This window comes from Bacteroides cellulolyticus (assembly GCF_025567135.1).
Lineage (GTDB): Bacteria > Bacteroidota > Bacteroidia > Bacteroidales > Bacteroidaceae > Phocaeicola > Phocaeicola cellulolyticus.
On the sequence record NZ_JAOQJJ010000003.1, the window covers coordinates 173,015 to 283,532 of the forward strand.

The window sequence follows — 110,518 nt, forward strand, 5'->3', positions numbered from 1 at the left end:
CCGGAAACGACAGTACAAATGCTTGCCAGCAATAAAATAGATAAAGAGATACTTGACAAAGCAATATCTATTATTGAAGCAAACATTAGCAATACTGATTTTAACATGAACACATTTGCCAGAGAAATGGGCATGGCCAGAACTAACTTATTTGCTAAAATAAAAGCTATTTCAGGACAGACGCCGAATGACTTTATAATTAGTATACGTCTAAAGAAAGGAGCCTATCTTCTACGGAATAATCCTGAGTTAAACATAACAGAGATTGCAGAAAAAATTGGTTTCAGTTCACCAAGGTATTTTTCAAAATGTTTTAAGGATATCTATAATATAAGTCCACTAACTTATAGAAAAGGAAAAAACGAAAAATGAAGTTTGATACATAAAAAAACACCTTGACGTTTTTTAAATGTCAAGGCGTTTTTAAAAGCACTTATTTATTCGATATTCAATATCGTTTTATTGCTACATTTTTTTCAATTTCACATGCACAGGCAAGCCATTACGCAACAAGCATGAAAGTTCTGTATTACCATTTTCCATAGTTTTCAAGAAAACACCTTGTACATTACCTTCAGCCTGCCAGGTTCCTTTCAGCTCGATGAAAGCAGGAGTAGGCATTTCTCTCCAGTCTTTCTTATTTAGCATCTTCGGGCGTAAATTAGGATTTGAGATAGCAAGTACCAGACTACCGTCTGATTGTTTCTCCTCTATCAACAAAAGTTCAGTAGCAGATGAAATAACCTCACCGGCATTCAACCCCTTGGCAGGAGTAAAGAACGAATAAGCCAGTACATTCTTTGGAGCATATTTAATTATATGCAGTGAATCCTGCATTTCAACAATACTGAACAACTCACCTTTTGTTTGCTTGTCTGCCACTTCCTTCATCTTATCCTCATCTGCCGCAGGCACTACAACGAAAGAATAAGATTTCTTTTCAGGTTTTACTCCATGGTTAATATAAGCCTTTGCAGCGACCTCAGTAGCCGGCTTTGCAGCAAGTCCTTGCGAAGAGGGTGTCTCCTGCTTATCATATACAACCTTAACTTCATCATGTCCGGCAGGAACAAAGAAACCTGTAGATACAGGATTGATGAGGGTCAGCGGTTCACCGGAAGGTATAGTCTTATTGCTTCCGTTCGACAAAGACTTACCATTCACCATGAGTTTGTTATATTTCTTAGTTACTATAGTCTGGAAAAGATTAGTTGCCGTTATCATATCATCCGAATAATCTCCCTTTGCAGAGATACCATTACCTACACTGAACAACATTCCGTCAATAGCAAGAACAGACTTACAGAAAGTAAGATTAGTAGGTACAAACCTTTGGCTTCCCCAATGATCACCCTGATCGAAGGCAGCCGCATACAAACCATACTCTTTCATCGATACCGCACCTGCAAAGTTAGTAGTCTTCGCCTTTTGGTCGAATCTATCCTTATCGTTCTTATAAGGCATCATCTCTGCCCAATCGGTATAATGCACAGTAGTACTTCCAGGCATCATATTCCAGTCCCATCCTGCTCCCTTATTTTCATTTTTTGAAGGATATCCTGTAGCTTCAAGTCCCCCCTCGTACAATACCTCCAACGTACCGTGTCCCTGATATCTTCCGAAACGGTTAGTCTTGTTATATACCTCGCCGGTCCACAGCATCTGTGTTGGACATCTCATCACAGCCACCCATCCCGGTTGTCTGTACACACCGGCAGCACTATAGTTATACTGATAAAAGCCATTGGCATCTTTTGCCGGGAGCTTATACTTATCTGACTTAAAGAAATAGTTATAATATGCAGCGAGTTCCTCATCTATTTCAGTTCCATAAACATCAGCACCTATTTCAATCAACTGTTCAAAAAGTTTTTGCGTAAAGGGCACTTCAATGCTGTAGAAAGGATGACGTCCTGCCATACTGCAAGCATAAATACGGTCTTTATCTCCATCCGCGCGGACAGCAGTCATATAAATGGTTTCAATTGCAAACTTCAATCTTTCGTATGATTTTCTGTCTATCTTTAACGATGTACCTTTGAAACGATAGAAATATTCCACCCATGTTCTATACGAGTACATATATCCATTATAATGTGCATTATGATGGAAACCTGTACCATCAGGCTTCAATATATCCTTGTTACCGACATTATATCTTGTACACACCCTCAAAAAGCCTGACAATAACTGCAAATCCTGTATCGCCTGCTGATCGTCCGGATTGGCAATAGCCAGATTAAATACGTATGGTACAACATTGAAAATATAGTCAGAGCTTATCCAATTAAGGATTGCCTTATCCCCCTTACGTATAATATCCACTTCAAGCAGTTTCTGTACGGCTGCTATTACTTTTGCCTTACGCACATCATCCAGAACAGGAAGTGCACTCATCAGATCTGTCGGTATTTTTCTTACATCGCTGTAATTACTATATACCAGCTTTGGCATCCTCATGAAAAAATTATGAGTAAAGAGGAAATCAAGATACAAATCCAAGTCAGCCTTACCTGATTTTCCCAATGTCAATGCTCCATACGACAATATACGGACATTCTTGGCTACGTCTCTAAGATGCTGATTTGTCACCTTATCACCCCAAAGATCGGCTCCTGTTACAGTATAGTCTCCCGTACGCTGCAGCATGAGCATCTTGAGTGCCATCTGTGCAGATTTCAGTTCATTTGTCGAAGCTTTCGGATCAGCCAATTTGTATTTTTTTCTGAATTCCTGCAACTCTTTCAGTTTTACTTCGTCTGTATTCTGTTCTACAGACTGCACATATTCTGTCACTGGTATTGCCATCACCGGCGAATAACACACAGGCATTCCTGCTCCCAGCAAGAAAGTAAAGATGATATTTCTTTTCAGTTTCATGATATAAAATTTAAAAATTATTTCAATTCCAGAAGCCATGCTGGCACATATCCTAAACGCTTTAAGAGTTGTGCTTCATAAAGCGATTCCGGTAATACAGGCACTCCATTGCTTTCGTCAAGTTTCACTTGCTCATCGACAAATTTAATTGGTTCTCCATGAAAACCAACAATTATAGGAGGTAAAATTTTCCAATATTTCCATCCATCCCGCCACCAGTCAAATTCTCCGTTCACAGGAAGATTTCCGTTTCCACCAAGCTTTGTTCTGGTAGAACACATGTTCCATATTGTTAAGTCATTGAGATGGTTAGGCACTTGATCTGCATCACCACCTTGACGCGACTGCACAAAACCACCTTTACACATATCTATCAACGTTGCCCTCGGTTGTGTGGCATGAGCTTCGAAACAAGCATCATCACCCCAATACACGTTCCATATCACTGCTCCCATGCTTGGTTTTGATACTCCGCACGCATGATACTGACCTGCCCCTTCAGTAACAGTATAAGGAGAATCAGCCAACGGACCAGTTGTCCTATCAGTTACTTTTCCTATGAACACACGGCTAGATCCTTGCGAACGTATCGCAGCATGTCCTCTATTTCCAAGAATATTTACATCATAAACAGAAACATTTGCACTTGATATTATAGAAGCTGCCTCACTTACATCCTTGAAATCTACACGGCGTATCCACGAATTTACCAGACGCATGAAGTTCACTGGCTTATAGGCTCCATCATCCTCCCAATCATCATGATGGCCGAAATCCGCCTTTGCATGACCTACAAAAGTCAGATCTTCTATACCTACATTTTCATAGTAGAAATACTTCTTCAACATCCAATTATATTTTTCTTCTACCTCATGCATGATAGGCTCCTTGAAAGTTATTTTCTTTCCATCTTTAGCAACAATCTGATGATAATCCTCAATCTGAACGCCAGTTTCTGCAATATTTGTCATCGTACTTTCCCACTTATATGGCAAAAGTTCCTTCGTTACCAATTCATGATTATTGTCATGTAAATACAGACAGACATATTCACCTACTGAGAATATATCAGGAGTAGCTACTTCAATAGTATAAGTACCCTTTTTAGCATCAGCTGTCACATCAGAGACCTTGGTCAATTCATTATCTCCAGCCAACCATGCATTTCTCTTGATAGAAATCATTACAGGTGACGAATACATAGCATCATTGTTTGGCAAGTTTGGTGTATCCATTATAAGTCGTGTTTTATCCCTACCTGCACCTTTAATGATAACATTACCTCCGAATATATCAATACTGTGACTTGTATTATTCCCTAATTCATCTTCATCACCATTTGTTTTTGAATCGTCCTTTGTATTGTCACTATTATTATGCAACACATAATCGCCTTCAGGAAAATATATCAGAACTTTAGCGTTAGAATTTCCGCTTGATTTGTCCAAATTATATTTAGCCAATATCTCATTCAAAGCATCTCTTGCATAATTAGAACCTGATTTCATATAGTTCTTAATATTCTCCTCGTAAAATCCCCAGGATCTACCATCAGGTGCCGTCTCCTCTCCATGCTTGTATCCGGCATACGAGAAATCAAGAAGAATATTATCCTCAGCATCAGCATTAAATTTGTTCCATGCTTCAGTCGTTTTCATATCCCTTACGGTGACCGTAAATGATTTTCCTCCCGTTTTAAGTGCTAAAGTCATAGAAGTTGAGTCATAAGACATGGTAGCAGAATTAAACAGTGAATACGAACCTCTTTCGGCATTCTCTATCTTGCCAACCATCTTGTCACTTAGTCTTGCCCACGTTTTTCCATCTAATGTATATTCCCAGTAACCTGTCTTATTCAGTCTCAATGTAGGAACAGCTCCATCTTTTACAGAAATGGGATTACCATTTATATCTTTCAATGACAAAATTTCTCCATAATAGTCATAAACCCAATTACCAATCTCATCCACTCCTAGTAAAGGTATGGTCTTCATCTTCTCATAGTTTGCAGTGGCATACACTATAGTAAGCTGTTGGTTTGAGAATTGTAGCGAGCGATTACCTTTATCGTCCACCCACGTAGATGTCACTTCCAATTCTCCCTTAACCAATTGACTTATTATAGAAGCATCAGTATTCATATAATCCACCTTATCCTGATACAGTGTCTGCACATTGTCTTCAGGACCTTCACCGTCATTAACAACATCGTCTTTGCACCCCATGGCAATAACCAGAAGAGCAAAGACAAATGCTGTACGACTGATAAGAATCGAAAAGTTCTTATTCATAATCGTATATATTATCCTATTATTTAAGTGAGTTCAGCCAAGTAGGAACAGAACCGAGTCTTTTATACAACTGTGCTTCATATAAAGATTCAGGTGTTACGACAGTTCCTAAGCCTTCACAGTAAGTCATCTGTGTATCCGGATCTGCAAAAGTCACACTTTGTCCATGTACACCTACCACAATAGGTGGATAAATTTTCCACCAAATATCACCATTAGACCACCAATTAAAATCTGTAGCAAAATTTTGCCCTTTTTCATCCGTTGTTCCTGTAACATTCAGGTTCCATAAAGTCAAGCCGGCCAAATGATTAGGATTTTCGGTTTCAGCACCACCCGCATGATATTTAACAAGACCTCCACTACAATTATCAAATAATGTTGCGCGTGGTTGTGATGCATGCGATTCAAAGCAAGCATCTATACCCCATGTAGAATTCCATATCACTGTTCCTACACTAGGTTTGGAAACTCCACATCCGTGCCATTGTCCGTTTCCACGATCGTCAGAACTACTATCCATAACTTTGCCGATAAAAACACGACTTGATCCTTGCGCTCTTACAGCAGAATGCCCTCTATTACCTGTTATTTGAACATTATAAGCTGAACAGTTAGCCGATTCTTCAAAAGTAACAGCCTCACTCACACTCACGAAATTAACATTCCTAACCCAAGAATTAACTACTCTATTCAACTGTAAAGGTCTGTAACCTTCATCATACACCCACTCTTTCGGTCTATTCTCCCCGCTTGGTCCGTGATGATAATATGGAGTTATACAATTTCCTTCAAAAGTCAAATCTTCAATTCCGACATTCTCAAAATACTTGTATTCTCTTATTTGCCATCCTCCACAATCATTATAAGCGATATTAATATCATGCATTATTGGTTCCTCAAAAGTAACAGTACCATTTCCGACGGATTTTACCTGATGGAATTCCATTATACGTACTCCATTTGTGTCTTCATTACCAGAAGTCACCACAGCAGGCTGGGTATTTATTGACCAAGCATTGCCTGGAGTGATACCGCCCAATTCTGATGTTATCAGTTCACGATTTCCACTTCTCAATCTCAATTGTACCCATTTACCTGATGTAATTCCAGCAGTATTATCTACCTTTACCGTAAATTCACCCTTCGTTGCATTAGCATTAACTGTAGCCAAAAGAGGAGAATTGTTTACATTTGTAGGACTATTTGTATGCTTTATATTAAGCAAGGGGGCTTTCAAATTATCATTCAAACCTGTCATTTTGATTTTTGTAAGCGCTGTACCTGCGCCTTTGATTACAAAATTTCCGCCATAAATTTCCGGGAATGCAGTATCTTCCGAACCATCTTGCAGCACATATTCACCTTCAGGAAAGTAAACAACTAGTTTTGCATTGGAATTCGAATTACTATTATCCTCCTTACCTGGACATTTACGAACCAATTTGTAATCGTACAAAAGACTATTTAACGCAACTCTATCGCTTTCTATACCATTCTGCTCCTTATACTCTTTAATATTTACTGTAGTATAACCTGTCAAATTATTTACATCCGGTGGTGCTACACTACCATGCATATATCCAGCATATGAAAAGTCAAGGAGTACATTATCAGCAGATTTATTGACGAATTTATTCCATGCCTCGGCAGCTCCATCATACAATCCTGTTGTAAGGAGTTTTACAGGCATAGTAACCAGTCTGCAATATCCTTCTTTTGAGAATATCTTTATAATTATGTTCTCAGTATATGCCTCGTTTCTGTTATTAGTCGAAGGAGCCTGTATGGTTAGCAATTTTTCATCAATCTTGATTTTCCAACCGATAGTTTCAATAACGATATTTTCAACTCCTTCCTGTTCTATATCAAATATTTTTGTTTCATTTAAATGAAATTCTTGCGGATCACCCTCAATATTACGCTCAATAGTCAATGCCAATCCTCCATATAAAGGAATATTGCATTCCATTGTCTCGCCGTTATTTTTCCACTTCAATGTAAGTGTTTCTGAACCGTTTACGACAACCTCATCAAACAAAGAATAGCTAAAATCTACAAGAGAAGGATCTGCCATACCAATACCACCAGTCCATTCACCATCACCGAATCGATATTCCCACATTCCTTCTGAATTGATTCTGAACTCAGGAGTCATTCCGTTTTCAGGCTTAGAGCTTATCTGGTTCCCTTCACTATCAACCAATGGTTTGGTTTCCTCACCATTCATGGTATAATACCAGAATCCGTCTTCACCTATTGATACTACAGGAAGCGGTTCTGATGGCTTGCCACTATAAATTGTCATTCTTTCCCCATTACTCAATTCAAGAACGTAATCACCGGTTTCTTCATTCACGCTGTAACCCAAAATTAGGATTTGTCCATTCAACAGATCCTGATAATTGGCTACGTAAGCATTCAGTTTATCCAGTTCCGGCTGCAATTTATCCAGACGAGATATCAGGTCGTTGATATCATTGCGGATGTCTTCCCTGTCGTCACAAGAATAAAATGCGACGACAGAAAATATACTTAATATGTAAATAAATAATTTCTTCATGGTTCAATCTCTTATTTTATTGTTGCTCCATAACCGGAATACTCAGCCTTAGGCTTGAAAGTCAAAGATTGCACATCAACTACATCGAAAGGCGACTCTCCAACTTTCAGATTAGTAATTTCTGTACATCCATCAGGTTTGCTTCCACCATAAAATACTTGCCAGATACTTGTTTTAGTCTCGCTTCCTGATGCAAATTCACCTTTAACGCCAACATTATTTTCCACTTGACAAGCAACTCCAGTAAAATCAAATTTAGAATCACTTGTACTAGCTTTAAGTATCAAATTATTTGCCGTAAATTTTTCTGAATAGAAAATATTATTTTTAGCTATAACGCTTGACAATTTAGCAGAAAAAAAGTATGCATTAGTAGCAGATGTCACCTTATAGAACGTATTATTTTCCATCGTAAAGCTAGCTGTTGAAAGTTTTAACGAAAACAATCTCGTTATATAATCTTCACCACTACTATAAAAGATGTTATTTTTAAGTATAATTCCAAATTGTGGATAAGCAAGACCATCAGCAACAAAAAAGCTCTTGGTACATCCAGCAAAATCCAACACAGAATTAGATATAACAAATTCATCTATGTACCTATCTATTTGCTCAGGCTTTGAAGAACCATTCGAATAAAATGGCTGAGTGGGATTCAATTTAAAAACACACTTATCAAAAATAACTTTCTTCATATGTCCATAGTTTATCATTGAATAATTAGCCTGATTAGCCGTAATTTCAACGTTATAACATAAGAATAAAGATTTATTCTCAGCATCTACTTCTTTTAGCTTTATATACTGACCATTTATTACGAAAGAAGACTTCTGCGATGAATTATCACCAATAATGATAGTATTACCCAAATTAGAACTTGTAGAAACATAATTAAGCTTAATATCCTGACCAGGCTTTACAAAATAGATAGTATTATCACTAGTAAGATCAACATTTCCTTCAACATATATGGCATCCGGATAAAGTTGATTATTAATCTGTACTCCTGCAATCTCAAATGTCTCGCCATTATTATACTTCTCATAATAACTTGTAACCTCATCTGCATCACCATCATCACCTTGTTCACCATCGCCTATCTCAACCTGAATCTTATCTACAGCCCAATTGATTCCTTTATTTGCCTGAACGACAACATCCTTGGTATTGTCAGCGGTCGCTCTTGTAAATGTTGAAGCAGAAGCCGGAGCTGTCAGTGACAGTTCAGCTTTACCATCAACCGGTTCGCTTAAAGTGGCAATCCATCCATTAGGTGCAGTTACTATAGAATTGTCTCCGCTTATGTTTACATTAAGTTTAACAGTAGCTCCTGCAGCAACAAAAAGAACATTGCCGTCAAAGCCTGATACACCTTCTGTTATAATTTCGCATGTCAGTCCGTCAACAATAGGCATTTTCAATGTTTGAGAATTCTCATCATTCAAAACCACTACCAGATAACCGTCTTTTACCTCTACGCTTTTAAAGAACTGATCACCGTTGTTTATTGTCTCTGTAGTAGCCTGAACCTTATCACCATTTGAATTAACAACATACTGCCATTCACCTGTACCAAACTTTACCTGCCAGTAGTTAGTACTTTCTTCAATTCTGAATTCCGGAGTAGCTCCGTTCTGACCAACAGCCTGCTGACCTAAAGATTCTCCATTTACAGTCCAATATCCGTTTTCATCTATACCTATAGACGGATAATTTACCGTGCCTGTCACACCCTGAGTGAGTGTTATCACACTACCGTCACTCAAAGTCAGCGTATATGCGCCTGTAGTTTCATCATACGTATATGAAGAGATTGTTTTATTTCCGTCAATAAGCACCCTTAGCGCATTCATGTTTTCATTAATGGAAGCGACTTGCGCTTCAAGGCTCTCGACACGATTCTTCAGTTCATCAATGTCGTTTCTCAAATCGTCAGTATCACAGCCGGCGAAGACCAAAACAGCCAGCATGAAAGGCATTAAAAATTTAAAGGTTTTCATAATATCTATTTTTATCATTTTACATTTATAACTACATTGATGATTTTATTCGCATCGTGTTTGTAATTTACATTATTAAATACAAATGTCGCCTTATACGTACCAACATTATTGTAAGTATAAGTATATGTCGGTAAATCCTGCGACAAATTCTTCACGTTTTCACCTTTATCAGGATCACATGCCAAGATATTGATTGGATCCGACACAAGCCAAGCTGTTTTCCATTCATAGGTACTACCTGTACCCTGTATGAAGAAGCCGCCATTTGCCACACTAGACATATTCCACAAGCCAGGGACATTAGCCGTTACCGTTCCATAAGCCAAATTCTCTGGTAAATAGGTTGAAACACTAGTCCAGTCATTTCCCTTTTCATCTGTTTCTTCATTCTTTATTGATTTCTCATAAAGATAATTGTGATTGAAGTTCAGTGCGGTAAACATGAAATTACCTGCATATTGTGTAGTAACAGAATTATTTCTCAATACATTCTCTATACACATCGAGTCAAAATAATACTTAGGTTGGTTTGTTGCAGAAGCTCCGGCAGTAGAAGGGTTTTTACGCTCATCAGCATTATACGCCACAGCAACCACCAGATTCTTACCAATCATATTCTTCACATCTAGCTCTACTTTCAACGCCTCAACCACGTTAAGCGCAAGATTGTCATAATCTGTATGATCCCTCACCGGAATCCATTTACCATTCTTATAGAAATCAGCCACTAAAGTGGAATCCGCGTCAAAATCAGTTTTTGACAATCCCGGAAAACCTTCCTGACCTAAAGCTGCGTCTGTAAATGTATAGAACACATCAATTGTATTGTTATATCTTTCATCGGAATACGATGCACCTTCCTGATAGATATTAAACTTCAGCTTCGATGATAAAATATCTTCCACTTGAGTCTCATACCTGTCTTTATATGTATATTGATGACCTGTCTCTCCACTATAAAAAGTAACGAAATCAGGTTCTCCGTTTATATTGAACACCACAGGTTCACCCCTATTCACTGTAACCGTCAGTCCGTCCACAGTAACATTGGCACCAGGTGTAACACTTACACTAACGTCCTCAAGTCCCTTAGTCATTTCCTTGTTGCATGAAGTCATGACCAATGCTGAAATTAGAATTGTATATATGCTATATGTTTTCATTTAATATAGGTTTTATTCTTTATCAATAAATTACCATCCCGGATTATTATCAGTGATTGCCTTGTTTACGGCAGTCTCTGCATCAGGTATCGGATAATAATTATACGTATCCGAAATATTGAAATAAGTATATACGTTTGTTGGTCCTTGATTCCACTCACCTCCCGCACGCGCAGAGTTGTAAAGAGCGTTCATGTTTTCAACATATTCTCCCCAACGTATCAGGTCGAAACGGCGGGTATATTCGAAACACAATTCACGTCCTCTTTCATCCTTTACCATCTGCCGGAAGCTGATCTTGTCAAGCGAGCCTTCCTCCACCTTGTCTGCCCCGGCACGTTCTCTTACTTCGTTAAGATAAGCGTATGCATTTGTAGGACCGTTCAATTCATTCTCGGCTTCTGCAATCATAAGTAGTACATCCGAATATCTCAAGATAGGGAAATTAATGGCTGTATTATTCTTGTCTTTCTTGTCAGCTTCGTATTCACGACGGTATTTTGCGCACGCACGGGCTATGTTATTGGTAAATACTCCATTATAATCGTAGTCGCCATCCTTAGGTTCATCAGTATTCTTATCCCAATTAACATTTCCATAAGAGAAAGACCTGCCATTATCATGTGCAAGGAAAGCATCTCTGAAACCAAGTTCATAGAATTTTCGTCCAGTCACTCCGGTATTTTTTCCGTCCTTTTCCATATAAATGAAAGGAGCAATATTCCAAAGGAATCGCGCATCCTTCATCTTAGTCAGATATGTCTGCCATATCGGGTCAGCTTCATCCTTCTTATCATATATTGCCTGTGTGAATTTAACTTCCATAGACATCAGGTTTTGTGTACTGGGAGCATTTGTGCAATACAATCTATACAACTTAGGAGTTGCAAAAATAAATTCATATGAATAACCCGGATCCGCAGAGCCAACAACATTCGATTTAGAAGACATGTCAGGAGCAGCAAGACCTATAATGTTACCGATTCTACCTTCAGCTTTCACGTCTGTTGTATTGTTACCAGAAAATTCCACTTCCCAGATACTTTCATTGGCCTTAGTATTGTATCTGTCAGAACACAAATCTATAAAGTAATCCCAATAATCCGGAGCCAGATCATGCCCTCCTTTAGTTTCAACCAGTTTTGCATATTTCAAAGCTTCCTCATAATAAGTCTTGTTTTCTTCCTCTGTTGCAGGTCTATTATCACGATGAAACTCACCGGCACGGAAAAGATATATTCTAGCCAACATTCCCCATGCCGCAGATTTAGAGATTCTACCAGGTTTATATCCAAGTTCTTTTGCAGAAAGAAGTCCGCCAGTTTCATCGTCAGAAACTTCTGCCATCTCCTTCACTATGAAATTATAAATTTCCTGTTTATCTGTACGGGGTATATCAAGCCCTATTACATCTTTTGTTGATTCTGTTTTGAATGGTACATCACCCCAACACTGAACAAGATTAAAATAGTAAAATGCCCTAAGAAATCTGACCTCAGATATATACTGAGCTTTCAGTTTTGCATCTATATCTGCCACTCTGTCAATATTCTCAAGGAAAATATTCGCACGATTTATTCCTGAATACAGAGTGTACCAAAACCCAGTCACTGCAGCATCACTCACAGTAGCATTATTACATACCAAGCCTCTAGTGGCAGGAGCACGTCCCGAACCTCCATAATGCGCAAGGTCATCACCTGCGTTAAGATACATATAGTCAGCCCCATAGAAAGACGACTGTCCTAATATGGCATAAATACCGGTAACAAAAGATGTTGCCTCATCCGCCGTATTGAAATAAGTATCTATAGTCACCTTATACGGCTCTTTGTCCAAAAAATTGCATGATACGGACAAACTTCCAAGAGCCAATGTAAAAAGTGTATATTTTAGTATTTTCATAAACTTCTTTTATTTTATCTGTTTTACTGTATTTTTAGAATCCCAAATTCACACCAAAACTGATTGTATATGATCTCGGATATGATGAGAAGTCCAATCCAGGTGTCAAGGCACTGTTACGTACTGATACTTCAGGATCGTAGCCCGAATAACTTGTCAATGTCCACAAGTTCTGTCCAGCTAAATATAGGCGGACATTACTCAATCCAGCCTTGGCAATCATAGCTTTTGGGAATGTATATCCCAAAGTAAGAGTCTTAAGTCTTAGGAACGAGCCATCCTCCACTATTCTTGATGAGATCACTCTGTTCGAACTTGAAGTTGTAGCAGCCGGGATATCACTGTCCGGATTTTCCGGAGTCCAACGGTCAGCATAACTTGCATATTGGTTCAGCTCGCGTGCCCTATTGTTTGAGCTTTCAAAGAACAGACGATTGGCATTCATAATATCGTTGCCATACGACCACTGGAAGAATATACTCAAGTCAAAACCTTTATATGTAAAATTATTCGTAAAACCACCGGTATGTATAGGAAGTCCGCGTCCTATTATAGTACGGTCGTTTGAATCAATAGTTCCATCCCCATTCAAGTCCTTATATTTAGGCATACCCGGTTGAGTATTGTTCTCTGTAGAGAAATGAGGTATTCCGTTCTTCAGAGTATAAGTTTCACCGGACTTGTTGAAGTCATCATATTTGTAAGTTCCTTCATACACATATCCGTACATCATACCCATAGGCAATCCAACCTTTGCTATATAACTTGTCTGCGAATTATAATCCTGGTCGAATGTAGCCGCTGTCAACAGGCTTGTCTGATTTTCCGCCAATTCCAATACTTCATTCTTATTGAACGCAATATTGAAATCAGTTGTCCACGTAAAATTCTTGGTAGTAATATTCTTAGTACTCAAGCTCAATTCCAAACCATCATTCTTCACCTTTCCGATATTCTTTGTTGCACTATAGAAACCAGACGACAAAGGCACAGAGGCATTGAGCAGAAGATCACGTGTGACCTTACGATAAACATCTGCGGTAAAGTTGATTCTTTCTCTGAAGAAGCTCAAGTCTATACCCACATTCCACTGTTCTGTAGTTTCCCATTTAAGGTTATCATTACCTATAGCTATAGGCACTGTTCCCACTGTAGTATTATCACCATTAATAGGATATACGCCACTAGGGACACTACCGTTTGAAATATAATCACCTAACTTTGATTTCAATGCCTGCATCAATGCATAATAATCATATTCACCAATACGGTTATTACCGGTCAATCCCCAACTGGCACGCAACTTACCGGAGTCAAGCACCTTTCCAAGAGGTTTCATAAAATCCTCTTCCATAAAGTTCCATGCCAAAGAAGCAGAAGGGAAATAGCCGTATCTGTTACCTTTACTGAATTTAGAAGAACCGTCGGCACGGAATGAAGCGGTAGCATAATATTTTGACTTGTAATTATAGTTCAATCGTCCCAAATAAGACATCATTGACCATGAAGTCTTGTACGAATTAGTTGTATTAGCCTGTCCCTCGTACATACCTGCCATACCCAATGATTCATTTGGAATATGTGTAGTACGGAAAGAATAATACTCATAATCTGAATTCTGGAAAGTAACACCAACTAAAGCATTGAAAAAATGCTTTCTTTTAATATTTGTCTGATATGTCAACGTATTTTCATTCAACCATGTAAGGCGTTCATTACGTATCACCTGTGCATTTACTTTATCAGTTGATGTCGGGCCACCATAACGAGTCTTGGAATTGTTAAACTGGTCATTCTTACGCGAGTCGTAAGTATAACCGCCTGAAACCTTCAGTTTCAGTCCTTTCATTATCTCATAAGCCACATAACCGTTTATCTGCAGATTGTTGATATAATTTTTCCTATATTCATTTTTCAAAGATAATATAGGGTTGAAACGGTAGTCATTACTATTATCTACGGCATCATCCATTACATTATCCATCAATGAGCTAAGAGGTTTGTTAGGGAATGTAACAGGTCTGTAACCCCACACACTATAGAACAAGTTATTCATACCACTATATGAATTTTCTGAAGGTGTCGAGCCAGTCTGTATGCTTCTGGAATAGTTAGTAGTAAGACTGATATCCAGTTTATCTCGCTTTACCACAGTATTTGCTCTCATCTGAAAACGCTCAAATCCGGTATTCAACAGCACACCCTGTTGGTCATAATATGAAGTAGAGGCATTATATCTCACCCCCTCTGTTCCTCCGGTCAGACGAAGACTATGATTATGCTGGAATGCAGTACGGAAAATTTCATCCTGCCAGTTATACTGTTCTATATTCTTATAATCGTCAAGCGTCCATTGCTTTCCTTCATACATCATCAGATAACCTCCATTCTCGGATGTCACCTGTGTAGGATACATTTCAGCCTGTAATTTAACAAACTCGTATGCATCCATCATCGGAATTTTACGTGAAGCGTTATGCATAGTCACACTTCCATCGTATGTAATCTGCGGTTTTCCTATTGTACCCTTTTTAGTTGTAATTATAACTACACCATTCGCTCCACGTGCACCATAAATAGCCGTTGCCGAAGCATCCTTCAATATATCAAGCGATTCAATATCCGAAGGATTTATTGTACTCGCCATTGCTGCATCTTCAACTGGGAATCCGTCTATGACATACAGAGGCGAGTTATCCTGTGTCAAAGAGTTATTACCACGAATCACAATATTCATATTTCCACCAGGAGTACCTTCAGATGATGTTACGTTCACCCCGGCTACGCGTCCTCCAAGAGTCTGATCAAAAGAACCAACCGGCGTATTAAGCAAATCATTCATATCAGCTTTAGCAACCGATCCGGTCAAGTCTTTTTTCTTCACCTCCTGGTAACCAACAACTACAACTTCCTCCAAAACCTCCGCGTCTTCTTTAAGCACTATAGACATTGGTTTAGTAACATCCACTTTGATTTCAAGTGTCTGATAACCAATATAAGAAACTACTATCACGGCATTTGCATCCGGCACACTTAATGAGAACTTTCCCTCCATGTCTGTTATAGTTCCTTGATTAGTTCCTTTTACCAGAATACTCGCTCCGATGACCTCCAATCCGGTATCATCGATCACCGTACCTCTGACAAGACTTTGCGCCACCGCTCCGGTGACTGCAACTAAGGTTAACAGCAATACACTGAAAGCCCTCTTCCATTTTAAAAATTCTTGGAATCCAGTTTTCATAAAATAAAATTACATTAAGTTTATTTTCAAGGTTTATTTCTGCAAATATATTAAAAACTAACTTCTAATATTTGATAAAATAATTCATGATTAGTACAAAATAATACAAACAATCTTATAAATAACGTCACATAGGTATATTTTTTTATTAAATATTATCGGATACACATATTTAATATATAACAATATAGTTTTACACAAAAAACTTCGCCTTTCCAGCCCTTTATTCGATTTTTATCATAATTGGGTGCAAGTTAATAAAGTTTTTTCAAATATACTAATATTTTATACACGAAATAAAGTAAATGATTGCTACTATATAAACATGACTGAATATATTTTGAGGATGATTATACTCAAAATATATTTTAAGAGTAAATATATAGCCCCAAAAGTAAGTATTTCTTAAAAATGTACTATTATTGCACTAATTTTGAATTATTTGTGTATATAAAAATACATTTTTTATTATTATATTTGCAATTGGAACGAAATATAATATTTAGAAAAGTTCGCGTAGTACTTTGTTATTTTTGTTTCATACAATGAACAAAATCATTAGAAATCTAATCTTAATTAATATGATAAATAAACTTTTTTATTTTTTCATTCTTGTGTTTTTCACAGCGTCACTGTCTTCATGTAAAAAAGAAGATAGTTCCAGTAATATTTATGACAAAGCATATCCGGTCATAATAACAGCAAGAAGTCTTGGTTTCGAAACAGACCAGGCACCGGAATCATATCTAAAGGGTGAAAGCCTAGGTGTTTCAATGCTAGAAAACGGCACCGATAATGTTGTGACTCCTTATACTAATATCAGATATATATCTGATGGTGTAGGATCCTACTTAAATGCGGCAAACAACGATTCTACTATATACTTGCCTAGTACCGGAGAAAGTATGGACTTGGCTACATATTTCCCTAAAGTAAATGAAATCACAACAGATGTAGCTATTGACCTTACTGCCAATCAGGAATTCGGAGCAAAACTTCAATTCGGCAGAATAAACGGTCTAAACAAAGAAAACAGAAAAGCCGAGCTGAAAATGAAAAATGCCCTTTCATTGATAACAATGGATATTGACCCATCCGCATTTGCAGATAATACCGATATTAATGCCACTATTCAGGAAACACCGATAAAAGGGAATATGAATATATATAATGGTAAATTCACAGCAACAGAATTTGGCCAATTAACTATGGCTAGCGGCAGTTCATTGTCCAGAGCCACCAATACCGTAAGATTTTATACACTTGTCTTCCCTGTAATTATAAATACCCAGGGAAGTGAAGGAAGCACGGACAATAATATACAGGCTGACAACATAACAATAGTCATCAAAATCACTAAGACAAACGAAGCTGGAGAAACAGAAACAAAAGAAATCCCTGTAAGCCTTGCCAATCATATATCAGCAATTGAAAGTGCCACAAATACTAATTTCAGTATTACAATAAATGAAAACGGCGAACCTGATATCAAGGTTACAAACACCAACTTCACTATTGATGACTGGATAAACAACGGAGGCGGAATTGAAGTTGACGGTAATGAAAGTATAAAATAAATAACGGCCTTTAAAAACACTATAATCTCATGAAAAAAATTTATAAGACTCTGATATTAGCCTTGATAGGTGTCAATTGTTTCACTTCCTGCAATAAGGATATTGAAGGAGAATATAACAATGACTCCAATAAGGAGAATATAATAAACTTTACAACAGGGATTAACAGCTTGTCACGTACAAGTATTGCAGACGGCAATTTGACTACTTCATTTACAGCCAATGACTCAATAGGTATATTCGTATATGAAGGAGATAATATAATTGCAAAAAATGTGAAATACGTTTATAACGGAAGCAGCTGGACTTCAGAAAATCCATTAACAGCAAAAGATGGTGTTCAATACAAGTACTACGCGTACTATCCTTACAGAAATGGAGTGGCAGACATCACAGCCATTAGTGTAAACGTAAGTGAAGACCAGACAGCAGGCATCAGTAATGAAGATTTCCTTACTGCAAGAAATGAAACTTCAGCAGCCGGAGCTGAAAACATTTCGCTTAACTTCTCACACTCATTGAGCATGATACAAGTTGGTATAAAAGACGGTGTAACAGCTGATGCCAACGCAACTATTACACTTGAAAACATTTTACCAGCTGTAACCGTAAATGCAAAAACAGGAGAGATTTCAGCTGCAAGCGGAGAAACTGTTTCTATTAAGATGAAGAAATCAGAACAAAGAATGGAATACAGGGCCATTATTCCGGCACAGGTCATAGTGGCAGGCTCTAGATTTATGTCAATAACAGCAGACGGAAAAACATACGATGTAAATGCTCCCTCAGAAATATCTCTTAATAAAGGTCAGGCTCTACAAATAACTGTAAACAGCCTTGTTCCGCTGCCTGAAGGAGAACAGATCACTATAGGTGGAGCAATCAACGATTGGGGCAACGGAGAAAACCCGGGAGATAGTGAAGTTACAGAAATACCATTGATAAAAGCTATTGGAACAGAACTTCCGGAAGTAATTGCCGACACTAGAAACTTCACAGAAGAGTCTTGGTTCAAGATGGTTCAAAGTGATGCCGAAAGAGCAAGATCCGCTTTTGAGATTGTGGAAGATAACGCCACAACCTGGGGCAAAGCCGTTAAAATGACATACAATGTAAATAATGAGGAAATAAACAACAGTTGGTACAAGGCTACTATAGGATATAACCACGCAGAGCCTATGTACGTTACAGACGATACATATATTTATAAAGTCACTGCCAAAGTCAAAGCAGATGTTTGTGATGGAGGTTCTACAGTTTCTACACTAGTGTTCACATGCAAAGCTAAAAGCAGTGAGAGATATACTTATTCATTTGCTGCAAGTACCAAACCTGACACATTCACCGCAACTACAGTAAGCAAGAAGCCGGCCAGCGCAGGGACATGGGAAGAATTTTTCTTCTACATAAACTTCAAGCAGTTAAGTTCAACTGTCGGTAGCGGAATAAATGGAACGGATGATAAAAAATTCTTTGTTGATGCCACACCGGAAGATTATAGCGGATTTGATTTAAGGGTTTATACCAACAATTCCAGCCTGCAACCGGTGATATACATCAGCGACTTAAAAATTGAACAATATTAGAACGAATAAATATTAAACTGTTATGACCGGTAAAATATTAAATAAGATATTCATTTCAGCTGTAGCGATGTCCGCTATGACTGCATGCAACAAGGATCTTAACGAACATCCGTCAGATAACGGATACGTTAATTTCTCAATGGGAATCGTCACAACACAGTCGTCAAGAACTTCAATGGCTGACGACAGCCACACTGCAGCATTCACAGCAAACGACGCTGTAGGTATATTCGTAAAAGACGTAGCTTCATACTCTAACATCAAATATACCACTACAGACGGAACATCCTGGAGCGGAGCCGCGATAAAAATTCCTGAAGGAGCGGAATACACTTATTATGCATACTATCCATACATGGAAAATGCGACAACATATATAAATTATTCTGTTTCTACAAATCAGGAAACTGAAGGATTTATAAAGAACGATTTTCTGTACAGCACAGCTACAAGCAGCGAAAACAACGTTTCTTTATCATATAATCATGCTTTATCATTGGTTGAAGTAGAACTGGTGGATTTCGGTGTTACCGAAGGCGCAACTGTAGAAATGCTGGATATTGCAACAGACGCCACTATTGACCTGACCGCACAAAGCATAACAACAGGAACTAGCAAAGCCAATATCACAATGGATGCACTGACAACCCCATTAAAATATCGTGCCATTATTCCTGCACAGACAATTGCCGCTTCTACTCCTGTATTCAAGATAACTGCTGCCGGAAAGACTTATCATGCTCAGTATTCAGGAGAAATAAAATTTGAACAGGGAAAATATCTGTCATTGACAATAACATTGAATGAAAATGGAGAGCCTGAAATAACCATCAATCTAGAGTCTGACATAAATGATTGGACAGAAGGTACTGAAAACGATGGAAACTCATCAGTAGAAGAGGTTATTGTTCCTCTGATATTGCCACTGGGCGACCAGCTTACGGAAGTAATCAAGAACTTTGATTTGGGTTCCGACACATGGGTGAAATACATTGACAAGACAGACTACAATACTGTGGCGGCATTCGAAATACAGAAAGACGAAACCACCGAATGGGGTAAATACGCGTCATTGCAATATACGTCAATTTTCGGTGATGCGCTTTCCGCTAACAGTTTTTACAAGGCTGCCCTTTCATATTATCATGCCTCACCATTGGATATGTCGAAGACAACAATATACAAGTTGTCAATGAAATTAAAGACGGAACTAAGCCAATCGGCTACTGCAGATGGTGAGCTTGCGCCAAACGGAGCCTCAAAGATTGTGATAACTTGTAGAAATGCTGATAACTCTTCGTCATTTGCAGCATCCGCTAGTCAAACCTTTACTGCAACATCTGTAGGCAAGACTCCAACAGATAATCAATGGTTAGATTTTACTATTTATATAAATTTCTCCCAAAAGAGCAAGACTGTTGGAACTGTTATCACCGATACGACTAACGAAAAATACGATGAAAAAAATGATTGGAAAAATACGACTTCGGACGATTACTCAAAATTTGACTTGAGATTCTATACAAACAATAATGCTTCTGAAACGGTTCAGAAAGTTGTTTCAAAGATTTATATATCAGATTTGGTTATGGAACCATACATATCCGAATAATAAAACAAGACCTTTTTACTAAATATAAAACTTAATTTGTCTAATTTACTAATTAATACTGAGATGACTACAAACTTTAGACTTTTGGCTATGGCAGCCGTAGCGATGCTGGCCATGAATTCCTGCGTAAAGGAAGAGAATTTAAACAACGGTGAGAATAAAGGCACACCGGTGGAATTTGAAATGGGAGTAAATTCTGTATCAAGAACAGAAACTCCGGACGGTGGATACGCTACTACATTTGTAGCTGGTGACGAAGTTGGTATATTTGTTTATAACGGTGAAACTCCTGTTGTAAAAAATGCTTACTACAAACTGAGCGCAGACGGAAAATGGGAAGCGCAAGGCGAGGCTATCACTGCTGAAGAAGGTGTTTCATATAGCTATTATGCATACTATCCTTACAATGCAGAAGCAACTGACGCAACTTCTGTTAGCCTGACTGTAGCTGGCGACCAGACTACAGGTTATACAGGAAGCGACGCCTTAATGGCTAAATCTGAAAATGTTGCAGCCGGAACAACAACTGTTCCATTGCAATATTCACATGCATTTGCTTTGGTTCAGGTTTCTTTAAAAGGTGATTTGGCTGCTAAAAATGCTACTGTAACTTTGCAGAATGTATATCCTACTGCTGCGCTTAACCTTAGAACTGCAACTGTTGGTGAAGCAGCAGGTGGATTAGGTACAGTAGCTATGAAGGCTTGTTCAACCAACGGTGAATCAGCACCTTTTAATTATCGTGCTATCGTACCGGCACAAACTATTACTGCAAACAAGGGTATATTGACAACATTTTCAAACGGTAAGAACTACAAGTTCACTTACAATGCTGATGTTCCATACGAAAGTGGAAAATTGCGTCAGTTCGATGTAACTTTAGGAACTGCACCTGGTGAAACAACTATTGAAATAGGCAAAGGAACAATCGCAAATTGGGAAGATGGTAGTACTGTTGAAGGAGGAGAAGGTAGCACAGAAGTGATAGTACCAACATATATTTATCCTTTAGGTGAGACTTTAGCTGATGTTATAGCTGCCCCAAGTTTCGAAGAAGATACTTGGTTTGGATTAAAAAGAGCAGAAAATGAACCAGGTGATATTACATATACTATTGAAGATGATGCAACAACGACTTGGGGCAAAGCAGCCAAGCTTTCATATACTTCTACATGGAATGCTGAAACTAAAAAAGCTGTCAACAACAGTTGGTACTTAGGGACTTTAGGATACTACCATTGCTCTGCAGATGCACCTATCAATGGAGGTATTTACAAAGTAACTTTAAAAGTTAAGGGAAGCTCAAATGGTACAGGAACCGTTTCTAAACTTGTATTTACTTGTAGAAATGCAGACAATAGCAGTTCATTTGGAGCAGCTACAAACCAGAATTTCTTGGCAACAACAGTATCTGTTACACCAGGTGCTGCAGATACATGGCAAGATTACACATTCTACATTAATTTCGACAAAAAAAGTACTGCTGTAGGAACTGTACCAACTAATGGAATTGAGGAGGGTGGAAACAACTATGAAAAACGATGGATTGATTCAAGTGCATCTGACTACTCTAAATTTGATTTACGTATATATACAAACGATGCTGCAACAGCAGATGTACAATCAAACACAGCCACAATCTACATCTCAGACGTAAAGATGGAACCTTACGTAGCAGAATAATCTAATATAAAAGATATCTCCAAAAGAGGATGAGCCCCATAGCTCATCCTCTTTTTTTCGTTCATACCCCAAACACTTTGAAAAACAAAATCTTATACTTACATTTGCAAAAACCTAAATTTTGCAATTATGGGGAATTATATCAGATTCGAGTGGGCAATGAAACGCCTGCTTAGGGACAAGGCTAACTTTCAGGTACTGGAAGGACTGCTCACTACCCTACTGAACGAAAAAATAACCATAAAGAACCTGCTGGAAAGCGAAAGCAATCAGGAAGAGGAATATGACAAGTATAACCGTGTGGATATGCTGGCGGAAAACTCTAAAGGAAACCTTATCCTGATAGAAGTGCAGAACAACAACGAATATGCCTACTTCCAAAGAATGCTTTTCGGTACATCAAAACTGGTAACTGAATACATAAACAGAGGAGAAGGATACGACAAGGTAAGAAAAATATACAGCATAAATATCGTCTATTTCACTCTAGGACACGGAAAAGACATTGTTTATCATGGAAAAACTGAATTCCGCGGAATTCATACTAACGATATACTGGAACTGAGTCCGTTCCAAAAGCAGACATTCAAGGTAGATGAAGTAAGCCAACTTTATCCGGAATATTATATCCTGAAAGTAAACGACTTCAACAAAGTGGCAAAAACTCCGCTAGAGGAATGGATTTATTATCTGAACACAGGAGAAATACCCGAAGGAGCAAATGCCCCTGGACTGGACGTGGTTAGAGAAAAACTCAAAATAGATAATATGACTAAAGTAGAGAAAGAAGCATACTACAGACATCTTGACAATATCGTGATTCTGAGAGACAATATAAATACCGAGAGAGCGGAAGGTAGAGCGGAAGGTAGAGCGGAAGGAAGGGCAGAAGGTAGAGCAGAGGGAATAGCGGAAGGTGAAAAACTAAAACAAATGGAAATAGCCCGTAATATGAAGAAAATTGGTATAGACTTAGGCACAATATCTACAGTCACCGGGCTATCAGAAGAAGAAATTACGAACTTGAATTAGCTACATATTGAACAACTAATATGGTAAAAAAACACTGATTCACAATATAATTAGAAAATTATTACTACCTTTGCAAAAATAAACTTAGTTCTAAATAGAAATAACAAATACATCCATTAGATTATAATATATAAAACGGACATTATGAACAGGCAAAAATCAAGTTCAACTTATTTCTGCCATATGATTTTTCACATATGAAGTTTTTATTAATTTTCATCGTACTGCCTATATTGGCAATAACAGCCATGATTCTTATAAAGAAAGTGGTTGAACGCATTATTAATCTCTACGCATTAAGTAAAAAAGAGAGTTATTATAATATTGAGAAACAAAGAAACGGAATAGTATATAACAAAGAAAACAACAAATTAGAAGCAGACCAGTCAATCATATTACCTTTTGAATAATCAATATGGCTAACCTAAAAAATCTAATTAAACAGTATGATTGCTTTGCATGGCTTCCCACTGTAAGGGGAGCCTTATCTTTAGAACTACTCGAAAATCCGGAGAATATTTTAGGCGATGTGGATAAATACGTGGCAAGAATAAAGAGATACGTAGGAATGAACTCTGAACATTATATTGCTGCCACATCAATGCTAACAGTAAATGATTCAAAAGCCGGCTCCAAATACTCAAGAACTTTCAGATTCATTTTTACCGGTGACATAAATGTACGCACCGAATATGAAGAATTATTACAAAACCTTAATATCGAAGATGAAGAGATACACCAATATTTTATAAATGACGGTGTTCTATTGGGACAATTAATCATTATCAACGAAACAACAGAGAGACTTGAAAATAATGAAGTAAGAATATTGGAAGCAATGATAGAATTATCGAACGAATGCGAAGAATATAAAAAAATGTTTTATATTAATGCAGCTTCGATGGAAACATTGGAATCCTTCAGAAATAATATGGTAGAAAAATGGAAATCCATAAAAAACATAGTTCAGGAAATAAAAAACGTCACGACAGGAAAACCTATTTTCAGTTTTAACGTACTTCTTACGAGGGACGGAATAATGTTGCTAAAAGACACAACAAACAATCAATACAAAACACTTTACACTCAAGAAAACACCGCAACAGATTACACAAGAAACATTCCATTGCACAGATTGTTCAAAGTAGCAATGAATTATGTAAAATACTTGTTTCACACAAACTATCACCACAATGAAGAACATGATACCTTCCTGCCTGCATCGAACCTACATCCATACAGACAAGGAGAGGAAAACATGATGACAGGTATTTTCAGACATCAAATGAACGCATTCATGAACCCTATTGGGAAACTTAAAAGAAATAGATTTAAAGATTATCCAATTGATGCTAATGGAATAATGATATATGCAAGCGCATTTATCAACGTATTCAGAAACAACAATCTCATAAGCAAGGACACAGCTGACAAAACTGAAGAATTCCTTAAAACACAAAAGCAAGAAATTGAGCACATGCTAATCCACAAAAAAAGTTTAGTCAATTCTATAATTGCACAAAACAATATTATTTTCATAGGTTCTGGAATTTTAGCATTTATTGTGGCTATAATTACAATTCTAAATACTTTTACAGAATTTGAAAAAATAAAACTCGATAATATTGATTATAGATTATTGACATATTACGCAACACTATTTTGGTCTTTAGCTATTGTAGGATTTCTTATTTATATAATTCCACATAAAAGAATATTAAACAATCAATTCAAAAGTAAAACGCCAAAACACAATTTTCTATTTGCAAACAGTAATCTACGGAAAGCACAATTTGCGTGGCAATATAGTCTATATATCGAAATTTCAACCTTAATTGTGAAACTTAAGAAAAAAAGGTATAACATAATACAACTTTGCATTTCAGTAATTGGACTAATAATAGTTTTATCATTGGCTTATTTCATCATTAACTTTTTAATAAGTAACTAAACAAGGGCATTTACTGAATATCCGCAAGAAAACAGGTTGACAAGGTTTTCGCCCGAATGGAAAGCCTTGTCAACCTGAAAATGTATCCTCTCAACTATGAAGGAGTTTAACTTACAAAAACTTATAAATATATTCTATTTCAGAACTTCAACAGCCCTGCGCATACGTCTTACTGTTTCTTCTTTTCCAAGAACAGATGAAATATCGAACATATGAGGACCCTTACCCTCGCCTACCAATGTAAGACGGAAAGCGTTCATAATATTACCGGTGTGGTAGCCCATATCCTCAATCCACTTCATAACGACTTCCTCCTGATGAGTCAGAGAGAAATCATCCAAAGACTCAAGCAAGTCAGCAAGTTCAGTCATGCACTTGGCTGAATCTTCTTTCCAGCGTTTCTTTACCGTCTTTTCATCGTATTCTTCAGGAGCAACGAAGAAGAACTTACAAGTGTCCCAAAGTTCTTTTACGAAACTTACACGACCCTTCATCAGTCCGACTACTGTAACCACTGTTTCCATCGGAACATCAATGCCATGTTCCTTAATCACAGGCATGAAGAGTTCGGCAAGTTCCTTGTCGTCCTTCATTATTATATATTCATGGTTGAACCAACGAGCTTTTTCGTAGTCGAATTTAGCTCCGGCCTTGCTGCAACGGTGTAAATCGAAAAGTTTTACAAGCTCATCAAGCGACATGATTTCCTGATCGTTACCCGGGTTCCAGCCCAATAGAGCAAGGAAGTTGATAACAGCTTCAGGAAGATAACCTGATTCGCGATAACCTGAAGACACTTCACCTGTCTTAGGATCATGCCATTCCAGCGGGAATACAGGGAAACCAAGGCGGTCGCCGTCACGCTTGCTCAACTTACCGTTTCCGTCCGGTTTAAGAAGCAAAGGCAAATGAGCGAACTCAGGCATAGTGTCTGCCCAACCGAATGCCCTGTAAAGAAGTACGTGAAGAGGAGCTGAAGGCAACCATTCCTCACCGCGGATTACGTGAGTAACCTCCATCAAGTGGTCGTCAACGATATTTGCAAGATGGTATGTAGGAAGCTCGTCAGCCGACTTGTAAAGCACCTTATCGTCAAGGATAGACGAATTGATAACCACATCACCACGGATAATGTCATTTACATGTACATCCTCATTTGGTTCTATCTTGAAACGTACCACATACTGTTTCCCTTCAGCAATAAGTGCATCCACCTCTTCCTTACTCATTGACAATGAGTTGCGCATTGAAAGACGTGTAGAGGCATCGTACTGGAAGTTAGGTATTTCCTTTCTCTTGGCATCAAGTTCCTCAGGAGTATCGAAAGCAATATAGGCTTTACCGCTATCAAGCAAAACCTGAACATATTTCTTATATATATCACGACGTTCCGACTGGCGGTAAGGTCCGTAGTTTCCACCAAAACTTACGCCTTCATCGAATTTGATACCCAACCATTTGAACGATTCGATGATATACTCTTCCGCACCGGGAACGAAACGGTTTGAGTCAGTATCCTCTATACGGAAAATAAGGTCTCCGCCATGCTGACGGGCAAAGAGATAATTGTACAAGGCAGTACGCACACCGCCGATATGCAACGCACCTGTAGGGCTAGGCGCGAAACGAACTCTTACTTTTCTTTCTGACATATTGATTTTCAACTAAAAATGTTTTGCAAAAGTAATCTAAATTTCCCGTTTTTTGCTTATTTTGCAGCCAAAAATATACTTTGGTTATGAAAACTTCACTGAAAGACAATACTTTCTCATACAAAGAACTATTATTCAAATGTGCAATATTCATTGTCACCGTTTCCGTTATAGTCTATTTCATGCCTAAGGAAGGCAAATTCAACTATCAGTTCGAATTGAACAAACCGTGGAAATATGGTTTGCTACAGGCTTCATTCGATTTCCCGATATATAAAGGAGAAGAACAGGTAAAAGCAGAACAGGACAGTATCCTGAAGTTTTATACTCCTTATTATCAGCTGAATACTGAGATATCGCAAGAAATGATCTCTAAGCTGAAAAAAGACTATAACGATAAAGGGATGATAATAAAGGATTATGCCAACTATCGCAAGTACGTGGAAAACACGTTGAAAGAGATATATGAAACCGGAGTCATCTCGCCTACTGACCTTGAAGAGCTGAAAAATGAGGGAGCCTCAACAATACAGGCCATCAGTCATAACACTGCTGCACAAAGAAGTGTTGACGAACTTTATACCATAAAAGAGGCATATGAGAAGCTTATTAACTCCGATACCATACATTTCAACAGAATTCTATTGCAGCAATGTAATCTGAACGACTATATCACTCCAAACCTTATTTATGACTCGGAGAAATCCATGACAGCCAGACAGGAACTTCTGTCGAACATTTCATGGGCTACAGGATTCGTCATGAACGGACAGAAAATAATTGACCGTGGAGAGATTATAGACCAGAAGAAGTTCGACATTCTGAAATCCATGCAGAAAGAATGGAACAGCAGAAGCGAGACTGTAACGGAAAAACGACTCACGCTATTGGGACAAATTCTGTTTGTGTCTATAATGATAGCTTTGTTTATGGTATATCTTGAGATATTCCGTTGCGATTTCTATAAAGTAAGGGGTAAACTATATCTCCTGTTCAGTATCATCACTGTATTTCCGGTCATAGCATTCGTTATGGTGGAACATGCATTCTTAAGTGTATATATAGTACCGTTCGCTATGATACCTATGCTTATCAAGATTTTCCTCGACTCGCGCACGGCATTCATGGCGCATATAGTGACAATATTGCTTACATCAATTGCACTGAGAACACCGCATGAGTTCATTCTTTTGCAGGCCGTAGCCGGTATGGCGGCGATATACAGTCTGAGGGAACTGTCGCAACGCTCACAATTGCTTAACAGTGCACTGATAGTGACGCTGACATACTCACTGCTATATCTTGCCCTTGACCTTGTACACGTAAGCGAAATAGCACAGTTAAGCACATACGTATATATGAACTTCATAATAAACGGTCTGCTACTGTTATTCACCTATCCGCTGTTGTTCATACTGGAAAAGACCTTCGGATTTACATCGAATGTTACTCTTGTAGAACTTTCGAACATAAACACGAAGCTGATGAGGGAAATGTCAGAAACGGCCCCGGGTACATTCCAACATTCATTGCAACTTGCCAATCTGACTGCTGCTGCCGCCAACCGCATAGGTGCTAACAGCCAATTGGTGCGTACAGGAGCAATGTACCATGACATAGGCAAGATGTTGAATCCTGCATTTTTCACAGAAAACCAGTCTGGAGTCAATCCGCACGACCAGCTAAACTACAAACAGAGTGCACAGATTGTGATAAGCCATATCACAGACGGACTGAAACTTGCGGACAAGTATAACCTACCAAAGGTGATAAAGGAATTCATCAGCACTCACCACGGCAACGGGCTTACAAAATATTTCTATATTTCGTATCAGAACGAACATCCTGATGAAGAGGTTGACAAGACAGCTTTCCAATATCCAGGACCTAATCCTTTCACAAAGGAACAGGCTATACTTATGATGGCAGACTCGGTGGAAGCGGCTTCAAGAAGTTTGCCTGAATACACAGAAGAGAGTATTTCCGCCTTGGTAGATAAGATTATCGACTCGCAGGTACTGGAAGGCTACTTCAAGGAATGCCCTATCACATTCAAGGATATCGCTACTGTAAAGAGTGTGTTCAAAGAAAAGCTGAAAACAATGTATCACACCCGAATAAGTTATCCTGAACTAAAGAAATAGTTTGAGTCACACGTACGTGTGACGGTAGTAACACGAACGTGTAACAAGTGTGACACGAACGTGTAACGATCGTCACACGAACGTGTCACTGTATCTATTCTTGTACAATTTCTCCATTACGTATTGCCTCCATAACATTTGCAGGGGCACGCTGTGCAAGCAGTTCTTTCTTCATATAGTCCATATAAGGAGCTACATGCTTGAAGAACTGATAATATCCCTTACACAGGTAGTTCAGTCCCGGTTCTCCGGTTGCTGTCTTCGCAAAGCGGTTCTTAGGGCAGTCGCCATTGCATGCGAACAGGAACTCACACTCCTTACACTGTGTAGGCAATGATTTCTGTTTCATCAGCCCGAACTCCTGCTGTCTTTCGCTGTACATCATCTCCACCAGAGTCTTCTGATAGATATTACCCAACTTATATTCAGGGAATACATAATGGTCACACGAATAGACATCGCCGTTGAACTCCATCACTCCGGCATGTCCGCATGTCTTAGCCATAGAACATACGCCCGGTTGCTCCCCTACCCAGTTGGCAAGTGTGGAATCGAATATCTGAATGAAATACTGTCCTACATCGTTCTTCACCCATTCATCGAAAAGTTTGCAAAGGAAGTTTCCCCACTGCTCAGGTGTAACAGAAAAATCCGCCAGCTTATCTCCTTCCTGCATAGGAGATGCAAGATGGCGACCGTCACTATGCTTGAATATTCTCTCTACGATTGGTGCGAACTGGATATAATGGCAGCCTATTGACTTGAAGAAGTTATAGAACTCCACCGGATAATCGGCATTATAGTCGTTGACTACCGCCATGGCGTTCCACTCCACTCCGTGTTTGTTCAGAAGTTCTATACCTCTCATAACCTTTACGAACGAAGGAAGTCCCTGCCTGTTGCGGCGATATTCATCGTGAAACTCCTGCGGTCCGTCTATAGACACTCCCACAAGCCAGTTGTTTTCTTTGAAGAACCGGCACCACTCGTCAGTGAGCAATGTACCGTTAGTCTGAATGCAGTTGTCAATAGTTCTTCCGCCGGCATACTGTTTCTGAAGCTCCACCGCTTTCTTGTAGAAACTGAGAGGACGCATAAGTGTCTCTCCTCCGTGCCATGTGAAGAGCACCTGCGGCATAGTCTGCGAGCCGATATACTCTTTGATGAAACGCTCCAAAAGTTCGTCACTCATCACATGTTTTGAAGTGTCCTTATATAAATTCGATTTTTCAAGGTAATAGCAATAATCACAAGCCAGATTACATACCGCCCCGACAGGTTTTGTCATCACATACAGCGGCTTGGCAAAAGGTGCAAATGTTTGTTTCATGGTGTATCTATATGGTTTTTATCTTACTAATGATGCAAATAAACAATCATAAAAGATTATTTTTACAAGTCCTTCTTAATCTCTTCCAACAATCCCTGGCAGGCATCTTCCAGTATATCCAATACATTCTCGAAGCCTTGTGCCCCGCCATAATAAGGGTCAGGAACATAATCAACCACCTTGGTACGGCAATAGTCTGTCATACGGCCAATCTTCTTTTCCGATTCAATGTCCGGAGCCATATCACGAAGATTTGCTATATTGCGGTCGTCCATACCAAGAATGAGATCGAAATTATAGAAATCATCTGTACATACCGGACGTGACAGATGGGTAAGTCTATAACCCCTGCGTGCTGCGTGCATGCGCATACGCTCGTCGGGCAGCTCGCCACGATGATATGAACTTGTTCCGGCAGAATCAACTTCTACTTCCTTATCAAGTCCTTCTTTTCTCAAAAGAGTACGCATAACTTCGTCTGCAGTAGCAGAACGGCATATATTACCGAGGCATACAAAAAGTATTTTCATTTTCCTATATACTGTTTAAATCGTTCTACATCAGTGTTCATTATCAGTCCTTCAGGGAATTCCGTCTCTGCCAACAGTTGCATGGCATAGCCATACTCAGCTATATCGAAAGAAATATGTGCATCGCTTCCAAGGATGACCGGAACTTCGTATTTCTTGCACAATCGCAGAATTTCCAAGTTATTGCTTCTTGCCTCCGGCTTGTTACGGCATGGTTTCAATGAGCTATTGTTTATCTCCAGAAGTGTGTGATGTTCTTTCGATGCCAAAACCAGAGGTTCAAAATCAAGACTTGCGGTTCCGTCTCCCGGATGACTTATGATATTGATGTATGGATTTGAAATCACATTAACCATGCCATGAGTGTTCTGCTCCTTAGTTCCGTGGGTATAACATAGCGAGTGTATTCCCGCAATACGAATATCCAACATACGGAGATAAAACTCATCCATGTCTATATTACCGTCGAAATCGGTTATATTTATCTCCGCACCAAGAAGGAGTTCTATACCGTACATCTGTCTTGGTACGACATGCAGGTTTCGGAAATAAATAGGGTCACATGTTCCGGGAATACCGGATGAATGTTCTGTTATTCCCAATAGTTTCAATCCCTTTGCTGCCGCTGCCTGTGCCATTTCCTGCAATGTACTGAAGGCATGTCCGCTGGCTATGGTATGGGTATGTACGTCTAATTCTATATTCATATTCTTAGTTGTTTGTTAATATTAGGTAACGAGTTGACTAGATGACAAGTTGACGAGGTTTGCCGTCCGGATGGAGAACCTTTCTATTAACTTGTAACTGTTTTCTTGTAACTGACACCTTGTCAACTCTAATACGGATCTACATCATAATACACCATCAACGACTTGAAACGCTCATCTTCCATTATAGCCCTCTGCACCTGCTGGAGGTATGTACGTATCTTCGACATTGATGCCTGCTGTTCAACTTTTATTACTATCTTTTTGATAAACAGTGTCTGTATTCTTCCCACCGGAGGACGGTCAGGACCAAGGATTCTGTCACCTAGTCCGTTTCTCAGATAGGACGCCATACAGTCGGCAGCCTGTTCCAGGACATCTTCCTTACGATGCTTGAGATATACATATATCAATCTGTAGAACGGAGGATAACGGAACATACTTCGTTCGGCACACTGTTCATCATATAGCGCATTGTAATCATTGGTCACTACCTGATGTATGAGCGGGATGTCAGGCGATTTGGTCTGAAGTACCACCAGACCACGTTTGTTCTTACGGCCAGCTCTACCCGATACCTGAGCCATAAGCTGGAATGCTCTCTCGTACGAACGGAAATCGGGATAGTTGAGCATGGAATCGGCATTCAGAATACCTACTACACTCACTCTGTCGAAATCCAGCCCCTTGGAAACCATCTGCGTACCGATAAGTATATCCGTCTTTCCATCCTGAAAATCATTGATAATCCTCTCGTAAGCAGTACGAGTGCGGGTGGTATCCATATCCATACGTGCCACAGCAGCATCGGGGAATATCTGTTTTATATCGTCCTCTACCTTTTCTGTTCCGAAGCCGCGGTTCACAATTTCCACTCCTCCACAAGCCGGACATGACTTGGGTACACTGTATGTATATCCGCAATAATGACACGTCAGCTGATTGAGTCCTTTATGATAAGTAAGACTCACGTCACAGTTCTTGCATTTCGGCACCCATCCGCAAGTACGGCACTCTATCATAGGCGCAAAACCACGACGGTTCTGGAAAAGGATAATCTGTTCCTTATTCTCCAGTGCTTCTCTCATCTTCTGCAAAAGAAAAGGAGAAAAATGCCCTGACATACGTCTTTTACGCGCCAGTTCCTTTATATCAACGACCTCTATTTCCGGCAACTGTATCTGCTGGTATCTTTCCTTCATTTCTACCAGAGAATACTTTCCATGAGTAGCATTATAATATGACTCCATACTAGGTGTAGCAGTACCGAGAAGAGTTTTAGCACCATACAGTGACGCAAGCATTATTGCCGCACTACGGGCATGATAGCGTGGAGCCGGGTCCTGCTGTTTATACGATGTTTCATGTTCCTCATCTACTATCACCAGTCCGAGTCTGCGGAAAGGAAGAAAGACTGACGAGCGTACACCGAGTATCACATCATAGTCATTTTCAGTAAGCTGTTTCTGCCATATCTCCACACGTTCCGCATCGGGAAATTTTGAATGATATACTCCAAGACGTGAACCGAAGATTCTCTTCAACCGTTCGGTTATCTGCGTGGTGAGGGCAATCTCAGGAAGGAGATAAAGCACCTGCTTTCCTGCCTTGATTACTTCTTCTATAAGATGTATATACACCTCTGTCTTCCCGCTGGCTGTAACTCCATGAAGAAGACAGATATTTTTCTGATGGAATGAAGACATAATCGAACGGAAAGCATTTTGCTGTATTTCATTAAGCGGATTCAAAGGAACTGTCTCTGTCTTTCCGGTAGTAAGACGTCCTATCTCGTAGTTATAGGTTTCGAAAATATGTTTGTCAATAAGGCCGTTCAGAATTGATGATGATGCACCGGAAGCCTCCAGGAGTGTCTTCTTTGAGACTTCTGTCAGGAGTTTTCCTTCCTGCATCCATCCGGACAACTCTATATACTTCATAAGCAGAGCAAGTTGCTTGGGAGCACGGGCCAGAAGATCAAACTGTTTCTGAAGGACAGCCTCATCGCGCATGCTGTCCTGCAAGCGTACACGGATTTCTGTCTTCGGTTTATAGTTACGTTTCAGTTCTTCCTTCACTCGGATAGCATCTTTCTCCATCAGCGATTTTATTGCCGGCAGTATATTCCTGATATTTCCGGCACGCTCTATCTGTGTTATACACAGCTCTGTGTCAACACTAAGAATATCAAGTATGCGCTGTTCCTTAGATGAAAGAGGTTCATCCGCCACAAAATCTGGATTATATTCCACCACTGTTTCACTCTCAAGCTTCAAGCCTGAAGGAAGAGCGGCCTTATAGACATCGCCAAGCGTACACAGATAATATTCTGCCACCCATTTCCAGAAGGCCAACTGGCGGTCCAGCATTACAGGTGTTTTGTCAAGTACCTCGGAAATATCTTTTGTCTCGTAATTCTCAGGTGCAGAATAATGTATTTTCACTACGATGGCAGTATAATACTTCTTGACTCCGAAAGGAACTACTACACGACATCCTGTCTCTACCTGTTCCTCAAGCGACTCAGGTAAAGAGTATGTAAACGTATTTGCAATGGGAAGCGGCACTATGACATCGACGAACTTTTTCATACCGCAAAGGTACAAAAAAGGACATGCCGTTGTCTCTAAATATTCCCAAACTTTTATAGCTTTGCAAAAACTAAATCTATAAATAATGAAAAAATATAAGATAGGTATAATCGGTTGCGGACATATAGCCGAGAAGATGGCTGCCACCATCAATGAAATGCAGGAAACCGAAAGCTACGCCGTAGCATCAAGAAGTATTGAAAAGGCACAAGCTTTTGCCTCAAAATGGAATTTCGGCAAGGCTTACGGTAGTTATGAGGAGTTGGTTGCCGACAGTGGAATCGATCTGGTTTATATAGCTACACCGCACTCGCACCATTACGAACATGCACGCCTGTGTATTCTGAACGGCAAGCCTGTATTGTGTGAAAAATCATTTACCGCCAATGCACGTCAGGCAGAAGAACTTATACGTCTGGCAGAAGAAAAGAACGTATTCATAACTGAAGCCATTTGGACACGCTACATGCCATTGTCCGTGAAAATGAAGGAACTGCTGGACGAGGGAGTTATAGGAAAGCCTTATACCCTATCAGCCAATCTTGGATATGTAATTGCAGGTAAAGAAAGGATTGCCAGACCTGAACTTGCAGGGGGTGCACTGCTTGATATAGGTGTTTATACTCTGAATTTTGCCGCAATGGCTTTCGGGAGCGATATAAAGGAAGTACACTCAGCATGCCAGCTGACCGACACCGGAGTTGACGGACAGGAAAATATCACTCTGTTCTATAACGATGGCAAGATGGCATCTCTGCAATCATCCGTTTATGCCCAGACAGACAGAATGGGGGTTATCTCGGGGGATAAAGGTTTCATGGTAATAGAAAATATCAACAATCCTGAATGTATAAAAATTTTCGGCAAGGACTATAAGTTGAAAGCTGAATACAAGGCACCTGAACAGATTACAGGTTTTGAATATCAGGTAAGAGCTTCCATCGAGGCTATCGAAAAAGGATGGAAAGAATCGCCTTATATGCCACACAAGGAAACTATAAGAATAATGCATCAGATGGATGCACTGCGAAAAGAATGGGGAGTGAAATACCCTTGTGATTAATATAAAAATGCCACAAACCGATTGTCAGTTTGTGGCATTTTCTGATTTTATCAGTCTGTGTATGATATTCTCAACTTATAACTGAAAGGCATAGGGGCAATTTTATAAGTATCCAAAGTAGTCGGTCCGCAACTTCCGTTTCCGAGACCTCTCACCTGTGCATCAAGATGAAGTACTATATACGGACGCTTCTGCAATTCCCACATATGTTTGGCATTCAAAAGATCGGCATCAGTATATCTTAAGGCTGAGAATGAAACTGAACCTTCAGTTTCTATGCATATTCCGCAACCGTCTTTTCCTGTCAGCTTCAATTCACGCAAAGACTCACGGTTACCCATACTCTGCGGTTTCACATATCGTTCCACCATTTCGTCAACAGTGGTAGAATAACGTCCTATCATACATCCATCCTTACGGTCAATATAATTTTCCCAAGGTCCGTAGGCATAGTAATCTACATTATCAAGGCCTGCATTTACGGCGCATACCAATCCGGCACGATAAAGTTCCTTAGTCTTAGGAGTAAGCTTGACATCCATATCAACTATACCATTAGGAAGGAATGTATATATGATTTCAGAATCACAAAGCGATCCGCCACGCATTGTAGTGACCACTACCCTTCCGTCAGACTCCTCTACCACGTTGCATGTTCCTGTCGGTTCAAGACCGTTGTCTGTAACAGAAGGACCACGATCGTTTTCTATGTAACGATGATTATCATACAGGAATCCTTGTTTTCCGTATATCACATCAAGACCGTTTATACGCAACTCTGTCATACGACCTGTAGAAGTGTCAAAAGCGGCAAAGACAAAAGCATTGCCCACTGTTATTTCCTTCTCATTCTTTTCAACATTCAGTTTTCCTACTTTGCTGTTCGATCTAAGAGCAGGAAGCATGCTTCTTGAAGAGAGTTCGAACTGTTTCTGCGCCACCAAATGTCCGGCATCCGACCATTCTGTCGGTCTGGTATTGCGAACATAAAGATTCAGCATGACTTCACTTCCATTCTTTTCTGCGTTACGCAAGTTTGTTCCCGAAAGTTTCAATGCGAAATCCTGAGACATATCTGGAGCAATAGCAGGCAGAAGCATACTGTCTTTTCCTACTATATTTCCATTCTCTACAGTTTCCCAAATCAGTTCATAACCGTTCAATGTAATGAAATCGTATGTATTGTTTATATTAACCGATACTGTGTTCTTCTTTACATTCTTTTCTGCAAGAGCAAACTTAACATACTGATAAATAGCCTTAACTTCCTTCAGCTTAGGCGACTCATGACGAGTGGCAGGAACTATACCGTTAGAACAGAAGTTACCCTGATGAGGGCCAGGGAAATCATATCCCGTATGGAGACGTCCTTCATAAGTGCCGTTCAATATGTCTTTAGGTTCATATATAGCCTGATCCACCCAGTCCCATATAGCTCCACCGATAGTGGAACTACTGCTTTCAATACTTTCCCAGTACTCTTTCAAGTTACCGATGGCATTACCCATAGCATGGGCATACTCGCAGATAAACATTGGTTTGTCAAACGAATTGACATACTGATCCATCCACTCCATACTAGGATACATCTTGGAATAAAGGTCGCTGAATCTGTTTCCACCGTATTCCTTACCGTCACGTGTACTTTCGTGATGTACAGGGCGTGGGTCAAGACGTTTTGCGGCATCATAACAAGCCTGGAAGTTATTACCGCCTCCACACTCATTGCCAAGACTCCAGAATATCACACTAGGATGATTACGGTCGCGCAATACCATACGGTCAATACGGTCAACGAAAGCAGGAATCCACGAAGGCATATCGCTTATCGACTGATTTGCATGGTCTTCAAGGTCAGCCTCATCCATAGTATAAAGTCCGTAATAATCGAACATGGCATACATCTTGGCAGCATTAGGATAATGCGATGTACGGATTGTATTGATATTGTTTCTCTTCATCAGCAGCACATCCTCAAGCATTGACTCTGTAGTAACAGCACGTCCGTACAACGGATGAGTGTCGTGTCTGTTCACTCCCTTGAAGAATACACGTTTTCCGTTGATATAAACCAAAGAGCCGCGTATTTCTATATCACGGAATCCATATTTGGTAGAAAATGCCATTTCATCCTTACCTCCGTTACGTTGTATGACAGACACTGTATAGAGATCAGGAGTCTCTGCAGTCCAAAGCAACAAATTCTTCAGATTAAAACTTACATTCAACTTATCAGTACGTTTCTTCCCTGTGAAACTTACAGAAATAGTCTCTTCTGCAACAGTTTTTCCTGAAGGATCAGAGAGTCTTACCACTATATCCTTCTCACCGGTCTTTCCGTCACGGTTGTCAAGAGTAAGCTCTACATTCATCTTTCCATTCTTATAACCTGATTCAGGAGTCAGTTCGGAAGTTATATAATGATCTCTCACACTTACCAAAGGAGTGGAATAAATGAATACATCTCTGAAAATACCGCTCATACGGAACATATCCTGACATTCCAGATAAGAACCGTCGCTCCAGCGGAACACCTGTACTGCAAGCTTATTGTCTTTCTCTCTAACAAACTTCGTGATATCAAATTCTGCAACATTATTAGCTCCTTGTGTGTATCCAACGTATTTACCGTTTAAATAAACCAATGCAGCACTGTATATACCTCCAAACTGAATAAAAGTACGTTTCCCGTTCCAGTTATCAGGCAAATCAAAATATCTCACATACGATCCGACCGGATTTATACCGTAATTCTTTCCACCGTCATTGAAACCTTTACGGGCATCAATATAAGGAGGAGTGTTAGAATGAGGATACTCTACATTACAATATATAGGTCTGTCATATCCGTGCATTTCCCAGTTTGACGGAACAGGGATAGTAGCCCAGCTTCTTACATCATAATCCTCTTTATAGAAATCAACAGGACGTTCCGAAGGCTGCGATACAAAATAAAAATACCAGTCACCGTTAAGCAATTCCACAGATTTACTCTTGGCATAGACCCATGGTGTAGCATAAAACTCCCTGTCAGCCACCATCTCTGCCTCGCTTTCATAAGGAGTATAAGTGGCATGACCTTTTTCCTTGTTTTCAGCAAACATGGTTTCGTCTTCCCAATATACTTTTTCACGTGCAGCAGTCTGGGCAGATGCTGGTGCTGCAACCTTTGTTTCGGTAATTATGAAAAGTGCTGCCTCATCATTTTTTGCTTTATCGGCATCCATCATAACTACACTGCCATCGTCCTTACATACAGCCATCCAATTAGCCTTGTTCGATGGAATCAAACGTACATATTTTCCTTCCGGCTGAATAAGCCAAAGCTGCATTTCGTCTGAGCCGTTTGTCTCTACAGCCTGGACAAAGCCGTTATCTCCTGCCTGTATCGCCAGATTGTCAAACGGATTGACCAATCTGTAACTGCCGGACAAGTCTGCAATAGACCAAAGTTGTGCCTTGTCTGCTTCATTGGCAGCAGAAAGCTTGATTTTAGGAGCTACTCCGGCGTAAGTCCAAACCTTACCCTTATACTTTACGGAGCTTACTGAATACAATTTCTTACTGTCGAAACGTTTCTGTGCATTAAGTCCTACAGACGTAAATGCAAAAACCAGAATAGCGAGAATAAATAATAAACGATGTTTCATGGCTTGTTAATATATTAAAGAAATGGCAAAGTTCCCACCGAACTTTGTCACTTCTTATTTTAATAATTAAATCTATTTATTTTCCTTTAATTTCTCTTCAATAGGGTCTTTATACTGAGCCTGAAGATTTCTGAGTTCTTTCATCATGTCTTCAGTAATCTGTTCATAACCTTCCTTACCGTAAAGATTATTCATTTCCTTTGGATCTTCCTGTAAATCATAAAGTTCCCAAGAATCAATATCATTATAAAAATGAATAAGCTTGTATCTCTCCGTACGAACACCATAATGACGTTTTACCATATGTTCAGCAGGGTACTCATAAAAATGATAGTAAAGAGACTTACGCCAGTCGGCTGGCTTCTCACCTTTTAATAAAGGAAGTAGCGATACACCTTGTATATCTTCCGGTATCTCAGCACCAGCCAAATCAAGGAATGTTGCGGCATGGTCTATATTCTGTACCAACTGAGGTATTTCTCCTTTTGCTTTAGTCTTGAAATCATCCGGGATACGCATTACAAGTGGGGTACGCATAGATTCTTCGTACATGAAACGTTTATCGAACCAACCATGCTCTCCCATATAGAATCCCTGGTCTGAAGTATAAACTATAAGAGTGTTCTTCATCAATCCTTTTTGTTCCAAATAATCAAGCAACTGTCCAACATTGTCATCGAAAGATTTCAGCACCTTTGCATAATCGCGCATATATCTCTGATATTTCCATTCTGCCAGCTCTTTTCCCTTTGGATTCTTTTTATAGAACTCATCAATGATAGGCTGATAGAAATCTTCATAAACCTTACGGTCGTCAGGATCAAGCCTGTTAATCATAGCCTCGTATGTTGACTTCAGACGGCTATCTTTATCGGCTCTATACATCTTTGTGTCATACATGATATCCATATCCTTAAGGATGCTCATTTCCTGAGTTTTTGCAGCTTCACGACCTTCATAATCGTCATAGAAATTATCAGGCATCTCAAAAGTCTTGTCTTCATATAGAGACAGATATTTCAATTCAGGCAACCAGTTGCGATGACAAGCCTTATGATGAACAAACAGACAGAAAGGTTTATTCTTATCTCTTTGATTTTCCAACCAATTAATACTCTTTTCGGTAATAATATTGGTCAGATAACCTTTCTCGACAATAGTATCGTTATTCATTTCTATAAAGCGAGGATTATAGTAGTCGCCTTGTCCAGGAAGTATTTCCCAATAGTCAAAGCCTGTTGGCAGACTTTCAAGGTGCCATTTACCTATGATTGCAGTTTGATAGCCCGCTTTTTGAAGCAATTTTGGCATCGTCTGCTGTGAACCGTCGAAAACGCATGTTGTATTATCATAAAATCCGTTAGCATGACTATGCTTTCCTGTAAACATACATGCACGGCTCGGTCCACTGAGTGAATTGGCAACAAAACTATTTGTAAACTTCACACCGTCTGCCGCAATACGGTCAAGATTGGGAGTTTCCACAAAACGATTGTCATAACAGCTCATCATCTGCGATGTATGATCGTCAGTCATTATATATACAATGTTATACTGTTGTTCCTTTTCTTTTTTTTCTTCGGAACATGAAGTTGCCGCTACTACAGCTGCTGTTCCTGCAATATAAACCGGCAATCTATTATACATGATTTTCATGATATTATTAATAATTAAAAATTAAGAATTATAAATTAGCTGTGAATTACAAAATCTCATCAGGGAATGGAATAATCTTTCCCGTAGTTTTCATTGACGGTCTCTGTGCGTCTCTCTCTCTAAGATAATCAGATAATTCTGCAGCAAGTTCTTTTACTTTATTTGGCATCTTTACAGCCAAATCATTCTGTTCACCTATATCATCTTTAATGTTAAACAGACGCAATACTCCTGTTTCCCATGTATATATAAGGTGATAATCACCTTTTAGAATAGCCGAGTATGCTCCATATCCTTCCTCTTTATTCTGAGTCTCCCCCCACAGGTTAGGGAAATGCCATACAACAATCTTATCTTTGTCCATAGCTTTTCCTTTCTTCAAAGACTTCACAAAACTCTTTCCGTCTATTCTCTGTATTGTTTCATACTTCCTTACTCCAGCCATTTCAAGAATCGTCGGAAAGAAATCCTCTATGATAACTTTCTGATCACATTCCGTATCCGGTTTCGTCACTCCAGGCCAATATACCATCATTGGTTCCCTGACTCCTCCCATAAAAGCAGAGCCCTTGCCTCCACGTGCTGGATAATTTTGGTCCCGATTGGCAATTCCTTGACGTACATTATTAAGTCCCTGCCCACCATTGTCAGACATAAATAGCAGAATTGTATTTGCAGCTACTTCTGGATTTTGTTCAAGATAATCCATAATATCACCAAGACTCTTATCCATACCTTCGACCAGTGCAGCATATCTGGACTCATTTTCATTCATCGCTGATTTCAGCTGTTCATCATATTTACCTCTGTACTTCCCGGTAAAACGTTTATCTTCGTCATACGGACTATGAACTGCATAATGTGACATATAAAGATAGAAAGGTTTATTCATCTTTACAGACTCTTTCATTTCTCTGATAGCCTCAATAGTTAGAGCTTCAGTCAAAAATATATCCTGTCCATTATATTTTTCAAGTCCATGAACAGCAAAACGAGTTCCTTCGCCAAAATTCTTAGTACCAAGATAACTTCCTGGTGCCCCATTAGCTCCTCCTGCAATATTTACTTCAAATCCCATATTAGAAGGATCAGCACCAGGAGTTGTTCGTGCTCCGAAGTGTGCTTTTCCACAATGTATTGTTCTATAGCCATTGTCTTTAAGAATCTGAGGTAAAGGTGTTATTGCTGTAGAATTATTTATTTTACCCTTTTCTGCTGCAGGCTGAATTCCGTTGAAGTTCCATTCCGGTAGTTCAATCACACTACTTTTCTGGTCTGTTTTCTGATTCAATTCCAATGTCCAGTTAGTTACACGATGTCGTGAAGCATTCATACCCGACATAAGGCTACATCTGGTTGGTGAGGAAATAGCACAAGCATAAGCCTGAGTGAATTTCACTCCCATCTTGGCCAACTTCTCCATGTTCGGGGTATTGAAACGCTTATTCAATGAGGTCTGCTCATTATTATGAAATGGAACAGATGTATCCTGCCATCCCATATCATCAACAAGGAACATTATAATATTAGGCTGCTTCTGACTTGCCATTAAATCAAAAGGCACAAACACTCCACATGATATTGCAGTAATAATAATCTTTTGCATTTTGTATTATATTAGATTCTACTTTTGAACATTTATACCAAATTCGTTGATATCAACCTTAGCAGGATTTCCATTTACAGAAACTGCCTCCAAACGAATAAACCTAATATTTTCAGCTCCATCAATAAATACAGTCTGAGGAATAGGGTTATTCATAATATTACTGAATTCACCGTCCTTCTTAATTGTTTTCCAATTCTTTCCATCTGTACTTACTGCAAACGAATACTTGAAAGCCATATCAGGCTTTGCTTCAGCCTTGGCAGGAGCATATGTAAATGCAGAAAGAGAGACCTTCTGACCGAGATCAAGTATCAATGGAGATTTTGAAATTACTTTCCATCCGTCACGTGACAGATTATTCCATTCCTGACTAGCAACGTCATCAGTAAGCGGTTCTGCATAATACGCAGACACATTACATATATTAGCCTTGTTTCTTGAAGCAGTAAGAGTGACACGTATTTTTTCAGCCTTCACTGCCGGGAATCTGAATATTCTCTTATATCCAACTGTAGTTCCTTGTGCAACAAGTTTCCACTGTCCGTCAGTAAGGGTTTCTACATCGAGTCCTTCAACTCTTTGTCCTTTAGATATATCTTCCTGAAGCATTATCACATTTATCTCAGAGTTATCTTTTATGGCATACTCTTTCTGTTCTCCCTGAGCTGCTTTCCACAACTTATTACCGTCAACAACTTTATTCTCAGCAAAAGCCTCATCAAGATAAGCTCTGAATTCTTTAAGTCTGTTTACGTCTGCTTCATTAATGAGCCCTCTGGTATCAGGAGGTATATTCAGAAGTAAAACTGAATTATAACCTACAGACTGAAAATAAATGTCAGTAAGATGTTTTAGAGATTTCACCTTACTATCCTGATCCTCATGATAGAACCATCCCGGACGAATTGATACATCCACCTCAGAAGGATACCAGAACAATTCTTTTGCTTTAGCAAGAACATCTCTTCCTCCAAGATCTTTTGCCTTGCCATATACACCAAGCGCCTTATTATTTTTTTCGGCACGGGCATATACTCCTGGAGTAAGTACTGTTGCACTCCATTCAGTTTCACGTCCTATACCTTTTTCATTACCAACCCAACGTACATCATCACCCATTATAGCAGTAACCGCCTTTGGTTGTAGAGTACGTATTGTTGAATAAAAAGCGTCCCAGTCATATACCTGTTTTTTACCGTTAGGACCTTCACCGTTTGCTCCATCAAACCATACTTCATGCACTTCACCATAATTAGTCAACAATTCGGTGAGTTGTTCTATAAAGAATTTATTATAAGCAGGAGAATCACCATAACAAGCAGCATTCCTATCCCATGGAGAAAGATATACACCGAACTTCATACCATATTTATCACAGGCATTACGAAGTTCCTTCACTACATCTCCCTTACCATCTTTCCAAGGCGAGGATTCTACAGAGTGCTTAGTAGTCTTCGTTGGCCATAAGCAAAAACCATCATGATGTTTTGCTGTAATTATAACCATTTTGAATCCGGCATCTTTAAGAGTACGGACCCATTGCTCTGCATCGAGTTCTGTTGGGTTAAATAAAGCGGGGTCCTCGTTTCCATCACCCCATTCACGTCCGGTGAAAGTATTTATTCCAAAATGAAGAAAAGCTGTCAGTTCCATTTTTTGCCACTCCAACTGCTGTGGTGTAGGAACCAAACGAGATGCCATATCAACTTTCTGCTCAATTGTTATACCTTCCGGAAATTCCAGATGTTTTGTGTAATATTCTTCACTTGTTGTACAAGAACAAAGAGACAAGATAGGACACAATGCCATTGTCCTAATAATTTTTTTACAGTTCATATTATATATAGTTTTGGAATTTCCAAAGGAGGCATCAGCAAATATCAGATAAAAAGATATATAATCAAATTAAAAATTTAAGGTTATTATTTGCCGTTATTTAATTCTACTCTGCAAATATATAAAACTAATCCAATAATAATGGCATTAATATAAAACAAACTGAATAAAAAAAACATTAGAAAACAAAATTCTACAAAATTACACAAGTTTGAAAGAAATATTACCTTTAATTACCATCAACTTGATGCTTTTTATATTGTGTAGGAGTAAGTCCGGTATATTGTTTAAACGATGTACTAAAATATCGTGCCGAAGCAAAACCTACCTTATCAGAAATTTCATTAAAATTCAAATCGCTCTCTTTTATTAATTTCATAGCTTGCTCAATTCTTATCTTGTTAATATAATCATTGGCTCCCATATCAGTTATAGCCTTTAATTTATTATACAATGAAGCACGACTCATCCCTATTTGTTTACATATATAAGGTATGTCAAGTTCAGTATTGTCAAGATTTTCTATTATTGTTTGATTTAGTTTCTCCATAAAGAGTGTATCCTTTCTGCTCAAATCACTATCCACCGTAACAGATAAATTATTTCCTATCTGCTGGTAATGCAATTTAGTCTGAATCCTATTATAAAGTTTATTTACAATCTTTGCCAGCAATTCTTCCATTTCAAAAGGTTTCTCTAAATAGCTGTCTGCGCCCATCATATAACCATACTGACGACTATCATCATCGTTTCTGGCAGTAAGGAGAATAAAAGGAATATGACTTACTGATATATTCTCTTTTACAGCCTTACATAATTCGTACCCATTCATTACAGGCATCATAACATCACTCACAATTATATCAGGAAACTCCTTACATGCTATTTTATAAGCCTGTTCTCCATCATAGGCCACCAATACACGCTTAAACTGTTCCTTCAAATCTTCAGCCAGATAGTCAACCAAAGTAGAGTTATCATCAACTATCAATATCACATAGTCCTTCAGATTTACACTGTTAATCTTATCTTTATCAGGCATTGCTATTTCAATAGACGATTGCGATGATAGCAACTCATTTAAATAATTATTATTTTGCGGTATCTCCCCAGAAATACTTTGGACTTTAGGCAATTCAAAATAAAATGTAGCTCCTTTATCAGGATTATTATATGCGCCTATTTTTCCTTTATGCAACTCTACAAGAATCTTAGAATAAGACAATCCGATTCCTGTTCCCTCATGTTCTGTATTTCCCTGATAAAAACGAACAAACAGCTTCTCTGTATCTACATTTTTGAGTCCAATACCCTGATCTGATACAGAAATTCTTATATTCTTTCCATCTTCCGTAAACTCTGTTCTTATAATTATTTTAGCATCTTCAGGGCTATGTTTAATAGCATTCATCAGAAGATTAGACAAAATAACCATACATTTTTCTTTATCAAAAGCTACTTTACCTATATTTTGATCAAGTTGAAGCTCTATTCTGCCAGTTCTACCATCACCATCTACAAAATTAGAACTAACGTCCTCAATCCAATTATTCAAATCATAGTTTTGAATATTAAGATGAGTCATAGTCATCTCCATTTTCCTGGCATCCAAAACCATACTAATAAGATCTTTCATTCTTTGTGCCTGATGGAATGCTATATTTAACTGTTTAAAATAACGGTCTGTAGGCTGTATCGAATCAATTATTTTCTTTAATGGTGCATAAATCAATGTCAACGGTGTTCTAAGTTCATGACTTATATTTATTAGAAATCTTACTTTCTCTTCATAAATCTTTTGTTCATGTTCTTTCAACATCCATTTAATACGACGGTCCTTTTTACGCAATGCTGCAACTATTACCAAGACAACAAGACACAAAAACAAAATAGACAAAATCATAATAAACCACCAAGATTTATACCAAGGCGGAAGTATTACAAGGGTCAATACATTTCTATTTTGTGCCCATCCTCCATCTTTTTTTGTGTAACTAACCATTATAGGATATTTTCCGGATGCAAGCGAAGGAATGCTCAACTCACTATTATAACTTGTAAAGGCGTTTTCTGAATGACTATCCAATATATAATGGAACTGACGTGGACGAAGTATATCATCCCCTTCAACTAAAAAACGTATCTTTATGTTACGCGAATTCCAAGGCAATGAAACTTCCCCATTTTTTATACTGTTCATCATATTTATCCCGCCAACTGAAAACTCCATAACTTCCACATTGGCTTCTTTCATTTCATCAGGCTTTAAATTAAAGGCCTCAGACTCAATACTCAACAAGCCATTTACTCCTCCCAAATAAATCCGTTCCGAATTAGATAAAAGTTTAGGTTTTTGCAAGTATTCGTTTTTAAGCAAGCCATCAGACTCACCATACAATATAAACTTCTGATCTGAAGGATAATAAGCGAAAAGTTCCTGTCCGGCACCAATCCAGACACGCCCTCTTTCATCACATAAAACAGACTTAGCCTCTTTAAAAAGTGAGCTTTTAATTTGTGATAATTCTCCATTTTTAAATGTATAAAGTCCTTTTTTACCTACAATCCACAGAACTCCATTACAATCTATTGATGCAGAATTAATAAAATAAGTAGTATCAGAGTGAAATACAGAATGAATATGTTTGCCATCTTTCTGTATTCTAAAAATAGTCTGAGTATTATAAAAATAAGAATATAGACTATCTCTACCTATATAACACATCATCCTAAGCGGTATTTTAGGATTAGCGTTTATTAATTCCTCAGATTTCCCTGTTGGAATATTATATCTTACCACTGGGTTTGTCAATAAAAGGATAGAGCTTTCTGTTTCATTATAAAGATTAGTCGAAAGCCTGCTGTACTTTATATAATCACTCAATTTATCCTGAGTTAACTTAAACGAGCGCTTTACTCCTGTCTCTTTGTTAAAGAAAAACAGGCCTTTAGAGAAAATCGATACTAATAATTCAGTAGATGAATACTTACAAATAGATACAATCTTATCTCCCCAAGTAGTAGGATAATGCTTAATGGTATTATTTTTTTCGTCTAACCTGTTTATACCACCACCATCTGTACCTATCCATATATAGTCAGAATCAGCTTCTTGAAACAATGTAAGTACAGTATTCTCACTTAAACCATTGTTATTGCCTAATGCAACGCTTGAATATGTTATCATATAACTCAATCGTGCATTAACCAATCCACCTCGAGTAGTAGCAAGCCATATATTATTACCATTTCCGCTACCGTGTATATTAAGAATTGTATTAACTGGCAGTGTATGTATATTACCTGATTCATGCTTTAAGACTTGAATATTTCCGTTTTTAGGATTTATAATATTCACTCCACCACCATCAGTTCCGACCCAAATTCTATCATTAATTAAAGTCATACACAATACCAACTCGCTACTTAAAGTGGAGTTTTGAGGCGTATATTCTGAAACCAGAGTTCCATCTTTAGCAATTTTCTTTACGCCGTTATTATAATCTGTAACCCACAGAAATCCTTCATTATCAACACATAAATCAGAATAATTATTCTTTTCCAAAGATGGATTTTTTATTATTTCGTTCTTTTTTATATCATATAATATAACTTTGTTATTACGATTTGAACAAACCAATGTATTATTATCCCAAAATATCATTCTTTTTATTGAAAAATCAGCTTTATTGCTTATTTCAGAGAAAAGTTCTAAAGATTTGGTTTTATAACTATATTTATACAACTTGTTATTTACGCCAAATAATAGTCCATCCTCTGTTTTACAGACTGCTCCAGCCACCATCGATTGTTTATTCTCGAAATAATATGGCAAAAAATCATCTTTTTGCTTTGAATAAAGCAATACTCCATTAGTAGTAAGAAACCAAAGCTGCCTTTCATTATCTTCTACAATTTGGAAAATTCTTTGATTTGATACTCCTGTCTCTAAAGAAGGGACAAAATAATGCTTTAGCTCAAGACCATCGTATCTAATAATTCCATTTGAGGTATCAAGCCAAACAACACCGTTACTTTCCTCAAAAACATAATTAACATAAGATGGCATTCCTTGCCTTAAGCCTATCTGAGTAAAGCTGTAACTATTTCTTCCACTTAATTTATTACAAATAGAGATACTTACTATAATAAGCAAAAGAATATTTTGTAATGTATTTTTCATATATTATTCCTTTATAAGACAAAGGTAAAAAAATATTGGAAGATTTTCAATAATAAAATTTTTAATTAAGCCCTGTTGATATAAAGATTTACAATAATAGATAAGGATATTCTAAAAATAGCTATATAATCAAATTTGGAAATAAAATAGTTATTTGTGAACATAAAGAAAAGACATAAAATCTAGATTTGCAGCGTGATTTAATGATTGAGCCTAATAATATCAATTGCAAAAAACACTATTTTCAATTTAATGTTTAACTAAAATTTAGTATTAATGAAAGGACAATTAAAGTATTTCTGCCTGTTTATGGTTTCAATGCTTATATTCTCTTTTGAAGCATTGGCCCAAGAACAAATCGTTACGGGTAAAGTATTGGACACTCAACTAAAAGAAGGAATGCCCGGAGTTAACGTTCAAGTCAAGGGTAGTACGGTGGGAACTATTACTGATTTCGACGGAAACTACTCAATCAAGGTAAATAGCCCGAAGTCTGTATTGGTATTTACTTTTATCGGTTTCTCTACTCAAGAAGTTACTGTTGGAAACAAGACTGTGATAAATGTAGAAATGAAAGAAGATGCACAGGCTCTTGAAGAAGTTGTTGTTGTAGGTTATGGTACAGCACGTAAAGGAGACCTTACAGGTGCTCTTACCACTATGCGTCCGGATGCGAACGATGCTTCCAAAGCAACATCACTGGATAATTTGTTGTCAGGTAAAGTTGCAGGACTTGTGGTTAGCTCAGCATCATCAGCAGTAGGAGCTGCTTCATCAATCACGATCCGTGGTGCAAGCTCATTGCGTGGTGACAACCAGCCACTCTATGTCATCGACAACGTACCTCAGGCTTCAGCTGGTGAATTTGCATCATCAGGTATCAGTGGAGACTTCCAGATCAATCAGGACCCTCTGGCAGCACTTAACCCTGCCGACATTGAAGATATCACTATCTTGAAAGATGCTTCTTCAACTGCTATTTACGGTTCTCGTGGTGCAAACGGTGTAATCCTTATTACTACAAAGAAAGGTAAACAAGGAAAAGCAAAAGTCAACGTAAGTGCAAACTTTACTATAGCAGACCCTACACGCCTTATGGAGATGACAAATCTGCAGGAACACGCAGCTTATATTAACTCACGCGTTTCTAACGGACAATATCCTTTCTATGTAGTAGGCGACGAAGTCAGATATGTATTCAATGACGCTCTAGCTAATTATGATCCTAACAATCCTGAAACATATAACCTTATTCAGTATCGCAACTGGCAGAAAGAAATCTACCGTTCAGCATTTTCTCAAACTTATTCAGTATCAGTAAATGGTGGTAGTGATAAGATGACTTATTATATTTCTGCCAATTTCAAGGATATCAATGGTACAGTAAAACAGACAGGTCTCAAACAAGGTGACTTACGTGCCAATCTTGGCATGGACCTTTCAAAAACAGTTCATCTTAACATGACTATGAGCGGTTCGCTCAGACAGAATAACATGATGGCAGGAGGTAGCACCTTGGGTGGATCAACTACAGCAATCTCTCGTACAGCTCTAGACTATGCTCCATTTGAAATGCCGGAAGGTGACCCTTCATTCCAAGCTGAGAACAAAACAACAATTTTCAGTTGGCTTAACGACTACGAAGACGTAGCAAACGATAAGACATTCAATATGAGTATGGATCTTTCATGGAAGATCGTGAAAGGATTACAATATAACCTCCGTGTAGGTGGTAACATGAATATCAACGATCGTAGCCGCTGGTATGGTCTGCAATTATATCAGGGTATGAACAATAACGGATATTTGGCTATATCTAATCTTAATAAGAGCAACTATTCTGTAGAAAATGTATTAAACTATAATACTAAATTCGGTGACATAGCAACATTGGATGCTACCGCCGGTGTTACATACGATGCATACAAATTCCTAAACCAGAATACTATCGGTTCGCAATTCACTATGTTCGATCTGCGTGAAAACGGTATTCACATGGCAGGTAACGTACAACACCAGGAACCTATACAGCGCGACTATCAGTTGCTGTCATACCTTGGACGTATCAATCTGTCATTCCTTGACAAATATCTTATCACAGCATCAATACGTGCCGATGGATCAAGTAAGTTTGCAAAGGGTAACCGTTGGGGTTATTTCCCGTCAGCTTCATTAGCTTGGCGTATGGAACAGGAAGAATTCCTGAAAGATGTGGAATGGATGAATCAGTTAAAGTTAAGAGTAAGCTACGGTGTAACAGGTAACCAGAGTATCAATCCTTACTCTACATTCTCTATGTACGGTGGTGGTACAAATCACTATGCAGACGGTTCTGGAAACCAGTTGGCTACACTGACTATTACTAACCTTCCTAACAATGGTTTGACGTGGGAAAAGACTTCTTCATGGAATGCCGGATTTGACTTCGGATTGTTCCGTTCAAGACTTAGCGGTACTTTGGATTTCTATGTAAAGAGAACAAATGACTTGCTTATATCTAGAAATCTTCCAGGATCAGCAGGTTTCTCTTCTACATACTATAATCAAGGATCATTAGATAACAAAGGTGTGGAACTTACATTGACAGCTCAAATTATTGACACTAAAGACTGGAAATGGAGTTTGACAGGTAACTTCGGAAAGAATAAGAGCAAAATCGTAAATCTGGGACTTATTCCTACAGAATTCGGATGCTTGGGCGAAAGAATAGGATATTATGGTAATTCACTTGGCGACCACTTCGGAGTTGGACATATATTCCTTCAGGGAGAAGAACCAGGATTGTTCTTAGGTTATGCAACTCAAGGTATAGTACAGGCTGAAGACATCACAGACCAAGGAGTAAGATATACAAAACCTGACGGTACTACAGGATATTATAATGACGTTTTAGGACAGAAACCTGTGGCTGGTGACGTGAAATTTGTAGATTTCGACGGCAACGGAAGCATTGATACTTCAGACCGTAATATCATTGGTAATCCTAATCCTGACTTCACATACGGATTCCAGACTTCACTTTCATGGAAAGGTTTAAGCCTGTCTGCTGCATTCAACGGTGTACACGGTCGTGACATCATAAATGTAAACAACCGTTATATCAACACTCCTGGATCAAAAGCTGGTACAGTATCAAAGAAAGCATTCGAAGGCATGTGGACTCCAGAAAACAAGTCTAACCTATATCCTTCATCTAACTTCATAGTACAAAACATGGTTATGGATCGCTATGTGGAAGACGGAAGCTATTTGCGCTGCTCAGACATCACTCTGAACTATGTTCTTCCTAAATCTTGGATGAACAAGATTGGTTTCCAGAATACTTCAATATTCGCATCTGTAAAGAACGCATTCATCATCACAGACTATAGCGGATACGATCCTGAAGTAAACAGCTTCGCATTCGACGGCTTACGTCCTGGAGTTGATATGAACTCTTATCCTACTCCACGCCAGTTCATATTCGGACTGAACGTGACATTCTAAATTAATAATATAACAATAACCTACAAAGAACATAAGTCATGAAAAATATTAAATATCTGATATTATCACTTTCTGCGGCATGCTGCATGTCGTCATGTCTGGACGAAAATCCGCTATATACGCAGAACAATAAAATCGTGTTCTCAAACAGCAGTAATGCAGAACTTGCATTGCTAGGATGTTATTCTTACATGAGTACAACTGCGGCATACGGCCAACACTGGCAGGAAATTCCAATAAGCGGTTCCGGCTTTGGATGGTCACAGAGAAGTGGTAGCGATGGAATAGTAAGCCTGCAGTCCCTATCAAGCGACGGTCTTATATCAACTACATGGAATGCCATGTACAAGGTTATTTCAGAGGTTAACGCTTATTTGGAAAATCTGAATAATAGCGGTCTTTCTGATGACATAAAGAAACAGTACAGCGGAGAAGCTAAATTCTTACGTGCTATGGCATACTATAATCTGGTATCTTTATTTGGTGACGTTCCTTTCAAGACTTCTGCATCAACTTCAGAAGGTATCACAATAGGACGTACACCTGCTGCTGAAGTTCTTGGACATGTAATAGACGATCTTAAAGATGCAGAAAGCATTGATCCAAAATCAAGCGTAGGTCGTGCAAATTCATGGGCAGTAAAAGCATTCATGGGTAAAGTATATTACCGTATGGCTGCTACAGGCATCAATCCTCAGGAAAACTGGACTAACGCTAAAACTAAGTTTGATGAAGTATATGACAACAGCATCTATGACCTTGAAAATAATTTTGCAGATTTGTTCGGCGATTGGGTTTCAAGTTCCAAAGAATCTATTTTCCAGATAAACTTCAGTGTTACTTCAACAAACTGTTTCAACCGTGCAAGTAACCGTTTCTCACCTACATCTTCTACTACAGGTGTAAACTGGAGTACTTACCGTGCTACAAAATCAGCATACGATATGCACCAAAGCATGTATCCGGGTGATCCACGTATCGACGCAACATTCCTTACTGTACACAGAAAAAGAACCGGAAACAACCAGGCTAATCCAAAACCTCAGGTAGGCGACAAACCATCTGCAAACGACAGCGTTTACTACTATCCTTATTTCACATATAAGATTCAGATTGGAGAAGATAATGATAAGAAGCCTATTTATGAAAAGATTCAGAAAGATGGAAAAGACGTGGAAGATAAAATCTATGTAGGAGTACTACCATATGACAAGTTTGAAAATCCTGCAAACCCAAGCTTGGAATATATGGAAGGACTACAAATTCCAGAAAATGCATCTCCTAGAGAAAAGGCTGAAATTCAAGCTTTGAAAGGTATTAGAAAAACTTTTGCAGAAAACGGAAATCAGAACGCATGGCCGGCACATGCAAAACTATACGACCAAAACCAGCAGGGTACAGCTTCACATAAGAATCTGATGGTGTACAGATATGCAGAAATGCTGTTATTAATGGCTGATGTATATAACGAACTCGATCAGAAAGACAAAGCTATTGAACTGGCAAATAAAGTATTAGCCCGTGCACGACGCTCAGCACAGACAGCAGCTCCTGCTACTGAACCTGCTGACTGGTCAAAAGATCTGACCAAAGATCAAGTACGTGAAAAACTTTATTTCGAACGTATAATCGAGCTGTTTGGCGAACCTGATATGTACGAAATGATGAGAATACGCGGTACAGAATTCCTTAAGAAGGCACTAGAATACCACAACAATCATGAAATAACAAAAGTTTCAGATGCTTACTATAAATCGTCATCACAAAAATGGACTGACCGTATTTACAACGAAGGTAACCTTACAGAAGAATTCTTGAAAAAGAATTTGTTACTTCCTATTCCTGATACAGAAAGAGACAACAATCCTGGTATTACCGACAATAACTTCGGTTATTAATGCCTAAGTACACAAAATGTGTAATTGATTGTCATATATAGAAAATGAGTCGGCGGACTTGGCTGCAGGTTCACCGGCTCATTTTCATTTAATACAAAGAAAATTTTTTTATGATAATGAAAAAGAATTTATTTTCCGGTGCACTAATAGCCTTGGCAATATGTTTAGCCGCAACAGGATGCAGGCAAGCCGAAGAACGGGTAATCATCCCCTCACCGGTAGAATCGGCTGTGACGGAAGGCAAAGGTTACTGCATTACTTCCCGAACTTCAATATATGCAACCGGGAATGATCAGAAAACTGTAGCTGAATATCTTTCTTCGCTTTTCGAATCCGCTGCAGGCTTCAAAATAAAAGTAACAGAAGATAAGAACGCAGCAATCCGCTTCATAGCAGACAGCACTGTAGTGAAAGAGTCGTACAGGATGAAAGTGGACGACAAGGGCATAATTATTTCGGCTTCAGACCGAAGCGGTTTCTTTTATGCTGTACAAACTCTTAGAATGGTACTTCCACCACAAATTGAAGCCTCTGAAGCAAGCTCAAGCCAGGAATGGTATGTACAGGCAATGGATATAAACGACGGACCCAGATTCGGTTACAGAGGGCTGATGATAGACGTTGCACGTTATTTTTTACCAAAAGATGATTTGGTAAAAACGATAGACTGTATGGCTATGCTGAAGCTAAACAAGCTTCATCTGCACCTGACAGACGATACAGGCTGGAGACTTGAAATAAAGAAATATCCACGTCTGACAGAAGTTGGAGCATGGCGTCCTGACAGAGGCGATACTCCTTTCTACGAAAGAAGAAACAGACAAGAGGGAGAGAGTTGTAATGTGGGTGGCTTCTACACTCAGGAGGATATGAAGGAAATTATCAGATATGCATCCGAAAGACAGATAGAAATAATTCCTGAGATTGACGTTCCTGCTCACTCATGTGCAGCATTGGCATCATATCCGGAATTGGCATGTCCTAATGTAAAAAAGGAAATAAATGTTCTGCCTGGCCTTGGTGGACGTGACACTGAAATAATATACTGTGCCGGCAATGAAAAAACTTTCGATTTTTTGAGCGATGTGATTAAAGAGGTAGCCGAACTGTTCCCTTCGGAATATATCCACATGGGTGGAGATGAAGCCAACAAGTTCTATTGGCAGACATGCCCACTATGTAAAAAAAGAATGAAACAGGAAGGAATTACCCACGTAGAAGACCTGCAGGGATACTTCATGCAGAGGATGAGCGATTACGTAAGAGCTAACGGGAAAAGAATGATGGGATGGGACGAGCTGACAAACAGCAGAGTACCAGACGGAACTGTGATATTCGGATGGCAGGGATACGGAAATGCCGCACTGAAAGCTGCCGCTGAGGGACACAAATTTATACTCACTCCAGCCAGATTACTTTATCTCATCAGATATCAGGGACCTCAATGGTTCGAGCCGGTAACTTATTTCGGGAACAACCTTATGAAAGATATCTATGCATACGAACCTGTGCAGGATAACTGGGAAAAAGGCTACGAAGATCTGTTGATGGGAGTACAAGCCTCAATGTGGACAGAGTTCTGTAACAGTGCAGAGGATGTAACTTATATGATTTTCCCTCGTCTGGCAGCCTTGGCTGACATGGCATGGAGAAAAAAGGGAACATCCGACTGGGAAAACTTTCAAAAAGGATTGGATAACTTCCTGACTCATCTTGATGTAAAAGGTGTCCGATATGCAAAGTCTATGTACAATATCCAGCATAAATGCACACCTGCCGATGGTTGTGTCAACGTCAATCTGCAATGCGAACGTACTGACGTAGAAAAAAGATATACCACAGACGGCAGTGAACCTAATGCAAAATCAAATTTAGTGTCATCAGATTTTCCTGTAAAAGAAAGTACTGTTATCAATGTAGCTTCTTTCAAGAACGGCAAACAGATGGGTGAGACTCTTTCTTTAAAGATTGATTTCAACAAGGCAACCGGAAAAACTGTAGAAAATGGAAATAAAGATATATTTTTGCTAACTAACGGTGTCAGAGGAAGTAAAAGACAATCGGACTTTGAATGGTGCACATGGGCAAACTCTGACGCAGTGTTTACCATATACCTTAAAGGTACAGAAGAAATAGAAAGTATCGGAATAGGATGCCTCACAAACTACGGCATGGGAGTGCATAAGCCTAAAAGTATCAAAGTAGAGATCTCTGATGATAACAAATCATTCAAACTGTACGGAGAAAGAGAATTTTCTGAACAAGAAATATTCCATGAAGGGAACTTCGTAGAAGATATAGTTTTCGAAGGAGAAAAAACCAGTGCTACATACGTCAAGATTACTGCCAAACATGCCGGACTGATACCTGAAGATCATTTCATGCGACCAGGTCAGATTTCAAAATTCTGTTTTGATGAGATAATTATAAAGTAAACAATAAATTTCACTAATACCATGATAAAGAAAACATTGATAATAGTTATAACGTGTCTTTTCGGCATCTCTTGCTTTGCTGGAAACGACATTCCAAAAGTAATTCCAGCTCTGCAAAGTTGGAAAAAACAAAACGGGAAATTTATTCCAAAACAAACCGGAACAATAGTCGTAAGTAAAAAAGACTCTGGAATGCTGATGCAGACGGCTCTTATACTAAAAGATGACTTGAAAGAGATGATGGGATACGAATATAGCGTTACTACTGGACTTAAAGCCGGTAAAGGTGACATTTCTTTATCAATAGGAAAAGAGAAAGACCGTTTGGGCTGCGAAGGTTATGAATGTTCAATAGGTGATAAGATAGAAATCGAAGCCAATACGGCAAAGGGCGTATTTTGGGGAACCAGAACGCTACTGCAGATGATATATAACCAGCCCGACGGTCTTCAAAAGGGAAAAGCAATAGACTTCCCGAAATACAGCAATCGCGGATTTATGATAGACGTAGCAAGAAAGTTCTTCTCTATGGATTTTCTTAAAAACTACGTGAAGATTCTTTCTTTCTACAAAATGAACGAATTACAGATTCACCTGAACGACAACGGATTTGTTGAATTTTCAGACAACGACTGGAACAAGACATATTCGGCTTTCCGTCTGGAAAGTGACAGATATCCAGGACTTACGGCAAAAGACGGATCATACACAAAGGAAGAGTTCCTCGAACTTCAGAAAATGGCAGCAGAATATGGTATAACCATTATCCCTGAAATCGATGTCCCTGCGCATTCTTTGGCTTTCACTCACTACGATCCACGACTTGCAGCCGACAATAAGGAATATGGAGCCGACCATCTTGATCTTTATAAAAAAGAAGTTTATGACTTTGTCGATTCACTTTTCGACGAATATCTTAGTGGAGAAAATCCTGTATTCATTGGTCCTGAAGTACATATCGGTACCGACGAATACAATTTAAAAGAAGCAGAACAGTTCAGGCATTTTACAAATCATTATGTAAAGCTGATAAAAAAATACGGTAAGACTCCGAGAGTTTGGGGCAGTTTGAAAATAATGAAAGGTGAAACAAAAGTAAACCTTGAAGACTGTGTAATCAGTGCATGGAACGCCAACTGGATGGATGTAAAGACTTCACTTGCTACAGGAGCAAAAGTAGTCAACCTTTGCGACTGGTTCTTGTATTTAGTTCCTGCAGTAAACTATTACCATGACTTTTTGGAATATGAATGGCTATACAATAACTGGCGTCCTGAAATGATGAGAAAAGACGAAACTATAGAAGAAGGTAACCCTAACTTCCTCGGAGCGATGCTGGCAGTATGGAACGACAGGGTTGGCAACGGTGTAAGCCAACAGGATGTACATTTCAGATGCTTCCCTGCAATACAGCTTGTTTCTGATAAGTTATGGAAAGGCGAGAATAGCAATAATGTTTCTTACAAGGAATTTGAGAAATTGTGCCAAACTACTCCGGAAGCCCCGGGAGTAAATTTGATGGCAAAAGTAGAGAAAGGCGGTAACCTTATAGAAAATAATAAAATTCTGTCAATAGACGGAAAGACTAAAGTTGCCACAAAAATAAATGAAATAGGTTATCCATACGCTGTAGAATTTGATATACGCACTGACAGTGTGCCTGCCATAGATGGAATACTTTTCAAGGGGCCTCACTCTGAATTTGTAACAAACTGGCAGAACACAGGCAAATTTGCTTTCAGACGCGATGGTTATGAGTTCGTATTCCACGATTATCGTCTGCCGGCCAGTGAATGGACGAAAATACGCATTGAAGGCGATGTGAAAGGTACTACACTCTTTGTTAATGGAAAAAAGATTGAAAGACTGGAAGGACGTACACGCGAGGTATATAACTTCAAGCATAACAGAAAAGACAAATTCTGGTATGTAGAGACACTGATATTCCCACTCGAAACCATTGGTGACGAATACATGGGTTTCAAAGGTGATATCAAGAATATTTCGTACAGACATACTGAAAATAAATAATACAGCAGAACTGAAAGATACATCTAAAAGGAAGCAAGAACTAACATGAATAAAATAAAAGGGTTATTGATTATATTTCTTTATCTTCTTTCTCTCCCCGTGACTTATGCCCGGGGAGGAAAGAATGATTATGAACTGATCTGGAAAGAAGATTTCAAAGGAAAATCTATCAATACCGGAAAATGGAGTAAAATCACAAGAGGGAAACCTGACTGGAGAAAATACATGTCGGACAATGAAACTTTGTATGAAGTAAAAAAAGGTAAACTCATACTTCACGGAGTTGAAAACAAAGGAATCGCACCAAACGACACTGCTCGATTTCTAACGGGTGGAATATCCACGAAAGGAAAATTCTCTATATGTTACGGAAAAGTTGAGGTTAAGGCAAAACTTGAAGCTGCACAGGGAGCATGGCCGGCTATATGGATGTTGCCTGAGAAAGGAGAATGGCCTAAAGGTGGAGAAATAGACATAATGGAAAGGCTTAATCACGATGATTTTGTCCATCAGACAATACATACGCACTATACTCATACATTGAATGAAAAACAAAACCCTCCACATACTGCTAAAGCCGCTATTGACAGCGATGGGTACAATGTATATGGCGTAGAGATACTACCAGACAAAATAGTTTTCTCCGTAAACGGAAAAACGACACATACCTATCCCAAAATTGAAACAGACAAGGAAGGACAATTCCCGTTTGGTACTCCTTACTATATACTAATAGACATGCAGATAGAAGGAGCATGGGTAGGCAAGGTAAATCCTGAAGAACTGCCCGTACGGATGATAACGGACTGGGTAAAGGTATATAAATTGATACAATAGAAAAAATCAGTTCTTATCTTGTTGGAAAACTGTTTTTGTCCTTATGATATCTATAAACCACAGTGTGATTTGTAAAAACCATAGTGTGGTTTGTAGAAACAACACTGTGATTTGCACAAACAGCACTGTGGTTTACAGTTTTTTCTTGAAAAAAACAATTTGTTTTACGCCTGTATTGAAGTTTTCAATAGCATTATTTCTTTTTCCTCCCGAATTACGGCACTTCACCGTTTTAATGGAAAATATTTCTACTAATACACCATTTGATTTACAATATAGGAACATCCACTATCTCACCATCTTCCCATCCCTGTATCTCCATTTCCACAGTAAAGCCTGTTGTCGTTTTCTTCAGGTTAAAGATACAATAGCTACCTGCCTGGAACTTTTTCAATGTCTCACTTGCTGCAATAGGAAGCTCTGTGATGAATTCACCTTTATCCGTAATAGCTCTTACTCTTAACTGTGATTTGGTGAAATCCCCTGAAGGAAGTACCGGCAGATATGCTTTCTTCATTTCCTGAGAAGCGACCTGCATACCATTATTATCAAAAGCCAAAGCTACCGATACATTAGGACTTCCTTTCACCACCGCTTCTGTCTGACTCTGCGGATTGAAGGTTGCAGACGAATAAAACACAGCATTTCCATCCGCTGTTGACATTTCTATTGAGTTAAGGTTGAATGCCTCATCTGTACTGTTTGTCACCTTAAAGATGACAAGTGATGTGAGATGTTTGAATACCACACCTGTCAGCACATTGCCACCTTCCTCATTGCGTACTGGTGGTGCATACATTGGTCTGAACTGTCCCAAATGTCGTGAATCATCTGCCGCAGCCTGACTTATAGTTCCGTCTATCGGCACATTCAATTGTACTTCACCATTTGTTCCTATTTCCATAGGTGGATATATACCGTAATAATAATTTGTCTCCACCCTGCTGCCAACATACTCAAAATTACCGGAACCTATCGAAGGGCCACCAACAAGGGTGAAATCACATGCTGTTACATCATCTGCAGCACTTCCTACCATCATGCGAACCTTATCCCCACTATCCCATCTTACCTGAAGCTGTTCATCCTTTGCCGGTAAATTTTCATCAATAGAAGCCCTGCTATATTTAGACGACTCCGTAACATTCATTGATATTTTAAAATTCGCAATATCTTCATCTTCTGTATTTCCTGCTCCAATATCGCCTCCCGTCGGATTATCCACTACTCCATTATCCGAAACATCAGTCTTTCCGCAAGAAAAAAAGCTAAACAGCAATGCTGTTAAAAGGAAAAATCTGCTTACTTTATTCATAATTTCATCAAAGATTACCATTCACCAACATATCTATCTCCCTCCGCTCCGAAAACTCCTGTAGATGAAATGTTACCATCTGTACTTGCACAAAGAATTCCTTCTGACAACATCTCAATACATTCGCAAACAGGTGCAACATACAATTCTTTTACCTCAACTTTTTTCAATTCTTGTTTCATAAACTATACCTATCAAATTATTTATCTAATGTTTCACAGATTACAAGACAATATTAAACATACATTTGTTCATCATATTGTTCAAACCTATGCTTTTATTGATTTAAGTCAATAACAAAACGATAGAAAAAAAGTTCAAGACCTTAACTATAATCGTTATTTTAGTTACACATTAAAACAAAAAAAATCCCACAAACTTCTTGATATTGAAGCCTGTGGGACAAAATCTATATCTTATTATCTATATCAGAACATATATGCCAGAGAAACCTGCCATGAATTTTTTCTAATGCTGGAACGCAAGTTACCGTCAGAAGATTCAACAATCATGTCTCCAAGTTTACTTGCTCCGATATTATAGTTAACTCCAACCTGAAGGTGACGAAGCAATTTTAAACCGGCTCCTACATTGACACTGACAAAACTTTTGTTTGACTCTTCCATTAACTGCTTCCATCCGTCATTTATGCTGAAACCGAATTGTGGACCGGCTGCAACATATACTCCAAGTGTGCTTCCAAGTCCTAATGTCCATTTAAGGTTTACCGGAATTTCTACAGATTTCAGCTTCTCGGAATTCTTATTATTAACATCCAAACCTGATTGTGAATAAAGAGCTGCCACATCTATTCCTAAACCGATAATAGGCAGAGTAACATCAACCATAGGACCTACAAAGAAACCGGTTGTATTATCTCCTACTTTATTATCTAACTTAGAAACATCCAAACCACCCTTCAGACCGAATTTTACTTGAGCCTGTGCAGGAACAGCCAGCAACAGACACGCCATAATGACTAAAGTTGAAAAAATCTTCTTCATAATTGTTCTATTTTTAAAATTTACAATGGCAAAAATAATAGTTTAATATTAAAAAACAAGCTTTTTCTTAAGATTTTATATTTGCAAATAAAACAAATACACTTCAATCCCGAATTATCAAATATAAAACAAACGTCTGCCCAATAATGTTTAAACACCATTTAAATTGTATTTAAACTATATTCAGCAGACGTTCTAATAAATATACTATTTTAAATTACTTATTCAGTTTCCACGTAAATCCATCCTTGGTATCTTTTACTTCAAATCCCAAAGCTGCAAGATTGTCACGAATCTTATCGCTTGTAGCCCAATCCTTGTTGGCCTTAGCCACCATACGCTGTTCCAAAAGCATATCAACAACCTTACCGTATGCTTCCTCACGTGCAGCATTATTTTCAGAATCTGCTTTAAGACCAAGAATATCGAATACAAACATATTGAATACCTGTTTCAACTCTTCAAGATCAGCCTCGCTGATAGTAGCCTTCTTGTCGATTACAGTATTTATCATACGTGTAGCATCGAAAAGGTGTGATATAACGATTGGAGTGTTAAGGTCATCGTTCATCGCATCGTAGCATTTCTCACGGAGTCCTGCCGGTTCAATACCGCTTGTAGTCTTAGAAGGAGTGATACGTTCAAGGTTCTTTACACCTTCCATCAGACGTTCAAGCCCCTTTTCAGCAGCCTGAAGAGCTTCGTTACTGAAGTCAACAGTACTACGGTAATGTGCCTGAAGGATGAAGAAACGTATTGTCATTGGCGAATATGCCTGTGCCAGCAACTTATTGCTGCCTGTGAAGAACTCGTCAAGAGTAATGAAATTACCCAAAGACTTACCCATCTTCTGACCGTTGATGGTAATCATATTATTGTGCATCCAATAACGTACCATGTCATGTCCCTGCGAAGCCACACTCTGTGCTATCTCACACTCATGGTGAGGGAACACAAGATCCATACCTCCGCCGTGGATATCGAATGTCTCACCAAGATATTTTTTACCCATGGCAGTACATTCGCAGTGCCATCCTGGGAAACCGTCACTCCATGGTGAAGGCCAACGCATGATATGTTCAGGTTGTGCACACTTCCAAAGAGCGAAATCTGCCGGATTATGCTTTTCCTGCTGGCCGTCAAGTTCACGTGTAGTGTTGATTACATCATCAAGGTTTCTTCCTGACAATTTTCCGTAATGATGGTCTTTGTTATATTTGGCTACATCAAAATATACAGATCCCTGACTCTCATATGCATATCCGTTCTTTAGGATTTCTTCTACCAGCTGTATCTGTTCGATGATATGTCCCGAAGCATGAGGTTCTATGCTTGGCGGAAGAACGTTAAGTGCTTCCATTGCCTTGTGGTAACGGTTCAGATAATACTGCACTACCTCCATCGGTTCAAGCTGTTCAAGACGTGCTTTCTTTGCAATCTTGTCCTCACCGTCATCGGCATCATGTTCAAGATGACCAACATCAGTGATATTGCGTACATAGCGTACCTTATATCCCAAATGAGTGAGATAACGGAAAAGAATATCGAAAGTGATTGCCGGACGTGCATGTCCCAGATGAGCATCGCCATACACGGTAGGTCCGCACACATACATACCCACATGAGGTGCGTGAGCCGGTTTGAAAAGCTCTTTCGTGCGGCTCAGTGTATTGTAGATTAAGAGTTTATTTTCCATAATGCATAAAACTATGTTAGACTGCAAAGTTATAAATAAATTCCATGACAGACATAAACTACCGGTAATTTTCTTTCAATACATCAATATAATACACTGTATTACTTCACAATAACCACTCCGCCTTCAGGCTGCAACACTACTGAAACCGACGATGATTTCTTTATCTTTAGTGTTTCTTTCTGAGGTTCACGCTTTTTGTTGTCATAATAATATGTACATTCGTCACCATCAGACAGCATAGGAAGGTTCAGCTCAAGTTTTAAAGGTTCTTTCAGCGCACTTACTCCGGCAATATACCAGTGTCCGTTATGTCGGCGCGCCAAGACGCAATACTTTCCGGGATAGCCGTCAATAAACCTTGTCTCGTCCCATGTAGTAGGAACTTCTTTCATAAACTCTATCATTGACGACGGAGCATCGTAAAGATTATTCGGAGTTATGGCAAAATTCTGTATCGGATTCTGGAAGAGTACTGCTGTGGCAATCTGGAACACATCAGTAGTACGTCGTATCATTCCTCCATCATTTGTCCTGTTAAGTCTCTTATTCAGAATTGTACCTCCAAACTCCATGCTTCCCACGGTGTTACGGATGAACGGATGAAGAGTTGCATTAAATGCCTCCATATCATCGGCATGCTGACTGAAAATCAGATTCTCTGAAGCAAGTACGGCCTCACTTCCCACATAGTTAGGATACATACGTTCCCATCCGCGAGGAATTGTACATCCATGGAATATTATCATAAGACCATGATCGTTGGCATCACTCAGAATATCCTCGTAAAGTCCCAACATCTGTTGCTTGTCACTACCGAAAAAATCCACCTTCAAACCTTTCACTCCACATTCCTGAAGCCATTTCATCTCACGCTTACGGTCAATCGAATTACTCATGCACTGCTTTGCACACTGAGGAGCATCATTCCAATATCCGTTGGAGTTATACCATACAAACACTCCCACACCTTTACTCTTGGCATATTTGAAAAGTTCCTCCATACGCTCACGGCCAATGTTAGTTTCCCATCCGCCGTCTATCAATGTAAATTCATATCCCATTTCAGCAGCCAAATCAATGTATTTTATCTGATCCTCATAATTGATACTTGGGTCCTGCCATACTATCCAGCTCCATGTGGAACGTCCGAATTTATATTCTTGTGATGGTTCATACAACGGTTCGACAACATCAAAAGGTACTGTAGTTTCAACTATAGGCTTCAGATTGTCACCAACAGTAATTGTACGCCATGGAGTTTCACCAGGCAAAGCCAAACCTGGAGTGGAAGATCCCAATCCGTTAAGTTCACCCTCATTTGGAAAAGCAATAGTATATAATCCATCCTCAGTAGCTTCACTGATATGCGAAGCACAATACTTACTTCTTACACCAGTTTCAGAAATCAATGCCCAACTGTCTCCAATATGGAAAAGACACGGGAAAGTATATCCTTCGCCATACTGTGAAGTTGTAGAAATAGGAGCATCTGCCTTATATTCCTCTTCATAACTAGGCTTGGTTCTCTTCCAACCTACCATTGGATCGCTCTGAGGACAAATAAATGTCGTTGTATTCTCCGGAAAATCGAAACCTGTAGCCTCCGACTTCATCACAATGGAAGCTGTTTCGCCGTACTGCGGTATCTCATAACGGAAAGCAATATCATTGTTGCTCACTCTGAATAATACATCAAAAGGCTTCTTGTCAACATTAGAGAATTTCACTTTTAGTTCATTAGCATTATAATTTATGACTGAACTCTTAATTCTATCTTGGGTATATGTCTTTTTTATTGTAGACAATGTATGTTCCACGTAAGAGATATCAGTACTAAAATTACCGATATTAGTAACAAAGCCCAAAGGAGAATCCTCTAAAATAGTCATATCTTTATAAGTTACAGAATAAACAGGCTTACCCTTTTTTACGGATATTTCAACTTTAAGATTACCATCAGGTCCTTTCACTGTAGCCTGCTGAGCTGATAAGATAGAAAAAGTAAGTGCAAACGCACAAAATAAAAGATGTTTGTTCATAAGTATTTAAATAGTTATTAATATCAGTACAAAGATAAAAATAGCAATAATAAATTGTACTAATCACACTTATTGAAATAATACATTTTAATCTTTTATTATGTAAATTAATTTTTTATTGTATTTAATGGGAATGTTATATAACCCGAAAACATAAACAATCTATATCCATTGATCTTCTGTATAAATAAGAAACAATTACCTTACAAACACATTTATTAAACACCTATTGAACCTTTTTACCCCAATAAGTCTTATTATTACCATATCCGGCATATACTATGGTATGTGTTCGCGGCGATGCCTCCCAATCTGTTTCACGCTGCAAATAAAGTTTTATACCATTGTCGAGCTCAAGGATATTATTATCACTGTTGAACTTCCATGCTACTCCTTTCCAACTTCCTGAAGACACTTTATGATCGGCAGAAAGGGTAATTATTGAAGAAGTCCTTTGATTTCCATACGAATATGACAAATCGATGTGCTCCCAGTTTCCTACAAGCTCACTCTCGTTAATCGCAACCTGCGGTACGGCTCCATATCGTTCAGGCATAACCAAAGGCCATCCATCTTCGGTCCATCTGATGCTTCTTACATGTCCCATCATGATGGCATTGCTGTACGCATTGCCTCCTACATTTGCCGGGAAACGGCCTTGTGAAGCAAAATACCAGTTGTCGTTTCCATCGTCAAAAACACAACAGTGGGAAATACCAACCCAGCCATAACTTCCATTAAACTTATAAGGATGAGTTACAACAGGAAGAATATCACCACCGGCATTAGTAATATCAGTACCATCTATTCCCAAATAAGGTCCCTCAATATCGGCAGCCCTGGCTACACGGGTATTGTACGGCACATCCAATGCGTCGTAAGCCATGAATAAATAATAATATCCGTCATGATAAACTATCTCCGGACCCTCTGAAGCCTGCCAACGGTTACCCATCTGACGTGTGGCAATAAGCTTACCATAAGCTGCTATATCATCATTTGTTCCCCAAGGTTTCGGCAGCTCTGCTTTTACTTTTCCTGTCTCTCCATCAAGTTCCACCAATGCAATACCGCTATGCCAAGAGCCATAAATCAGATAATGTTTTCCATCATTATCAATAATATAACTAGGATCAATAGCATTCCACTTGTAATAACAATTACCCCAATCGTTAGCCGGAACTTTGAAGTTCAACCCTTTATCAGAAGCGTTCGTGATGACATAACCTTTATCTACCCATCCGTCGTTATTTGCAGGATTCTCATTTTCCATCAAACCGATGAAAGCCCGTTCGCTCCATGTTCCGGCACCATCAATGTATCCGGGACATACTATGGAATAATACATACGATATAATCCATCTCTCACTTTTCTGACGCAAGGTGCCCAGTAACCAAAATCAGAGACTGCCGGTGTTACTTCGCTCAGTCCCATTTCAGCACGTATCTCATTAAGCTTTGGAATAACCCAGTCCGGCAGGTTCTGCATTGTGCCGCCAAGATACTCCCAGTCCACCAGATTCTTTGAACGGCGTCCATGGAAATGTCCTCCGGCTGTATGTGCATTACCATACGAGGCATCGGTCTGGTACATATAATAATACCCATCTTCGGCAAGTACTACAGTGGGGTCGTGCACATTACTCAAATTCCACTGACCACGTTTTGACCAATCTGCAATACTGACATAATTGTCTTCATAAGATGGTGCTATATAATTGTCCAGCTGTTCGTCAATACTTTGTTTTTCTGTAGTTACAGCAAGTACATCAGAATATGTGTAACGGCTATCAGCATAAATATAGGCACAAACATAATATGTAGTATTACCTATTAAACCGGAAACAGTAGCACTAAAGCTATCATCAGCATCTACCACGTTATCATTAATGTTTGGAGTCTGATTATTAACACTATAACAAAAGCCTTTCTTAACGACCGCATCCGAATTGCCGGAGACAGAAGATGATACAGTGAATGATGTTCCTGAAACTGACAGGACTTCAGGCTTAGTCACTATAATATCACTGCCGCTATCGTACTCTATGTCATTTTTATCACTACAAGCGGTCAGAACGAATAGAAACCCTATAAATGTCCAAATAAATGATATTTTTTTCATTCAGTTATTTTTTTAATCCATGCCTTGCCATATTAATTAAAAAATGGGAAGACATGGATTGGAATTAAATCAAAGTTAATCTACATCAAAAACAAGATGACTGCCGTCTACCGTCAATGCAAAATTCAAATCACTTGGATCGACTGTATTTATTCCCAAATAATATTGGGTAGAAGTTGTTCCTGTTGTTCCCTGCATAATAGCCTGTACATCGGCAGTGCCATTACCACAGTTGGTTACATAGACTGTTACTTCCGCTCCGTCCATACCGGCAAGCCAAGTAGCCCAATCACCTTGAGTACCGGCTGCACGGCAAGCCGCATAACCATTGCCCCATCCGTAGTTATCGGCACGAACCACTCCATATTCATTCAATGCCGCTCCGCGAAGTACGACAACAAAGTTATTCCAGTTGCCTGCCATGCTGCTATAGTTTGTAAATGAGATTGACTTGGTTTCACCTACAGGGACATTGAACTCATCGGAGAAAGCGCCCCAGAATGCAGTTGAATTGTCTTCAGCTCCAACTATGGCTATGCTATTGTTCACTTCAGACACTGCTGATTCGGCAACAGTAACATTTACTTGAGCTGTCACTCCATCCTCGGCAGATATTGTAACAGTTTGTGTGCCTTCTATGGCAGGAACAGTAGAGAAACTAAGTATAGAATTATCAACAGGTTTTGATGTTCCATTAACATAAGTAGCAGTGACAACCATACCTGTCGGGTCAAAAGCCAATGTTCTGTCTGTCAGTGCTTCTGTGGCAGCAGAAGTATAAACGTAATATGTATTACGTGTAGGCTGTGTTGTAACTTCTATAGAAACTATTTTCTCTACAACTTCGAATGTGGCATTTGCCATTACCGGCTGATTACAGTTCTCTCCCTTAAAAGTCTTGTTGTAAACAGCTACAAGTATTTTTTCGCCTGGAGTATCCATATCCGGAATGGCTGAAAAGCTCAAATCGGCAGCAGTAACAGTCTTGGTCACACCTTCTTCGAAAGAAACTATTGCAGTAACATCTGCCATAGCATCTTCAAGAGTGGTTCCTACATTGACCCTTTCAGGTACATTCTGCAGTTCCATAGATATAGGATTCTTATCTTCCGCAGAAGTATATCCGCCAATAGGTTCAATATTAGACTGCAGGAAATCGATATAAGAACCTTCAGGAACAAGGAAGCAACGTATGTTGGTATTACTTGGATCTGCATTCAGGTTTTCAAGTGCATAAGGCTGTTTATATGACTTGGTAACCACTCCGTTTGTCATCGTAACAGTGAATGCCTCGGCATTGGTTCTATCGACTGTCAATGTAACCTTTCCACCTAATTTATCGACACCGGCATCAGTATCTGTCTCAAAAGTAAGTGTACTTTCTACGTATGAACGGTCAATATAATCGCCCCACTCTGAATTGCCCGAAGGCTGATTATCGAAACGTATTGCCCCGTACTCCTTATAATCCTCAGCACCACGGTCGGCATCGGAGCATATTATCAAAGCAAAATTCTTATATGTGTTAGTAGCACTAGGATTAATATGCAGATTGAAAACCCCATTCCATTTCTCACCATCCGGAACTACATAGTATTTTGAAAATGCTACCCACCATCCACTGGAAAAATCAGCATTCCCAATTGTATAAACATCTTCTTCCATACCTTCAAGAACCTCTTCTGTTCCCTTATTGGCATTTGCTATAGAATCGACTTTCTCTGAAACCCAATCTGGTGCGTTAACTTCGTATATTTCACCACCTTCGCAACCGGTCAATGCAAGAAAGCCCAAAGCCATTGAACCGCATACGGATAATATTTTATTGAAATGTCTCATTTTATTTAATATAAAAAAAGTAATTAACTAAAGCCTTCCTATTCTTAAACTACTTGCTTAAATCCACTACCGGACGTACAGTCCATCCTTTTTCCTGGAAATAAACAGAGTTATCTGAACTTAAGTTTGCAGAGTTTCCTTCCAAGTTAGGGTTCTTATTCATAAGACTCTGTACAATAGGCAAGAATTCGTGTCCCGGCAAATAGGTATCGAATGAACACTTCAACTCTGAATCGCTTGAAATATCACTGTAGCTGACCGGATCTTTAACATTCACTGTAGAACGACGGAATGTGCCGTGTTCTTTAAGCTGGTTCAGACGACCTTCGTCATAGAAGAATCCCCAACGAATCAAATCAAACCCACGGCCGAACTCACAACCGAATTCTTTTGGACGCTCTACATTTGCTATCTGTTCGAACAGCTTGTCGGCTGTATTGAAATCCGAAAGTTTCAAGTCAGGTAAATCCGCACGATTACGTACCTCGTTTATCCAGTCTATTGCCTGCTGAGTAGGACCGTTTACTTCATTCTCACATTCGGCTGCACGCAACAGTACATCAGAATAACGCATCAGACGCAAATTGATACCACATTTCAATCCTGTGATAACAGAATTATACAGTCCGGTACGAAGATTGGTATTCTTGGCTATAGGCAGACCGCCATAATTGTTATTAGTCACAATATTATCTGTAGGTGAGAGTACATTTGTATAAGCGACATTTCCATATTCAAATCCCTCCCAATCCGATTCGTAAGTTCCAATTGTCCAATATAGACGAGGGTCTAAAGTACCATTTTTAGTACGTTCGCTTTTAAACAAGTTATATAGCCATGGTGAAGCCGAGATATCTGCCCAACCACCATACATGCCAGGACCAAAGTTACTTTCAATGGCATGACCTTGTGTAGCGTTAGGACTGGTATTTACAGGTGTCCATTCATCATCTGTACCCTGCGAACCAAAATCAAGGAACTGAACCTCGAAAAGACTCTCATCATTATTTTCATAGGCTGAACCTTCACGGAAGTTATCGCCATAATTGTCCATCAGTCTGTAAGTACCGTACTTCTTGCCGATAATATCTTTAAGTACAGTCAAAGCTTCGCTGAACTTATGGCGTACCATAAGAGTACGTGCATAGTATCCTGCAGCCGCACCGCAAGTGGCACGTCCTCCTGCCCATTCGCCACCTTCATCGCGCGAAGGCAATAGTTCCATTGCTTCTTTGAAATCTTTCTCTACATGGTCAAGCACAGCGTCATAAGTACTGTTGGCTCCATAAAGTCCATCCAAAGAAGAATAGCTGTCGTAATCTGTGATAAGTGGCGGATTCTGGTAATAGCCTACAAGATTATAATATGACAAGCCACGCAAGAAAAGAACCTGTCCCTTGATACGTCTCATTTTTTCCGAGAGCTGACTATTATCATCACCACAGCGCGAAATGGCGAAATTGCATACATTAATAGTATAATACCATTCTCTCCAAGGCCACCAGGTAATGTCGGAAGTAACTTCAGCATTCAAATCGTCAAACGGCAAATACCAAACCTGAGATGAATTCCAGGCCTCATCTCCACGGCACACATCTATAGTATAACCAACACGGGCATAAGAGCCTTCCATACGTATATGGTTGTAAGCAGCGATAACACTCTCTTCCAAATCATCGGCATTAAATCCGAAAGTACTTGATGTCTGTTGGTTAGGATTTACCAAATCCAATCTGTCGATACAAGAAGACAGAGTTCCTAATCCTAGAATGAGAGCAAGTGAATATTTATATAGTTTCATACGATATTTTTTTAGTATTTATATACTTAATTTCTATTAGAATGTGAAATGAACACCACACATAAATGTACGTGCAGTAGGGAAAGAACAGAAATTATAACCCGGAGTAAATGTACCACCAGCATAATCCACATTATATCCTTTATAGCCTGTGAATGTATAAAGATTCTGTCCTGAAACATACAAACGTACATCAGATATATACTTACCAAACCACCTATCAGGGAAATTGTAACCAAGCTCAACATTGGCTATCTTCCAATAAGCCGCATTCTGGATTTTACGTGAGCTGAACAAATCATTCCAAGCCAAGCTAGCACTATTTGTAACATACGTGCGAGGGACATCTGAAAGATATGTAGAACCATCTTCGCTGAAACGATTGGCATCAAGCATAGTAACATCCTTATTACCCCATCCGTAGCAAGAGTTCAATGAATTGTAAATATCATCACTGACATGATAATTAAGCGCACCGAAAGTGGCGATGCTCAAATCAAATCCTTTATACTCGAAACGTGCATTAAGACCAAAATTAACTTTAGGCAAACCACTGCCAAGCACTGTCTGGTCGTATGAGTCAACTTTACCGTCAGGTGTACCGTCCGGACCACTGATATCCTTATATAAACAATCACCTATCTGAGCTCCTTCCTGAACCGCATGATTGTCAAGATCTGCTTGTGTACGTGCTATTCCTTCATAAACCCAACCATAGAACTGACCGATTTCCTCGCCTACATTAGTGATATAAGAACCTGTGATATAGGAATCTGTTCCAAATCCCAATGAAGTTACGCGGTTTTTCAGTGTACTGAGATTGGCAGACACTTCATATTTGAAAGGGTTATCATGATTACGATAAGTAGCAGAGAACTCAAAACCAGAGTTTTCCATTGACGCCGCATTCATTGTTACTGTAGTATTTGAAACACCTGCCTGTTCAGGAACAGGAACTGCATAAAGCAAATCTTCACTGGTATTCTTATACCATTCAGCAGTAAATTCCAAACGATTGCGGAAGAATGCAAGGTCAACACCAACATTATAAGTTTTTTTCTTCTCCCAAGCCAAATTATTATCAACAAAAGTAGAGATAGCAGAACCGGTTATTGGAGAATTATTAAAGTTATATGTCATATTATTCCGTGACATTACCGCCTGATACATGTACTCACCGATATTTTCGTTACCAAGCTCTCCATAGCTACCACGAACTTTAAACATGTTTACTACATCTTCATTGAACGGAAAGAAGTTTTCCTTATCAAAACGCCAACCCAAAGATACAGAAGGGAATGTTCCCCAACGAATATTCTTTGACAAACGAGAGCTGGCATCTCTACGTACTGTAGCAGAGAACAAATATCTGTCGTCATAGTTGTAATTGACACGACCTATATAAGACAAGATTGCATGCTTATATTCAAAACTCTCAGAATAAGTATCTGCTGCATTCTGGAGTTGCAGGAAATATGGTTCAGTAAAGTTAATACCCCAACCTGTAAGCAAGTCTGTATTTTCCTCCTGATATGTCTGACCTGCCACTATATTAATATGATGTTTACCTATTGTTCCGTCGTAAGTAAGAATGTTTTCAATAAGAGCATCCGAATAATCGCGTGACCCCTTAGTCAAACGTTCATTACTCTTGGCAAGATAAACACGATTACTCTGCACCCATGCAGGAATCCATGTAAAATCTTTACAATGAGTCTTACTGTATGACAGATTTATCTTATAATTCAATTTATGGTTTTTACTTTCAACACCAATCATCTTAAGCAAATCCACATCTGCTGATCCTGTACCTACAAAACGGTCAACCCGAGTATTACGCTTCAACAAATTATTGATCAACAAAGGATTTGATGCTGATATATCTCCATGAACTGTATCATAATAAACTCCATAACCATAAGCGTCATAATTGAAACCATTTGCTATTCCCACAACATCATCAAGTACCCATGTCGATTCGTCGTATGCTTTTATAGTAGGCTGCATTAATAAAGTTCCACGCAAAACGTTAGTAACATCGCCATACAATCCCTGAACATATTCAGATGCATTAGACAAGCCCATATTATCCTGATCAGAATGAGAATAAACAAAACTGGTCTGGAACTTTACGAATTTAGTATCCATAGAATTATTTACACGTGCCGTAAAACGCTCATAATTAGGGCCTGCTCCTTCAAGCGTTCCTTGCTGGCTAAAATAGTCCAATGAAACATTATAGGTACTGCGTGAACTACCTCCTGAAAGGTTTACATTATGATTCTGACGAATACCGGTTTTGAAGACTTCATCAAACCAGTCTGTATTTGTATCATCCTGGAAACGGTATTTACCTGTGGTGCTATCAAGATTATATCCTCCAGGCAAAGGAGTATTTGAATTCAAACAAGCCTGACCAAGGTATTGACTGTATTGGTCAGCATTCATCACATCATAAACACCTTTTGATATATTATCAACACCAAAATATCCATTATAATCAACTTTCAACGGCTGATCTTTCTGACCACGTTTGGTAGTAATAATAACTACACCATTAGCTGCACGTGATCCGTATATGGCTGCAGCCGAAGCATCTTTCAGCACCTGGATAGTCTCAATATCATTTGAAGAAAAATCACGGATAGAAGTTCCCATAGGAACACCGTCTATCACATAAAGAGGCGCAGTACTTCCAAATGATCCAATACCACGGATACGTACTGTAGGGTCGGCACCAGGCTGTCCGTCGGAAGTAATCTGTACGCCCGGGACCTTACCTTCTAGCATGGAAGATATATTAGAATGTGACACCTGCTTCAGAGCTTCTGCATCAACTACAGCAACAGAACCGGTCAAATCAGACTTCTTCTGTGTACCATAACCGACTACAACCACTTGCTCCAAAACCAAATCACTCATCTGTAATTGGATTGGTTCAATAATAGCACGATTACGGACTGCAACTTCACGTTCATTATAACCAACATAACTTACAACAAGGACTGCATTACCGGAAACTTCCAATTCAAAGTTTCCATCTAAATCAGTGGTAGTTCCACCTTGACCATCTTTAATTCTGATAGTAGCGCCTAACAAAGGTTCACCCTGATCATCAATTACCTGACCACGAACTTTGATAGTTGGTGATTGTGCAACTGCAGCCATAGCTGAATGAGGATACATAGCTGTACCACCAAATGCACATAAGCCAAGCATTGCGGAAATAATAAATTGTTTTTTCATTTTTTAAGTATTAAATTTTATTATATATAAATTAGATTATAATAATCCAAAAGCAGAATATATTTTCAGTGTCTCATGTATAGAAATCAAAAGTATATCAAACCACCTCAAAGATATATATACATATAATCATCAAGGTGGACAAACGAACATTATAGGTGGAATAAATTATATTTCAGGCCAGCCATCAGAAGTCCACTTCATTTCACGTAAAAACAACTTGGGCGTACCATTTTCTTTTATTGAATAAGCATGCGAAACAAAATAATATTTGTCTTTAAATTTATATACTGCACAATGACCTATACCAGCATATTTATCATCGCCTTTTACTACTAATGTACCTCCTCCCTGTTCCATTAATCTACCATCACAATCAAGATAAGGTCCATAGACTTCTTTAGAACGTCCTACAACTACCTTATAATTACTGTCCAATCCGCGACAGCAATAATCGAACGACACAAAAAGGTAATAGAAGTCATTATGTTTTATAATAAATGGCGCCTCAACAGCATTATCACCAGCCTCTTCTCCACTGGCTTCCATAGGATTTTTCCGGCGAGAAAGCGAATGCCATTCCTGAGGTTCGTAGACAGTGTTCATGTCATCGGACAAACGCACCATCTTTATTCCATCCCAGAACGAGCCGAAAGCCATCCATGGAGTACCACTATCATCAATTATCAGATTGGGGTCGATTGCATTCCATGCATCACGATTAGGAACAGACTGTATAACAGGACCGTGGTCAACCCATTTGAAATCAGGACTATCCGGATTCAACGTCTTGTTGGTTGCATGTCCTATCGCTGATGTATTTTTCCCAAACGCGGAACAAGAATAAAATAGATGATATAAGCCGTTGTGATAAATTATATCGGGAGCCCATGTATGACCTTTATAACCATCAATCATGTCGACTGCCCATTGTGGAGGATTATCAAAGACTGGCTTTTCAAATTGCCAATCAAGCATTTCCCTGGACGACATTACAGATATTCCATTACCGGTAGAAAAAAGATAATATTTACCATCTTCTACTATCATTACCGGATCATGCGTCATTACATCCTCTACTGGAACCGAGGAATCCTGTCCATACATAAAAGCAGGAATAACAAACGCAGAAAAAGATACAAACAGATTTAATAATTGTGTTTTCATTTTTTATTTCAGGTTTATTTTTTATTCTGTCTGTCATTCTGACATCTCTTAACTCTGCAAATATAGACTAAAGCATAATTCCAATAGTGGACAAACGATGTTTTAAAGAGGACATATGGCTATACACTACATTTTAACGCAAATCTTCTTGCTTGTCATCCATTATACTGCTAGGTGTAACATTGAAATGTTTTGTAAAACAACGAGTAAAATACTTTGGATCGTTAAACCCTACTTCGTATGCTATCTCGGATATATTCATATTGTGTGTCGCCCTATTCTTTATTAATAATTCACGCGCAAGATTCAGCCTGTAGTTTCGCACAAACTGATTAGTAGACTGTCCTGTCAGATTTTGCATTTTTTTATTCAAGAGGCTTTTACTTACCCCCATTGCATCTACAAAATCTGCAACATCAAAATTAGGATTCATATAATTCTCTTTAACCACTTTAATGGCCTTGTCCAAAAACTTTTTATCACCTGATTCCTCATCTATTCCTAATGAATCTACATCCATAGTTAAATAGAACTTCTGCTGAAAGCGTTTTCTGTTCTCAAGAATACTTGAGATACGGGCCAACAACAAATTCTCGTCAAAAGGTTTCAGGAGATAAGAATCAACTCCAGTCTTATACCCTTCGAGTCTGGCTTCATCAGATGTTTTGGCTGTAAGCATAAGTATTGGCAAATGAGATATTGAAAAATCATTTCGTATCCTACGAGAGAGTTCCATACCATCCATTACCGGCATCATCAAATCACTTACAACAAAATCAACATTAAGAGTTTTCAAAATATGCAAAGCCTCTTCTCCATTCGAAGCTTCCATCACATTATAATATTCTGCCAGAATAGATCCTATATAATCCCGCATATCTTTATTATCCTCGACTACCAGAATATTAAGCTTACCATTTTTCTCTATTGACTGTACTGTTTCTTCTTCATGTTCATCTTCATCAAAAGTTTCATCACCAACAGCATTAGTATCGTCTCTGCTTACTGGTAGCAAAACCCTGAACGAGGCTCCTCCTGTTATGTTATTTCTAGCCACAACTCTACCACCCAAAAAAGAAATAAGCTTTTTACATAAGTATAAACCTATACCAGTTCCACTCTGACCACTGACAGAAGTATAATTTTGATTGTCTGCCTGATAAAAACGGTTAAAGATCTTATCAATATCATTTTCCGGAATACCTCTACCAGTGTCACGAACACTTATATATAACTGTTCTTGCCCCGCACTGTCTTTTATAATGGCAGCAAAAACACATACATATCCACCTTTATCAGTAAATTTAATGGCATTACTGATAAAATTGGTTATAACCTTACGCATAATGTCTTCATCAAACATTAAATATGGGTTACTCAAATGAAGATACACCTTAAGAATTATTCCATGGTCATTGGCAAATGCCGCAAATGGTCTTAAAAGATCGTCAAGAAATGTATTAATGTTACCATGATGACAAATTATCTTCATTCTTCCATCTTCAATTTTCCTAAAGTCTAAAAGCTGATTGATAAGCGAAAGCAAATATTTACTGTTCTTTTCTACCAAATTCAGCTGTTCTATTACCTGAGGATTGTAACTCAGCTTCAAAGCCCTCTCAATAGGACCCACAATAAGAGTTAGCGGAGTTCTGAATTCATGAGTGATATTTGTAAAAAAAGTGAGTTTATCCAAAGTTAGTTCCTCAACCTTACGTGACATTTCAAGAATCTTATTCTTTTGTTCCGTAATTTTGATATTCTGCTCTTTTAACAGTTCATTTTGGTTTGACAGTTCCATTGTTTGTCTGTACAGGATTCTCTGCTGCTCCTGCAATTCCTTAGTCCTTTCTTCCACTTTCTCATGAAGTATAACCTGCTGCTTTCGCATGGCATTGAATCTCCAGACAACAATTCTGTAACCCAACAACACTATGCATAGAACCACGGAGATAATAAACCATGATGTCTTATAAAAATAAGGCTCTACATCTATAATTAAATCATCAACAGATGATATCCAGTTTTTTCCATCAGATGTATATTTCAATTGGAACTTATATTTACCAGACCTAAGATTTGTATATTTTATTGTTCGTTTGTCAGTACTAGTGTTTATCCATCTATCATCAAATCCCAATAATCTATATGAATATGCAGCAAGTGTAGAAGGATTATAGTCTAATGCGGCAAATTCAAAAGACAGAGAACGGTCTCTTTCGTGAATCTTTAACATATTCTTTTCAGGATAAACAATATTGTCAAAAACACTTATTCTATTTATAACTACGGGATAATCATATACTTTCTCCTTTTCTATCATAGGATGAATTTCAGACAATCCTCCTGTACTGCCAATATATATCTTTTCACCATTGCCAGATACCGCAGCAGCATTCCAATAAAACTGGTCAGACACCAGCCCGTCATTGGAAGTATAGTTGACAAACATGTTTTCCTTTCGATCATATCTGGACAAACCATTTATAGTGGTAATCCAAATATCACCATACCAGTCTTCTAGGACCCCCCTGACATTATTATTAATGAGTCCGTCGGCCATAGTATAAGACGTGAACACGTATTCACCATTACCATTTCTTACTGCCCTGTATACTCCCGAACCATTACTCCCAATCCATAATTCTCCATCTTTAGTTTTTGTAATAAACGCAACACGTTCACAAGACATTCTCCCTGATGCATCAACTCCAGTCAGGTATTTCTTATAATTCAATTCTCCCTTAGAATATGAGATGAGATTTATCCTCAACAGACCAAATGCTGACGAAATCCACAAATCGCCATCATCTGTAATACATCCTCCCAAAGTATTACTGACAATTGGGTTTTCTTTACCGTGAAAAGGCTCTCTGACACTGTTATTCTTAGGATCATACACATAAACATTATTCGACGTGCAAATCCACAACAAGCCATTTATATTATCATAGACGAGTGTTGATATAAACACATCGGGAGTTTCTATCTTATTAAAAAGCTTACTTGCACCTTTTTTCCTGTTAATCCATCCAACTCCTCCCCCCCAGGTTCCTACATAAAGTCTGTCGCCGCCATCCAGTTCCAAAGCACTTACTGTATTATGTCCCAAAAAAGAAGATGCCCCCGTATCATAATGAAGAAAAGTATTGGTTCCCGAAAGTCTGCAATTCAATCCACCTTCGACAACTCCCACCCAAAGATTTCCATCACTATCTTCCTTAATGGAATTTACAAGGTTTCTAGACAGACTGGTATTCTGGTTTTGCAAGTGAATATAATTATTAATAGATATGCGGGAAGAATACATCTTGGTAAGTCCACCGGATTCTGTTCCAATCCAGATCATATTATTCTCAGCGTCATAATATATGTCATTTATAAAATTAGATTTCAACTGAAAATCGGAATTTATATCATCATTATACATTATGTGCTCGAAATCATCAGAAGACTGATTATAGACATTTATGCCCATTAATGTTCCAATAATGACATTGCCATCTTCTGTAGCAACTATATCAGTAACATAATTTTGGGATAGTGAAGACGGATTATTCTGATTGTAGACATATCTATAGACAGAATCTGTCAATAAATTATATTTCAAGACACCAAAATCTGTTGCAATCCATACCTCATTATGGTTATTGAATATACCAAAGACATGTTGACCGTTCAAAGAAGCAAGAGACAATGAAACAGATTGCGGCGCTTGCAGTGAGTTTGCTGTTTCTGACACCCTGCATATTCTATCATCCCAATGGAACCATATATATCCGTCAATCTCACACATGGCAGAACCCCTTTCGTTAACATTTATCTCTGAAATCTGGGCTATTGAAGATATATTACCATTATTGTCGAAGGATATTTTATATAAGAATCCGTCACTGCAGATCCAAATGTTACCGGATTTACTTATTATCATACCATCAACAGACGATTCAAACAATTCCTTACCTTCACCATTCTGAAGAACAGAGATAAGATTTAAATATTTTATCGAGACTATGTCAATACCATTTTCACCGGCAATCCACATCCTACCAAATTTATCTTCACACAAATGACTTACAAAATTAGACTTCAACTTACAATTATGTGTATTTGTACTAAAAGTTACAAACTCTTTTCCGTCATATCTAGAAACTCCACCTCCAGATGTAGAAATCCAAAGATAACCTCTGCTATCCTTTATAATATCATCGACAAAAATATGAGGAAGACCATCACGCATAGTTATACTGGACAATGAATATCTGTTTATCTGGCTAACCTCAGCCTGTAAGTATTCAACAAACGATAAAATTATAATTATGAAAATATTAAATCTGAATACATGAGAAAAATTATTATTCATATCCATTCTTTTTAGTTAATATACAAATTTAAAACATATTTTCATATATATAATAATCTAAAACATGCGTTTTCGTTATATTCTCTATTTATCCACCAAACTTAATTTTTTGTCCACCTCAAGACTTATATTATATAGTATTTTTGTTATGAATTTAATACTACAAACTTAATATCAATATGAAAAACCTAATTCTTTTTATTATCCTTGTAACTGCGACTATTGTCTCGTCTTTTGCAGGAAACAAAGACACTACATTCGTTGCTAAAGGTAATCCTATCATTACCCATAAATATCTTGGCGACCCGGCTGCTTTGGTACACAACGGTACAGTATATATCTATGCCGGACACGACGAATGTCCCGAACCACATCAGTATTATCTGATGAACGAATGGTGCATTTTCTCTACCAAGGACATGAAAACATTCACCGAACATTCTTACACTCTTAAAGCAAAGGATTTCAAATGGGCAAAGGGTGAGGCCTGGGCTAGTCAGGTAATAGAAAGAAACGGTAAATTCTACTGGTATGTAACAGTAGAGCATGCTACAATACCAGGAAAATCAATCGGTGTGGCAGTGGCTGATTCTCCTACAGGGCCTTTCAAGGATGCAAGAGGCAGTGCATTAATCACTAATGATATGACTACAGAATATACTTCTATAGCATGGGACGACATTGACCCGACCGTAATAATAGATGACGACGGACAGGCATATCTGTTCTGGGGCAACACTCAGTGCTATTATGCAAAACTGAAAGAAAACATGACAGAACTTGACGGTCCTATCATTCCGATAAATCTTCCACGATTCACTGAAGCTCCATGGATACACAAACATGGCGACTGGTATTATCTGTCGTTCGCATCAGAATTTCCGGAGAAAATTTGCTATGCCATGAGCAAAAGCATAAACGGACCATGGGAGTATAAAGGAATACTGAATGAACTGGCGGGAAATTCCAATACAAACCACCAGTCAATAATAGACTTCAACGGTAAATCGTTTTTCATCTACCATAACGGCGGAATAAATACCAATGGAGGCAGTTTCAGGCGCTCTATATGCATAGACCGTTTATATTATAATGCCGACGGTACAATAAAAAGAATACAAATGACCAGTGAAGGTGTCACCAATGAATAAATGCGTTATAAATAAAAAGAACTATTTTTGTATCATAAAACAATAATTAATAATTTTTCCATGAAAAAACACTTCACATTATTAAGTGCCTTAGCCCTTACAACATGCATGGGCATCAACGCACAAGAGGTAAACAACATGGTTGTCCAGACCAACAAAATCGGTGCTGAAATACAGCCTACAATGTACGGACATTTCTTCGAAGACATCAACTATGGTGCCGACGGAGGACTATATGCAGAACTTATAAAGAACCGTTCGTTCGAGTTTCCACAGAACTTTATGGGATGGAATATCTTCGGTAATGTAACTTTGCTGGATGACGGTCCGTTCGACAAAAATCCACACTATGTAAGATTGGGTGACCCGGGACATGCGCACAAGCGTACAGGAATCGAGAACGAAGGTTTCTTCGAAATAGGTATCAAGGCTGGTGAAAGCTACCGTTTCAGCGTATGGGCGAGAGGTGAAAACCAGAAAATCACTGTGGAACTCATTGACAATGCCTCTATGGGAGAAACACAGGTTATAACCTCACAGACATTGGATATCAACTCAAAGGACTGGAAGAAATATGAGATAAAACTTACTCCGGAACAGACATTCGCCAAGGCTCACTTACGTATCTTCCTTGCATCTGCAGGAACTGTTGACCTGGAGCATGTATCATTATTCCCTACCGACACATGGAAAGGCCGTGAAAACGGATTGCGCAAAGACCTTGTACAGGCTCTTGCTGATACCAAGCCTGGAGTGTTCCGTTTCCCGGGAGGATGTATCGTGGAAGGAACAGACCTTGCTTCGCGCTATAACTGGAAAAACTCTGTAGGCCCTGTCGAGAACCGTCCTCTGAACGAAAACCGCTGGCACTACACTTTCCCTCACCGCTTCTTCCCTGACTATTTCCAGACATACGGAATGGGATTCTATGAACTATTCCTGTTGGCAGAAGATATGGGTGCAGAACCATTGCCTGTACTTAGCTGCGGTCTTGCATGCCAGTTCCAGAATGAAAACGAAGAAGCACACGTGAAAGTTTGCGACCTTCAGCCATACATACAGGATGCTCTCGACCTTATCGAGTTTGCAAACGGAGCTACAGACACCAAATGGGGAGGTCTTCGTGCCGAGATGGGACATCCGGAACCGTTCAACCTCAAGTTCATCGGAATTGGTAACGAACAGTGGGGTCCTGAATACCCTGAACACCTGAAACCATTCGTTGAAGCAATCCGTAAGGCATATCCGGATATAAAAATTATAGGTTCGTCAGGTCCTAACTCTGAAGGTAAGGACTTTGAGTACCTCTGGCCGGAAATGAAGAAACTGAAAGTTGATTTGGTGGACGAACATTTCTACCGTCCTGAAGACTGGTTCCTAAACTCAGGAAGCAGATATGACAACTACGACCGTAAAGGTCCGAAAGTATTTGCAGGCGAATATGCATGCCACGGCAAGGGCAAGAAATGGAATCATTTCCATGCGTCACTACTTGAAGCTGCTTTCCTGACAGGCGTAGAGCGCAATGCCGACATCGTACACATGGCTACATATGCTCCGCTGCTTGCACACGTAGAAGGATGGCAGTGGCGTCCGGACCTGATATGGTTCGACAATCTCCGCTCTGTACGTACATGCAGCTGGTATGTTCAGAACCTGTACGGACACAACAAGGGAACAAACGTAATCCCTCTCACTATGGATAAAAAGGCAGTAAGCGGTCAGGAAGGACAGAACGGTCTCTTTGCAAGTGCCGTATTGGACAAGAACAACAACACATACATACTAAAGGTAGTAAACACATCGGACAAGAGTCAGAAACTGAACATCGAATTCAAGGGACTTAAGAAGTCTGCATCACTCGTTAACGGCAAGTGTATCACACTACACTCTGACAACTCTGACGCAGAAAACACTCTTGACGAACCAAACAAGATTGTTCCGGTTGAGAAAGATATCAATATAGAAAACAATATTCTCAATACCGAAATAGGAGAAATGACATTTGCTATCTACAAATTCGAAATATCTAAAAAATAATTTATGAAAAACATCTTTTTATCAATTGCCATAATGGCAAGTGTCTCAGCATTTGCACAGCAGAAAGCTACGATAGAGATATATACTGAAAAAGGGAACCAGATTATACCGAAAGAGATATACGGACAGTTTGCCGAACATCTTGGTACATGCATATACGGCGGACTTTGGGTTGGTGAAGATTCAAAAATTCCAAACGTGAAAGGTTACAGAACAGACGTGTTCGAGGCATTGAAGAAACTGAAGGTGCCTGTATTGAGATGGCCGGGAGGATGTTTTGCCGACGAATATCACTGGATGGATGGTATCGGTCCTAAGGAAAACCGCCCGCGCATGGTAAACAATAACTGGGGTGGCACGGTAGAGGACAACAGCTTCGGAACTCATGAATTCCTCAACCTCTGCGAAATGCTTGGTTGCGAACCTTACATCAGCGGTAATGTTGGTAGCGGCTCGGTAGAAGAAATGGCAAAATGGGTGGAATACATGACTGCCGAACAGGGAAGCCCTATGGCTAAGCTACGCAAGGAAAACGGACGCGAAAAGCCTTGGAAAGTGAAATATTTCGGAGTAGGAAACGAAAGCTGGGGATGCGGTGGAAGCATGCGCCCAGAATACTATGCCGACCTATACCGCCGTTATTCCACATACTGCAGAAACTATAACGGAAACAGACTGTTCAAGATTGCAAGTGGTGCAAGCGATTACGACTACAACTGGACTGAGGTACTTATGAAGAACGTAGGTCACAGAATGGACGGAGTATCTCTCCACTACTATACTGTGGCAGGTTGGACTGGAAGCAAAGGTTCGGCAACAAAGTTCTCAAATGAAGATTATTACTGGACAATGGGCAAGTGTCTTGAAATAGAAGATGTACTGAAACGCCACATAGCCATTATGGACCAATATGACCCTAAAAAGCAGATTGCCCTGATGGTAGACGAATGGGGTACATGGTGGGATGAAGAACCTGGAACTGTTCCCGGACACCTTTACCAACAGAATACACTGCGCGATGCCTTTGTGGCTTCACTCACTCTCGACGTGTTCCATAAATATACAGACCGCGTAAAGATGACAAACATCGCACAGATAGCAAACGTTCTTCAGTCTATGATTCTTACAAAAGACGACAAGATGGTATTGACTCCTACATACCACGTGTTCGAAATGTATAACGTACATCAGGATGCCACTTATCTACCATTGAATCTTGAATGTAATTACAAGGTGGTAAGAGACAACAGAGAAGTACCGATGGTAAGCGCGACAGCGTCACGCAAGGACGGACTGACACACATTTCTCTGTCAAACGTAGATTTGAATGAAGAACAGGAAATCACAATCAAACTTGACGGAATGAACGTAAAGAGTGTTTCAGGAAGAATCCTTACATCTGACAAGATTGACGATTACAACTCATTTGAAAATCCTGACGTGGTATGTCCTAAGGAATTCAAAGACGCTAAGATCAGCAAGAACACACTGAAAGTGAAACTGCCGGCAAAATCTATCGTCACACTTGAACTGAAATAATGTTTCCAATAAGTTTAGAAGATATATCCTAAACCTATAAAAAAAAACTCATTGTCAATCCTAGCGGATGACAATGAGTTTTTTTAACGTCCAAACGTTTTCCTGCTGATTAAAAATTAAATTTCCCAAGTATCGTTAGTATCAAGAAGCTCCGCAAAATTGTGGTATTTCTTCCTTTCTGAAACTTCTTTTATCTGGTCTTCTACAGCCTGTTCGTATGTAGGAGCCTCAACGTCGCGAATAACTCCAAGAGCAATCGGGAAGTCAGGACCTTCCATCAGAGCCAGTTTCAACTGTAATGTATTGTCCATACAGTGTGCATCATGCACCAGAATATCTTTCTCTGTTATCCCGTTCTCACCCAGTTTTACGACTTTAAGTCCGAAACCTTCCTGCATCAGTCCGAATTCCTTGTTAGGACCGAACAACATTGGTTTTCCGTGTTCCAGATAGATGGCATTGCGTTCGCGGTCTTCTTTCTTGGCGATTGAGTTATGAGTTCCATCGTTGAAGATTACGCAATTCTGAAGCACTTCCACTACAGATGTTCCTTTGTGCTTTTCTGCGGCTTTAAGAACCTCCACAGACGGATTTCCGTCAACAGCCGCACAACGTGCGAAGAAGCGTCCGCGCGCACCGAAACAGAGTTCTGCAGGACGGAACGGGTCTTCCACAGTTCCGTATGGAGATGACTTGCTGACAAAACCTCTATCAGAAGTAGGCGAATACTGTCCTTTAGTCAATCCGTAGATACGGTTGTTCAGAAGAATGATGTTGATGTCAACATTACGGCGGATAGCGTGTATGAAATGATTACCACCGATGGCAAGACCGTCGCCATCGCCGGAGATCTGCCATACAGTGAGTTGTGGATTAGCTACTTTCACTCCTGTAGCAATTGCTGCTGCACGTCCGTGAATAGTATGCATACCATATGTGTTCATATAATAAGGCAGACGTGAAGAACAGCCAATACCAGATATAACGGCTATATCCTTAGGTGCTGTACCTATTTCTGCCAATGCCTTGTGGAATGAATTCAGAAAAGCATGGTCTCCACATCCCGGACACCAGCGAGGCTGTCCTGCTTTATAATCGGCTGCTGTATATTTTGATTCGCTCATAGATTATTCCTCCATTATTTTTGTGAAAGCATCAACCAGTTCCTGTACTACGAACGGCTGACCTTTAACCTGATTAAACTGATGTAAATGCAATCCTTCTATCTTCATGCGCAGATAGCCTGCAAACTGTCCCATGTTCTGTTCCGCAACGACAATCTTCTTGTACTTGCGAAGAACTTCTTCTGTATTCTTAGGAAGAGGGTTGATGAAACGGAAATGTGCAAGAGCAGCTTTCTTTCCATTGGCATTAAGTGTATCCATGGCAGAATGAAGATGTCCGTATGTACCTCCGAAGCCAACAATCAACAAATCAGCATCTTCTGCTCCTTCCACTTCAAGCAACGGAAGCGTGTCGGCAATTTTTGCCACTTTCTCTGCACGGAGCTGAGTCATGAGATGATGGTTCTCAGGTTCGGTTGAGATAGCTCCTGTCTCACTGCTCTTCTCAAGACCACCGATACGGTGCATAAATCCTTCAGTACCCGGTTTTGCCCAATAGCGAACTCCTGTTTCATAGTTACGTAGGAACGGAGTCCAGTATGAAGCCATTTCCGGAGTAACGTACGGAGGATTGATTGACGGATATTCATTCAAATCTGGAAGTTTCCATGCGGCAGAACCATTTGCTATATAAGCGTCAGTAAGAAGCACTACCGGAGTCATATGTTCCAAAGCAATCTTACATGCTGTAAATGCGGCATCAAAACAGTCGGTCGGTGAAGATGCTGCGATAACAGGCATAGGACTCTCACCATTACGTCCGTAAAGTGCCTGAAGCAGGTCTGTCTGTTCAGATTTTGTCGGCAAACCTGTAGAAGGGCCACCACGCTGTACATCGACAATAACCAGAGGCAACTCTGTTATCACAGCCAGATTCATAGCTTCACTTTTAAGACAGATACCAGGTCCTGAAGTAGTTGTAACAGCCAAAGCTCCGGCAAATGCAGCACCTACGGCAGAAGCACATCCGGCAATTTCATCTTCACACTGCACAGTCTTAACACCCAATGATTTGTGTTTTGCCAGTTCGTGAAGAATATCAGTGGCAGGAGTGATAGGATATGAACCCAAATAGAGCTGTAGTCCGGCCTTCTCGGCAGCAGCAATAAGACCATATGAAGTAGCCTTGTTACCGTTGATATCCATATAGCGTCCGTGAGCTTTCTGATTCTTCGAAGGAACTCTGTAGCTCATGGAAACAGAAGCATGGGTATTCGCACCGAACTGATAACCGGCATACAACACCTGTACGTTTGCTTCAGCTATTTCCGGCTTCTTGGCAAATTTCTCACGCAAGATCTTTTCGCCAACTTTCACATCGCGCTGGAACAGCCAACAAACAAGTCCGAGAGCGAACATATTCTTAGTACGCAGAATAGATTTATTGTCCAGGCCACTGTCTTTCAGACACTCTTTACACATTGTGGTAATAGATGCCTCTACCACTTCATTCTTTATACCAAGTTCAGAGAAAGGATTTTCCAACTGGAACTGTGCCTTCTCAAGATCACGTTTGGTAAACGAGTCTGTATCAATAATTATTACAGACTGTGGCTTACAGAATTTATATTGTGTTTTCAAAGCTGCAGGATTCATCGCAACAAGCACATCACACTTGTCGCCCGGAGTATAGACCTTTCCTGAGCCGATATGTACCTGAAATCCTGACACACCGGTAAGCGAACCTTGCGGGGCACGTATATCTGCAGGATAATCTGGGAATGTACTGATGTCATTTCCCTCTGTTGCTGATATATTGGAAAACATATTTCCGGCCAATTGCATACCATCGCCAGAGTCACCTGAGAAGCGTACTACCACTTCATCAATCTCCTTGACTGTTATTTCTTCTGCCATAATGTTGTTATTTTAAATTTTCAAAAATATTAATGTCTGCAAAAATGAAAAACTTCTTTCAAAAAAACAATAAAACAGGGCTATTTTTTACAAAAAGGATATAAAGGAGTTTTTTTTGATATAAATTATTGCAAAATCAGTAAAAAGATGTATTTTTGCAAAGCATTAAAAAATGCATGAGTTCAAACTGCCCTTGTAGTTCAACGGATAGAATAGAAGTTTCCTAAACTTTAGATAGGGGTTCGATTCCCCTCGAGGGTACAAAGAAAGTCCAATAAATGAATGCATTATATGCATAAAAAAAGAAGCACATCTAATACATTGAGAAATGCATTATGTTGTGCTTCTTTTTTATGTCACCTATTTGATGACTCCCAATTCTTTTCCTACTTTTATAAATGCAGAGATAGCCTTGTCAAGATGAGCACGCTCATGACCTGCCGACAATTGTACACGTATGCGTGCCTGTCCTTTAGGAACTACCGGATAGTAGAATCCTGTGACATATATACCTTCTTCCTGCATGCGTGCAGCAAAATCCTGAGACAATTTGGCATCGTAAAGCATAACAGCGCAAATGGCACTCTGTGTAGGCTTGATATCAAATCCCGCAGCAAGCATATTATCACGGAAGTAATTTACATTTTCCATCAATTTATCATGCAAGGCATCGCTTTCCTTCAGCATCTTGAACATTTCAAGGCTTGCTCCGATAATAGCAGGAGCCACTGAATTAGAGAACAGATAAGGACGTGAGCGCTGACGAAGCATATCAATAATTTCTTTGCGACCAGTAGTGAAGCCACCCATCGCACCTCCGAATGCCTTGCCAAGTGTGCCTGTAAATATATCTACACGACCGTAAACGCCGAACTGTTCAGCCACACCATGTCCTGTAGGGCCTACAACACCAGCCGAATGAGACTCATCCACCATTACCAATGCATCGTATTTCTCTGCCAAATCACAGATCTTATCCATAGGTGCCACATTTCCGTCCATTGAGAACACACCATCAGTAGCTATAATACGGAATCTTTGTACCTGTGCTTCCTGCAGACAGCGTTCCAGGTCTGCCATATCCGCATTGGCATATCTATATCGTTTTGCCTTACACAAACGTACTCCGTCAATAATTGACGCATGATTCAAGGCATCTGATATAATGGCATCTTCTTCAGTCAGAAGAGGTTCGAACAATCCGCCATTGGCATCAAAACATGCCGCATATAGAATAGTGTCTTCAGTCTTGAAATAATCTGAGATGGCAGCTTCCAACTGCTTATGCAAATCCTGAGTTCCACAAATGAAACGTACGGAAGACATTCCGTATCCATGTGTATCCATAGCAGACTTGGCAGCCTCAATCAAACGTTTGTTGTCGGACAATCCCAAATAATTGTTTGCGCAGAAATTAAGTACATCCTCTCCTGCATTTACCTTTATGTCAGCACGTTGGGGTGTTGTGATAATTCTTTCTTTTTTGTATAGACCGGCAGCCTCGATATTCGAAAGTTCTTCTGCCAAGAAATCTTTAAATTTTCCGTACATAATATCTATTTATAAGGTTAATAATAACTTTATTCGGCATACTCCGATAAAACCACCATTAGAGTATGAGTCCAAAGTTGCGATTTTTTTTTCAATTATCGTATTTATTTCGAATATTTTTTCATTAAATACTTAGACAAATCCCTATCTTTGTAGGGAATAAATGATTAACCAAATATATATTTATGAAAAATATTCTCATTATCGGTTCTACGGGTCAAATCGGCTCAGAACTTACCATGAAACTTAGAGGGATGTATAACGGTAATATCGTTGCAGGCTACATTCCAGGTGCAGAGCCAAACGAAACACTCAGAGAATCAGGCCCGTGTGCAATTGTTGACATAACGAACGAACAACAAATAGCAGAAACTGTATCAAAATATAAGATTGATACCATTTACAATCTGGCAGCCTTACTGTCTGCAGTAGCAGAAGCCAAGCCACAGCTTGCATGGAAAATAGGAATGGGCGGACTTTTCAATGTTCTGGAAGTGGCACGAACAATGAATTGTGCTGTATTTACTCCAAGTTCAATCGGTGTATTCGGCAACAACACTCCTAAAGACAATACTCCGCAAGACACTATACGAAATCCGAGAACAATGTACGGTGTAACAAAAGTTTCCGGCGAACTCCTAAGTGATTATTATTACATAAGATTCGGTGTTGACACCCGCTCTGTAAGATTTCCGGGACTTATTTCATATGTCACTCCTCCGGGAGGCGGTACAACAGACTATGCTGTTGACATCTATTATTCTGCCGCCAAAGGTGAGACATTCGAATGCCCTATAGCCAAAGGAACATTTATGGATATGATGTATATGCCGGATGCCTTGCGTGCTGCAATAGAAATTATGGAAGCAGACCCAAGCAAATTTATACACCGCAATTCATTCAATATAGCATCTATGAGTTTCGATCCTGAAATCATATACAACAAAATAAAAGAATACGAGCCTGATTTCAAGATGGTTTACAAAGTTGACCCGTTAAGACAAGCCATTGCTGATTCATGGCCTAATTCTCTAGATGATACTTGTGCACGCGAGGAATGGGGATGGAAACCTGAATATAACCTTGATGCGATGACACGCGATATGCTTGCCAAGTTGAAAGAGAAGTTTGGGAAGTAGTTGTGTTAGTTTTTAGTTGTTAGTAGATAAATTATACCAGAAATAAAAAATCCCGGCCGTTATTAAGCGGTCGGGATTTTTACTTTTATATCAATCTATGATTAGTCTTTCTTTTCACCTTCAGGCATCTTGTTACCCATAGTAAGATAAGCAACAGGAGAAGCCACAAACAATGAAGAAAGTGTACCGATTACAACACCGAGGATCATTGCAAACGCGAAGCTGCGGATGCTGTCACCACCAAGAATCAGGATACTCAACAATACGATAAGTGTACTGAGTGAAGTATTGATTGTACGGGTAAGTGTTGTATTCAGAGAATCATTGAACAACTGCATACGGTTGCGCTGTGGATACAATCCGAAGAACTCACGCACACGGTCGAAGATAACCACCTTATCGTTGATAGAGTAACCGATAGCTGTCAGGATTGCTCCGATGAATGTCTGGTCAATTTCAAGTGAGAATGGCAGGATTCCATGGAACAATGAGTAAGCACCGATAATGAGCAATGTATCTATTGTCAATGCCACAGTAGCACCGATACTGAATGCGATATTGTTGAATCGGATAAGGATGTAAAGACCGATTGCTATAAGAGCCAATACTACTGACCAGATAGCTGAAGTCTTGATATCGTCAGCCACACTAGGACCTACCTTCTGAGAACTGATGATAGAACCACCTGTACGATTATCGCGGTCGATGAATATTTCAAGAGTTGTACCTTCGCCAAGCAAATTGCCTTCTTTCAAAGATTCGTAAAGGAATGCTTCGATTTCAGCATCGATAGTTGGAGAATCTTCTTCAATACGGTAGTTGGTAGTTACACGGATAGTCTTACCGTCTGTACCAAGAGCGATAGCCTGTACGTTTGCATCACCAACCTTAGACTGGAGCAAGCTGCGTACTGTTTCAGGCTGAACCACCTGTTCAAACTGAACTACGAAGTTACGTCCACCAGTGAAGTCAATACTCTGTGCAAGACCGCGAACAAAGAATGAAACTACACAAACAGCTATTACAATACCCCAGATAGTAAATGATCTCTTGGTGATACCCATAAAGTTATAGTGTACATTCTGCATCAGGTTCTTAGAGATACCTGTTGTGAATGTAAGGTTCAACCACTTATCCTTATTCATATAGTGTTCGTAAACAATACGAGTCAGGAACACAGCAGTGAAGAATGAGCAGAGGATACCGATAATCAATGTAGTGGCAAAACCACGGATAGGACCTGTACCGAAGTTGAACAGGATGATACCAGTGATGATTGAAGTCAAGTTAGAGTCGAAGATAGCCGAGAACGCATTTGAGTAACCTTCAGACAATGCCTGACGAGTACCCTTACCAGCGCGAAGCTCTTCTTTAGTACGTTCATAGATAAGCACGTTAGCATCCACAGCCATACCGAGTGACAATACCATACCGGCGATACCAGACATAGTAAGCGCAGCGTGGAATGAAGTAAGGATACCAAGTGTGAAGAAGAAGTTTACGAACAATGCAAGGTTGGCAATCATACCTGGAATGAAACCGTACATTGCACACATGTAAACCATAAGAACAATCAAGGCAACGATGAATGACATGATACCCTGGTTGATAGATTCCTGTCCAAGAGACGGACCTACGATATCTTCCTGTACGATACGTGCAGGAGCAGGCATCTTACCTGACTTCAATACGTTAGCCAAGTCTTTTGTTACTTCAGGAGTGAAGTTACCTGTAATCTGTGAGTTACCGCCAGTAATTTCACCGTTTACGCGTGGAGCACTGTAAACATATCCGTCAAGTACGATAGCGATTTCACGACCTACGTTCTGCTTAGTAAGAACCGCCCAACGGCGAGAACCTTCAGTGTTCATAGACATGCTTACACATGGCTTGTTGAACTGGTCGAACTCATCGCGTGCATTTACGATAACGTCACCTTCAAGTGGAGCACGTCCGTTACGCTGAGTAGATTTGATGGCATAAAGTTCGAAGATACGGCCTGTCTTGTCCATATCCGAAGCTTTTACACCCCACATAAGTTTCAGGTCGCGAGGAAGGATATTCTTCACTTCCTTCATATTCAAGACCTTATTAATCTGTATTGTGTCGTTATAGTCTGCATAACCTACGATACAACCTACACCGCTCTGGTTCAACTGAAGAACAGACAACAAAGGATGTTCCTTCTTCAACTGTTCCATATCAACTTTTGCATCAGCAGTCTCACCTTTCAATGCAGCTGTAAGACTGTCTTTTGCAGATACAGCAGCTGTTGCTTCTTCCTTAACCTCTACTGAGTCTGCAGATTCTGAAACAGAAAGGATATCGCGTGCACGGCTATCGGCAGAAGCCAATACAGGAACGATGTCCTTAGCTTCGTATGTTTCCCAGAACTCAAGATTAGCAGAACCCTGAAGAAGTTTTCTCACACGTTCAGGTTCCTTGATACCAGGAAGTTCGACCATGATACGTCCCATCTTTCCTTCAAGAGTCTGGATGTTTGGCTGAACTACACCGAAACGGTCGATACGTGTACGCAACACGTTATATGAATTTTCTACTGCAGCCTTAACCTCTTCGCGAAGAACAGCTTCTACTTCAGCGTCAGTACTGCGAGTGTTTACTTTATCTTTCAATTGCTGAGTTGCGAAGATTTCAGCAAGCTTGCCTTCAGGAGCTTGTTTCTTGTACTCTCTTACGAACAATGTGATAAAGTCCTCCTGGCTTGTAATCTGCTGTTTTGCAGCTTCTGCCACAGCAGCATTGAAAGCTTCGTCCGGCTTGTTATCAGCAAGTGTTTTTACTACGTCAGGAACAGACACTTCAAGAATGACGTTCATACCACCCTTCAGGTCAAGACCCAAACCAATCTCCATCTCACGGCAGTCTTTCAGCGAATAAACTCCCATCCATACCTTTTCATTCTGCATAGAATCAAGGTAATGTGCCACACCCTTCGGGTCCTGTTCCGCAAGTTTCATGTGATGACGAGTCACGAACGAGAACGAAAGATAAAAGGCACATGCAAGGGTCAATAATACCGCAAAGACTTTTACAAATCCTTTGTTTTGCATGTTAGTTTAATTTATTTTATTTTACTTTTTGATTAGATACGTTTTTTCAAGGTTGCAAATATAGCTTTTTTTTCTGTTTATAGCTGAAAGAACGGTGATATTTTGATAAATATGAACAAAAAAGGTCACAAAATTGTTATTTTGCGACCTTTTTCATCATTTATTATTGAAACAATATTACTTTAACCCTCTGTTTTTCAGCATAGGTTCAATGCTTGGTTCCTGTCCGCGGAATGTAACATAAAGTTTCATAGGATCGTCCGATCCGCCCTTTTCAAGGATATTCTTGCGGAATGCAGTAGCAGTAGCCTGGTCGAACAGACCTTTTTCCTCGAATGCACTGAAAGCATCAGCATCAAGTCTTTCTGCCCACAGATAAGCATAATATCCAGCAGCATAACCGCCGATGATATGGTTGAAGTAAGTTGCACGATAACGTGGAGCAATCTGAGGTATCAGTCCAAGCTTGTCCATTACCTGCTTTTCGTATGCCATCACGTCAAGTCCTTCTGTTGAAGTAAGAAGATGAAGTTCCATATCAAGTATAGCTGCTGCAAGAAGTTCGGTAGTCATAAATCCGCTGTTGAACAATGCCTGATTTTCAATCTTGGCGATAAGCTCGTCAGAGATAGCCTCCCTTGTCTGATAGTGCTTTGCATAAACCTTCATTACCTCAGGTGCAACAGTCCAGTGCTCCATAATCTGAGATGGAAGTTCCACGAAATCGCGTGCTACAGATGTTCCTGAGACTCCATAGTACTTACACTGTGAAAGCATTCCGTGAAGAGCGTGTCCGAATTCATGGAACATTGTACGTGCCTCATCTATAGACAACAGCGAAGGAACATCACCTACAGGTTTTGTAAAGCTTCCCACATTATAGATTATAGGACGTACACCTTCTTTCTGTTCGCGGAAATTGCTCATCCATGCACCGCTTCTCTTGCTTGCACGTGGCATGAAGTCTGAATAGAATACTCCCAGGTATGAACCGTCGGCATCGTTCACGATGAAAGTTTCTACATCCTTGTTATATACAGAGATAGAATCAACCTTTGTAAGAGTTATTCCGTACAGTTTGTTCACTACATAGAACAATCCGCTTCTTACGTCTTCAAGACTGAAATATGGCTTGATTTCGTCCTCATTCAGATTATATTTCTCCTGACGAAGCTTTTCTGCATAATACCACCAGTCCCATGCTTCAAGCTTCTCTCCTTTTCCTTCCTTATCCATAATCTTTTGCAGTTCGGCAGCCTCAACCTTGGCATTCTTGATAGAATATTTCCAAAGTTCATTCAGGAAGCTCATCACGTTTTCAGGAGTCTTTGCCATATTGTCCTGGAGTACATACTGTGCATAGTTGTCGAATCCCATCAGTTTAGCCTTTTCCAGACGGAGTGTAAGTATTTGCTTCAATACCTCCTTATTGTCGTTGGAATCACCGTTGTTACCCATGTTTGTATATGCCAGATACATTTTCTTTCTCAGTTCACGGTTCTGTGCATACTGCAGGAACGGAGTTCTGCTTGAAGCCTGAAGAGTGAAAAGCCACTTTCCTTCCATTCCGTTAGCCTTAGCCTCTGTAGCCGCACCTGCTATTACAGATTCTGGAAGACCTGCAAGGTCAGCTTCATTATCTATAACCAACTTAAAAGCATTGTTTTCTGCCAATACGTGATTGCCGAACTCTATTGACAGAGTTGACAACTTGCTGTTTATCTCACGCAGTTTCTCCTGGCTTTCCGCATCAAGAGATGCACCCGACGATACAAATCTCTTATAGTATTTGTCAAGCAGATAGTGCTGCTCGGTAGTAAGCTGAATTTCACCGTTGGCTTCCTGATCATGAACAGCAGCCACACGCTGATAAAGATCCATGTTCAGATAGATATTGTCATTATGAGTTGACAATACAGGAGCCATTTTCTCTTCAAGAGCCATTAGCCCTTCGTTTGTATCAGCCTCAGTGAGAGCATAAAACACTCCAGCCACTCTCGACAGGATTTCGCCACTGTTATCCAGTGCCACTATAGTATTTTCGAATGTAGGTTTAGCAGGATTTTCCACAATAGCCTTTATTTCCTCATTCTGCTGTTCAATTCCTTTCAGGAAAGCCGGTTCATAATGTTCCAACTTAATGTTATTGAAGTCCGGAGTTCCGTACGGAGTCTGGAACTCTGTCATAAACGGATTTACATTATCCGCCTGTTTCTGGCCACATGCACACACCATGCCGCCCAAAGCCAAAGCCATCATTACTTGTTTCATGTTTATTTAGTTTTAAGTTATTTCTTCAATTCCAAACGACATCTCAGCGGATAATGATCCGACGCATCTATCGAATCATCCACCCGACATTCCAGAACCTTATACGCATCACCCACCATTATATGGTCTATTCTGAAATACAGAAAACTGCTGTTGTATGTTATTCCCGGTCCGTTACCGGCTTCTATATAAGCATCCTGAAGTTTTTCGGATATTTTATCGTGCACGTACGATACTGGAGTATCGTTGAAATCACCACAAACAATCATATACGGAGAATACTCCTTTTCTATATATCCTGAAATGACATCAGCCTGTGGTCCGCGTATAGCCATGGCATCAGCCAGTTTCTTCAGCAGATATTTACTTCCACTCTTCACCTTTTTCTCATCAGGCGATTTGAGCATATCAGTGTAAACCTCCTTGTCGTGCGCACCAAGCTTGTTCGACTCAAGATGATTGACAATCACCGGTATATTATTATCCTTATACTTTACCGAAAACACAGCGCTTCCGTTAAAGTTACTCTTAATCTTCAGCTCCTCTATAAATCTGACAGGATATTTTGAGAAACACGCCACGGCATTACTGCTGTTAAATCTGCATGCCCTCATATAAGGATATACCTTCGTCAACGAATTCTTTAGTTCGGAATTATTGTAAGGATACTCCTGCAGGCAAACTATATCTGCCCCACTCTCCTTTATATAATCCACAATTGATTTATCCGACTTTCTGTCCTCGGCTTTAATATCCAGCATCTGCATAACGTTATATGTCAGCACTTCCAAAGTCTCTCCACCTGTACTTTCTGCCGAAGAATTAATCGGGCTGTATGACATCAGTGAATTCCATCCCAAAAGGAAAAAAGATACCGGAACTATCATTACTCGCCATTTCACGAAAGCCCAGAACACAATAAAACAAATGTTGAGAACAATAAAAATGGGGATGAAAAGCCCTGCACAAGCCAACACCGGATGCTGTACAGGCGAAAGCATAGGACTATAGGCACATATCAGAAAGCCAATACCTACTACAAGATTAGCAACCAAGAAAACAAACTTAAATGTATTCCTAATGAATTTCATCTTCTGCTTGCATCAAAAAGTTTCTTCTTTTCATCTTCCGAAAGGCTTCCGTAACCAGACTTTCTCAACTTTTCCAGAATACGGTTTATCTCGTCTTCATCAGCTTTCTTGCGTGCGTTATAATCATACTGTTTCTGACGGTTGCCATAATGTACCTTCATCTTAGGTTTTCGCTTCGGCATCTTGAAGCCTCTTGAGAAGAAATCCAAAACGACGTTTATCCACTTTGTAGGATCAGTACCCTTCGCCAGTCCCATTGCAAACCAGAAACCTGCTGCAGCACCACCAAGATGTGCTATATGTCCGCCTGCATTGCTTGATGTCATAAACAACAAATCGAAAAGCACCATAAACAATGCCACATATTTCAGTCTTACAGTCCCGATAAACATGAACTGCACAGGAAATTCCGGTTCTCTCACTGCAGTAGCCACCACTATGGCAAGAACAGAAGCCGAGGCACCGACAAGAGTTGCTATTTCAACGCTTCCTTCAAAATAGGGAAAGACATTATATGAAATCATATAAAGCAACCCGCCGCACAGTCCGCCAAGAACATAAAGTCCGCGAAGATGCTTTGACGAATAAAAATTCAGGAACAGACGCCCGAACCAATAAAGCCACAGCATATTGAACAGCAAATGCAATATACCTGCATGCATGAACATATACGTGAACAGTGACCAAGGCTGATACATTAAAGCCACAAACGAAGCCGGCAAGCTAAGATACGACGCAATAGGATTATAAGGAACATTGAAAAGCATAAGGAAAATCCTTACCAGTTCCACAAATACGAAGACGACACAGTTAATCAGTATCAGTCGTCCAACGATATCACGTCCGAAGAAATTATATTTCAAATCAGTAGTAAATCTGTCCATTGCCATTTTTCTTCCTCCAGTATAAAATAAGAATCAAACCGAACAACATACCTCCAAGATGCGCGAAGTGTGCCACATTATCATTTGCAGACATTCCCATAAACAACTCTATAGCAGCATAGAATATCACAAAAAACTTCGCTTTTATAGGGAAAGGCAGTGGGAAAACAAACATCTGGCTGTTTGGGAACAACATTCCGAATGCAAGCAAAATACCATATATGGCTCCGGAAGCACCCACCGTGCGCATCATATTAAGATATTCTTCCATAGGAATTATGCCAAAGGCAGTCTGAACATTATCATAATTAGAAAGAATAGTCTCATATTCAATAAATTGTACAAGTTCCTGAATAAGTCCTGCACCTATTCCGCAAACCATATAATAGATTAGAAATCTCTTTGGCCCCCAAACCTGCTCCAGCACACGTCCGAACATCCAAAGAGCAAACATATTGAAAAAAATATGGGTGAAACCACCATGCATGAACATATATGTCACCAGCTGCCCCATATTAAAATCTGATGCCATAAAGAAGTGCAGACTTAAAACCTTGTCAGCATCTATACCATATCTTTCTGCTACTATTGCACCGAAAAAGCACAATACATTAATAATAAGAAGATTTTTCGTTATCGGTGGAATGTTGTTATTCATACTCTAAACAATTAATTTACAAATACACAGACTATTTATCATCTGTCTGAAAACTAATTACAAAAGTAACATTATATTCCTTTATAATGAAAAGTGTTATAGTTTTTTACATATTTGGGCAGAAACTTTACCGCATGAAATCTCATTCGACTCCATCTCTCAACACCAGCAGACTCTCCGGCCCCATATTGAAGAGCAAATCCACAACGCTTAAATCCGGCTGGAAACCGTGACGGGAATCAAATACCTGATAGTACGGTACCGGACGACAGAATGAAACCGCATCGCCTGCAGATTTCTTTGGATGTATAGCCTCACGCAAGTCAAGGATACCCTCTCCGGCATCCATATAATCACCGGTTGGAACAAGTTCCGGCTGGATGTCTATCTGTTCGCAAAGCCACTGTGTGAGCTCCATATTGAAATCGTAAAGAAACTCATATTTCCTGTCGAAGAAAGCATTGAACTCATCGGCATAATAATCAAAGAAAGGGCTTTGCTTGTATGCCGCCACAAACGCATTGCGGTGCACATGACGCCAGTTGCCATGTTCCGACACCCTTATATCCTTCATGGCGCACTTGCCTTCGGACGATTTCTCCACGGGTATGGTCAGCGCCAAAGGGCCGTCGGCCGAAGCTATAACACATCTGTTGCGGTATGTCTGCTTCATGTAGTGGTCGTATCTCTCTATATAAGCTTTCCTGCATGAATACAATGCCGCGAAATATGAAACCGGCGCCAGATATGCCGACCCGAGGATAATATCTTTACTTTCCATCTTCTGTGTCTATTGAATTTTTTTCATGAACCGTCCCTTCTTCGAAGGATACCATATTCTTAATGCCTTGCCTATGATATGACTCTCCGGCACGAAGCCGAACAGGCGCGAATCGTTAATGTTTACAGGATCGTTGGACACCATCCAATAATAATCCTGCGAGAATGTATATTCTTTCACCGGCTTTCCGTTCACAAATACCGTGTCGCCCTTCATGGATGCATTGCGCTTCTCATGCAGAGTTATCATATTACCTATCAAGGCAGCATTCCACGGATATATCTTTACTGGAATTCCTTTCTGAGGAACCACGAAAGGATATGCCTTACGGCTGTTCTCCGGATAAAGTGGCACAAGCTTCACCTTTCTATCAAGCCTTTGTGTGATGAGATAATGTTCATAATAGCTGAAACTCCTGATATAATTACCTTCCGGAGTATATCCTGCAAGCTGGTTGTCCGTTATTCCAAGAGAATGAAGAACACTGTCCATAACCTCTTCACTGTCTGCAGGATAGGAATAAAGCGCCTTTGTATCAGGACTGAAAACATCCGTTCCCTCAGCAATAAGCTGATTGTTCAGCATCAGCGTATCCCCCGGAGTTCCTATGCATCTGCTGATATAGAGTTCTCTCCTGTCTATTGACAATGACGTATCTGCAGGCATCGGATTATTGAATACCACTATATCACCCTGTCTGACTTCCGAAGGAAGCAGCCTTTTATAGCCGAACACCGACTGCAGAGGCACACGCCATCCGTAACTCCATTTGCCCACCAGGACTCCCTCTCCTCGGTAAAGTGTGTTCTCCATGCCTGAAGAAGGTATAAAACATGATGTGACAAACAGGGTTCTGACAATAATCACCGCCAGTACGGCTATGACTATGACTCTGATATATGTCAGCCAGGGTTTCATTATTAATTAGTTAACAAGATGACAAGTTAACAAGTTGACAAGGTTTAGCTTCGCTGACCTATGGTCGTCATTCGGGGGTAAAGCCTTGTCAACTTGTAACTGAAACCTTGTTCCTATTATTTTATATTATCCACAAATTTAAACAATCTGTTCCAGCGTACTTTTCCGTCGAACCATCCTCTGTCCTTGTCGAGCGACAGCCAGATGAAGATAGGCTTACCCACGATATGATCCTCAGGAACAAATCCCCAGAAACGTGAGTCGGCTGAATTATGACGGTTGTCACCCATCATCCAGTAATAGTCCATACGGAAGGTATATTTGTTTGTTTCCTCGCCGTTGATATAGATTTTGCCGTCCTTCACTTCCAGCTTGTTGCCTTCGTACACATGTATAGGGCGCTCGTATATAGGAAGATTGTCTATTGTCAGTTCTATTGTCTCACCCTTCTTAGGAATCCATACAGGTCCGTAATTATCGGTTGTCCATCCAGTGAGCTTATTTACAGGATACAAGCCTCCCGCATCATCACCCGGAACATCTGTTATTGATTTCACAAGATCCTTGCGTGCAAGCAAAGCAGCCTTGGCTTTCTCTGTAAGCGGAATGTTATAAACCGATTCTTGCGGATAGTAAGCCGTAAGGTCTTCCTGACTTAGACCAAGCTCCTTACACAGTTCATCAGGAAGCTGACGTGTGGTTTGCACGAAATATCTGTACTGCACGTTGTCCGGTTCCTTGTTTGCCTTGCCGTCAAGATAAACTATCTTGTTCTTTATTTCAAGAGTCTGTCCCGGAAGTCCTACGCAGCGTTTCACATAGTTCTCGCGTCTGTCAACAGGACGGCTCACCACTTCGCCGAACATAGACTTGTTTTCATCAATATATCTGCGTCCCACAGCATAATAATAGTCATACACATCACGCTGCTGCAGCGGAGTGAGCGTTGACATATCGATAGGTTTGGAAAGTTCCTTACCAGCCTGATAGCTTATGCGGTAGATATCCTCTGCCGGCATGGCTGTAGCCACAGTATCACCTGCAGGGAAGTTGAACACCACGATATCGTTAAGCTGCACATGTCCGAGAGCTTCCACACGCTTATAGTCCCATTTAGGCCATTCCAGATACGACTTGCAGTTGAACACCGGAAGAGTGTGCTGAGTAAGCGGCATGTGAAGCGGAGTCTGCGGAATTCTAGCTCCATAGCTCATCTTGCTTACAAACAGATAGTCACCCACAAGCAACGACTTCTCCAGCGAAGACGAAGGAATGACGTAGTTCTGGAAGAAATACAGATTGACGAAATATACTGCAACCAAAGCGAATACGATGGCATCCACCCAGCTCATCACGGTTACGACAAGCGGATTGGTAGATTTCTTCCACCATGTCCAAGGTATTTTCTTGGTTATATAAACATCGAAGATAAACGGTATGGCAACTATACCAAGCCAGCTCTTCAGCCAGATGATGAATGCCAGATAAAGAACCATTGCTATGGCGAACTTTATCCATTGTTTGCGTGATGCCTGTATCATTTTGAGTTTTTGAGTTTATGAGTTAGTTACTAGTTGACAAGTTGACGAGTTGACAAGGTCTCTAGTATATGGTTTCCAGAACCTTGTTGACTTGTAACTAAAGCCTTGTCAACTTAAAAGTTAAACAAATCATTCATACCCAAGAATCCTGTATGTTCAGCAGTATATTCAGCTGCAAGCACAGCACCAAGGGCAAATCCCTTACGGTTCTTTGCATCGTGAGTGATTATGATAGAATCAGCTTCAGATTCGTATGTTATTGTATGAATACCAGGCACCTCGTCGCGACGTATAGCGCTCACCGGCATTTCGTTTGGAGCACACTCAGTGGTACCTGTCACAGTTCCGTCCGGTGCGGTAAGTGTTCCCATCACCCATTTGTCCTTGCGGTCAAGGTTCTCCAGAATACCTTCAGCCAAAGTAATGGCAGTACCGCTTGGAGCGTCAAGCTTGTGAATGTGATGAGTTTCCACCATTGACACATCATATCCCGGGAAATTATTCATTATGCGAGCTAGATACTTGTTTACGGCTGAGAATATAGCCACGCCAAGACTGAAGTTTGACGACCAGAACAGAGTGGCACCTTCTTCGGCACACATGCGGCGCATCTCATCACCATGTTCGCCCATCCATCCCGTACTGCCTGAAACTACCTTTACACCATTCTTGAAAGCTGACAAGCAGTTGTTGTAAGCCACAGAAGGAGCAGTAAACTCTATTGCCACATCAGCCGAGCGGAACGCTTCCGACTCGAAATCCTGTGTATTGTTTATATCTATGATGCTAACAATCTCATGTCCGCGTGAAAGGGCAATCTTTTCTATCTCTTTGCCCATTTTTCCATATCCAATTAATGCTATCTTCATATTTGTAAGTTTGTAAGTTCTTAAGTTTTTTAGTTACTAGTTGACGAGTGACGAGTTGACAAGGTTCTCCGTCCGGACGGAAGCCTTGTAAACTTGTAACTGATGCCTTGTCAACTTAAGAATAAAATATTTTTCCGACAAAGATAATGCTTTTCATTATAAATCATTACATTTAGGCAATATTTACACTCGTTAGCATGGAACAACTTTTACATTACGTATGGAAACACAAACTTTTCCCGCTTAAGCCGTTACGTACTACAGACGGCATGGAAGTGGAAGTCATCGACCCGGGATTATGGAACACCAACGCCGGTCCCGACTTCTTCAATGCCAAAATAAAGATAGGCGGTGTGTTGTGGGTGGGAAACATCGAAATACACCTCAAAGCTTCCGACTGGAAACTACATCATCATGACACCAATTCCGATTACGACAATGTAATTCTCCACATAGCGTCCGACATCGACTATGAACCATGCCGACCGAACGGCGAGAAGATTCCACAGATGGAGCTGCACTACCCCACTTACCTTGTAGATAGCTACAACGAGCTGATACGCACGGCACACTATCCTGCCTGCTACAGGCTCATCCCGTCGCTGTCCAAACTACTGATGCACAGTTGGCTGAACACACTCCAGATAGAGCGTTTCGAAGAAAAGACGGAACGCATAATGAGACTGATGGGAAAATATAACAATAACTGGGAAGACGTGTTCTTCATCACTCTGGCGCGCAATTTCGGCTTCGGGACCAACAGCGAAGCATTCGAACTGTGGGCACAGACCATTCCGCTAAGGGCAGTAGATAAACACCGCGACAGTCTGTTCCAGATAGAGGCCATCTTCTTCGGACAGGCAGGACTGCTTGATGCCACATACGATGAATATACCGACAAATTACTGAAAGAATATACATACCTGAAACACAAGTTCGGTTTCACCACCTCGGACAACTGCCGCTGGAAACTGCTGCGCATGCGCCCCGGAAATTTTCCTCACGTAAGGATTGCACAGCTGGCAAAACTGTATCACACATCCCAGGGACTGCTGTCAAGGATTCTCGAAGCAGAAACAATAGAACAACTGAGGCCTATGCTTGAAACAGACACCTCGGAATACTGGATTACGCACTATACCTTTGGCGAAGTATCCACTCCCGTAAAGAAAAGCCTCAGCACATCATCAATTAACCTGCTTATTATAAACACTGTAATACCGTTTCTCTATGCCTACGGCAAGCACAGAGGAATAAACCGCCTTACAGCCCGCGCATCAGAGATGCTTGAAACTCTGAAACCGGAAAACAATTTCATCACACGAATGTGGAAAGAATGCGGAATGGAAGCCGCACATGCAGGCGACAGCCAGGCTCTGATACAGCTGAAAAAGAGTTACTGCGACCCGAAGAAATGCCTGTACTGCCGCATCGGGTTTGAGTATTTGAAAAAGAGTTGACAAGGCTTCAGTTGACAAGTTGACAAGGATCCCAACCGGATGGAGGGCCTAGTCAACTTGTTTACTTGTTACCTAACTCCCTCTACTTCGTTCAGATAGACCGACAGCTTGTTTGCCTTGTGAATGGCTTTCCTTTTCTTCTTGTCAAGTTCAGGAAGCCAATATTCCCACATCGACTTCATTTTAAGAAGAAGCTGTGCATCGCCGCCCTCGATAGTTTCCGAATATCTTTGATACATCAGAGAGTGCATACGGCGCACCTTGGCATACAGCTCGTCCTGTTTAAGTTCCGAACCTGATTTATATCCGGCAGCCAAAGCACCGTCGGCAAGCAGTCCACGACCTATCATCACTCCATACAAGTCAGGGAACTGTTCGACAATCCTGTTTATATCTGCCACACTGCACAAATCGCCATTATACACCAACGGTTTGCTACATTCATTATAGAACTCCGCAAAAGCCTCCATATCTACATCACCCTTATACTGCTGCTTTCCTATACGAGGATGAAGAGTAACCATCTTCACCTCGGATGCATTTATTGCAGGAAGTATCTCTTTCCATTCATCTGCAGAAGCCTGTCCAAGCCTCATCTTCACACTGAAGCTTATACCGTCAGCCGCATAAGCATTAATGCACTCCATAAGCGCAGCCACCTTTTCAGGATATTGCAATATGCCGCTACCCTTCCCCCTGTTCGCTATCAGCGGAAAAGGACAACCCATATTGAGGTCAATCTCTTTATATCCTAAAGAAACAATGAAATCTGCCAAAGCCTTCATCTCCTCCGGCTCGGAAGCCATAATCTGAGGAATCAGCCTTATGCCACGATTATTCTCAGGCAATACCTCGCGCCTGTCCTTATTGCGCAGTCCGCCTTTCTCATATCTGATGAAGGGAGTGAAATAAGCATCCACCCCGCCAAACACTTCATTATGCGCCACACGCCATGCAGCCTCCGTAAAGCCCTGCAACGGAGCCGCAAAAATCTTAAGTTCCTTATCCATAGATGCAAAAATATGAAGAATATTCCTTGCAACGATAGAAATAAGAGGATTTTTCCGTATGTTTGTGATAATAAAAGGCGACAAGGCTTCAGTTACAAGTTGACAAGGTTCTCCATCCGGATGGTAACCTCGTCAACTTGTCAACTAGTCAACTAGTAACTAATTTTAAAACTCAAATGAAATACATCTTCGAACTGCAAATGAAAGTGCGCGACTACGAATGCGACCTTCAGGGCATAGTGAACAATGCCAATTACCAGCACTACATCGAACACACCCGCCACGAGTTCCTCTCTTCACTGGGAGTAAGTTTCGCACGCCTTCACGACGAAGGCATAGATCCTGTAGTGGCAAGACTGAACATGGCTTTCAAGACACCGCTGAAGAGTGGCGACGAATTCATCTCCAAACTCTACATCAAAAAGGAAGGAATAAAATACGTGTTCTATCAGGACATCTTCCGTCTGCCCGACATGAAGCCTGTAATAAAAGCTACAGTGGAAACCGTATGCGTGATAAACGGCCGCTTGGGCGACAGCGAGGTATTCAACACTATCTTCTCACCATATTTCAGCGAATAACACCACCATGAACGAAGAACTGCTTTACACAATGGCACTCACCCGTCTGCCCGGACTCGGCATGATAGGCGCACACCGTCTGATGGAGGCGGCAGGCTCGGCCACAACAATATTCAGCAATGCCAAGAATCTTAAAGACATCGTGCCCGACGTATCACAGAAAGTGATTGACTCGATAATCAACTGCGATGTGCTGCGCCTGTGTGAAGCAGAGATACGTTTTGCCGAGAAGAACGGCATCAGATGTCTTACACTTAACGACGAGGACTATCCGTCGCGCCTACGTGAATGTGACGACGCGCCATTGCTGTTATTCTATAAAGGTACAGCCAACCTGAACAGCCTGCATATAATCAACCTGGTAGGCACACGCCATGCCACCGAATACGGCAGAGATATCTGCCAACGCTTCATCAGCGAACTGCATGAAATAATACCCGACGTGCTTATAGTAAGCGGCCTGGCATACGGCATCGACATAAACGCCCATAGAGCAGCACTCCAATACGGTATGAACACGGTGGGTGTACTGGCACACGGCCTCGACAGAATCTATCCGGCAGTCCACCGACGTACGGCAGCCGAAATGCTCAATCATGGCGGACTGCTGACCGAATACCCAAGCGGAACAAATCCCGACAGACAGAACTTCATAAAGCGCAACAGGATAGTTGCAGGAATGAGCGATGCCACCATAGTAGTGGAATCGGCAGCCAAAGGCGGCGCACTGATCACTGCCGACATAGCCGAAAGCTATAACCGCGACTGTTTCGCTTTCCCCGGTCGCATAGGCGACGAATTCTCAATAGGCTGCAATGCCCTTATCCGCAACAATAGGGCGACACTACTGCAAAGCGCAGAAGAACTGGTAAAAGCAATGAACTGGGATTATACCCCTGCGTCCAGTCCACGCGAAGGCATACAGCGCCAGCTGTTCCCCGACCTCACTCCGGAGGAAGAACTAGTAACTTCGCAATTGGAAAAGAATCCTGACGGACTGCAGATAAACACTATTGTCGTCAATACCAATATCCCTATAAACAGGATGACAGGCATACTGTTCGAAATGGAAATGAAAGGTGTAGTGCGTGCTTTGGCGGGTGGGGTTTATAAACTGGTATGATGGCTATTTCACAATCCATTCCTCTATTATTCTCATTTCAGAGAAAGAAATACACTCAATATATCCCCACTCGCAGTGCTGCTATTTCTTCCTCACTGAAACCGGAGCTTTTTACTATTACCCTAAATGGGAAGCAGTGCATTAAAAAGATTATCACAAGATCTGGATGTTCTTCGAATACCTTCTTGAATGTCAAATCGGCTTTAGGGTCTAGATATTTCATAATGAGATAATGCTGTTTTGACAAAATAGTGAAAATGGGGGAAATACAAAACGGGAGGTGGAATAAATCCTTTTCTCTAGACCGTCTGTTACTATGAAATAAATATTTAACTCACAAAAATCACTTATTATATTTGTATTCCCATTTGCCTACATAATTGATAACATAATTGCCTATCATCGCCATACTTCATAATCATCAGACTTCTATCAATACAATTATTAGGTGGGAGATTAATCCTACTTATTATACACATTTCTGTACCAATATACTCCTTTACTGAGAATCTATCTGCGTATGTCGGGTCCCAATAAACAGAAGCCAATGAATAAACAACATTCCTATGTCTATTTATAAAATCAATTAGATACATTGGATGAGGAACTTCTGTATTGATTTCCACTTGATAAATTTTATATCCTTCAAGATTATTCACAAAACCCAAACAATCTTCTTGTTGACCGAATGTATAAAAACATTTTTTTCTTGAAGGAGCACCATGTGGACGGCAAGCATCAATAACATCGTTAATACATCGCTGTTCCGGCTCAATCAATGACTGATGATAATAAGAGAGCCCTTCAAAACTTTCTATAGAATAGAGAGTGCCTTCTTCGTAATCTTTTGTTGTGACATGAAATGCAATCATATATTATAAATTCTCTACTCAATATTACTACATATAATTTTTAAAGCTCGCCATTAATTTAAAATTTATCAATGGCAAGCTTTAAACTATTTAATAAATTGGCTTCAGTTTCACAGTATAGAACATTATTTCTTCAAGACTAAGTAAAAAACTAAAATCTATCGTTCATCTTTTACTCCTCGGATATAACCTTTATCATCACCAGAACTAGGATCTATAACACCGATAGACCCACCTTCAGCGTTCATACGAAAACTTTCACGTATTATTTTTCCATTAACAATAAAATGACCTTGTCCTGCCCTTGAAAATCCTGTCTTGCACATATACATGGCTTTACTGGATCTTACATATATTGAAGCCGACCCAGTATATGTTTTCCATGCATCCTGAGGCAATATATTGAGCATAACCAGCAGTTCCCTTTGGTTTGGCATACGATAACCCTCTGTCAGTTTACCTTCACTATTCTTACATTGCTCCCAGGTGGATTCATTAACCCAAGACCAATTACCTGTCCAAAAATTTACATTAATACTAGGTGTAGGATAATCGCTGTTCACACCATTTACTATAAACTTATCATAAAGCAGATTGTTATAGTCCGTATCCTTATGATCCGGAAGTGCAGTAGAGCTGTAACCTCTGCGAGCTTTCGGACTGAGATTACTCGCATCAACAAGATAGGTTCCATCAGTCTGTTTTTCATATTTAATAAGTGCTTCAGGTTCCTGTGTAGAAACATCAATATTTATACCAAGATTCCTCAGACAGCGGTAAGAATAATACTCACCATTCAATCCATGACTTCTTCCCCAATCACTTCGTGAACCACACTCTTCAGACCAGTATATCCAGGGATTTTCCCCAGCTTGGCTGGAACTTGAAGTGTAATGCCAATAAAGACCACTTCCTCCAGGTCTGGCACTTTGAGATTCAGGGAAAAGACGAGAATCCACGTCAAGCGCATTCTCACCTATATATATCTCAGTCAACTGATTTATAGAAGCAAGATACCATCGTATTTCATTTTCATCAACTACATTGTCACCGTTCAGATCCCTATTTCGTGTCAGACATGCAAAGGCTGCTGTCTGATATCCGAGATTAAGTGATGCACCTCCTTCACTGACATTTATTACTTCAGTCCAAGACTTGCCTACAAGCATATCTATGGAATTCTGTCTTCCGTTGCTCAGACTAGTACCTTTGGACACATCACCAGGCAACAGTCTTATACCGCCTCCTCCATACGACTTGTCACCTACCGCCTCCATTTCATTTTCAAGCCCCCATGCCGTATTTAGACCGGACTTGTTCTTGTCATAAATTGTCCTTATTGATTTCTGACGGAAAGTATAATACGAATTCATGACACTGGAGTTTCCATCCGGACTGAATTGCGACCCCTCTGTATTGACCAAATGCATCTGCCTTTCAGGTGCTTCTGTAAACTCTTTCCACATAAGCAGATTTTCTTGTGCATCAGGATTTCTCGGATCCCTAGCATACACATACTCATCTATAAAGGCTGTAACGGAAACAGTCCCGTTGATTTCAAAAATATCAGAAGAAGGTTTTTCAGCCTCGGCCTTGAGATATTCCACGAGCTGCTTCACATCAAGCAGTCTTGCTTTCTCATTCTTTGGATGAGGACCATAACCTGAGGGTTGATTTAATCCACCTTTATAATTCTGATCTCCAGGATACTTTACATAATTGTCCGCACGTGTATCATAGTTTTTATTGACTGCAAACTTTATCCATCTATAGTCCATAAGATTCTCGGTAACTGTACTTTTATATACTCCAACACCATAAGGTGTGTCTATACCCCATGACATATTTGCAATATCATCCTTCTTTATATGAAGAAGGGCACGATCATAATGCGCATCAAGGTAATAGGTTGCATTTGAACTGTAAATGACATCCCCTTCATAACCTGGGCGAAGTTCATTGTCTTCGTTTACTTCCACTTCAATATCGTTTACGCCCTTTACTCTGACGTTGTAAGTATAATGTACGTTTCTCCTTGTATCATAGTCGTTTACTCCATTTACATACCCAAGATGGATAATATATTTTACAGAAGAACTTACAAGACTGCCATTTTCTGTCTCGTATGAAAGAGTACCTGTCATCTCCACATAAGTTGAATTGGCATTGGCATAAGTAAACTCACCCGATTCAAATTCCTGTCCCGGTCTGTTCGGATCATTAACGTCCGATCCTCGGTCTCGTTTTTCCCTTAACGAATAATCATTTGCCGCATTGCCTGTTTCAGGTATATTAGCCTTAGGAGTTTTTCTGTTTTCAGGCAGATAGAAAGTAAAGCTTCCTCCTGAATATAGAGCAGTAGCATCATCTCTGGTCACCGATTCAAACGGCAGTTCCATAGAATCGAAATATCCTACATTTTGCTCATTATAATCTCCGTTTTCCCTTTCCGCAACCAGCGACTGCATCGGAATACGGCATACTTTCCATTCCGAAGGCTTAAATGAGAACTCTGTCCAGTTTTTACCTGCAGGGACTTCCGATGTCACATTAAAAGTCACCTTAGCATCAACCCTGTCCAAAAGCAAAGTAACGTTTGTCAATACATGAATATCATCACTTAATGCAGGTATATCAATCTCGTTCGTTGATCTTTCATTACCGTTTTCTTTCTTCCATGCATAACCGCTCATAAGAAAAGATCCTGTTCTGTTTACAGTCTCTCCCTTAAGTTCTGCCAAAAGACTTTCAAGCTCTGTCAAAGAGGTTATATTATTCAAATCTGCATCAATATCATAATCAGTGGAAGTCTGACCAGTTGTAAGGTTGGCTATACCGAAAATCCTTGCACCTTCGGCAGATGTTGTATTCAATGTAATTTTTCCAGAAGTTCCTGTAGTCAAGTTATCATCATCATAAAACTTGTTCGTCATCAGTTCTCCGTTCTTATTGAAAATAAAGATTCTCAGATTATGTACATTCGATTCAGTGTCTTTATCTTGTGCTGTTCTGGTTATTACTTCATTATCTTGCGATAGGAACGAAAGAGAAATCCTTGCAGGCAAGCCTTCTTCAATTACACAAGTATTACCCAAATCCATCTCATCCTTACATGAACCAAGGGTCAAGAGAGGAAGCAGGAAAAATATGTATTTAGCAATTCTTTTCATATCAAAAATTTCCATTTAAAATCCAAACAAAGTTGGATAATTCATTAATAATTAACTTTAGTTTTATACCTTTGTATCAGGATGTTAAGAG

General features: G+C 39.7%; 65 protein-coding genes, 1 tRNA gene and 1 pseudogene (1 of these 67 only partly in view). 23 read left to right on the plus strand and 44 right to left on the minus strand.

Annotated elements, in window-relative coordinates:
- Positions 1 to 372, plus strand: the 3' end of a protein-coding gene (locus OCV82_RS05415) for a hybrid sensor histidine kinase/response regulator transcription factor (RefSeq protein WP_154043502.1). 3,693 nt of this gene lie to the left of the window's left edge; 372 of the gene's 4,065 nt are visible here — the last part of the coding sequence; its start codon lies beyond the left edge, outside the window; it ends in the stop codon at positions 370 to 372.
- 93 nt (positions 373 to 465) lie between these two features.
- On the opposite strand, the gene OCV82_RS05420 is transcribed toward OCV82_RS05415, so the two are convergent.
- Genes OCV82_RS05420 through OCV82_RS05450 form a run of 7 tightly spaced genes read right to left on the minus strand, consistent with a single transcriptional unit; the run spans position 466 to position 16,049 of the window.
- Positions 466 to 2,880, minus strand: a complete 2,415-nt coding sequence (locus OCV82_RS05420) for a polysaccharide lyase family 8 super-sandwich domain-containing protein (protein ID WP_262543049.1) — start codon at positions 2,878 to 2,880, stop codon at positions 466 to 468.
- Positions 2,881 to 2,897: 17 nt separating this feature from the next.
- Positions 2,898 to 5,171 carry a DUF4955 domain-containing protein gene (locus OCV82_RS05425; protein ID WP_154043503.1) on the minus strand — a complete coding sequence of 758 codons (2,274 nt, stop codon included), beginning with the start codon at positions 5,169 to 5,171 and terminating at the stop codon, positions 2,898 to 2,900.
- Positions 5,172 to 5,190: 19 nt separating this feature from the next.
- On the minus strand, positions 5,191 to 7,734 hold the full coding sequence (locus OCV82_RS05430; protein ID WP_154043504.1) for a DUF4955 domain-containing protein: 2,544 nt from the start codon (positions 7,732 to 7,734) through the stop codon (positions 5,191 to 5,193).
- An 11-nt stretch (positions 7,735 to 7,745) separates the two neighbouring features.
- Positions 7,746 to 9,734: a DUF4988 domain-containing protein gene (locus OCV82_RS05435; protein ID WP_262543052.1), complete on the minus strand. Its 1,989-nt coding sequence runs from the start codon at positions 9,732 to 9,734 to the stop codon at positions 7,746 to 7,748.
- A 14-nt stretch (positions 9,735 to 9,748) separates the two neighbouring features.
- On the minus strand, positions 9,749 to 10,900 hold the full coding sequence (locus tag OCV82_RS05440; protein ID WP_154043506.1) for a DUF5017 domain-containing protein: 1,152 nt from the start codon (positions 10,898 to 10,900) through the stop codon (positions 9,749 to 9,751).
- Between the two features lie 30 nt (positions 10,901 to 10,930).
- Positions 10,931 to 12,805, minus strand: coding sequence for a RagB/SusD family nutrient uptake outer membrane protein (locus tag OCV82_RS05445; protein ID WP_154043507.1), 1,875 nt, complete (start codon positions 12,803 to 12,805; stop codon positions 10,931 to 10,933).
- Between the two features lie 34 nt (positions 12,806 to 12,839).
- Positions 12,840 to 16,049 (minus strand): SusC/RagA family TonB-linked outer membrane protein, encoded by a 3,210-nt coding sequence (locus OCV82_RS05450; RefSeq protein WP_154043508.1) that lies wholly within the window; start codon positions 16,047 to 16,049, stop codon positions 12,840 to 12,842.
- A gap of 581 nt (positions 16,050 to 16,630) precedes the next feature.
- On the opposite strand from OCV82_RS05450, the gene OCV82_RS05455 reads away from it, so the two are divergent.
- The 7 genes from OCV82_RS05455 to OCV82_RS05485 all read left to right on the plus strand — a co-directional run bounded on the left by OCV82_RS05455 (position 16,631) and on the right by OCV82_RS05485 (position 25,490).
- On the plus strand, positions 16,631 to 17,626 hold the full coding sequence (locus OCV82_RS05455; protein WP_154043509.1) for a fimbrillin family protein: 996 nt from the start codon (positions 16,631 to 16,633) through the stop codon (positions 17,624 to 17,626).
- 29 nt (positions 17,627 to 17,655) lie between these two features.
- Positions 17,656 to 19,212 (plus strand): fimbrillin family protein, encoded by a 1,557-nt coding sequence (locus tag OCV82_RS05460; protein WP_154043510.1) that lies wholly within the window; start codon positions 17,656 to 17,658, stop codon positions 19,210 to 19,212.
- 22 nt (positions 19,213 to 19,234) lie between these two features.
- Complete coding sequence (locus OCV82_RS05465) at positions 19,235 to 20,824, plus strand: fimbrillin family protein (protein WP_154043511.1); 1,590 nt, start codon at positions 19,235 to 19,237, stop codon at positions 20,822 to 20,824.
- Between the two features lie 63 nt (positions 20,825 to 20,887).
- Positions 20,888 to 22,507, plus strand: coding sequence for a fimbrillin family protein (locus tag OCV82_RS05470; RefSeq protein WP_154043512.1), 1,620 nt, complete (start codon positions 20,888 to 20,890; stop codon positions 22,505 to 22,507).
- A gap of 129 nt (positions 22,508 to 22,636) precedes the next feature.
- Positions 22,637 to 23,539 (plus strand): PD-(D/E)XK nuclease family transposase, encoded by a 903-nt coding sequence (locus OCV82_RS05475; protein ID WP_154043513.1) that lies wholly within the window; start codon positions 22,637 to 22,639, stop codon positions 23,537 to 23,539.
- 197 nt (positions 23,540 to 23,736) lie between these two features.
- The gene (locus OCV82_RS05480; RefSeq protein ID WP_154043514.1) at positions 23,737 to 23,949 is read left to right on the plus strand and encodes a hypothetical protein; all 213 of its coding nucleotides are present in this window, start codon (positions 23,737 to 23,739) and stop codon (positions 23,947 to 23,949) included.
- 5 nt (positions 23,950 to 23,954) lie between these two features.
- Positions 23,955 to 25,490: a hypothetical protein gene (locus OCV82_RS05485; RefSeq protein WP_154043515.1), complete on the plus strand. Its 1,536-nt coding sequence runs from the start codon at positions 23,955 to 23,957 to the stop codon at positions 25,488 to 25,490.
- A 134-nt stretch (positions 25,491 to 25,624) separates the two neighbouring features.
- Here the strand turns inward: OCV82_RS05485 and gltX are convergent, their stop codons facing one another.
- Entirely contained in the window at positions 25,625 to 27,142 is a 1,518-nt protein-coding gene (gene gltX / locus OCV82_RS05490) for a glutamate--tRNA ligase (RefSeq protein ID WP_154043516.1), read from the minus strand.
- An 86-nt stretch (positions 27,143 to 27,228) separates the two neighbouring features.
- On the opposite strand from gltX, the gene OCV82_RS05495 reads away from it, so the two are divergent.
- Positions 27,229 to 29,286 carry an HD family phosphohydrolase gene (locus OCV82_RS05495; protein WP_154043517.1) on the plus strand — a complete coding sequence of 686 codons (2,058 nt, stop codon included), beginning with the start codon at positions 27,229 to 27,231 and terminating at the stop codon, positions 29,284 to 29,286.
- Between the two features lie 94 nt (positions 29,287 to 29,380).
- Here OCV82_RS05495 and OCV82_RS05500 read toward each other — a convergent pair whose 3' ends face one another.
- The 4 genes from OCV82_RS05500 to priA all read right to left on the minus strand — a co-directional run bounded on the left by OCV82_RS05500 (position 29,381) and on the right by priA (position 34,444).
- Entirely contained in the window at positions 29,381 to 30,616 is a 1,236-nt protein-coding gene (locus OCV82_RS05500) for an anaerobic sulfatase-maturation protein (RefSeq protein WP_154043518.1), read from the minus strand.
- A gap of 62 nt (positions 30,617 to 30,678) precedes the next feature.
- Positions 30,679 to 31,146 (minus strand): low molecular weight protein-tyrosine-phosphatase, encoded by a 468-nt coding sequence (locus OCV82_RS05505; RefSeq protein WP_154043519.1) that lies wholly within the window; start codon positions 31,144 to 31,146, stop codon positions 30,679 to 30,681.
- Positions 31,143 to 31,853: a phosphatase gene (locus tag OCV82_RS05510; RefSeq protein WP_154043520.1), complete on the minus strand. Its 711-nt coding sequence runs from the start codon at positions 31,851 to 31,853 to the stop codon at positions 31,143 to 31,145. The genes OCV82_RS05505 and OCV82_RS05510 overlap by 4 nt, the downstream gene beginning before the upstream one ends.
- A 128-nt stretch (positions 31,854 to 31,981) precedes the next feature.
- On the minus strand, positions 31,982 to 34,444 hold the full coding sequence (gene priA, locus OCV82_RS05515; protein ID WP_154043521.1) for a replication restart helicase PriA: 2,463 nt from the start codon (positions 34,442 to 34,444) through the stop codon (positions 31,982 to 31,984).
- 85 nt (positions 34,445 to 34,529) lie between these two features.
- Between priA and OCV82_RS05520 the strand changes: the two genes are divergently transcribed.
- Positions 34,530 to 35,507 (plus strand): Gfo/Idh/MocA family protein, encoded by a 978-nt coding sequence (locus OCV82_RS05520; RefSeq protein ID WP_154043522.1) that lies wholly within the window; start codon positions 34,530 to 34,532, stop codon positions 35,505 to 35,507.
- A 50-nt stretch (positions 35,508 to 35,557) separates the two neighbouring features.
- On the opposite strand, the gene OCV82_RS05525 is transcribed toward OCV82_RS05520, so the two are convergent.
- The 5 genes from OCV82_RS05525 to OCV82_RS05545 form a co-directional block, all read right to left on the minus strand.
- The gene (locus OCV82_RS05525; protein WP_154043523.1) at positions 35,558 to 39,157 is read right to left on the minus strand and encodes a glycoside hydrolase family 2 TIM barrel-domain containing protein; all 3,600 of its coding nucleotides are present in this window, start codon (positions 39,155 to 39,157) and stop codon (positions 35,558 to 35,560) included.
- A 72-nt stretch (positions 39,158 to 39,229) separates the two neighbouring features.
- Positions 39,230 to 40,813, minus strand: a complete 1,584-nt coding sequence (locus tag OCV82_RS05530; RefSeq protein WP_154043524.1) for a sulfatase family protein — start codon at positions 40,811 to 40,813, stop codon at positions 39,230 to 39,232.
- A 46-nt stretch (positions 40,814 to 40,859) separates the two neighbouring features.
- A complete protein-coding gene (locus OCV82_RS05535) occupies positions 40,860 to 42,419 on the minus strand; it encodes a sulfatase (RefSeq protein WP_154043525.1) in 1,560 nt (519 codons plus the stop codon).
- A gap of 18 nt (positions 42,420 to 42,437) precedes the next feature.
- On the minus strand, positions 42,438 to 44,231 hold the full coding sequence (locus tag OCV82_RS05540; RefSeq protein ID WP_394802649.1) for an alpha-L-fucosidase: 1,794 nt from the start codon (positions 44,229 to 44,231) through the stop codon (positions 42,438 to 42,440).
- Between the two features lie 256 nt (positions 44,232 to 44,487).
- Positions 44,488 to 48,441 carry a response regulator gene (locus tag OCV82_RS05545; protein ID WP_154043527.1) on the minus strand — a complete coding sequence of 1,318 codons (3,954 nt, stop codon included), beginning with the start codon at positions 48,439 to 48,441 and terminating at the stop codon, positions 44,488 to 44,490.
- Between the two features lie 276 nt (positions 48,442 to 48,717).
- Between OCV82_RS05545 and OCV82_RS05550 the strand changes: the two genes are divergently transcribed.
- The 5 genes from OCV82_RS05550 (at position 48,718) to OCV82_RS05570 (ending at position 59,128) form a co-directional block, all read left to right on the plus strand.
- The gene (locus OCV82_RS05550; RefSeq protein WP_154043528.1) at positions 48,718 to 51,927 is read left to right on the plus strand and encodes a SusC/RagA family TonB-linked outer membrane protein; all 3,210 of its coding nucleotides are present in this window, start codon (positions 48,718 to 48,720) and stop codon (positions 51,925 to 51,927) included.
- Between the two features lie 38 nt (positions 51,928 to 51,965).
- Entirely contained in the window at positions 51,966 to 53,825 is a 1,860-nt protein-coding gene (locus OCV82_RS05555; protein ID WP_154043529.1) for a RagB/SusD family nutrient uptake outer membrane protein, read from the plus strand.
- Positions 53,826 to 53,941: 116 nt separating this feature from the next.
- Positions 53,942 to 56,260 carry a glycoside hydrolase family 20 protein gene (locus OCV82_RS05560; protein WP_262543062.1) on the plus strand — a complete coding sequence of 773 codons (2,319 nt, stop codon included), beginning with the start codon at positions 53,942 to 53,944 and terminating at the stop codon, positions 56,258 to 56,260.
- Between the two features lie 21 nt (positions 56,261 to 56,281).
- A complete protein-coding gene (locus tag OCV82_RS05565) occupies positions 56,282 to 58,291 on the plus strand; it encodes a family 20 glycosylhydrolase (protein WP_154043531.1) in 2,010 nt (669 codons plus the stop codon).
- 45 nt (positions 58,292 to 58,336) lie between these two features.
- Positions 58,337 to 59,128: a glycoside hydrolase family 16 protein gene (locus OCV82_RS05570; protein WP_154043532.1), complete on the plus strand. Its 792-nt coding sequence runs from the start codon at positions 58,337 to 58,339 to the stop codon at positions 59,126 to 59,128.
- 268 nt (positions 59,129 to 59,396) lie between these two features.
- On the opposite strand, the gene OCV82_RS05575 is transcribed toward OCV82_RS05570, so the two are convergent.
- From OCV82_RS05575 to OCV82_RS05625, 11 genes are all read right to left on the minus strand, one after another.
- A complete protein-coding gene (locus OCV82_RS05575; protein ID WP_262543066.1) occupies positions 59,397 to 60,443 on the minus strand; it encodes a fimbrillin family protein in 1,047 nt (348 codons plus the stop codon).
- Positions 60,444 to 60,457: 14 nt separating this feature from the next.
- Entirely contained in the window at positions 60,458 to 60,625 is a 168-nt protein-coding gene (locus OCV82_RS05580) for a hypothetical protein (RefSeq protein ID WP_262543067.1), read from the minus strand.
- Between the two features lie 246 nt (positions 60,626 to 60,871).
- Complete coding sequence (locus tag OCV82_RS05585) at positions 60,872 to 61,447, minus strand: porin family protein (RefSeq protein WP_154043534.1); 576 nt, start codon at positions 61,445 to 61,447, stop codon at positions 60,872 to 60,874.
- Between the two features lie 217 nt (positions 61,448 to 61,664).
- Positions 61,665 to 63,143, minus strand: coding sequence for a cysteine--tRNA ligase (gene cysS / locus OCV82_RS05590; RefSeq protein ID WP_154043535.1), 1,479 nt, complete (start codon positions 63,141 to 63,143; stop codon positions 61,665 to 61,667).
- 101 nt (positions 63,144 to 63,244) lie between these two features.
- On the minus strand, positions 63,245 to 65,185 hold the full coding sequence (locus tag OCV82_RS05595) for a glycoside hydrolase family 97 protein (RefSeq protein WP_154043536.1): 1,941 nt from the start codon (positions 65,183 to 65,185) through the stop codon (positions 63,245 to 63,247).
- A gap of 226 nt (positions 65,186 to 65,411) precedes the next feature.
- Positions 65,412 to 67,307 carry an arabinan endo-1,5-alpha-L-arabinosidase gene (locus OCV82_RS05600; protein ID WP_154043537.1) on the minus strand — a complete coding sequence of 632 codons (1,896 nt, stop codon included), beginning with the start codon at positions 67,305 to 67,307 and terminating at the stop codon, positions 65,412 to 65,414.
- Positions 67,308 to 67,382: 75 nt separating this feature from the next.
- Positions 67,383 to 69,146 carry a hypothetical protein gene (locus OCV82_RS05605; protein WP_154043538.1) on the minus strand — a complete coding sequence of 588 codons (1,764 nt, stop codon included), beginning with the start codon at positions 69,144 to 69,146 and terminating at the stop codon, positions 67,383 to 67,385.
- A gap of 49 nt (positions 69,147 to 69,195) precedes the next feature.
- Positions 69,196 to 70,947 carry a RagB/SusD family nutrient uptake outer membrane protein gene (locus tag OCV82_RS05610; RefSeq protein ID WP_154043539.1) on the minus strand — a complete coding sequence of 584 codons (1,752 nt, stop codon included), beginning with the start codon at positions 70,945 to 70,947 and terminating at the stop codon, positions 69,196 to 69,198.
- A 36-nt stretch (positions 70,948 to 70,983) separates the two neighbouring features.
- Complete coding sequence (locus OCV82_RS05615; protein WP_154043540.1) at positions 70,984 to 74,193, minus strand: SusC/RagA family TonB-linked outer membrane protein; 3,210 nt, start codon at positions 74,191 to 74,193, stop codon at positions 70,984 to 70,986.
- Positions 74,194 to 74,361: 168 nt separating this feature from the next.
- Positions 74,362 to 75,360 (minus strand): arabinan endo-1,5-alpha-L-arabinosidase, encoded by a 999-nt coding sequence (locus tag OCV82_RS05620; protein ID WP_154043541.1) that lies wholly within the window; start codon positions 75,358 to 75,360, stop codon positions 74,362 to 74,364.
- 133 nt (positions 75,361 to 75,493) lie between these two features.
- The gene (locus tag OCV82_RS05625; protein ID WP_154043542.1) at positions 75,494 to 79,723 is read right to left on the minus strand and encodes a hybrid sensor histidine kinase/response regulator transcription factor; all 4,230 of its coding nucleotides are present in this window, start codon (positions 79,721 to 79,723) and stop codon (positions 75,494 to 75,496) included.
- Positions 79,724 to 79,902: 179 nt separating this feature from the next.
- Here OCV82_RS05625 and OCV82_RS05630 point away from each other — a divergent pair, with 179 nt between their 5' ends.
- The 3 genes from OCV82_RS05630 to OCV82_RS05640 are packed head-to-tail and all read left to right on the plus strand — an operon-like array spanning position 79,903 to position 84,453.
- Positions 79,903 to 80,874 (plus strand): glycoside hydrolase family 43 protein, encoded by a 972-nt coding sequence (locus OCV82_RS05630; RefSeq protein WP_154043543.1) that lies wholly within the window; start codon positions 79,903 to 79,905, stop codon positions 80,872 to 80,874.
- Positions 80,875 to 80,934: 60 nt separating this feature from the next.
- Entirely contained in the window at positions 80,935 to 82,914 is a 1,980-nt protein-coding gene (locus OCV82_RS05635) for an alpha-L-arabinofuranosidase C-terminal domain-containing protein (protein WP_154043544.1), read from the plus strand.
- Positions 82,915 to 82,917: 3 nt separating this feature from the next.
- Positions 82,918 to 84,453, plus strand: coding sequence for an alpha-N-arabinofuranosidase (locus tag OCV82_RS05640; RefSeq protein ID WP_154043545.1), 1,536 nt, complete (start codon positions 82,918 to 82,920; stop codon positions 84,451 to 84,453).
- Between the two features lie 116 nt (positions 84,454 to 84,569).
- Here OCV82_RS05640 and OCV82_RS05645 read toward each other — a convergent pair whose 3' ends face one another.
- Together OCV82_RS05645 and OCV82_RS05650 are read right to left on the minus strand one after the other, a co-directional pair.
- A complete protein-coding gene (locus tag OCV82_RS05645) occupies positions 84,570 to 85,577 on the minus strand; it encodes a 2-oxoacid:ferredoxin oxidoreductase subunit beta (protein WP_154043546.1) in 1,008 nt (335 codons plus the stop codon).
- A gap of 3 nt (positions 85,578 to 85,580) precedes the next feature.
- On the minus strand, positions 85,581 to 87,434 hold the full coding sequence (locus OCV82_RS05650) for a 2-oxoacid:acceptor oxidoreductase subunit alpha (protein ID WP_154043547.1): 1,854 nt from the start codon (positions 87,432 to 87,434) through the stop codon (positions 85,581 to 85,583).
- A gap of 189 nt (positions 87,435 to 87,623) precedes the next feature.
- Between OCV82_RS05650 and OCV82_RS05655 the strand changes: the two genes are divergently transcribed.
- A tRNA-Arg gene (locus OCV82_RS05655) sits at positions 87,624 to 87,695 on the plus strand.
- Positions 87,696 to 87,794: 99 nt separating this feature from the next.
- On the opposite strand, the gene kbl is transcribed toward OCV82_RS05655, so the two are convergent.
- The gene (gene kbl, locus OCV82_RS05660) at positions 87,795 to 88,985 is read right to left on the minus strand and encodes a glycine C-acetyltransferase (RefSeq protein ID WP_154043548.1); all 1,191 of its coding nucleotides are present in this window, start codon (positions 88,983 to 88,985) and stop codon (positions 87,795 to 87,797) included.
- A 185-nt stretch (positions 88,986 to 89,170) separates the two neighbouring features.
- On the opposite strand from kbl, the gene OCV82_RS05665 reads away from it, so the two are divergent.
- On the plus strand, positions 89,171 to 90,124 hold the full coding sequence (locus OCV82_RS05665) for an NAD-dependent epimerase/dehydratase family protein (protein ID WP_154043549.1): 954 nt from the start codon (positions 89,171 to 89,173) through the stop codon (positions 90,122 to 90,124).
- 101 nt (positions 90,125 to 90,225) lie between these two features.
- Here OCV82_RS05665 and secDF read toward each other — a convergent pair whose 3' ends face one another.
- From secDF to dapB, 9 genes are all read right to left on the minus strand, one after another.
- Positions 90,226 to 93,198 carry a protein translocase subunit SecDF gene (secDF, locus tag OCV82_RS05670; RefSeq protein WP_154043550.1) on the minus strand — a complete coding sequence of 991 codons (2,973 nt, stop codon included), beginning with the start codon at positions 93,196 to 93,198 and terminating at the stop codon, positions 90,226 to 90,228.
- A gap of 177 nt (positions 93,199 to 93,375) precedes the next feature.
- The gene (locus OCV82_RS05675; protein WP_154043551.1) at positions 93,376 to 95,469 is read right to left on the minus strand and encodes a M3 family metallopeptidase; all 2,094 of its coding nucleotides are present in this window, start codon (positions 95,467 to 95,469) and stop codon (positions 93,376 to 93,378) included.
- Positions 95,470 to 95,486: 17 nt separating this feature from the next.
- The gene (locus OCV82_RS05680; protein ID WP_262543078.1) at positions 95,487 to 96,524 is read right to left on the minus strand and encodes an endonuclease/exonuclease/phosphatase family protein; all 1,038 of its coding nucleotides are present in this window, start codon (positions 96,522 to 96,524) and stop codon (positions 95,487 to 95,489) included.
- A 32-nt stretch (positions 96,525 to 96,556) separates the two neighbouring features.
- A complete protein-coding gene (locus tag OCV82_RS05685) occupies positions 96,557 to 97,444 on the minus strand; it encodes a rhomboid family intramembrane serine protease (protein ID WP_154043553.1) in 888 nt (295 codons plus the stop codon).
- Positions 97,425 to 98,102 (minus strand): rhomboid family intramembrane serine protease, encoded by a 678-nt coding sequence (locus OCV82_RS05690; protein ID WP_154043554.1) that lies wholly within the window; start codon positions 98,100 to 98,102, stop codon positions 97,425 to 97,427. The genes OCV82_RS05685 and OCV82_RS05690 overlap by 20 nt, the downstream gene beginning before the upstream one ends.
- A 142-nt stretch (positions 98,103 to 98,244) precedes the next feature.
- On the minus strand, positions 98,245 to 98,883 hold the full coding sequence (locus OCV82_RS05695; RefSeq protein WP_154043555.1) for a WbqC family protein: 639 nt from the start codon (positions 98,881 to 98,883) through the stop codon (positions 98,245 to 98,247).
- Between the two features lie 9 nt (positions 98,884 to 98,892).
- Positions 98,893 to 99,801 carry a signal peptidase I gene (gene lepB, locus OCV82_RS05700; protein WP_204392419.1) on the minus strand — a complete coding sequence of 303 codons (909 nt, stop codon included), beginning with the start codon at positions 99,799 to 99,801 and terminating at the stop codon, positions 98,893 to 98,895.
- Positions 99,802 to 99,917: 116 nt separating this feature from the next.
- Positions 99,918 to 101,342: a signal peptidase I gene (gene lepB, locus OCV82_RS05705; protein WP_154043556.1), complete on the minus strand. Its 1,425-nt coding sequence runs from the start codon at positions 101,340 to 101,342 to the stop codon at positions 99,918 to 99,920.
- A 113-nt stretch (positions 101,343 to 101,455) separates the two neighbouring features.
- Positions 101,456 to 102,211, minus strand: coding sequence for a 4-hydroxy-tetrahydrodipicolinate reductase (gene dapB, locus OCV82_RS05710; protein ID WP_154043557.1), 756 nt, complete (start codon positions 102,209 to 102,211; stop codon positions 101,456 to 101,458).
- A gap of 197 nt (positions 102,212 to 102,408) precedes the next feature.
- On the opposite strand from dapB, the gene OCV82_RS05715 reads away from it, so the two are divergent.
- Positions 102,409 to 103,671: a DUF2851 family protein gene (locus tag OCV82_RS05715; RefSeq protein WP_154043558.1), complete on the plus strand. Its 1,263-nt coding sequence runs from the start codon at positions 102,409 to 102,411 to the stop codon at positions 103,669 to 103,671.
- A gap of 68 nt (positions 103,672 to 103,739) precedes the next feature.
- Here the strand turns inward: OCV82_RS05715 and OCV82_RS05720 are convergent, their stop codons facing one another.
- A complete protein-coding gene (locus OCV82_RS05720) occupies positions 103,740 to 104,681 on the minus strand; it encodes a tRNA-dihydrouridine synthase family protein (protein WP_154043559.1) in 942 nt (313 codons plus the stop codon).
- A gap of 176 nt (positions 104,682 to 104,857) precedes the next feature.
- Here OCV82_RS05720 and OCV82_RS05725 point away from each other — a divergent pair, with 176 nt between their 5' ends.
- Both OCV82_RS05725 and dprA read left to right on the plus strand, forming a co-directional pair.
- Positions 104,858 to 105,262: an acyl-CoA thioesterase gene (locus tag OCV82_RS05725; RefSeq protein ID WP_154043560.1), complete on the plus strand. Its 405-nt coding sequence runs from the start codon at positions 104,858 to 104,860 to the stop codon at positions 105,260 to 105,262.
- A gap of 7 nt (positions 105,263 to 105,269) precedes the next feature.
- Positions 105,270 to 106,385 carry a DNA-processing protein DprA gene (gene dprA, locus OCV82_RS05730; RefSeq protein ID WP_154043561.1) on the plus strand — a complete coding sequence of 372 codons (1,116 nt, stop codon included), beginning with the start codon at positions 105,270 to 105,272 and terminating at the stop codon, positions 106,383 to 106,385.
- A 125-nt stretch (positions 106,386 to 106,510) separates the two neighbouring features.
- On the opposite strand, the pseudogene OCV82_RS15235 reads toward dprA, so the two are convergent.
- The 3 genes and pseudogenes from OCV82_RS15235 to OCV82_RS05745 form a co-directional block, all read right to left on the minus strand.
- Positions 106,511 to 106,608: pseudogene (locus OCV82_RS15235) on the minus strand (Rpn family recombination-promoting nuclease/putative transposase); the annotation flags it as partial.
- A gap of 127 nt (positions 106,609 to 106,735) precedes the next feature.
- Positions 106,736 to 107,257, minus strand: a complete 522-nt coding sequence (locus tag OCV82_RS05740) for a hypothetical protein (protein ID WP_154043562.1) — start codon at positions 107,255 to 107,257, stop codon at positions 106,736 to 106,738.
- Between the two features lie 158 nt (positions 107,258 to 107,415).
- The gene (locus tag OCV82_RS05745) at positions 107,416 to 110,427 is read right to left on the minus strand and encodes a fimbrial protein (protein ID WP_262543081.1); all 3,012 of its coding nucleotides are present in this window, start codon (positions 110,425 to 110,427) and stop codon (positions 107,416 to 107,418) included.
- Positions 110,428 to 110,518: the final 91 nt, after the last annotated feature.

Coding starts and splice junctions, on each gene's coding strand:
- lepB (WP_154043556.1), bottom strand. CDS start 101,342: ATGATACAGGCATCACGCAAACAATGGATAAAGTTCGCCATAGCAATG.
- OCV82_RS05550 (WP_154043528.1), top strand. CDS start 48,718: ATGAAAGGACAATTAAAGTATTTCTGCCTGTTTATGGTTTCAATGCTT.
- lepB (WP_204392419.1), bottom strand. CDS start 99,801: ATGAAACCCTGGCTGACATATATCAGAGTCATAGTCATAGCCGTACTG.
- OCV82_RS05645 (WP_154043546.1), bottom strand. CDS start 85,577: ATGAGCGAATCAAAATATACAGCAGCCGATTATAAAGCAGGACAGCCT.
- OCV82_RS05480 (WP_154043514.1), top strand. CDS start 23,737: ATGAAGTTTTTATTAATTTTCATCGTACTGCCTATATTGGCAATAACA.
- cysS (WP_154043535.1), bottom strand. CDS start 63,143: ATGGAAAATAAACTCTTAATCTACAATACACTGAGCCGCACGAAAGAG.
- OCV82_RS05565 (WP_154043531.1), top strand. CDS start 56,282: ATGATAAAGAAAACATTGATAATAGTTATAACGTGTCTTTTCGGCATC.
- OCV82_RS05520 (WP_154043522.1), top strand. CDS start 34,530: ATGAAAAAATATAAGATAGGTATAATCGGTTGCGGACATATAGCCGAG.
- gltX (WP_154043516.1), bottom strand. CDS start 27,142: ATGTCAGAAAGAAAAGTAAGAGTTCGTTTCGCGCCTAGCCCTACAGGT.
- OCV82_RS05625 (WP_154043542.1), bottom strand. CDS start 79,723: ATGAATAATAATTTTTCTCATGTATTCAGATTTAATATTTTCATAATT.
- OCV82_RS05675 (WP_154043551.1), bottom strand. CDS start 95,469: ATGAAACAAGTAATGATGGCTTTGGCTTTGGGCGGCATGGTGTGTGCA.
- OCV82_RS05720 (WP_154043559.1), bottom strand. CDS start 104,681: ATGGATAAGGAACTTAAGATTTTTGCGGCTCCGTTGCAGGGCTTTACG.
- OCV82_RS05595 (WP_154043536.1), bottom strand. CDS start 65,185: ATGAACAAACATCTTTTATTTTGTGCGTTTGCACTTACTTTTTCTATC.
- dprA (WP_154043561.1), top strand. CDS start 105,270: ATGAACGAAGAACTGCTTTACACAATGGCACTCACCCGTCTGCCCGGA.
- OCV82_RS05455 (WP_154043509.1), top strand. CDS start 16,631: ATGATAAATAAACTTTTTTATTTTTTCATTCTTGTGTTTTTCACAGCG.
- OCV82_RS05525 (WP_154043523.1), bottom strand. CDS start 39,157: ATGAAACATCGTTTATTATTTATTCTCGCTATTCTGGTTTTTGCATTT.
- OCV82_RS05440 (WP_154043506.1), bottom strand. CDS start 10,900: ATGAAAACATATAGCATATATACAATTCTAATTTCAGCATTGGTCATG.
- OCV82_RS05555 (WP_154043529.1), top strand. CDS start 51,966: ATGAAAAATATTAAATATCTGATATTATCACTTTCTGCGGCATGCTGC.
- OCV82_RS05450 (WP_154043508.1), bottom strand. CDS start 16,049: ATGAAAACTGGATTCCAAGAATTTTTAAAATGGAAGAGGGCTTTCAGT.
- OCV82_RS05615 (WP_154043540.1), bottom strand. CDS start 74,193: ATGAAAAAACAATTTATTATTTCCGCAATGCTTGGCTTATGTGCATTT.
- OCV82_RS05715 (WP_154043558.1), top strand. CDS start 102,409: ATGGAACAACTTTTACATTACGTATGGAAACACAAACTTTTCCCGCTT.
- priA (WP_154043521.1), bottom strand. CDS start 34,444: ATGAAAAAGTTCGTCGATGTCATAGTGCCGCTTCCCATTGCAAATACG.
- OCV82_RS05530 (WP_154043524.1), bottom strand. CDS start 40,813: ATGAAAATCATGTATAATAGATTGCCGGTTTATATTGCAGGAACAGCA.
- OCV82_RS05545 (WP_154043527.1), bottom strand. CDS start 48,441: ATGAAAAATACATTACAAAATATTCTTTTGCTTATTATAGTAAGTATC.
- OCV82_RS05445 (WP_154043507.1), bottom strand. CDS start 12,805: ATGAAAATACTAAAATATACACTTTTTACATTGGCTCTTGGAAGTTTG.
- OCV82_RS05635 (WP_154043544.1), top strand. CDS start 80,935: ATGAAAAAACACTTCACATTATTAAGTGCCTTAGCCCTTACAACATGC.
- OCV82_RS05690 (WP_154043554.1), bottom strand. CDS start 98,102: ATGAATAACAACATTCCACCGATAACGAAAAATCTTCTTATTATTAAT.
- OCV82_RS05465 (WP_154043511.1), top strand. CDS start 19,235: ATGACCGGTAAAATATTAAATAAGATATTCATTTCAGCTGTAGCGATG.
- OCV82_RS05420 (WP_262543049.1), bottom strand. CDS start 2,880: ATGAAACTGAAAAGAAATATCATCTTTACTTTCTTGCTGGGAGCAGGA.
- OCV82_RS05685 (WP_154043553.1), bottom strand. CDS start 97,444: ATGGACAGATTTACTACTGATTTGAAATATAATTTCTTCGGACGTGAT.
- OCV82_RS05665 (WP_154043549.1), top strand. CDS start 89,171: ATGAAAAATATTCTCATTATCGGTTCTACGGGTCAAATCGGCTCAGAA.
- OCV82_RS05585 (WP_154043534.1), bottom strand. CDS start 61,447: ATGAAGAAGATTTTTTCAACTTTAGTCATTATGGCGTGTCTGTTGCTG.
- OCV82_RS05610 (WP_154043539.1), bottom strand. CDS start 70,947: ATGAAACTATATAAATATTCACTTGCTCTCATTCTAGGATTAGGAACT.
- OCV82_RS05745 (WP_262543081.1), bottom strand. CDS start 110,427: ATGAAAAGAATTGCTAAATACATATTTTTCCTGCTTCCTCTCTTGACC.
- secDF (WP_154043550.1), bottom strand. CDS start 93,198: ATGCAAAACAAAGGATTTGTAAAAGTCTTTGCGGTATTATTGACCCTT.
- OCV82_RS05580 (WP_262543067.1), bottom strand. CDS start 60,625: ATGAAACAAGAATTGAAAAAAGTTGAGGTAAAAGAATTGTATGTTGCA.
- kbl (WP_154043548.1), bottom strand. CDS start 88,985: ATGTACGGAAAATTTAAAGATTTCTTGGCAGAAGAACTTTCGAATATC.
- OCV82_RS05605 (WP_154043538.1), bottom strand. CDS start 69,146: ATGAGACATTTCAATAAAATATTATCCGTATGCGGTTCAATGGCTTTG.
- OCV82_RS05535 (WP_154043525.1), bottom strand. CDS start 42,419: ATGCAAAAGATTATTATTACTGCAATATCATGTGGAGTGTTTGTGCCT.
- OCV82_RS05505 (WP_154043519.1), bottom strand. CDS start 31,146: ATGAAAATACTTTTTGTATGCCTCGGTAATATATGCCGTTCTGCTACT.
- OCV82_RS05475 (WP_154043513.1), top strand. CDS start 22,637: ATGGGGAATTATATCAGATTCGAGTGGGCAATGAAACGCCTGCTTAGG.
- OCV82_RS05430 (WP_154043504.1), bottom strand. CDS start 7,734: ATGAAGAAATTATTTATTTACATATTAAGTATATTTTCTGTCGTCGCA.
- OCV82_RS05650 (WP_154043547.1), bottom strand. CDS start 87,434: ATGGCAGAAGAAATAACAGTCAAGGAGATTGATGAAGTGGTAGTACGC.
- dapB (WP_154043557.1), bottom strand. CDS start 102,211: ATGAAGATAGCATTAATTGGATATGGAAAAATGGGCAAAGAGATAGAA.
- OCV82_RS05485 (WP_154043515.1), top strand. CDS start 23,955: ATGGCTAACCTAAAAAATCTAATTAAACAGTATGATTGCTTTGCATGG.
- OCV82_RS05495 (WP_154043517.1), top strand. CDS start 27,229: ATGAAAACTTCACTGAAAGACAATACTTTCTCATACAAAGAACTATTA.
- OCV82_RS05560 (WP_262543062.1), top strand. CDS start 53,942: ATGAAAAAGAATTTATTTTCCGGTGCACTAATAGCCTTGGCAATATGT.
- OCV82_RS05500 (WP_154043518.1), bottom strand. CDS start 30,616: ATGAAACAAACATTTGCACCTTTTGCCAAGCCGCTGTATGTGATGACA.
- OCV82_RS05425 (WP_154043503.1), bottom strand. CDS start 5,171: ATGAATAAGAACTTTTCGATTCTTATCAGTCGTACAGCATTTGTCTTT.
- OCV82_RS05600 (WP_154043537.1), bottom strand. CDS start 67,307: ATGAAAAAAATATCATTTATTTGGACATTTATAGGGTTTCTATTCGTT.
- OCV82_RS05470 (WP_154043512.1), top strand. CDS start 20,888: ATGACTACAAACTTTAGACTTTTGGCTATGGCAGCCGTAGCGATGCTG.
- OCV82_RS05725 (WP_154043560.1), top strand. CDS start 104,858: ATGAAATACATCTTCGAACTGCAAATGAAAGTGCGCGACTACGAATGC.
- OCV82_RS05575 (WP_262543066.1), bottom strand. CDS start 60,443: ATGAATAAAGTAAGCAGATTTTTCCTTTTAACAGCATTGCTGTTTAGC.
- OCV82_RS05695 (WP_154043555.1), bottom strand. CDS start 98,883: ATGGAAAGTAAAGATATTATCCTCGGGTCGGCATATCTGGCGCCGGTT.
- OCV82_RS05740 (WP_154043562.1), bottom strand. CDS start 107,257: ATGATTGCATTTCATGTCACAACAAAAGATTACGAAGAAGGCACTCTC.
- OCV82_RS05435 (WP_262543052.1), bottom strand. CDS start 9,734: ATGAAAACCTTTAAATTTTTAATGCCTTTCATGCTGGCTGTTTTGGTC.
- OCV82_RS05630 (WP_154043543.1), top strand. CDS start 79,903: ATGAAAAACCTAATTCTTTTTATTATCCTTGTAACTGCGACTATTGTC.
- OCV82_RS05570 (WP_154043532.1), top strand. CDS start 58,337: ATGAATAAAATAAAAGGGTTATTGATTATATTTCTTTATCTTCTTTCT.
- OCV82_RS05540 (WP_394802649.1), bottom strand. CDS start 44,231: ATGGCATTGTGTCCTATCTTGTCTCTTTGTTCTTGTACAACAAGTGAA.
- OCV82_RS05620 (WP_154043541.1), bottom strand. CDS start 75,360: ATGAAAACACAATTATTAAATCTGTTTGTATCTTTTTCTGCGTTTGTT.
- OCV82_RS05510 (WP_154043520.1), bottom strand. CDS start 31,853: ATGAATATAGAATTAGACGTACATACCCATACCATAGCCAGCGGACAT.
- OCV82_RS05460 (WP_154043510.1), top strand. CDS start 17,656: ATGAAAAAAATTTATAAGACTCTGATATTAGCCTTGATAGGTGTCAAT.
- OCV82_RS05640 (WP_154043545.1), top strand. CDS start 82,918: ATGAAAAACATCTTTTTATCAATTGCCATAATGGCAAGTGTCTCAGCA.